112 protein-coding genes and 3 tRNA genes (2 of these 115 only partly in view) are annotated in these 111,730 nt (G+C 70.2%); 37 read left to right on the forward strand and 78 right to left on the reverse strand.

The annotated features are described in order from the left end of the window. The 4 genes in view from KOL93_RS12760 to KOL93_RS12775 are tightly spaced (at most 29 nt apart) and all read left to right on the forward strand, a layout consistent with a single transcriptional unit that may run on beyond the window. On the forward strand, window positions 1–713 hold the 3' portion of the coding sequence (locus tag KOL93_RS12760) for an ABC transporter permease (protein WP_221585774.1). The gene continues 157 nt to the left of window position 1, outside the view; 713 of the gene's 870 nt are visible here — the last part of the coding sequence; its start codon lies off the left edge, out of view; it ends in the stop codon at window positions 711–713. Next, window positions 710–1,501, forward strand: a complete 792-nt coding sequence (locus KOL93_RS12765) for an ABC transporter ATP-binding protein (protein ID WP_221585775.1) — start codon at window positions 710–712, stop codon at window positions 1,499–1,501. The genes KOL93_RS12760 and KOL93_RS12765 overlap by 4 nt, the downstream gene beginning before the upstream one ends. Continuing rightward, window positions 1,494–2,279 (forward strand): ABC transporter ATP-binding protein, encoded by a 786-nt coding sequence (locus tag KOL93_RS12770; RefSeq protein WP_221585776.1) that lies wholly within the window; start codon window positions 1,494–1,496, stop codon window positions 2,277–2,279. Before KOL93_RS12765 ends, KOL93_RS12770 begins: the two co-directional genes overlap by 8 nt. Window positions 2,280–2,308: 29 nt before the next feature. Then, the gene (locus KOL93_RS12775; protein ID WP_221585777.1) at window positions 2,309–2,737 is read left to right on the forward strand and encodes a nitroreductase family deazaflavin-dependent oxidoreductase; all 429 of its coding nucleotides are present in this window, start codon (window positions 2,309–2,311) and stop codon (window positions 2,735–2,737) included. 86 nt (window positions 2,738–2,823) lie between these two features. Here KOL93_RS12775 and phnN read toward each other — a convergent pair whose 3' ends face one another. From phnN to KOL93_RS12840, 13 genes are all read right to left on the reverse strand, one after another. Further along, window positions 2,824–3,366 carry a phosphonate metabolism protein/1,5-bisphosphokinase (PRPP-forming) PhnN gene (gene phnN / locus KOL93_RS12780; protein ID WP_221585778.1) on the reverse strand — a complete coding sequence of 181 codons (543 nt, stop codon included), beginning with the start codon at window positions 3,364–3,366 and terminating at the stop codon, window positions 2,824–2,826. Beyond that, on the reverse strand, window positions 3,363–4,520 hold the full coding sequence (locus KOL93_RS12785; RefSeq protein WP_221585779.1) for an alpha-D-ribose 1-methylphosphonate 5-triphosphate diphosphatase: 1,158 nt from the start codon (window positions 4,518–4,520) through the stop codon (window positions 3,363–3,365). Before KOL93_RS12785 ends, phnN begins: the two co-directional genes overlap by 4 nt. After that, entirely contained in the window at window positions 4,517–5,185 is a 669-nt protein-coding gene (locus KOL93_RS12790) for a DUF1045 domain-containing protein (RefSeq protein ID WP_221585780.1), read from the reverse strand. Before KOL93_RS12790 ends, KOL93_RS12785 begins: the two co-directional genes overlap by 4 nt. Then, window positions 5,182–5,913: a phosphonate C-P lyase system protein PhnL gene (phnL, locus tag KOL93_RS12795; protein WP_221585781.1), complete on the reverse strand. Its 732-nt coding sequence runs from the start codon at window positions 5,911–5,913 to the stop codon at window positions 5,182–5,184. Before phnL ends, KOL93_RS12790 begins: the two co-directional genes overlap by 4 nt. A gap of 4 nt (window positions 5,914–5,917) precedes the next feature. After that, window positions 5,918–6,697, reverse strand: coding sequence for a phosphonate C-P lyase system protein PhnK (phnK, locus tag KOL93_RS12800; RefSeq protein ID WP_221585782.1), 780 nt, complete (start codon window positions 6,695–6,697; stop codon window positions 5,918–5,920). Beyond that, on the reverse strand, window positions 6,694–7,554 hold the full coding sequence (locus tag KOL93_RS12805; RefSeq protein WP_221585783.1) for an alpha-D-ribose 1-methylphosphonate 5-phosphate C-P-lyase PhnJ: 861 nt from the start codon (window positions 7,552–7,554) through the stop codon (window positions 6,694–6,696). The genes phnK and KOL93_RS12805 overlap by 4 nt, the downstream gene beginning before the upstream one ends. Next, entirely contained in the window at window positions 7,551–8,630 is a 1,080-nt protein-coding gene (locus KOL93_RS12810; protein WP_221585784.1) for a carbon-phosphorus lyase complex subunit, read from the reverse strand. The genes KOL93_RS12805 and KOL93_RS12810 overlap by 4 nt, the downstream gene beginning before the upstream one ends. Next, a complete protein-coding gene (gene phnH, locus KOL93_RS12815; RefSeq protein ID WP_221585785.1) occupies window positions 8,630–9,247 on the reverse strand; it encodes a phosphonate C-P lyase system protein PhnH in 618 nt (205 codons plus the stop codon). Before phnH ends, KOL93_RS12810 begins: the two co-directional genes overlap by 1 nt. After that, on the reverse strand, window positions 9,244–9,735 hold the full coding sequence (gene phnG / locus KOL93_RS12820; protein WP_221585786.1) for a phosphonate C-P lyase system protein PhnG: 492 nt from the start codon (window positions 9,733–9,735) through the stop codon (window positions 9,244–9,246). Before phnG ends, phnH begins: the two co-directional genes overlap by 4 nt. Before the next feature lie 121 nt (window positions 9,736–9,856). Next, window positions 9,857–11,584 (reverse strand): phosphonate ABC transporter, permease protein PhnE, encoded by a 1,728-nt coding sequence (gene phnE, locus KOL93_RS12825; protein ID WP_308291633.1) that lies wholly within the window; start codon window positions 11,582–11,584, stop codon window positions 9,857–9,859. Continuing rightward, window positions 11,581–12,438, reverse strand: coding sequence for a phosphonate ABC transporter ATP-binding protein (gene phnC, locus KOL93_RS12830; protein WP_221585787.1), 858 nt, complete (start codon window positions 12,436–12,438; stop codon window positions 11,581–11,583). Before phnC ends, phnE begins: the two co-directional genes overlap by 4 nt. 80 nt (window positions 12,439–12,518) lie before the next feature. Further along, entirely contained in the window at window positions 12,519–13,478 is a 960-nt protein-coding gene (locus KOL93_RS12835) for a phosphate/phosphite/phosphonate ABC transporter substrate-binding protein (protein WP_221585788.1), read from the reverse strand. Between the two features lie 163 nt (window positions 13,479–13,641). Next, window positions 13,642–14,346, reverse strand: coding sequence for a GntR family transcriptional regulator (locus tag KOL93_RS12840; protein WP_221585789.1), 705 nt, complete (start codon window positions 14,344–14,346; stop codon window positions 13,642–13,644). 102 nt (window positions 14,347–14,448) lie between these two features. Here KOL93_RS12840 and KOL93_RS12845 point away from each other — a divergent pair, with 102 nt between their 5' ends. From KOL93_RS12845 to KOL93_RS12855, 3 genes are all read left to right on the forward strand, one after another. Then, a complete protein-coding gene (locus KOL93_RS12845) occupies window positions 14,449–15,540 on the forward strand; it encodes a TIGR03364 family FAD-dependent oxidoreductase (RefSeq protein WP_221585790.1) in 1,092 nt (363 codons plus the stop codon). Next, window positions 15,537–16,202 carry a phosphonatase-like hydrolase gene (locus KOL93_RS12850; protein WP_221585791.1) on the forward strand — a complete coding sequence of 222 codons (666 nt, stop codon included), beginning with the start codon at window positions 15,537–15,539 and terminating at the stop codon, window positions 16,200–16,202. Before KOL93_RS12845 ends, KOL93_RS12850 begins: the two co-directional genes overlap by 4 nt. Before the next feature lie 93 nt (window positions 16,203–16,295). Further along, entirely contained in the window at window positions 16,296–18,416 is a 2,121-nt protein-coding gene (locus KOL93_RS12855; protein WP_221585792.1) for a DUF4073 domain-containing protein, read from the forward strand. A 79-nt stretch (window positions 18,417–18,495) separates the two neighbouring features. On the opposite strand, the gene KOL93_RS12860 is transcribed toward KOL93_RS12855, so the two are convergent. The 5 genes from KOL93_RS12860 to KOL93_RS12880 all read right to left on the reverse strand — a co-directional run bounded on the left by KOL93_RS12860 (window position 18,496) and on the right by KOL93_RS12880 (window position 22,202). Further along, entirely contained in the window at window positions 18,496–19,437 is a 942-nt protein-coding gene (locus KOL93_RS12860) for a hypothetical protein (protein ID WP_221585793.1), read from the reverse strand. A 125-nt stretch (window positions 19,438–19,562) separates the two neighbouring features. Next, the gene (locus tag KOL93_RS12865; protein ID WP_221585794.1) at window positions 19,563–20,171 is read right to left on the reverse strand and encodes a GNAT family N-acetyltransferase; all 609 of its coding nucleotides are present in this window, start codon (window positions 20,169–20,171) and stop codon (window positions 19,563–19,565) included. A 3-nt stretch (window positions 20,172–20,174) separates the two neighbouring features. After that, on the reverse strand, window positions 20,175–20,876 hold the full coding sequence (locus KOL93_RS12870) for a uracil-DNA glycosylase (RefSeq protein ID WP_221585795.1): 702 nt from the start codon (window positions 20,874–20,876) through the stop codon (window positions 20,175–20,177). A 3-nt stretch (window positions 20,877–20,879) separates the two neighbouring features. Beyond that, complete coding sequence (locus KOL93_RS12875) at window positions 20,880–21,389, reverse strand: phosphoribosyltransferase (RefSeq protein WP_221585796.1); 510 nt, start codon at window positions 21,387–21,389, stop codon at window positions 20,880–20,882. Between the two features lie 42 nt (window positions 21,390–21,431). Then, window positions 21,432–22,202, reverse strand: a complete 771-nt coding sequence (locus tag KOL93_RS12880; protein WP_221585797.1) for an SDR family oxidoreductase — start codon at window positions 22,200–22,202, stop codon at window positions 21,432–21,434. Between the two features lie 123 nt (window positions 22,203–22,325). On the opposite strand from KOL93_RS12880, the gene KOL93_RS12885 reads away from it, so the two are divergent. Further along, window positions 22,326–23,627 carry a bifunctional o-acetylhomoserine/o-acetylserine sulfhydrylase gene (locus tag KOL93_RS12885; RefSeq protein WP_221585798.1) on the forward strand — a complete coding sequence of 434 codons (1,302 nt, stop codon included), beginning with the start codon at window positions 22,326–22,328 and terminating at the stop codon, window positions 23,625–23,627. A gap of 292 nt (window positions 23,628–23,919) precedes the next feature. Beyond that, on the forward strand, window positions 23,920–25,125 hold the full coding sequence (gene metX / locus KOL93_RS12890) for a homoserine O-acetyltransferase MetX (protein WP_221585799.1): 1,206 nt from the start codon (window positions 23,920–23,922) through the stop codon (window positions 25,123–25,125). Window position 25,126: 1 nt separating this feature from the next. Here metX and KOL93_RS12895 read toward each other — a convergent pair whose 3' ends face one another. The 4 genes from KOL93_RS12895 to KOL93_RS12910 all read right to left on the reverse strand — a co-directional run bounded on the left by KOL93_RS12895 (window position 25,127) and on the right by KOL93_RS12910 (window position 28,863). Then, entirely contained in the window at window positions 25,127–26,350 is a 1,224-nt protein-coding gene (locus KOL93_RS12895; protein WP_308291634.1) for an MFS transporter, read from the reverse strand. Between the two features lie 99 nt (window positions 26,351–26,449). Then, a complete protein-coding gene (locus KOL93_RS12900) occupies window positions 26,450–26,761 on the reverse strand; it encodes a thiamine-binding protein (RefSeq protein ID WP_221585800.1) in 312 nt (103 codons plus the stop codon). Between the two features lie 3 nt (window positions 26,762–26,764). Next, window positions 26,765–27,976, reverse strand: a complete 1,212-nt coding sequence (locus KOL93_RS12905; protein ID WP_308291635.1) for a glycosyltransferase 87 family protein — start codon at window positions 27,974–27,976, stop codon at window positions 26,765–26,767. Beyond that, a complete protein-coding gene (locus KOL93_RS12910) occupies window positions 27,973–28,863 on the reverse strand; it encodes an ADP-dependent NAD(P)H-hydrate dehydratase (protein WP_221585801.1) in 891 nt (296 codons plus the stop codon). The genes KOL93_RS12905 and KOL93_RS12910 overlap by 4 nt, the downstream gene beginning before the upstream one ends. A gap of 53 nt (window positions 28,864–28,916) precedes the next feature. Here KOL93_RS12910 and KOL93_RS12915 point away from each other — a divergent pair, with 53 nt between their 5' ends. Continuing rightward, window positions 28,917–30,008: an NADH:flavin oxidoreductase/NADH oxidase gene (locus tag KOL93_RS12915; RefSeq protein WP_221585802.1), complete on the forward strand. Its 1,092-nt coding sequence runs from the start codon at window positions 28,917–28,919 to the stop codon at window positions 30,006–30,008. Between the two features lie 66 nt (window positions 30,009–30,074). Here the strand turns inward: KOL93_RS12915 and KOL93_RS12920 are convergent, their stop codons facing one another. Further along, entirely contained in the window at window positions 30,075–33,776 is a 3,702-nt protein-coding gene (locus tag KOL93_RS12920; RefSeq protein ID WP_221585999.1) for a multifunctional oxoglutarate decarboxylase/oxoglutarate dehydrogenase thiamine pyrophosphate-binding subunit/dihydrolipoyllysine-residue succinyltransferase subunit, read from the reverse strand. A gap of 294 nt (window positions 33,777–34,070) precedes the next feature. Between KOL93_RS12920 and KOL93_RS12925 the strand changes: the two genes are divergently transcribed. Together KOL93_RS12925 and KOL93_RS12930 are read left to right on the forward strand one after the other, a co-directional pair. Then, window positions 34,071–35,411 carry a hemolysin family protein gene (locus tag KOL93_RS12925; RefSeq protein ID WP_221585803.1) on the forward strand — a complete coding sequence of 447 codons (1,341 nt, stop codon included), beginning with the start codon at window positions 34,071–34,073 and terminating at the stop codon, window positions 35,409–35,411. Next, window positions 35,408–36,466 carry a hemolysin family protein gene (locus KOL93_RS12930; RefSeq protein WP_221585804.1) on the forward strand — a complete coding sequence of 353 codons (1,059 nt, stop codon included), beginning with the start codon at window positions 35,408–35,410 and terminating at the stop codon, window positions 36,464–36,466. Before KOL93_RS12925 ends, KOL93_RS12930 begins: the two co-directional genes overlap by 4 nt. Before the next feature lie 66 nt (window positions 36,467–36,532). Here KOL93_RS12930 and KOL93_RS12935 read toward each other — a convergent pair whose 3' ends face one another. Genes KOL93_RS12935 through KOL93_RS12950 form a run of 4 tightly spaced genes read right to left on the reverse strand, consistent with a single transcriptional unit; the run spans window position 36,533 to window position 39,281 of the window. Then, complete coding sequence (locus KOL93_RS12935; RefSeq protein ID WP_221585805.1) at window positions 36,533–37,075, reverse strand: MOSC domain-containing protein; 543 nt, start codon at window positions 37,073–37,075, stop codon at window positions 36,533–36,535. A 26-nt stretch (window positions 37,076–37,101) separates the two neighbouring features. Further along, window positions 37,102–38,397 carry a GNAT family N-acetyltransferase gene (locus KOL93_RS12940; RefSeq protein ID WP_221585806.1) on the reverse strand — a complete coding sequence of 432 codons (1,296 nt, stop codon included), beginning with the start codon at window positions 38,395–38,397 and terminating at the stop codon, window positions 37,102–37,104. Window positions 38,398–38,421: 24 nt separating this feature from the next. Next, on the reverse strand, window positions 38,422–38,676 hold the full coding sequence (locus KOL93_RS12945) for an alpha-ketoglutarate decarboxylase (RefSeq protein WP_221585807.1): 255 nt from the start codon (window positions 38,674–38,676) through the stop codon (window positions 38,422–38,424). Beyond that, a complete protein-coding gene (locus KOL93_RS12950; protein ID WP_260406563.1) occupies window positions 38,673–39,281 on the reverse strand; it encodes a sigma-70 family RNA polymerase sigma factor in 609 nt (202 codons plus the stop codon). Before KOL93_RS12950 ends, KOL93_RS12945 begins: the two co-directional genes overlap by 4 nt. A 111-nt stretch (window positions 39,282–39,392) precedes the next feature. Between KOL93_RS12950 and aroA the strand changes: the two genes are divergently transcribed. Both aroA and rsgA read left to right on the forward strand, forming a co-directional pair. After that, complete coding sequence (gene aroA / locus KOL93_RS12955) at window positions 39,393–40,733, forward strand: 3-phosphoshikimate 1-carboxyvinyltransferase (protein WP_221585808.1); 1,341 nt, start codon at window positions 39,393–39,395, stop codon at window positions 40,731–40,733. Between the two features lie 13 nt (window positions 40,734–40,746). Then, complete coding sequence (gene rsgA / locus KOL93_RS12960) at window positions 40,747–41,790, forward strand: ribosome small subunit-dependent GTPase A (protein ID WP_221585809.1); 1,044 nt, start codon at window positions 40,747–40,749, stop codon at window positions 41,788–41,790. 13 nt (window positions 41,791–41,803) lie between these two features. Here rsgA and KOL93_RS12965 read toward each other — a convergent pair whose 3' ends face one another. Beyond that, window positions 41,804–42,595, reverse strand: coding sequence for an alpha/beta fold hydrolase (locus tag KOL93_RS12965; protein ID WP_221585810.1), 792 nt, complete (start codon window positions 42,593–42,595; stop codon window positions 41,804–41,806). 61 nt (window positions 42,596–42,656) lie between these two features. Between KOL93_RS12965 and bcp the strand changes: the two genes are divergently transcribed. From bcp to KOL93_RS12995, 6 genes are all read left to right on the forward strand, one after another. Next, complete coding sequence (bcp, locus tag KOL93_RS12970; RefSeq protein WP_221585811.1) at window positions 42,657–43,130, forward strand: thioredoxin-dependent thiol peroxidase; 474 nt, start codon at window positions 42,657–42,659, stop codon at window positions 43,128–43,130. Window positions 43,131–43,306: 176 nt separating this feature from the next. Beyond that, window positions 43,307–44,263, forward strand: a complete 957-nt coding sequence (locus KOL93_RS12975; protein WP_221585812.1) for an ornithine cyclodeaminase family protein — start codon at window positions 43,307–43,309, stop codon at window positions 44,261–44,263. A gap of 118 nt (window positions 44,264–44,381) precedes the next feature. Beyond that, window positions 44,382–45,053 carry a TetR/AcrR family transcriptional regulator gene (locus tag KOL93_RS12980; RefSeq protein WP_221585813.1) on the forward strand — a complete coding sequence of 224 codons (672 nt, stop codon included), beginning with the start codon at window positions 44,382–44,384 and terminating at the stop codon, window positions 45,051–45,053. 40 nt (window positions 45,054–45,093) lie between these two features. Then, window positions 45,094–46,017 (forward strand): ABC transporter ATP-binding protein, encoded by a 924-nt coding sequence (locus tag KOL93_RS12985; protein WP_221585814.1) that lies wholly within the window; start codon window positions 45,094–45,096, stop codon window positions 46,015–46,017. Further along, the gene (locus KOL93_RS12990) at window positions 46,014–47,675 is read left to right on the forward strand and encodes an ABC transporter permease (protein ID WP_221585815.1); all 1,662 of its coding nucleotides are present in this window, start codon (window positions 46,014–46,016) and stop codon (window positions 47,673–47,675) included. The genes KOL93_RS12985 and KOL93_RS12990 overlap by 4 nt, the downstream gene beginning before the upstream one ends. Before the next feature lie 96 nt (window positions 47,676–47,771). After that, complete coding sequence (locus KOL93_RS12995; RefSeq protein WP_221585816.1) at window positions 47,772–48,530, forward strand: SDR family NAD(P)-dependent oxidoreductase; 759 nt, start codon at window positions 47,772–47,774, stop codon at window positions 48,528–48,530. Window positions 48,531–48,533: 3 nt separating this feature from the next. Here KOL93_RS12995 and KOL93_RS13000 read toward each other — a convergent pair whose 3' ends face one another. From KOL93_RS13000 to KOL93_RS13095, 20 genes are all read right to left on the reverse strand, one after another. After that, window positions 48,534–49,715, reverse strand: a complete 1,182-nt coding sequence (locus KOL93_RS13000) for a thiolase family protein (RefSeq protein ID WP_221585817.1) — start codon at window positions 49,713–49,715, stop codon at window positions 48,534–48,536. Beyond that, on the reverse strand, window positions 49,715–50,899 hold the full coding sequence (locus KOL93_RS13005) for a bifunctional 2-methylcitrate synthase/citrate synthase (protein WP_221585818.1): 1,185 nt from the start codon (window positions 50,897–50,899) through the stop codon (window positions 49,715–49,717). The genes KOL93_RS13000 and KOL93_RS13005 overlap by 1 nt, the downstream gene beginning before the upstream one ends. Before the next feature lie 40 nt (window positions 50,900–50,939). Then, window positions 50,940–51,839, reverse strand: coding sequence for a methylisocitrate lyase (prpB, locus tag KOL93_RS13010; protein ID WP_221585819.1), 900 nt, complete (start codon window positions 51,837–51,839; stop codon window positions 50,940–50,942). After that, complete coding sequence (locus KOL93_RS13015; protein WP_221585820.1) at window positions 51,839–53,365, reverse strand: MmgE/PrpD family protein; 1,527 nt, start codon at window positions 53,363–53,365, stop codon at window positions 51,839–51,841. The genes prpB and KOL93_RS13015 overlap by 1 nt, the downstream gene beginning before the upstream one ends. Window positions 53,366–53,436: 71 nt before the next feature. Then, window positions 53,437–54,504 carry a methionine synthase gene (locus KOL93_RS13020; protein ID WP_221585821.1) on the reverse strand — a complete coding sequence of 356 codons (1,068 nt, stop codon included), beginning with the start codon at window positions 54,502–54,504 and terminating at the stop codon, window positions 53,437–53,439. Next, window positions 54,501–55,517 carry a putative oxygenase MesX gene (locus KOL93_RS13025; protein WP_221585822.1) on the reverse strand — a complete coding sequence of 339 codons (1,017 nt, stop codon included), beginning with the start codon at window positions 55,515–55,517 and terminating at the stop codon, window positions 54,501–54,503. The genes KOL93_RS13020 and KOL93_RS13025 overlap by 4 nt, the downstream gene beginning before the upstream one ends. Window positions 55,518–55,643: 126 nt before the next feature. After that, complete coding sequence (locus KOL93_RS13030; protein ID WP_221585823.1) at window positions 55,644–56,597, reverse strand: LysR family transcriptional regulator; 954 nt, start codon at window positions 56,595–56,597, stop codon at window positions 55,644–55,646. A gap of 18 nt (window positions 56,598–56,615) precedes the next feature. Next, window positions 56,616–58,010: an aldehyde dehydrogenase family protein gene (locus KOL93_RS13035; RefSeq protein WP_221585824.1), complete on the reverse strand. Its 1,395-nt coding sequence runs from the start codon at window positions 58,008–58,010 to the stop codon at window positions 56,616–56,618. Between the two features lie 17 nt (window positions 58,011–58,027). After that, a complete protein-coding gene (gene doeA, locus KOL93_RS13040) occupies window positions 58,028–59,230 on the reverse strand; it encodes an ectoine hydrolase (RefSeq protein ID WP_221585825.1) in 1,203 nt (400 codons plus the stop codon). Window position 59,231: 1 nt separating this feature from the next. Next, complete coding sequence (locus KOL93_RS13045; RefSeq protein ID WP_221585826.1) at window positions 59,232–60,497, reverse strand: aspartate aminotransferase family protein; 1,266 nt, start codon at window positions 60,495–60,497, stop codon at window positions 59,232–59,234. Between the two features lie 25 nt (window positions 60,498–60,522). Continuing rightward, window positions 60,523–60,792: a hypothetical protein gene (locus KOL93_RS13050; protein WP_221585827.1), complete on the reverse strand. Its 270-nt coding sequence runs from the start codon at window positions 60,790–60,792 to the stop codon at window positions 60,523–60,525. A 196-nt stretch (window positions 60,793–60,988) separates the two neighbouring features. After that, window positions 60,989–61,061: transfer RNA gene (locus KOL93_RS13055), tRNA-Ala, on the reverse strand. 53 nt (window positions 61,062–61,114) lie between these two features. Next, a complete protein-coding gene (locus KOL93_RS13060) occupies window positions 61,115–62,056 on the reverse strand; it encodes an AAA family ATPase (protein WP_221585828.1) in 942 nt (313 codons plus the stop codon). Between the two features lie 87 nt (window positions 62,057–62,143). Next, a complete protein-coding gene (locus KOL93_RS13065; RefSeq protein WP_221585829.1) occupies window positions 62,144–62,776 on the reverse strand; it encodes a pyridoxamine 5'-phosphate oxidase family protein in 633 nt (210 codons plus the stop codon). After that, window positions 62,773–63,552: a creatininase family protein gene (locus KOL93_RS13070; RefSeq protein WP_221585830.1), complete on the reverse strand. Its 780-nt coding sequence runs from the start codon at window positions 63,550–63,552 to the stop codon at window positions 62,773–62,775. Before KOL93_RS13070 ends, KOL93_RS13065 begins: the two co-directional genes overlap by 4 nt. Then, complete coding sequence (locus KOL93_RS13075; protein ID WP_308291636.1) at window positions 63,549–64,874, reverse strand: FAD-binding oxidoreductase; 1,326 nt, start codon at window positions 64,872–64,874, stop codon at window positions 63,549–63,551. The genes KOL93_RS13070 and KOL93_RS13075 overlap by 4 nt, the downstream gene beginning before the upstream one ends. Before the next feature lie 5 nt (window positions 64,875–64,879). Then, window positions 64,880–66,055, reverse strand: a complete 1,176-nt coding sequence (locus KOL93_RS13080; RefSeq protein ID WP_221585832.1) for an ABC transporter substrate-binding protein — start codon at window positions 66,053–66,055, stop codon at window positions 64,880–64,882. A gap of 25 nt (window positions 66,056–66,080) precedes the next feature. Further along, the gene (locus tag KOL93_RS13085) at window positions 66,081–66,926 is read right to left on the reverse strand and encodes an ABC transporter permease (RefSeq protein WP_221585833.1); all 846 of its coding nucleotides are present in this window, start codon (window positions 66,924–66,926) and stop codon (window positions 66,081–66,083) included. Then, window positions 66,923–67,693 carry an ABC transporter ATP-binding protein gene (locus tag KOL93_RS13090; protein ID WP_221585834.1) on the reverse strand — a complete coding sequence of 257 codons (771 nt, stop codon included), beginning with the start codon at window positions 67,691–67,693 and terminating at the stop codon, window positions 66,923–66,925. The genes KOL93_RS13085 and KOL93_RS13090 overlap by 4 nt, the downstream gene beginning before the upstream one ends. Next, window positions 67,690–68,916, reverse strand: coding sequence for an amidohydrolase family protein (locus KOL93_RS13095; RefSeq protein WP_221585835.1), 1,227 nt, complete (start codon window positions 68,914–68,916; stop codon window positions 67,690–67,692). Before KOL93_RS13095 ends, KOL93_RS13090 begins: the two co-directional genes overlap by 4 nt. Before the next feature lie 115 nt (window positions 68,917–69,031). Here KOL93_RS13095 and KOL93_RS13100 point away from each other — a divergent pair, with 115 nt between their 5' ends. Both KOL93_RS13100 and KOL93_RS13105 read left to right on the forward strand, forming a co-directional pair. Then, window positions 69,032–69,601, forward strand: a complete 570-nt coding sequence (locus KOL93_RS13100) for a helix-turn-helix domain-containing protein (RefSeq protein ID WP_221585836.1) — start codon at window positions 69,032–69,034, stop codon at window positions 69,599–69,601. Next, entirely contained in the window at window positions 69,598–70,551 is a 954-nt protein-coding gene (locus KOL93_RS13105) for a PDR/VanB family oxidoreductase (protein ID WP_221585837.1), read from the forward strand. The genes KOL93_RS13100 and KOL93_RS13105 overlap by 4 nt, the downstream gene beginning before the upstream one ends. 4 nt (window positions 70,552–70,555) lie before the next feature. Here KOL93_RS13105 and KOL93_RS13110 read toward each other — a convergent pair whose 3' ends face one another. From KOL93_RS13110 to galU, 3 genes are read right to left on the reverse strand one after another with little or no spacing between them, the layout of a single operon-like run. Continuing rightward, entirely contained in the window at window positions 70,556–71,857 is a 1,302-nt protein-coding gene (locus KOL93_RS13110) for an amidohydrolase family protein (protein WP_221585838.1), read from the reverse strand. 35 nt (window positions 71,858–71,892) lie between these two features. Beyond that, window positions 71,893–72,522, reverse strand: a complete 630-nt coding sequence (locus tag KOL93_RS13115; protein WP_221585839.1) for a GNAT family N-acetyltransferase — start codon at window positions 72,520–72,522, stop codon at window positions 71,893–71,895. A gap of 46 nt (window positions 72,523–72,568) precedes the next feature. Beyond that, window positions 72,569–73,456 carry a UTP--glucose-1-phosphate uridylyltransferase GalU gene (gene galU, locus KOL93_RS13120; RefSeq protein WP_221585840.1) on the reverse strand — a complete coding sequence of 296 codons (888 nt, stop codon included), beginning with the start codon at window positions 73,454–73,456 and terminating at the stop codon, window positions 72,569–72,571. Window positions 73,457–73,530: 74 nt separating this feature from the next. Here galU and KOL93_RS13125 point away from each other — a divergent pair, with 74 nt between their 5' ends. From KOL93_RS13125 to mscL, 3 genes are read left to right on the forward strand one after another with little or no spacing between them, the layout of a single operon-like run. After that, window positions 73,531–74,112 carry a 5-formyltetrahydrofolate cyclo-ligase gene (locus KOL93_RS13125; RefSeq protein ID WP_221585841.1) on the forward strand — a complete coding sequence of 194 codons (582 nt, stop codon included), beginning with the start codon at window positions 73,531–73,533 and terminating at the stop codon, window positions 74,110–74,112. 50 nt (window positions 74,113–74,162) lie between these two features. Continuing rightward, window positions 74,163–74,441: an FmdB family zinc ribbon protein gene (locus tag KOL93_RS13130; protein WP_221585842.1), complete on the forward strand. Its 279-nt coding sequence runs from the start codon at window positions 74,163–74,165 to the stop codon at window positions 74,439–74,441. A 54-nt stretch (window positions 74,442–74,495) separates the two neighbouring features. After that, window positions 74,496–74,900 (forward strand): large conductance mechanosensitive channel protein MscL, encoded by a 405-nt coding sequence (mscL, locus tag KOL93_RS13135; RefSeq protein WP_221585843.1) that lies wholly within the window; start codon window positions 74,496–74,498, stop codon window positions 74,898–74,900. A 53-nt stretch (window positions 74,901–74,953) separates the two neighbouring features. On the opposite strand, the gene KOL93_RS13140 is transcribed toward mscL, so the two are convergent. Both KOL93_RS13140 and KOL93_RS13145 read right to left on the reverse strand, forming a co-directional pair. Beyond that, window positions 74,954–75,157 carry a hypothetical protein gene (locus tag KOL93_RS13140; protein ID WP_221585844.1) on the reverse strand — a complete coding sequence of 68 codons (204 nt, stop codon included), beginning with the start codon at window positions 75,155–75,157 and terminating at the stop codon, window positions 74,954–74,956. Further along, window positions 75,150–78,854: an AAA family ATPase gene (locus KOL93_RS13145; protein ID WP_308291637.1), complete on the reverse strand. Its 3,705-nt coding sequence runs from the start codon at window positions 78,852–78,854 to the stop codon at window positions 75,150–75,152. Before KOL93_RS13145 ends, KOL93_RS13140 begins: the two co-directional genes overlap by 8 nt. Window positions 78,855–79,055: 201 nt before the next feature. On the opposite strand from KOL93_RS13145, the gene KOL93_RS13150 reads away from it, so the two are divergent. Then, window positions 79,056–79,664, forward strand: coding sequence for a DNA-3-methyladenine glycosylase I (locus tag KOL93_RS13150; RefSeq protein WP_221585845.1), 609 nt, complete (start codon window positions 79,056–79,058; stop codon window positions 79,662–79,664). A 122-nt stretch (window positions 79,665–79,786) separates the two neighbouring features. Here KOL93_RS13150 and KOL93_RS13155 read toward each other — a convergent pair whose 3' ends face one another. Both KOL93_RS13155 and KOL93_RS13160 read right to left on the reverse strand, forming a co-directional pair. Then, window positions 79,787–81,400, reverse strand: a complete 1,614-nt coding sequence (locus KOL93_RS13155) for a solute symporter family protein (protein WP_374107121.1) — start codon at window positions 81,398–81,400, stop codon at window positions 79,787–79,789. An 8-nt stretch (window positions 81,401–81,408) separates the two neighbouring features. After that, window positions 81,409–81,759, reverse strand: coding sequence for a DUF485 domain-containing protein (locus KOL93_RS13160; RefSeq protein ID WP_221585847.1), 351 nt, complete (start codon window positions 81,757–81,759; stop codon window positions 81,409–81,411). Between the two features lie 144 nt (window positions 81,760–81,903). Between KOL93_RS13160 and KOL93_RS13165 the strand changes: the two genes are divergently transcribed. Then, a complete protein-coding gene (locus KOL93_RS13165; protein ID WP_221585848.1) occupies window positions 81,904–82,782 on the forward strand; it encodes a helix-turn-helix transcriptional regulator in 879 nt (292 codons plus the stop codon). 21 nt (window positions 82,783–82,803) lie between these two features. Here KOL93_RS13165 and KOL93_RS13170 read toward each other — a convergent pair. From KOL93_RS13170 to KOL93_RS13205, 8 genes are all read right to left on the reverse strand, one after another. Continuing rightward, window positions 82,804–82,876: transfer RNA gene (locus KOL93_RS13170), tRNA-Arg, on the reverse strand. A gap of 54 nt (window positions 82,877–82,930) precedes the next feature. Continuing rightward, window positions 82,931–83,269 carry a histone-like nucleoid-structuring protein Lsr2 gene (locus tag KOL93_RS13175; RefSeq protein ID WP_221585849.1) on the reverse strand — a complete coding sequence of 113 codons (339 nt, stop codon included), beginning with the start codon at window positions 83,267–83,269 and terminating at the stop codon, window positions 82,931–82,933. A 66-nt stretch (window positions 83,270–83,335) separates the two neighbouring features. Beyond that, window positions 83,336–83,833, reverse strand: a complete 498-nt coding sequence (locus KOL93_RS13180; RefSeq protein ID WP_221585850.1) for an HNH endonuclease — start codon at window positions 83,831–83,833, stop codon at window positions 83,336–83,338. Window positions 83,834–84,206: 373 nt separating this feature from the next. Beyond that, a complete protein-coding gene (locus tag KOL93_RS13185; protein ID WP_221585851.1) occupies window positions 84,207–85,136 on the reverse strand; it encodes a M23 family metallopeptidase in 930 nt (309 codons plus the stop codon). 236 nt (window positions 85,137–85,372) lie between these two features. Beyond that, the gene (locus tag KOL93_RS13190) at window positions 85,373–86,071 is read right to left on the reverse strand and encodes a metal-dependent transcriptional regulator (RefSeq protein WP_221585852.1); all 699 of its coding nucleotides are present in this window, start codon (window positions 86,069–86,071) and stop codon (window positions 85,373–85,375) included. A gap of 94 nt (window positions 86,072–86,165) precedes the next feature. Continuing rightward, window positions 86,166–87,275, reverse strand: coding sequence for a phosphoserine transaminase (gene serC, locus KOL93_RS13195; protein WP_221585853.1), 1,110 nt, complete (start codon window positions 87,273–87,275; stop codon window positions 86,166–86,168). Window positions 87,276–87,306: 31 nt separating this feature from the next. Continuing rightward, complete coding sequence (locus KOL93_RS13200) at window positions 87,307–87,855, reverse strand: DUF3027 domain-containing protein (protein WP_221585854.1); 549 nt, start codon at window positions 87,853–87,855, stop codon at window positions 87,307–87,309. Continuing rightward, complete coding sequence (locus tag KOL93_RS13205) at window positions 87,839–88,219, reverse strand: cold-shock protein (protein ID WP_221585855.1); 381 nt, start codon at window positions 88,217–88,219, stop codon at window positions 87,839–87,841. The genes KOL93_RS13200 and KOL93_RS13205 overlap by 17 nt, the downstream gene beginning before the upstream one ends. A gap of 112 nt (window positions 88,220–88,331) precedes the next feature. Between KOL93_RS13205 and KOL93_RS13210 the strand changes: the two genes are divergently transcribed. The 6 genes from KOL93_RS13210 (at window position 88,332) to KOL93_RS13235 (ending at window position 94,989) form a co-directional block, all read left to right on the forward strand. Further along, window positions 88,332–88,595: a multidrug ABC transporter ATPase gene (locus KOL93_RS13210; protein WP_221585856.1), complete on the forward strand. Its 264-nt coding sequence runs from the start codon at window positions 88,332–88,334 to the stop codon at window positions 88,593–88,595. Window positions 88,596–88,600: 5 nt separating this feature from the next. Then, complete coding sequence (locus KOL93_RS13215; RefSeq protein WP_221585857.1) at window positions 88,601–90,289, forward strand: helicase-associated domain-containing protein; 1,689 nt, start codon at window positions 88,601–88,603, stop codon at window positions 90,287–90,289. A 35-nt stretch (window positions 90,290–90,324) separates the two neighbouring features. Next, a complete protein-coding gene (locus tag KOL93_RS13220) occupies window positions 90,325–91,965 on the forward strand; it encodes a DNA repair helicase XPB (protein WP_221585858.1) in 1,641 nt (546 codons plus the stop codon). Between the two features lie 101 nt (window positions 91,966–92,066). Then, the gene (locus KOL93_RS13225) at window positions 92,067–92,759 is read left to right on the forward strand and encodes a response regulator transcription factor (protein ID WP_221585859.1); all 693 of its coding nucleotides are present in this window, start codon (window positions 92,067–92,069) and stop codon (window positions 92,757–92,759) included. A 164-nt stretch (window positions 92,760–92,923) separates the two neighbouring features. After that, window positions 92,924–94,567, forward strand: coding sequence for a HAMP domain-containing sensor histidine kinase (locus KOL93_RS13230; RefSeq protein WP_221585860.1), 1,644 nt, complete (start codon window positions 92,924–92,926; stop codon window positions 94,565–94,567). A gap of 134 nt (window positions 94,568–94,701) precedes the next feature. Then, the gene (locus tag KOL93_RS13235) at window positions 94,702–94,989 is read left to right on the forward strand and encodes a WXG100 family type VII secretion target (protein ID WP_221585861.1); all 288 of its coding nucleotides are present in this window, start codon (window positions 94,702–94,704) and stop codon (window positions 94,987–94,989) included. Window positions 94,990–95,095: 106 nt separating this feature from the next. Here the strand turns inward: KOL93_RS13235 and groL are convergent, their stop codons facing one another. From groL to KOL93_RS13260, 5 genes are all read right to left on the reverse strand, one after another. After that, window positions 95,096–96,718 carry a chaperonin GroEL gene (groL, locus tag KOL93_RS13240; RefSeq protein WP_221585862.1) on the reverse strand — a complete coding sequence of 541 codons (1,623 nt, stop codon included), beginning with the start codon at window positions 96,716–96,718 and terminating at the stop codon, window positions 95,096–95,098. A 181-nt stretch (window positions 96,719–96,899) separates the two neighbouring features. After that, the gene (locus KOL93_RS13245) at window positions 96,900–97,103 is read right to left on the reverse strand and encodes a cold-shock protein (protein WP_221585863.1); all 204 of its coding nucleotides are present in this window, start codon (window positions 97,101–97,103) and stop codon (window positions 96,900–96,902) included. A gap of 118 nt (window positions 97,104–97,221) precedes the next feature. Beyond that, window positions 97,222–97,770 carry a LytR C-terminal domain-containing protein gene (locus KOL93_RS13250; RefSeq protein ID WP_221585864.1) on the reverse strand — a complete coding sequence of 183 codons (549 nt, stop codon included), beginning with the start codon at window positions 97,768–97,770 and terminating at the stop codon, window positions 97,222–97,224. Between the two features lie 22 nt (window positions 97,771–97,792). Continuing rightward, window positions 97,793–98,077, reverse strand: a complete 285-nt coding sequence (locus KOL93_RS13255; protein WP_221585865.1) for a DUF3263 domain-containing protein — start codon at window positions 98,075–98,077, stop codon at window positions 97,793–97,795. A gap of 59 nt (window positions 98,078–98,136) precedes the next feature. Continuing rightward, window positions 98,137–99,114, reverse strand: coding sequence for a DUF2332 domain-containing protein (locus KOL93_RS13260; RefSeq protein ID WP_221585866.1), 978 nt, complete (start codon window positions 99,112–99,114; stop codon window positions 98,137–98,139). A 73-nt stretch (window positions 99,115–99,187) separates the two neighbouring features. Between KOL93_RS13260 and msrB the strand changes: the two genes are divergently transcribed. Then, the gene (gene msrB / locus KOL93_RS13265) at window positions 99,188–99,592 is read left to right on the forward strand and encodes a peptide-methionine (R)-S-oxide reductase MsrB (protein ID WP_221585867.1); all 405 of its coding nucleotides are present in this window, start codon (window positions 99,188–99,190) and stop codon (window positions 99,590–99,592) included. Window position 99,593: 1 nt separating this feature from the next. On the opposite strand, the gene KOL93_RS13270 is transcribed toward msrB, so the two are convergent. The 4 genes from KOL93_RS13270 to KOL93_RS13285 form a co-directional block, all read right to left on the reverse strand. Further along, a complete protein-coding gene (locus KOL93_RS13270) occupies window positions 99,594–100,553 on the reverse strand; it encodes a DMT family transporter (protein WP_221585868.1) in 960 nt (319 codons plus the stop codon). A gap of 21 nt (window positions 100,554–100,574) precedes the next feature. After that, the gene (locus tag KOL93_RS13275; protein WP_221585869.1) at window positions 100,575–101,321 is read right to left on the reverse strand and encodes a phosphoadenylyl-sulfate reductase; all 747 of its coding nucleotides are present in this window, start codon (window positions 101,319–101,321) and stop codon (window positions 100,575–100,577) included. After that, window positions 101,318–103,048 (reverse strand): nitrite/sulfite reductase, encoded by a 1,731-nt coding sequence (locus KOL93_RS13280; RefSeq protein WP_221585870.1) that lies wholly within the window; start codon window positions 103,046–103,048, stop codon window positions 101,318–101,320. Before KOL93_RS13280 ends, KOL93_RS13275 begins: the two co-directional genes overlap by 4 nt. Before the next feature lie 172 nt (window positions 103,049–103,220). Beyond that, the gene (locus tag KOL93_RS13285) at window positions 103,221–103,907 is read right to left on the reverse strand and encodes a fasciclin domain-containing protein (RefSeq protein ID WP_221585871.1); all 687 of its coding nucleotides are present in this window, start codon (window positions 103,905–103,907) and stop codon (window positions 103,221–103,223) included. Between the two features lie 284 nt (window positions 103,908–104,191). On the opposite strand from KOL93_RS13285, the gene sigK reads away from it, so the two are divergent. Beyond that, window positions 104,192–104,791, forward strand: coding sequence for an ECF RNA polymerase sigma factor SigK (sigK, locus tag KOL93_RS13290; RefSeq protein WP_221585872.1), 600 nt, complete (start codon window positions 104,192–104,194; stop codon window positions 104,789–104,791). Further along, a complete protein-coding gene (locus tag KOL93_RS13295) occupies window positions 104,788–105,570 on the forward strand; it encodes an anti-sigma factor (protein WP_221585873.1) in 783 nt (260 codons plus the stop codon). Before sigK ends, KOL93_RS13295 begins: the two co-directional genes overlap by 4 nt. A gap of 61 nt (window positions 105,571–105,631) precedes the next feature. Here the strand turns inward: KOL93_RS13295 and KOL93_RS13300 are convergent. Together KOL93_RS13300 and KOL93_RS13305 are read right to left on the reverse strand one after the other, a co-directional pair. Then, window positions 105,632–105,704 (reverse strand) — tRNA-Thr (locus KOL93_RS13300). Between the two features lie 26 nt (window positions 105,705–105,730). Beyond that, window positions 105,731–106,552: a DsbA family protein gene (locus KOL93_RS13305; protein ID WP_221585874.1), complete on the reverse strand. Its 822-nt coding sequence runs from the start codon at window positions 106,550–106,552 to the stop codon at window positions 105,731–105,733. A gap of 315 nt (window positions 106,553–106,867) precedes the next feature. On the opposite strand from KOL93_RS13305, the gene KOL93_RS13310 reads away from it, so the two are divergent. Next, complete coding sequence (locus KOL93_RS13310; protein ID WP_221585875.1) at window positions 106,868–107,971, forward strand: ABC transporter ATP-binding protein; 1,104 nt, start codon at window positions 106,868–106,870, stop codon at window positions 107,969–107,971. Between the two features lie 60 nt (window positions 107,972–108,031). Here KOL93_RS13310 and rlmB read toward each other — a convergent pair whose 3' ends face one another. The 4 genes from rlmB to KOL93_RS13330 all read right to left on the reverse strand — a co-directional run. Beyond that, window positions 108,032–109,006, reverse strand: a complete 975-nt coding sequence (gene rlmB / locus KOL93_RS13315) for a 23S rRNA (guanosine(2251)-2'-O)-methyltransferase RlmB (protein ID WP_221585876.1) — start codon at window positions 109,004–109,006, stop codon at window positions 108,032–108,034. Continuing rightward, window positions 108,999–110,381: a cysteine--tRNA ligase gene (gene cysS, locus KOL93_RS13320; protein WP_221585877.1), complete on the reverse strand. Its 1,383-nt coding sequence runs from the start codon at window positions 110,379–110,381 to the stop codon at window positions 108,999–109,001. The genes rlmB and cysS overlap by 8 nt, the downstream gene beginning before the upstream one ends. 9 nt (window positions 110,382–110,390) lie before the next feature. Continuing rightward, window positions 110,391–111,611 (reverse strand): 2-C-methyl-D-erythritol 4-phosphate cytidylyltransferase, encoded by a 1,221-nt coding sequence (ispD, locus tag KOL93_RS13325; protein ID WP_221585878.1) that lies wholly within the window; start codon window positions 111,609–111,611, stop codon window positions 110,391–110,393. 61 nt (window positions 111,612–111,672) lie between these two features. Further along, on the reverse strand, window positions 111,673–111,730 hold the end of the coding sequence (locus KOL93_RS13330; protein WP_221585879.1) for a CarD family transcriptional regulator. 428 nt of this gene lie beyond the right edge of the window; the window shows 58 of its 486 coding nt (coding positions 429–486); its start codon lies off the right edge, out of view — the gene reads right to left on this strand; its stop codon occupies window positions 111,673–111,675.

Consider the following 111,730-nt stretch of genomic DNA (forward strand, 5'->3'; position numbering starts at 1 on the left):
CGCACCTGCTCGGAACCGACGGCACCGGCCGCGACATCCTCTCACTGCTCATGGCCGGATCCCGTGTGACGGTCCTGGTCGCCGTGTGCGCCGGCCTCGTCGCGACCGCCGTCGGCGTGCTGCTCGCCGCGCTCGGAGCGCTGACGGCGCGCCCGATCCGCGAGTCCGTCGCCGTCCTCGTCGACATCCTCATCGCCTTCCCCGTCCTGCTCATCGCGATGATGATCTCGGCGGTCTGGGGCGGATCCCTGTGGGTCGTGGTGTGGTCGGTGGGCATCGGCTACGGCGTGAACATCGCCCGCGTCGCCCGCGCGGAGCTGCGGCGCGTGAACCGCGCCGACTTCGTCCTCGCGGCGCGGGCGTCGGGGCTCACGAACGGGCAGATCCTCGCTCGCCACCTGCTGCCGAACACGGCGCCGGTGTTCATCGTGCAGCTGTCGTGGTCGATGGCCGCCGCCGTGCTCGCGGAGGCCGGCCTGTCCTATCTCGGGTTCGGCGCGCCTGTGACCACGCCGAGCTGGGGCCTCCTCCTCAGCGAGCTGCAGGACTACATCGCGGTGCACCCGCTCAGCGTGCTCTGGCCCGGCCTCGCGATCACGGCGACGGTGTTCTCCCTGAACCTGCTCGGCGACGCGCTGCGCGAGGCGACGGATCCGACGCTCGCGCGCGGCGAGCGGCGTCCGCAGGCGCACGTTCCGGAGGTGGTCGCGTGAGCCTCGTCGTGGAGGATCTCGTCGTCGAGCTCGGCGGAGCTCGCGTCGTCGACGGCGTGTCGTTCGAGGTGCCTTCCGGCGCCCGCCTCGGGCTCATCGGCGAGTCGGGCTCCGGCAAGTCGATGACGGCGCTGGCGATCCTGGGCCTGCTGCCCGCCGGCGCCCGCGTCACCGGATCCATCCGCTGGAACGGCGCCGAGCTGGTGGGCCGCGCCGATCGCGCGCTCGCGCGGATCCGCGGCGAGGAGATCGGCATGGTGTTCCAGGAGCCGCAGACGGCGCTGAACCCCATCCGCACGGTCGGCCGTCAGATCTCCGAATCGGCGCGGATCCACCGAGGTGTCTCGCGCAGAGACGCCGCGGCCCTGGCCGTCGAGCTCGCGCGCCAGGTCGCCCTTCCCGATCCGGAGGTGCTCGTCGCCCGCTACCCGCACCAGCTCTCCGGCGGACAGCGGCAGCGCGTCGCGGTCGCGATGGCGCTCGCCTGCGACCCGGACCTCCTCGTCGCCGACGAGCCTACGACCGCCCTCGACGTCACGATCCAGGCCGAGGTGCTCGCCCTGCTGCAGCGGCTCGTCGAGGCGCGCGGAATGTCGCTCGTGTTCATCACGCACGATCTCGCCGTCCTCGCGCAGGTCGCCACGCACGGCATCGTGCTCGAGAAGGGCCGCGTCGTCGAGCGAGCGCCTGTGCGGGCGCTGCTGTCGGCCCCCGAGCACCGCGTCACCCAGGGCCTCCTGCGCGATGCGACCGCGACGCTGTGGCGACCGGGAGGATCCGATGAGTGACGCGATCATCCGGGCGCGCGGCCTCGCGCGCGACCACCGGCTGCCGCGCCGGACCATGTTCGAAGCGCGTCGCGTGACGACGGCGCTCTCGCCCACCGACCTCGACGTCGTGCGCGGATCCTCGGTCGGCATCATCGGCGAGTCCGGATCCGGCAAGTCGACGCTCGTGCGCCTCCTGCTCGGTCTGGACACCCCGACCGCGGGATCCGTCGAGGTCGACGGGAGGGTCGTCGATGCGACGGCGCGCGCGCGATCGCTCCACTGGCTGCGACGGAAGACCGGGATCGTGTTCCAGGACCCGTACGCCTCGCTGGACCCGCGCATGACCGTGGGTCGTGCGATCGGCGAGCCGCTGTGGGCCCTCGGGATCCCGGGTGACCGGCGCGCCCGCGTGCGCGAGGTGCTGACGCAGGTCGGCCTCCCCGAGGCCGCCGCGGAGCGCCATCCCCACGAGTTCTCGGGCGGACAGCGGCAGCGGATCGCCCTCGCCCGGGCGATCGTGCACCGTCCCGAGGTCCTCGTGGGCGACGAGCCGCTGTCCGCACTCGACGTGACCGTTCGAGCGCAGATCCTCGAGCTGATCCGCGGTCTCCGGCGCGAGACGGGGATGACGCTCGTGATGGTGAGCCACGACCTCGGCGTCGTGCAGAATCTCGCCGAAGAAGCCGTCGTGATGCAGGCGGGGCACGTCGTCGAGCACGGCCCGACGACCCAGGTGCTCCTGCACCCCCGAGAGGACTACACGAAGCGGCTGCTCGCCTCGATCCCGACGATCTGACGCGCGCTCGCGCGCGATAGCCTCGGTGCATGGCACTCTCAGGCGAATACATCCCCGGAACGTCCGAGCTGGCGCGTCAGCAGGCGGAGACCTACGAGCGCACGGGCGGGTCCGAGGCCGGCGAGCTCCGCGGCGTGCCGATCATCGTGCTGACGACCGTCGGCGCGAAGACGGGCGGCCTGCGCAAGACCGCGCTGATGCGCGTCGAGCACGAGGGCCGCTACGCGGTGGTCGCATCGATGGGCGGCGCACCGAAGGCCCCGCAGTGGTACTGGAACATCGTGAAGAATCCGCGCGTCGAGCTGCAGGACGGCGACGAGACGCGCGAGTACACGGCCCGCGCGCTCGAGGGATCCGAGTACGACGAGTGGTGGCAGCGGGCCGTCGCCGTCTGGCCCGACTACGCCGAGTATCAGAAGAAGACCGACAGGAAGATCGCCGTCTTCGTCCTGGAGTGAGCCGCGCCACAGCGTCGGAGAATTCCCTCCGATCGGATGGATTCGCGCGAATCGTCCGACCTCAGGGATTTCTCCGACGCAGCGGCCTACGTCAGCGCGAGCTCGTCGAGGAAGCGCACCAGCGTCGCACCCGCCTCCGCGATCGTGCCGTCGTTGACGATCTCGAGGTCGGCGTCGACGCGCGGAGCCGGGCGGGCGATGCGCGCGCGGGCCGCGGCTTCGTCCTCCCGGCCACGGGCGAGGATCCGCGCGAGGCGCACCTCGGGCGACACCGTCACGTGCACGACGGCGAAGCGCGGGAAGGACCGCCCCAGCTCGCAAACCACCTCGCGAGACACATTCGCGACGACCGTGCGCCCCCGCTCGACCTCGTCGCGCACGACCCCGCGGATCCCGTAGGCGACCTCGTGTGCGCGCCACGTGAGCGCGAAGTCGCCGCGGTCCTCCGCCGAGAGGAACTCGTGGCGCGCGATGGGCTCGTGGTCCTCCCCCGGTCCCGAGGGCCGCGTGATGCAGCGGCGCGGGAACACGAACGTCTCGCGCCCGCCGAGCGATGCGCGCGCGTACTCGAGGATCGCGTCCTTGCCGGACCCGCTCGGCCCCACGACGGCGACGAAGGCGCCGGTCATGCGACGCGCTGCCCCTCGCGCCACACGCCGCGCACGATCGGCACGGGTGCGCTCATGCTCGGTGCGCCCTCGTAGGAGTGCACGCGCACGAGGTCGGCGCGGCGGCCGTGGGCGATGACGCCGCGATCGTCGAGTCCCGCCGCCGTGGCAGGGTGGGCGCTGACGAGCGCCGCCGCCTCCGGCAGCGTGATCGCGCCTTCGCCGAACAGGCGGAAGACGGCCTGCAGCGGACTCGCGGGAACGTAGTCGCTCGAGAGGATGTCGAGCACGCCTCCCGACAGCAGGTCGGCCGCCGCGACGTTCCCCGAGTGCGATCCGCCGCGCACGATGTTCGGCGCGCCCATGACGATCAGCTGCCCGGCCCGGCGCGCCGCACGGGCGGCCGTGATCGTCGTGGGGAACTCCGAGATGTGCACGCCGAGCGCCGACGACTCGTCGACGTGCTCCTGCGTCGCATCGTCGTGCGCCGCCATCCGGATCCCGCGGGCGGTCGCGCGATCGGCGAGCTTCCGGCGGTTGACGTCCGAGAACTCGGCCGCCAGCTCGTGCAGCTGCGACACGTGCTCGTCGAACTGCGCCGTCGACATGGCGTGCTTGCCGACCATGTACGTGCGGAACGCCTCGACATCGGCGTACTGCCGCTGGCCCGGCGTGTGATCCATGAGCGAGACCATGCGCACACGGTCGTGCCCGCCGACCTCGTCGAACACCTCGACGACGTCGGGCGTCGCGACCTCGCAGCGCAGGTGCACGTAGTGCTCGGCCCGCAGGATCCCGCTGTCGGCCGCGTGCACGAGCGCGTCGATGAGCGTCGGCGCCCGGCTCGCGACGCGGTTCTCGCCGGGTCCGGACCCGATGCGCAGGGCGTCCAGCACGGTCGTGACGCCCGAGGAGGCCATCTGCGCGTCGTGCGCGACGACGGCGGGGATCGGATCCCAGTAGCGCTTCGGGCGCGGCTGGAAGTGCGACTCGACCTGGTCGGTGTGCAGTTCGACGAGGCCCGGCAGCAGATAGTCGCCCTGCAGGTCCTCGCCCGTCCGCGCCTCGCCCTCCGCGATATCGACGATCTGCCCGTCGGCGACGCGGACGGATCCGTGGATCACCTCGTCCGGCAGCACCACGCGGGCGTTCGTCAGGATCGTCTCGGGGATCATCGCGCGGGCTCCTGCGTGTCAAAGGGGAAGGTCTGAAGAATCGAGAAGGGCGCGCCCGGCTCGGGCTCGACCGCGACCGTGAGGGCGGTGAGCGGGACGTCGATGCCCGCGACTCCCGCGAAGTGCTCGGCGATCCGCGCGTCCACGTCGAGGGCCTCGGCGTCGGCGAGCGAGTTCGTGAGGGTCAGGTGCACGCGGAACTCGTCGAGCACGTACGGATAGCCGTATGCGTCGAGCAGCGCGCGCTGGCGGACGCTCAGCCGCTCGGGGCGCCTCCTCGCGACCTCGTCGGTCGTGAGGACGGCCCGGAACGGCTCGAAGTCCGTGACGATCTCGGCGGCGAGCGCGGCGATCTCCGTCTGATCGGCGGGGACGAGCGCGCGGAAGCTCCCGATCGCGGCCGGCTCCACGCCGGGCAGGACGACCGGACCGCGGGACGCGGCGAACCGTGCGACGGCCTCCGCGAGCTCGTCTTCCGTGCGCCCCGGTGCGAGACGGAACGGCGCCTTGAGCGTCGCATGGAAGCCGTAGCGGCGCGGATCCGACGTGATCGCCTGCGCATCGTCTCTCGCGTACCACCGCAGGACGGCCTCGCGCACGCGGACCGCCGCCTCCGGCGCCCCCCGCTCCACGCCGGGCACACCGTAGATCGCGTACCGGGTCATGCGGCCACCTCCTCGCGCACCGGCGTGAACCGGCGCACGTCGATGATCTCGTCGCCGACCGCTTCGCGCACATCGGCGTCGTGGAAGATCGCGAGCATGCCCACGCCGGCGGAGAGGCGCTCTCGGATCATCTCGATCACGACGCCGCGGTTGCGCGCGTCGAGCGACGCGGTCGGCTCGTCGAGCAGCATGAGCGGCCGCTCGGTGGCGAAGCCGCGCGCGATGTTGACGCGCTGCTGCTCGCCGCCTGAGAACGTCGCGGGCGGCAGGCTCCAGAGTCGCTCGGGGATGCTCAGCCTGGTCAGCAGCTCCCCCGCGCGCTCACGCGCGGCCGCCCGCGTGGATCCGCGCTCGACGAGCGGCTCGGCGACGACGTCGAGGGCCGCGACGCGGGGCACGGCGCGCAGGAACTGGCTCACGTAGCCCATCGTGTCGCGGCGGGCGGCGAGCACCTCGCGCGGCGCCGCCGCGGCGAGGTCGAGGACGGATCCGCCGTGGCGGAGGAGGATCCGGCCGCCCTCCGCGCCGTAGCTGCCGAACACCATCTTCATGATCGTGCTCTTGCCCGCGCCCGACTCGCCGCCGAGGACGACGCACCGTCCCTGCGGCACGTCGAACGCGACGTTCCGCAGGACGGGCAGCACCTGGGCGTCCTGGAGGTGGAGGGTGAAGGTCTTGTCGACGCCGTCGAGCGAGAGCGCGGCGCCGGCAGGCATGTCGTGGGTCATGGGGTCAGCCCTGGAGGATCGAAGAGACGAGGAGCTGCGTGTAGGCGGCCTGCGGGTCGTCGAGCACGCGGTCCGTGAGACCCTGCTCGATCACCCCGCCGTCCTTCATCACGAGCGTACGGTGCGAGATGAGGCGCGCGACGGCGAGGTCGTGCGTGACGATGACGACGGCGAGCCCCAGATCCGCCACGAGGGAACGGATCAGGTCCAGCAGACGCGCCTGCACCGACACGTCGAGGCCGCTGGTCGGCTCGTCCATGAAGACGAGGCGGGGGCCGAACACGAGGTTGCGGGCGATCTGCACGCGCTGCCGCATGCCGCCCGAGAACGTCGCGGGCGCGTCGTCCATACGGCTCGCAGGGATCTCGACCCGCTCGAGCCAGTCGGCGGCCTGCTGCCGGACGGATCCGTAGTGCCGGGCGCCGTTCGCCATCAGCGGCTCGCCGACGTTGCCGCCCGCCGAGACGTGCATGCGCAGGCCGTCGGCGGCGTTCTGGTGCACGAAGCCCCACTCGGTGCGCCAGAGCCGGCGCACCTCGCGCTCGGACAGTGTCTCGAGATCGGCGAACTCGCCCGTCTGCAGGCGGTAGCGGATGCCGCCCTCGTCGACCCGGAGCCGCTGGGAGAGCATGCCGAGCAGCGTCGACTTCCCGGACCCGGACTCGCCCACGACCGCCAGCACCTCGCCGGGCCACAGATCGAACGACACGTCGCGGCAGCCGAAGCGGTCGCCGTAAGCATGACCGGCCCCCGTCACGCTCAGCAGGGGGAGCTCGGGGTTCACGCGTGCGCCTTCTCTCGCATCTCGGTCGCGCGCTCGCAGTGATCCGTGTCGCTGCAGACGTACATCGCGCCTCCGTCGTCGTCGGTGATGACCTCGTCGAGGTAGACCCCGCCGGATCCGCAGATCTCGCAGGGCCGGTCGAACGCCTGCGGCTCGAAGGGGAAGTCCTCGAATCCGAGGGACTCGACATCCGTGTAGGGCGGGATCGCGTAGATGCGCTTCTCCCGCCCCGCTCCGAACAGCTGCAGGGCGGGGCTCCGGTGCATCTTCGGGTTGTCGAAGCTCGGGATCGGCGACGGCGCCATGACGTAGCGCCCGTTCACCATGACCGGATAGTCGTAGGTCTTCGCGATGTGCCCGTAGCGGGCGATGTCCTCGTAGAGCTTGACGTACATGAGCCCGTACTCCTCGAGGGCGTGCAGGCGCCGGGTCTCGGTCTCGCGCGGTTCGAGGAAGCGCAGCGGCTCCGGGATCGGCACCTGGTACACCACGGTCTGCCCCTCCGTGAGCGGTGTCTCGGGGATCCGGTGGCGCGTCTGGATGATCGTCGCCTGATCGGTGCGCGTCGTCGCGAGCGCGCCCGCGACGCGCTCGAAGAACTGACGGATCGACACCGCGTTGGTCGTATCGTCGGCGCCCTGGTCGATGACCTTGAGCGTGTCGGCGGAGCCGATGATCGACGCCGTCACCTGGACGCCGCCCGTGCCCCAGCCTCTCGGCATCGGCACCTCGCGCGAGGCGAACGGCACCTGGAACCCGGGGATCGCGATCCCTTTGAGGAGCGCCCGGCGGACGACGCGCTTGGTCTGCTCGTCGAGGTAGCCCTCGTTGTAGACGATTCTCGGCGGCGTGGTCATCCCCGTCCCTCCTGACGTGCGGCGAACTCCTCGTTCAGCTGTCGGATGAGCGTCAGCTCGGCCTGGAAGTCGACATAGTGCGGCAGCTTGAGATGCTCGACGAACCCCGTCGCCTGCACATTGTCGCTGTGCGCGATGACGAACTCCTCGTCCTGGGCGGGGCTCACCTCGCGCTCGCCGAACTCGTCCTTTCGCAGCGCGCGGTCGACGAGCGACATCGACATCGCCTTGCGCTCTGCCCGGCCGAACGCGAGGCCGTAGCCGCGCGTGAACTGCGGGGGCCGCTCCGCGGATCCGACGAACTGATTGACCATCTGGCACTCCGTCACCTCGATGCGGCCGATCGGCACCTCGTGTCCGATCTCGGGAGCGTCGAAGACGACCTCGACCTCGCCGACGCGCACCTCGCCCACGAAGGGGTGCGTGTTGCCGAACCCCCGCTGCGTGGAGTACCCGAGCGACAGGAGGAAGCCCTCGTCGCCGCGTGCGAGAGCCTGCAGGCGCTCCGACCGCGTCATCGGGAACGTCGTGGGCTCGCGCGTGAGGTCGCCGGGATCCGGATCCTCCCACCCCTCCGCAGGATGGTCGGGCTCGATGAGCGCGCTGCGGCCGAGCAGATCGGTCACGCGCGGCATCGGCTCGTCGAGCTCGACGTCGGGCTCCGGCACCTCGGGCGTCGTCAGATCGTCCGCCAGCAGGCGGTGCGTGTAGTCGAAGGTCGCGCCGAGCTGCTGGCCGCCGGGGACGTCCTTGAACGTCGCCGAGACGCGCCGCTCGCTCGGAAGCCCCGCCGTGTCGAGGGGCGAGGTGACGCCGAACCGCGGGAGCGTCGTGCGATACGAGCGCAGCAGCGTGATGGCCTCGAGCACGTCGCCCTGCGCCTGCAGGAGCGCCTTCGCCGCGAGATCCGGGTCGTAGAGGGATCCCTCGTTCATGACCCGGGCGACGAGCACGCCCATCTGGTCGCGCATCTGCTCGAAGGCGATGCGCTCGGCGCCCTCCCCCGCACCCCGCTTCGCGAGGAGCGCGTGGGCGTTCGCGATGGCCTTCTCGCCGCCCTTGACAGCCACGTACATCAGGCGTCCCCCGTCTCACGCAGCACCGTCGTGCGCGGAAGCCCGCGCACGGCCCCCTGCTCGGCGAGCAGGAGGTCGACGCCCCGGGGGAACAGCGCGCCGTTCGCGCGCCACGCGCCGAGGAAGCCCCCGGGGAGGCCCGCGCCGTCCCACGCCGCGGATCCGCGGATGCCGGGACCCGTCGCGACGAGGGATCCCGTGGGCTTCGCCGCCGTCGCATCGACGATCACGGTCGCCGACAGGTGCGGCTCCTCGTCGGATCCCGACGCGAGCGTCTCGAGAGCGGGGACGGCGGAGGGGCACGAGGCGACGCAGAACAGCGCGTCGCCCGCGGATTCGGTGAGGCGCGCGCCGGTGTGGAAGCGGATCCACGCCCCGACCTCGCCCGTCCTGCGCAGGGCGTCGTCGATCCAGACGGGCGTCTGCTCGTCGCACAGCGCCAGCACGATCGCGCCGGCCTCGGGCCCGAGCGGGGCGGGCGGCGTCACACGCGCGTCGACGCTCTGGCGCGTCGTGGGGCGGGCGAGGGCCTCGAGCGCCGCACGGAACACGCGCTGCGCGTCGTGGACGGGGGTGACGAAGCCCGGAGTGCGGATGGCTGACTGCGCGATGCTCATTCGTCGTCCTCGTCGTCGGCGTCGTCGTTCTCGCGGGCGACCGTGAAGAAGTCCACGACCGTGCTGCGGGCGTCGGCGCGGCGCCGGCGGTCCCTCTCGGCCTGCGTCCGCTCGAGCGGCTCGATGACGTCGCTCAGCACGCGCTCGCGCTGAGCGGACCCGAGGATCCCGTCGAAGATCGCGGCGAGCGCCGCGTGCTCGGGGTGGCTGCCGAGAACGTAGGCGGTCCCGACCGCCTCGTCGCCGGCCCCGCGCACCGCGACGGTGGCGCGCGTGACGGTCGCCTCGCCCAGGTGGAACCTGTCTCCCGTCCCGCCCGTGCGCCCCTGCACCATGACGAGGCCCGCCTCCGGTCCGCGCAGGTACTCGACCTCGGGGCGATCGTCGCCCCACGCGCGCCACCGGTCGGCCAGCTCGGCCTCCGTCGCTCCCGCGAGCACCCGCGCCGTGCGCTGCCGCTCTGCGGGGATCCGCTCTGTCGTGTTCATGCCTCGAGCGTCGCGCCCGGAAGTGGATCGCGCCCGCCCCGTCCGTGAACGCGCGGTGAACCGGCGCGGAAACCGCACACGACTTGTCGCGCACTTGTGCGACAAGTCGTGTGCGGGCGCGTCAGATGACGGCGCGACGAACCCAGGCGCTGATCGCTTCGAGCGTCAGGACGACGGCGAGGATCATCAGGATGATGAACGTCACGACGTCGAACTGCAGGACGCGGCTCGCCTGCAGCAGGTAGAACCCGATGCCGCCCGCCCCCACGATGCCCAGCAGCGTCGCGGCGCGGATGTTGACGTCGAGCTGATACATGATGTGCGCCACGAACGCCGGCAGCACCTGACGCAGCGTCGCGGCGCCGTAGATCTGCAGGCGCGTCGCGCCGTTGGCTCGCACCGCGTCCTGCACGCGCACGTCGGTCTCCTCGAGCGAGTCGGCGACGAGCTTGCCGAGCAGGCCGATGGATCCGATGCCGAGCGCGAGCGCGCCGGGCACCGGGCCGAGCCCCATCATGACGATGAAGATGATCGCGAGGATCAGCTCGGGGAACGCGCGCACGACCACGATGAGCACGCGGAACGCCGTCGCCACGGCCGCGTTCGGCGCCACGTTGCGCGCCGCGAGCGAGCCGATCGGGATCGCGATGATGACGCCGATGAGCGTCGACGCGAGGCCGATCTGCACCGTGACGATCATGCCCGCGAGCAGCTCCTCCCAGAGACCGCCGGATGACGGAGGGAAGAACAGCGCCACGGTCTGCGGGAGGTCGACGATGCCGACGACGAACGCGGCCGCGTCGATCTCGGCGCCGACGAGCGCCGCGGCTACGATGACGGCGGCCGCCGACAGTCCGAGGAAGCGGCGGATCCGGTCGCCGTCCCACTGCGGGGACGTGCGGATGGCGCCGTTCTTCGTGCGCTGCGGCGCGTGCGTCGCGTCCGGCTTCGTGACCCAGCCGTCCGACAGGCGGTCGAGCAGGCCGAGGAGCCCGCGACGGCGTCCGTTCGCACGACCGAGGAGCGCCGTGCGGATGCTGCCCGAGATGAGCTCGACGATGATGCAGAGCACGAGCACGACGAAGGCGAGCGCCATGCCGCGCTGGTAGTTCATCGTGTTGAGGGCGTCGGCGAGCGCCATGCCGAGACCGCCGACGCCGACGTATCCGAGCAGGACGGACGTGCGCAGGTTGATATCGAAGCGGTGTAGCGCCGTGGCGATGATCTGCGGCAGGAGCGGCGGGATCACGCCCGACAGGATCTGCTGCCAGCGCGACGCCCCGGCGGCCCGCAGCGCCTCGACGGGGCCGCGGTCGAGCTCCTCGATCGCGTCGGCGTAGAGCTTTCCGACCATGCCGATCGAGTGCAGGCCCATGGCGAGGATCCCGGGCAGGGCACCCAGACCGAACATGCGGAAGAAGATGATCGCGAGCACGAGATCCGGGATCGCGCGCAGCACGACGATCAGCGTGCGGCTCGCGCCCCCGAGCCACCGGTTCGGCGTCGTCGCCGACGCCGCGAAGATCGCGATGGGGAGGCTCAGCGCAACGGACAGCGCCGTCGCGATCGTGACGATCGCGAGGGTCTGGAGGGTGAGCGAGACGAGCTCGCCGAGCGGCGGGAAGTCGAGCGGCAGCATGCGCGACAGGAAGTCGCCGGCGTTGTCCAGTCCGCTGGCGATCGTCGCGAACGAGATGTCGAGATCGATGAACGACCAGATCGACGCGGCGAGCAGGCCGAGCATGACGACCCACACCGCGACCGTCCGCGCGGCGGGTGCCGGGCGCTTCGGAACGGGCAGCCCCTGATGCGCGCGCGGCTCCTGATCGACGGGGACGGTCGTCGTCACGAGCGGGCCCCGACGGTCGCGTCCGCGTCGACCGCCTCCGGAGCCGAGACCGCGTGATAGATCTCGAAGACGTCCTCGCTGCTGAGGGCGTCGACGGCGCGGTCGAGCACGACGCGGCCGGCCTGGAGACCCGTGATCCGGTTCCCGAATTCCATGGCCAGCTCGACCTGGTGCAGGCTGCAGATGACCGTGAGCCCGAGGTCGGTCGAGATCTCGCGCAGAAGCTCCATGACGCCGGCCGACGACACGGGATCGAGCGACGCGACGGGCTCGTCGGCGAGCAGGACGACGGGCTCCTGGATCAGCGCGCGGGCGATCGCGACGCGCTGCTGCTGACCGCCCGAGAGCGTGTCGGCGCGCTGGAAGGCCTTGTCGGCGAGGCCGACGCGCGCGAGGTGCGCCATGGCCTGCTCCTTCACCGTCCGGGGGTAGCTGAACAGACCCAGTCGGGGGCCGCGCATCGCGCCGAGCCGACCGGTGCAGACGTTCTCGAGCACCGACATGGAACCGACCAGGTGGAAGTGCTGGAAGATCATGCCGACGCGCGAACGGAGGATCCGCAGGTCGTGCTGGCTCGCGCTGTGCACGGGCACTCCGAGCGTGTGGATCTGTCCGGAGCTGGGCATCTGCAGGCCGTTGACGTGGCGCAGCAGCGTCGACTTGCCCGAGCCCGACAGGCCGAGGAGGACGTTGATCTCGCCGGGAGTGAAGTCGACCGTCACGTCATCGAGGGCCGTCACCTGGCCGAAGCGCTTCGTGACGCCGGACATGCGCACGGCGTCCTTCACCTGGTCGGGGGTCAGCTCGGGGATGCCCGACGTGATCGCCGGTCGGATGTCTGCGACGTTCGCCATTGTCTGCTCCTCATGTTCCGTTCACGTGCGCAGCGGGCGGGGATCCGTGAGGATGCCCCGCCCGCGGCAGGCTGCGTTCGTCAGGCGACGCAGGACTCCGACTGCGTCGTCTCGCAGACGGCGCGGATGCCGTCGTAGAGCGAGTCCTCGACTGCGACGAAGCCGTACTCCGACTCCTCGGGCATGGGGCAGTCCTCGGCACTTCCGCAGATGCCCGACTCGATGAGCGCGGGGACGTTCAGCTCCTCCGTGAAGATGCGGAGCAGCTCGTCCTGCAGGTCCTGCGGGAGCGCGTCGTTCGACACGTAGGGGCTGCCGGGGATGACCTCGGACTCCCAGACGATCTCGACCGCGCCGTCGTCCATCTGGCCCGAGTCGACGAGCGTCTCGGTGACCATCGTGTCGTAGGCGAAGCCCGCGTCGCACGTGCCGTCGGCGACCGAGAGGGCCGACGCGTCGTGACTGCCGGCCATGACCTGCTCGACGCCCTCCTCGGGATCGATTCCGGCTTCGAGGAGGCCAGCCGACGGGAAGAGGAAGCCCGACGTCGACGTCGGGTCGACGAAGCAGACCGTCTTGTCGGCGAAGCCCTCGATCGAGTCGATGCCGCTGTCGGGGTTCACGACGCCGTAGGACTGGTAGCCCGGCTCCATCTCGGGGTCGTCGACGACCGCGCCGAGCGGCGTGACCTCGACGCCGCTGTCGACGGCGACCGCGTACGAGAACGGGCCGAGGCCCGCGATATCGGCCTGCCCGGCCCGGAGCGCCTCGATGACGCCCGCGTAGCTCGTCGCCTCCTGGATCTCGACCTCGAGGTCGAGCTCGTTCTCGAGCGCCTCGATGATCTTGCCCTGCTGCTGGGCGATCGTCGTCGAGGACTCGGCGGGGATCACCGCGAACGAGAGCGACTCGGGCCAGTCGGCGCCGGCCTCTCCGCCGGTGGTCTCGTCGGCGGACGTTCCGGAGCAGCCCGCGAGGGCGATGAGGCCCGCCGCGGCGACCGCGGCGAACGAGGCACGCTTCGTGCGCGTGGAGATCATGTGTCTTCCGTCCTGATGTGTTCGGGTGCATGCCGGAGGGATCCGGCGCGGGGACGGGTACACCGTGCGGGTGCCGTCTGGCGGGTTCCCCACCCGGTGGCCAACGCCCGGGATCCCGCAGGTGAACAGTCCGGCAACTTGGGCGACAAGTGCCGGGACGACGTCACCGCTCGCCGAACTGGATGACGACGCGCACTCTGTCCTGCCGGAGCCACGACCGGCTGAACATCAGCGCGGCTCCGCCGGCGCCGTCGCGCGTGAGGGTTTCGAGGCACCAGGTCGGCGTGGTCTCGCGCGTCTCGAGCCGGGCGGCCATGTCGGCGGGCGCGAAGTCGGTCGCCACCCGCGACCAGGCCCGCACCGGATCCCGCCTCGTCCCCCGCAGCACCTCGGCGAGGGACTCGATCGCGCGCAGGCTCACGTCGACGTTGTCGAGCACGCCCGGAGCGATCCACTCCTCCGCGCACGTCGCGATCTGGTCGTCGATGTAGGCGAGGCGAACGAGACGCGTGCACGGCGACCCCGCGTCCAGGTCGAGGAATTCCGCGATGTCGGCGGGCGCCTCGCGCTCGACGGCATCGATGAGGAACGTGCGCGGCACGCCGCCCGCTCGCTCGACGGTGCGGTGCAGCGAGGGCGCGCCCTCGGGCGAGACGAGGTAGTCGATGCGGCGGTTCACGAACGTGCCGGCGCCCTGAGCACGGCGGACGAGGAAGCGCGCCTCGAGCAGCTCGATCGCGCGGCGAACCCTCGTGCGCGTCGCCCCGAAGCGGCGCATGAGGGCGTGCTCACTGGGGAGCCGGTCCCCCGGCGCCGAACCGGCGATCTCGCTCTCGAGACTGTCGGCGATCTGCTGCACGGGGCCCATCGCCCGCACGCTAGGAGCGCTTCGTGAACACCTGTCGGACGGTGGGTGACAGGGAGGTGAAGTGGCCGGGGTCCGGCATTTCGGCATGCGTACGGTGGCCGGGTGAACGAAACGTACGATGTCGCCGTCGTCGGTGCCGGCATCGTCGGCCTCGCCCATGCCGCCGCCGCGCATGCCCGCGGACTGCGCACGGTCGTCGTCGACCGTGCCGACCGGATCAGCGGATCCACCGCGCGCAACTTCGGGCACATCGGCACGACGATGCAGGCGGGCGAGGCCGGCGAGTATGCGCGGCGATCGCGCGAGCTCTACCTCGAATACGCGCCCCGGGCAGGGTTCTGGCTGGCGCGCCGAGGAACGCTCATGGTCGCGACCGCCGAGGACGAGATGCAGATGCTGCGCGAGATCGGCGACGGCCGGCTCCTGAGTGAACGCGAGGTGACGGATCTCGCCCCGGTCGCGGGGGCGGTGGGCGGCGCGCTCCTCAAGGACGACATGCAGGTGAACCCCCGCGAGGCGGCCGCGACCTTCGCGGCGTGGCTCGCAGGCGAGGGTGTCGCGTTCCGGTGGCGCACGAGCGCCCTCGGCGCCGAGGCCGGCGTCCTGCACACGGCACGCGGGGAGGTCCGCGCGGAGAACGTCGTGTTCTGCGTCAACTACGACATCGACCACGTGCTGCCCGACGTCGCGGAGCGGCACGGGGTCGAACGGTGCGTGCTCGACATGATGCTCGCCAGCGGGATCGGTCTCGAGTTCCCCGTGCTCACCGGATCCTCGATGCTGCGCTACTCGGCGTTCCAGCAGACGCCGACGCACACGGAGCTCCTCGCGCGCTTCCGGCGCGAGCGTCCCGACATGATCGACTTCGACGTCAACCAGATGTACACGGAGGCGCCCGGAACAGGGCTGTTCCTCGGCGACACCCACCGCACGGAGCCGACGGCGGTGCCGTTCCAGGACGAGCGCGCCTTCGACCTGCTCACGCGCGAGGCACGACGCCTCTTCGGCCTCACCCACATCGACGTGCGCCAGCGCTGGCAGGGCATCTACGCGAAGGCGCCGGCGGATTTCCTGCGCGAGCACGTCGCGGACGGCATCTGGGCGTCGTCCGTCACGACGGGCATCGGCATGACGACGGGCCTCGGGCTCGGCGAATCGGTCATCGACCAGATCTACGGAAGCGGACGAGAATGAGCATCTCCCTGGTGTGCCTCGACATGGCGGGCACGACGGTTCAGGACGACGGAGCGGTCATGAGCGCGTTCGCGCGCGCCATGGACGACATCGGCATCGCGGAGGGCACTCCGGAGCGCGCGGAGGCGACGCAGTACACGATCGACACCATGGGCCAGTCGAAGATCGACGTCTTCCGCGCCATCACGGGATCCGACGCGCGCGCCCACGCGGCGAACGCCGCCTTCGAGGCCGCGTATCTCGACCTGATCCGGGGTGGCGCCGCCAGCCCGCTGCCTGACGCGGAGGAGACGATCCGCTCCCTGCAGGAGGAGGGGATCCGCGTCGCGCTCACGACCGGGTTCTCTCCGATCACGCGGGACGCGCTGCTCGAGGCGCTCGACTGGACGCGCCTGCCCGACGCGGTGTTCTCGCCGGCCGATGCCGGTCGCGGACGGCCCTTCCCGAACATGAACCTGCACGCCATGCTGCGCCTCGGCATCGACGACGTGCGCGAGATCGCGGTCGCGGGCGACACCGCGTCCGACATCCTCGCGGGGCGTCGCGCCGGCGCCTCGATCGTCGTGGGCGTGCGCACCGGCACCCACGGCGACGACGAGTTCCAGGACGCGCGGGCGACCCACGTGCGCGACTCGGTGGCGGATCTGCCGGCGCTTCTGTAGACCGCCCGCGCGGACGTTCACCGCGGCGTCACCGGCGCGACAGGTGGATCCGCTTGGGTCTGGGGGTTCCCCTCCCTCCATCAGGAAGACCCCATGAAGATCACGCGCACCTGCGCCGTCGGCGGACTCCTCGTCGCGGCGCTCGCCCTCCCCGCACTGCCCGCTGTCGCGGCCCCCGCACCGCCCGCCTCGGCGGTCGTCTCGTCGGACGGATCCGCGATCGTCGTCGACGATGCCGACCTGGCCGCGGGCGACGCGCTGTCGGTCTCGTATGAGACGGACGCGCCGCACGAGCTCAACTGGATTGGCGTCTACCCCGCGGGCGTCACACCCGGAGACACCGCGTCGACGCAATGGGCCTACACGCCCGACCCCAGCGGAACGGTCGCATTCGACGGCCTCGCCGCGGGCGACTGGGACGTGTACCTTCTCGCCGAGGACGGCTACGGCGTTCTCGCGGGCCCGGCGCGCGTCGCGGTCTCGCCGGACCCGGGCGCCGCGCAGCCCGGCGACCCGGATGGCGCCGTCGACATCGCGCCCGTCGCGATGACGCGCGACACGGACGAGGTCGTCGCGCGCGAGGCGTTTTCGGCGGACGGCGCCGAGGGCTGGTCCGCGTCGGGCTGGCAGTTCCTCACGCGCGACGAGTGGACGGCGGGCGTCGACGAGATGCGCACGCGCTTCGGCCGCGCCGACGGCACGATCGCCGTCGCCGACCCGCAGCAGTTCGGCGGGTCGTTCGACGCGACCCTCGCGAGCGCGCCCGTCGACGTGACGGGCCTCGGATCCGTGCGCCTGAGCTTCGACAGCCACTACCGCGGATCCGCGAACCAGTCCGGCGCCGTGTCGGTCAGCTTCGACGGCGGCGAGACGAGCGAGGTCCTGCGCCTCGACAGCGAGAGCATCGCCGACGGCTACGACGCACGGCAGATGAACGGCACGCAGGACATCGTGATCGAGGTGCCGTCCGGCGCTCGCGAGGCCGTGTTCTCGTGGACCCTCACGGGCGACGAGACGTCGCGGTACTGGGCAATCGACTCCGTCGCCGTGCACGAGGTGCTCGCCGAGGCCGTGGGCGAGCCGACGCAGGCGTGGGTGATGAGCGACATCCAGGGCCACCCGCAGGACTGGCAGCACGCGCTCGGCGACTACGCCGAGATCGCCCCCGAGGCCGACGCGATGGCGATCGTGGGGGACGTCGTGAACTCGGGCACGACGCGGGAGTGGGACGAGATCTCCGACGTCATGGGTGCGACGGCGCACCTCCGTCCGCGCCAGACGATCGCGGCGATCGGGAACCACGAGCGCTACGCGCCGGGCGGCTTCGAGGCGAATCGCGATCGCTTCCTCACGTTCGCCGAGCGCGACCGCGTCTGGGACGAGTACGTGATCGAGGGCCCCTCCGGCGACCTTCCCGTCATCATGCTCGGGCAGGAGTTCGCGGGCCCGCCCGACGTGCCGATGTCGGAGGAGCAGGTGCGCTTCCTCGAGGAGCGCCTCGCCCACTGGACCGCGCAGGGCTCCCAGGTGCTCGTGCTCACGCACTTCCCGCTCGGCGACACGGTCTCGGCGTCGTGGATCCCCCACTACGCGGATCACCACCAGATGAACGATCGGCTCACGAGCATCCTCGGCAACTATCCGAACGCGGTCGTGATGTCCGGCCACACGCACTACCCCGCCGAGCTCGGCGACTGGGCGGTCCAGCGCCGCACGACGGACGGCCACGCGGACGGCTTCTGGGCCGTCAACACGATTGCGATGCACGTCGAGTGGGACGCGCGCGGCGAGAGCACGTCGGACATCACCGAGGTCGTCACGCGCGACATCAACCAGGGTCTGACGGTCGACGCCTACGGCGACCGTCTCGTCGTGACGGCCCACGACTTCGAGACCGACGAGCAGCTGCGGCAGGTGACGATCCCGAACCCCCTCATCGAGAGCGAGACCGACGAGCAGATCGTCGCCGGCACCCCCGAGATCGTCTCGGAGCACCACCGGGGCATCAAGCCGGGTGCCTGGCTCACGGTCGACGAGGGATCCTGGCCGGCAGGCACCGAGTTCTCCTACCGCTGGCTCGCCGACGGGAGGCCGATCGCAGGCGAGACCTCGAACCGCTTCCACCTGACGGGCCGGTACAAGGGCGTCGACATCGCGGTCGAGGTCACGGGCGCCGGCGTCGCGGCGGAATCGGAACCGGTGCGCATCGACTGACGATCTCACGAGCGCACATGATCCCTGCGGGCGTACACGAGATTTCATGTACCGCTGCAGGGATCATGTGCTTTCGCGCTCAGGGGCGGACCCCGTGGGACGAAAGGAACTCCCGGAAGGTGTCGCGCGTGCGGATCTCGCGCGTCGTCCACCGCAGCACACGTCTTCCGGTCGCGGCGCGGATCCGGTCCTCGCGGCGCTTCTCGTCGAACACGACCTGCTCGGACGAGCGGCCGCCTCGCATCGCACGATTCAGGTACTTGGTCGCGCCGTCGTACTCACCGAGGATGCCCGCGAACGCGAAGTCGACGAAGTACCTCCGCCCCTCCGGCACCTGAATCTCGACCTGACGATCGAACGTGCGGAAGCCGATGTCGCGCAGGTAGAGACCGCTGATGCTCTCGCCGGGCGACTCCGCGCACGGATCCATCGCCTCGGCGACGAACCTCGCCCGTGCCACACCGCGCGCGCCGGTGAAGCGCGCGGCGAGGTCCCGGATCTCCTGACGAAACGCCGCGTCCGCCTCGGCCTCGAGACGACGCCCGTCGTCGCGCGCCGCGATCTGCCGGATCGCCGCGTCCGCACAGGCCATCGCCGTCTCACGCCGGGCCCTGCGCGCAACGTCGAACACGGTGCGGGCGAGCGTCGTCACGAGGAGGCCGCCGCAGTCGACCGCGTCGCCGTCCCAGCGGTCTCGATGGCGTTGCACGGACCCCGTCGATGTGCCGGATCCGCCCTCCCGAGCGAGAACGTGCGCGCGCTCGTCGACGTGCCGACTCAGGGGCAGGCGATGCAGGGCGGCCGCCGTCACGTGACAGAACACCGGAGGGGTGTGCGCCGCATCCGCGGCGGCCCGCGCGAGGATCCGCTGCCGCTCCTCCACGTACGCGCCGTCCCAGCCGTCGCGCTCGGCGTAGTAGCCGTGGCGGATTCGCTCGATGCGACCGCTCCGGACGCCTCCGCGGACCGCGTGCTCCGTGTAGCCGTCAGCGAGGAGCTCGGCGCGGGAACGGGGGTGCATGGATCCACTCTTGTGCCGGAGCGACGTGTGGCGTTCATGCCTGTGGACAACGTCGCGAGCGCACATGATCCCTGCAGAGGTACATGACGCCTCATGTACCTCTGCAGGGATCATGTGCTTTCGGCTCAGCGCCGCCGGAACAGCGGCTTTCGGCGGCGCTTCAGCTGCTTCTGCATGTAGACGACGCCGAGCCAGCGGCCGAACTTGAAGCCCACGCGGCCCATGCGGCCGACCTCTTCGAAGCCGTACTTCTCGTGCAGGGCGATGGATCCGTCGGCGCCCTTGTCGCTGATGACCGCCACGATCTGCGTGAGGCCGAACTCCTCGCTCGCCCGGATCAGCGCCTCGAGGAGCGCGCCCCCGAGGCCCTTGCCGACGGCGCCGGGGCCGAGGTAGATCGAGTTCTCGGCCGTGTAGCGGTACGACGACTTCCCCGACCACGGCGAGATGAGCGCGTAGCCGAGGATCTGCCCCGTGGGCGACTCGGCGACGAGGAACGGAAGCCCCAGCTTCGCGAGGTGCTCGAACTTCTCGAGCCACTGCCGGTAGGTCCACTTCTTCTCATCGAAGGTGACGACGGAGTTCGTCACGTAGTAGTTGTAGATCTCGCGGATATCGGGGATGTCGCGCTTCTCCGCGCGACGGATCTCGTACGCGAAGGGGTGCTCAGGCGCCGGCTGCCTCCGCAGGTGCTTCGGCAGGCGCCGACGCTTCTGGTACTCCTCGGGAAGCATCGCTCAGACCACCCGCCAGTCGACCGGATCCGCGCCCTGCTCGGAGAGAAGGGCGTTCGCACGGGAGAAGGGCCGTGACCCGAAGAACCCGCGGCGCGCCGACAACGGCGAGGGGTGCGGGGACTCGATGCGGGGGGTGGATCCGAGAAGCGGCGCGAGGCCCCGCGCCTGCGCCCCCCAGAGGATCGCGACGAGCGGGCGCTCCCGGGCGACGAGCACGCGGATCGCATGCTCGGTGACCGATTCCCATCCCCATCCGCGATGAGAACCGGGCTCGCCCGGCGCGACGGTGAGCACGCGGTTGAGCAGCAGGACGCCCTGATCGGCCCAGCTCGACAGATCGCCGTGTGGCGCGGGCTCGAGGCCCAGGTCGCTCTGCATCTCCCGGTAGATGTTGCCGAGGCTGCGCGGCAGCGGTCGCACGTCGCGGGACGTGGCGAAGGACAGACCGATCGCGTGACCGGGGGTCGGATACGGGTCCTGTCCGACGATGAGCACCTTCACCTCGTCGAGAGGCCGCTGGAACGCGCGCAGGACGCGGTCGCCATCGGGGAGGTACGACCCGTTCTCGGCGCGGAGCCGCTCGCCGAGCGCCGCGATGTCGCCGGCCACGGGGGCAAGCGCGTCCGCCCACCCGCGGTCGATCAGACCCGAGTCCGCGAGCTCAGGAAGCGTCCTCCCCGCCGTGCTGCGCCGACCTGACATCGGTCAGGCGCTGGCGGGCAGGCCCGCGTCTTCCTCGATCACAGACCCGTGGACGGACCACGGGAAGTCGATCCACCTGTCGGTGTCCTTCCACGCGAAGTCGGGGTGGATGATCGTCGACGGCTTGGTGTAGATCGTGACGGAGCGCACGTCGGCCCCCTTGTCGTCGAGTAGCTCGACCGCCATCTTCAGCGTGCGTCCGGAGTCGGCGACATCGTCGACGAGCAGCACGCGCCGTCCCGCGAGGTAGTCCATATCGAGCTCGGGCGGCAGGACCTCGGGTGCGTCGAGCACCGTTCCGATGCCCGTGTAGAACTCCATGTTGATCGCGCCGCAGTTCTTCGCGCCGAGTCCGTAGGCGATGGCACCGGCGGGCAGCAGGCCGCCGCGTGCGATCGCGACGACCACCTCTGGCTCGAAGCCGCTCGCGACGATCGCGCGCGCGAGATCGCGGCAGGCGTCGCCGAAGCCGACCCAGGTGAGCGTCTCGCGCTCGATGAACTCGTCTGCCACGGGAGGGGTCCTTGTCTCTGAGGAGCGGTGGGGGCGGATCCGTCAGTCGCGGGCCGCGAGCGAGCCGCGGTGCACGAGATGCTGGGCGGCCTGCGCGACGGGACGGACCGTCACGAGATCCAGATTGACATGTCCCGGTGCGTTCACGCTGTACGCGATCACGTCGGCGATGTCGCCCGCCGTGAGCGGGTGGTCGACCCCCTCGTAGACGGCGTCGGCCGCAGCCCTGTCGCCGAGGCGGGTGAGGGAGAATTCCTCGGTCCGCACCATGCCGGGTGCGATCTCGATCACGCGGATCGGCTCGCCGACGAGCTCCTGTCGCAGCGCGTGCACGAGCATCGCCTCGCCCGCCTTGGCGGCGTTGTAGCCGGCGCCGCCCGGGTAGGCGACCTGCGCCGCCGTCGACGTGACGAAGAGCGTGTCGGCGTGCGTCTTCTCTCGCGCCGACGTCGCCCGCAGCTGCGGAAGGAGCGCCCGCACGAGCCGCTGTGCGGAGACCGTGTTCATCTCGTACATGCGCAGCCAGCCGTCGGGGTCGCCGTCCTCGACGCGATCGGATCCGAGCGCGCCGCCCGCGACGTGCACGAGCGCGTGCAGCGGCGCCTCCGACGTGTACGCGGCGAGCGCGGCGACGTCCTCCTGTCGGGTGAGGTCGGCCGCGAACGCGTCGGCCCCCGTCTCCTGTGCGAGCTCCTCGAGCCGGTCGGCGCGGCGTGCGACGCCGATGACCTCCCACCCCGTCTCCCGCAGCGCGTGCACCGTGGCCCGCCCGATCCCGGAACTCGCTCCTGTCACCACTGCGCGCCTCGTCATGCACCCCAGAGTAGTGCGGGCGTGTGACGTCAGGTTTCCCGCCCCTTGGATCGCTCCCCTCCCCGGCATACCGTCGAGGCGTACCCAGCCGACCGACGCCAGCGAGCCACCCAGGGGGACCCCATGACCGATGCGAACCAGTGGCGCTTCGAGACCCGTCAGATCCACTCCGGAGCGCAGCCGGATCCGACGACGGGGGCCCGCGCGACGCCGCTCTATCAGACGACGGCGTACGTGTTCCGCGACTCGGACCACGCGGCGAACCTCTTCGCGCTCGCCGAGCCCGGCAACATCTATACGCGCATCATGAACCCGACGCAGGACGTCGCCGAGCAGCGCATCGCCGCGCTCGAGGGGGGCACGGGCGCACTTCTCGTGGCGAGCGGCCAGGCGGCCGAGACGTTCGCGGTGCTCAACATCGCCGAGTCAGGCGACCACATCGTGTCGTCGAGCTCGATCTACGGCGGCACGTACAACCTCTTCAAATACACGCTCGCGAAGCTCGGCATCGAGGTCACGTTCGTCGAGAACCAGGACGACCCCGACGAGTGGCGGCGTGCGGTGCGCGAGAACACGAAGCTGTTCTTCGCGGAGACGATCGGCAACCCGCAGGTCAACGTGCTCGACATCCGCCAGGTGGCCGACATCGCGCATGAGAACGGCCTCCCGCTCATCGTCGACAACACGATCGCGACGCCCTACCTGATCCGTCCGTTCGAGCACGGAGCCGACATCGTCGTCCACTCGGCGACGAAGTTCCTCGCGGGACACGGCACGATCGTCGCGGGTGTCATCGTCGATGGCGGCGCCTTCCCATGGTCCGAGCACGCGGAGCGATTCCCCGGTCTCTCGGAGCCCGACCCGTCGTACCACGGTGTCAGCTACTCCGGAGCGCTCGGCAACGAGGTCGCGTACATCACAAAGGCCCGCGTGCAGCTGCTGCGCGACCTCGGATCCGCGATCGCGCCGAACAACGCCTGGCAGCTGATCCAGGGCATCGAGACGCTGTCGCTGCGCATCGAGCGCCACGTCGAGAATGCGCAGCGCATCGCGGAATGGCTCGAGCAGCACCCCGATGTCGCGACGGTGAACTACTCCGGCCTCCCCTCGTCGCCGTGGAACGCGGCCGCGACGGCGTACGCCCCGAAGGGCGTCGGAGCCGTTCTGTCGTTCGAGCTCAAGGGCGGCGTCGACGCGGGCCGCACATTCGTCAACTCGCTCGATCTGTTCAGCCACCTCGCGAACATCGGCGACGTGCGGTCGCTCGTCATCCACCCCGCCTCGACGACGCACTCGCAGCTCACCCCCGAGCAGCAGCTGACGGCGGGCGTGACCCCGGGCCTCGTCCGCCTCTCGATCGGCATCGAGAACGTCGACGACCTCATCGCCGACCTCGACCAGGGCCTGACCGCAGCCCTCGGCTGAGCCCCGCGCGAACGTCCCCGCGTCTCCCGCGAGACACGGGGACGTTCGCGTCTCCCCGTCGCAGCGGCTGGAGACGCGCGAAGCGACGCGCGAACTCCGCCCCTGTTCTGGCCGCCGCCGGGAGCGAAGCGATCCGTCACCGCTCGGACGCTGGCTCGGGTCTGGCGGTCGCGCGAGGGACGAGTGCGCGGGATCGCGTCCGAGCGGTGACGGATCGCGCAGCGGAGCCCCGCGACGCCACGTCCGTCACACTGTCCAGAACGCACCCCGCCGCACGGCAGAATAGGGACCCATGGACTGGCAGATCTCCGAGGACACGGTGCCGTCGGCTCCCGTCACGGAGGCCGACACCCGCTCGATGGCGGGGCGACCTCCCGCGTCCGGCGCATGGCAGGACGGCGATCCCACTGGCGACCGCCGATTCGCGTGGCTCGGGTCGTTCACGACGGAGCGCGGTGACACGCTCCCGCACCTGCGTGTCGCGTACGAGACCTGGGGCGAGCTGAACGGCGACCGTTCGAACGCCATCCTGATCCTCCACGCGTTCACGGGCGACAGCCACGTCCGCGGCGCCGCAGGTCCCGGGCACGCGACGGCGGGCTGGTGGGAGGACATCGTCGGCCCCGGCCGCCCGATCGATACGGACACACACTTCGTCATCGCGCCGAACATGCTGGGCGGATGTCAGGGATCCACGGGTCCGGCGAGCTTCCATCCGGACGGCGACCACTGGGCGTCGCGGTTCCCCTACATCACGGTGCGCGACCAGGTCGCCGCACAGAGGGCCCTCGCGGATCATCTCGGCATCGACCGCTGGGCGGCGGTCGTGGGCGGATCCATGGGCGGCATGCACGCGATCGAGTGGGGCGCGACGCACCCCGAGCGCGTCGAGCGGCTGGCGGTCATCGCGGCGCCCCCAGCTAACACAGCCGACCAGATCGCGCTGAACTCGACGCAGCTCGAGGCGATCTCGATCGACACGGGGTTCCAGGGCGGCGAGTACTACGAGTCGGCGGCCGGGGAGGGCCCGCATCGCGGTCTCGCGCTGGCGCGCCGCATGGCGATGCTCAACTACCGCGGCATCGTCGAGCTCAACAAGCGCTTCCAGCGCTCATGGCAGTCGGATGTCAGCCCGCTCGGTCACGGCGGCCGCTTCGCCGTCGAGTCCTACCTCGACTTCCACGGCAACAAGTTCACGCGCCGCTTCGATGCGAATACGTACATCCGGCTCGTCGAGGCGATGGATTCGCACGACGTCGGGCGCGACCGGGGCGGCATCGAGGACGCGCTGACGCGCGTCACCGCGCGCACCCTCGTCGTGGGCATCGACACCGACCGGCTGTTCCCGATCGAGGGCCAGCACCGGCTCGCGAAGGGGATCCCGACGACGATCCACGGCGACGACGCCGTCGTCATCACGAGCGACTTCGGCCACGACGGGTTCCTCATCGAGACCGACGTCCTCGGCCACCACCTACGCGCGCTGCTGGCGGAGTAGGTCAGGCGACCGCGACGGCCTGTCGCCGCTTCTCGACCGAGAAGGCGGCCGCCGCGATGACGAGGCCCGCGCTCGCGAGCGCGGCGCCGAGCCACGCGGGGGCGACGTAGCCGAGGCCCGCGGCGATGACGGTGCCGCCGAGCGCGGCGCCGATGCTGTTGCCGATGTTGAGTGCCGAGTGGTTGAGCGCCGCGCCGATGGCCTGGTGCTCCGCGGCGACGTCGAGCAAGCGCAGCTGGATCGCGGGTGTCACAACCTGCCCCGCGATGCCGAAGACGAACAGGGCGGGGACGACCGCGACGGCCCACGTGGACAGCACCGCGACGACGACGGAGCACGCGGCGAGTGCTCCGAGGCTCGCGAGCAGCGTGCGCTTCACGCTGATGTCCGCGAGCTTCCCGCCGAGGACGTTGCCGACGACCATTCCGCCGCCGAGCGCCATGAGCGCGACGGGAACCGCCCACGCCGGGGCGCCCGCGGCCTCGGTCATGAGCGTCGCAACGTAGCTGTACACGGCGAAGAACGCGCCGAACCCGATGGCGCCGATGGCGATCGTCAGCCACACCTGGCGGATCCGGAACACGCCGAGCTCCTGGCGGAACGTCCGTCCGGGATCGCCCGGGGTCGCCGGGATGAAGCGCCAGCACATGACGAGCGCGACGGCGAAGACGACGACCACCACAAGGTAGGCCGCGCGCCAGCCGAGGACCTGGCCGAGGAAGGTGCCGCCGGGGACGCCGACGAGGTTCGCGATCGTGAGGCCGGTCATCACCATCGCGACGCCCCACCCGCGACGTCCCGGCCCCAGCAGCTCGCTCGCGACGACCGCAGCCATACCGAAGAACGCGCCGTGCGGGAGCCCGGCGAGGAACCGGCTGACGGCGACGAGCTCGAACGTCGGCGCGATGACCGTGAGCACGTTGCCGATCAGGAGCGCCCCGGCGAGCGCGATCATCACACGGTGGCGCGGGAATCGCGAGACGACCGCCGCGATGGTCGGCGCTCCGACGACGACGCCGAGCGCGTACAGGCTGATGAGGATCCCCGCCTGCGCGACGGCCTCCTCCGGGCTCGCCTCGTAGAGGGCGGGCCGCAGATCACCCGCGATGCCGGGCAGAAGCCCCATCGAGGTGAACTCGGTCATGCCGATGCCGAATGCGCCGATGGCCATGGAGAGGAGCGCCATCTTCGCCGCACCCCTCGACTCAGGAGTCGAGGATGTCACCCCGAAAGTCTACGGGCGCCTCGCGGCAGGAGCGCGCAGGTCACGCAGGTCGGCGCGGGCATCAGCCGCGCGCTCCGGGATTGGTCGCGCGCCCCGGGATTAGTCGCGCGCGTCGATCGCCTGCTCGAGGCGTTCGATCTTGCCGTCGAGCTCGCCCTCGTAGCCGGGTCGGATGTCGGCCTTGAGCACGAGCGAGACGCGGGAGCCGTAGGGCAGGACCGCCTCGGTCGCACGCTTGACGACGTCCATGACCGTGTCCCAGTCCGGGCCCTCGATCTCGGTGTTCATCGACGTCGTGCGGTGCGGCAGCCCCGAGTCGCGCACGACCTGGACGGCGGCGGCGACGGCATCGTGGACGGATCCGTCGGCGCGGCCGGTTCCGGAGGGGGCGACGGAGAAGGCGACGAGCATGGGTCACTCCTGGTGTGCGATGGGTGAGAGGCGGCGGGGGGAGCTCGTGGGGCGTGCGAGGCGCACGACGGCCCAGATCCCGAGGACGACGACGAGCGCGTTGCGCGCAGCGAGCACGCCGAGGCCCACCGTATCGCCGACGAGCACGAGATGATAGGCCAGCGGATACACGATGTGGGTGAGGCCAGCCGTGACGAGCCCGAGCGCCGCGAGGGGCCAGGCGCGGGCGCGATCCCAGACGACCCAGGCGACGAGCGGCGCGATGAGCCAGGTCTGGAACTGCGGGGATCCGACCTTGTTGGTGACGATGAGGCAGACGACGAGAGCGAGGGCGAGGGGCGGCAGGACGGCGAGGAACGGGGATCCTCTCCGCACGCGCCAGACGCCCAGTGCGCAGATCGCGGCGACGGCGAGTGCCATCACGGGCGTGAGCACGGATGCGACGGCGTCGACGCCCGCGCCCTGCACCTGATACGTCAGGATCTCGGTGTCGTAGTAGATCGCGCCCCCGCCCGCCCCGAACAGGAACGGCGTCGCAGCGACCGCCTCGATCTGCAAGCCGCGCTCGCCCTGCGTCGTCACGAACCCGAGCAGGTGCTCCGATCCGCCGGCGAGCACGACGCCCGTGACGACCAGGATCGAGACCGCGACGCCGCCGCGCACGACGCGCCAGCGCTGACGCGAGGCGATGACGACCGACACGGCGAGCGCGGCCGGCCAGACCTTGATCCAGGTCGCACACGCGATCAGCGCCCCCGCCGTGCGCGGGTGCGCACCGATCAGGAGCAGCGCGAGGATCGCCAACGGCACCGTCACGGCGTCGAGCCGGAACAGCGCGACGGGACCGAGCACGAGCACGAACCCCGCCCACAGCCAGCCGCCCGCGAGGCGCCCGCGCGAGGAGCCGCGGCCCACGAGGATCCCGAACGCGACGATGTCGACCAGGCCGACGAGAACCGCCCAGCTCAGCGAGTAGGACGAGAACCAGACCAGGGCCTGCGCGACGACCATCGGCACGAGCGCGAGCGGCGGATACACCCACGACTCCGAGATGCCGACGATCCCCTGCCCGTCGATCGCCCGGTCGCTCCACGGCTCGTAGACGAGATATGTGTCGCCCATCGGCCCGTTCGGCCAGACCCACCCGAGCCAGGTGGAGATCGCGTGTGCGGCGAGGAAGCCGATCCAGACGGCGACGAGGGGGGCCTGTCTCACGCGACGGCCTCGGCGAAGGCGTCGGGGAGGCGCTCCGCGACATCGAGGGCGGTGATGGGGCGACCGGGACCGACCGCGAGGCGCGCAGCCGCGCCGTGCAGCCAGGCGGCGGTCGCGGCGATGGGACCGAGCTCTTCGACATCGATCTCGTACGTGGGCCTCCCCGCGACAGTCGATGCGAGGATCGCGCCCATCGCGCCCGCGAGCACATCGCCCGTGCCGGCCGTCGCGAGCCACGGCGTGCCCTCCCGGACGACGGTCCACCATCCGCCCGGCGTCGCGACGATCGTGTCGGCGCCCTTCAGCAGCACCACGCCGCCGACCGCGACCGCCGTCTCTCGCACGACGAGCACGCGCTCCCGGAACCCGCTGTCGAGGCGCGTCTGCAGCGGATCCACGTCGATGTCGTCGACGCCGAGGCCCAGCGGGATCCGCACCTCGCGCAGCTCGCGGTCGTGCGGCGTGACGATGAACGGCCCCTGGGCGCGGGCGGCGAGGTCGAGGGCACCGGCGTCGATGACGATCGGCGCGGGCGACGCGAACATCGAGGTGATCATGCGCGTCGTCTCGTCGGTGCGCGTGCGCCCGTCGATGCCGCTGCCGACGACGGCCGCGTCGAGGCGGCCGCCCCCGCGCACCGTTTCGGGGCGACGCTGCATCACGAGAGGCGCGACCTCGTCGTCGCCGATCCAGCGCACCATGCCGATTCCCGCACGCCACGCGCCCTCGACCGACAGCACGGCCGCGCCGGGGTAGGCGGGACTGCCCGTGAGCAGGACGACGGATCCCCGGGAATACTTGTGATCATCACGCGTTGGCACACGGAGCACGGATGCCGCATCCTCGGCCATCCACTGGTCGTCGTGCCATCCGCTTCCCCCGGGCATGCGGTCAGACTATCGTCGCCGCACGCCCTCTGCTGACACGACGAAAGGCCACCATGAGCCAGCTGTTCACATCGCTCTCCGTCCGCGACATCACGTTCCGGAATCGCCTGTGGGTCGCCCCCATGTGCATGTACAGCGCGGAGAACGGCATCGTGAACGACTGGCATCACGTGCACCTGGCCCAGTTCGCATCGGGCGGCGCCGGACTCGTCGTCGCCGAGGCGACCGCGGTCGTCCCCGAGGGCCGCATCTCGCCGCAGGACGCCGGTATCTGGAACGACGAGCAGGTCGCCGCGTGGAAGCCGGTCGTGCAGTCGATCCGCGACCGCGGATCCGTCGCGGGCGTGCAGCTCGCCCACGCGGGCCGCAAGGCGTCGACGCACGCGCCGCAGGCCGAGAGCAGCGGAACCGTGCCGGCGAGCGAGGGCGGCTGGACGGCCGAGGCGCCCTCTGCGATCGCGTACGAGGGCTTCGCCGCGCCCGCCGCGATGACGCGCGAGCGCATCGCCGAGATCGTGGAGGCGTTCCGCGTCGCCGCCCGCCGGGCGCTCGAGGCCGGATTCCAGGTGCTCGAGGTGCATGCCGCGCACGGCTACCTGCTGCACGAGTTCCTCTCGCCGCTCTCGAACGAGCGCACCGACGAGTACGGCGGATCCCTCGAGAACCGCGCGCGGCTGACGCTCGACGTCGTGCGCGCCGTCCGCGACGAGGTCGGCACCGGCGTCCCCGTCTTCGTGCGGTTCTCCGCGACCGACTCGGCACCCGGCGGTCTCGAGGTCGACGACGTCGCCCAGGCGGCGGCCTGGGCCGCCGGCGCCGGCGCCGACCTCTTCGACATCTCGTCGAGCGGTCTCGTCGCCCACCAGCAGATCGACGTGCACCCCGGCTACCAGGTGCCGTTCGCCGCCCGCGTCCGCGAGGTCACGGGATCCCTGACGGCCGCCGTCGGCATCATCACGACGGGCCGTCAGGCAGAGGACATCCTCGAGGACGGATCCGCCGATGTCATCTTCGCGGCCCGCGAGTGGCTGCGGGACCCGCACTTCGGCCTCCGCGCCGCCGCCGAGCTCGGCGAGGACCCGCACACCACCTGGCCGAGCCAGTATGTGCGGGCCCACCGCGCGCCCGCGCTCGCCCGCGTCTGACGCCGCACACAGGACAGGGCGGCCGGATCCCCGAGGGGTTCCGGCCGCCCTGTCCTGTACGACGCGTCAGCGGCGCAGCGCGCGCTTCATGAGATCGGCGTGCTCGACGGCATGGACCTTCGAGGAGCCCGTCGACGGCGCGGCCGCGGCCGGGCGCGACACGACCGACATCTCGCGCCCCACGCTGCTCGTCACCCACTGCTGGATGAACGGCCACGCGCCCTGGTTCTCGGGCTCGTCCTGCACCCAGACGACCTCGGCGTTCGGGTACTGGTCGAGAATCGCGGTGAGCGCCTCGTCGGGCGCCGGGTAGAACTGCTCGAGGCGCACGAGGGCGATCGTGTCGTCCGGGTGCTTCTGCAGCTCGCCTGCAAGATCCCAGTGGATCTTGCCCGCCTGCACGAGCACGCGGGTGACCGTGCTCTTGTCGAGTCCGCGGTCGTCGTCGAGCACCGGCTCGAAGCCGCCCTCGACGAAGTCGGCCACCTCGCTCGTGGCGCCGCGCAGGCGCAGCATCGCCTTCGGCGTGAAGACCACGAGCGGACGACGCGGGCGCGAGTACGCGTGGCGACGCAGCAGGTGAAAGTACGACGCGGGCGTCGACGGGCGCGCGACCGTCATGTTGTCCTGCGCGCACAGCTGGAGGAAGCGCTCGATGCGCGCCGACGAGTGGTCGGGGCCCTGACCCTCGTAGCCGTGCGGCAGGAGGAGGACGACGGCCGACTCCTGGCCCCACTTCTGATCGGCCGCGGAGATGAACTCGTCGATGATCGACTGCGCGCCGTTGACGAAGTCGCCGAACTGCGCCTCCCACAGCACGAGCGCGTCGGCCATCTCGACCGAGTAGCCGTACTCGAAGCCGAGGGCCGCGTACTCGCTCAGCAGCGAGTCGAACACCTGGAAGCGCGCCTGCGTCTCGGAGAGGTTCGCGAGCGGCAGCCACTCCTGGCCGTTGACCCGGTCGTGGAAGACGGCGTGACGCTGCACGAACGTGCCGCGTCGCGAGTCCTGTCCGACGAGGCGCACGCGCGTGCCCTCGATCACCAGGGATCCGAAGGCGAGCAGCTCGCCGAAGGCCCAGTCGATCTTGCCCTCGCGGCTCATCTGCACGCGCTTGTCGAGCAGCTGCTGGAGCTTGGCGTGCACGGTGAAGCCCTCGGGCTTATTGTCGTGCGCGTCGCCGATCTGGTGGACCATCTCGGCGCCGATGCCCGTCGCGTCGGGCTCGCCCTCGACCTCGGGGCGGAGCTGCTCGGGCGTGAGCACCGGGATCGAGCCGGTCTCGGCCGCGTGCGTCTCGGCGAACGCGACCTCGAGGCGATTCTGGAAGTCGGCCTTCGCCGCTTCGTACTCCTCTTCCGTGATGTCGCCGCGGCCGACGAGCGACTCGGTGTAGAGACGTCGCACGGAGCGCTTCGCTTCGATCAGGCCGTACATCAGCGGCTGCGTCATCGCCGGGTCGTCGCCCTCGTTGTGGCCGCGTCGGCGGTAGCACACGAGGTCGATGACGATGTCGCGGTGGAATTTCTGGCGGTACTCGAACGCGAGCTCCGCCGCACGGACGACGGCCTCGGGGTCGTCTCCGTTGACGTGCAGGATCGGCGAGCCGATCGTCTTCGCGACGTCGGTCGCGTAGGTGGACGAGCGAGCGTCCTGCGGGAGCGTGGTGAAGCCCACCTGGTTGTTCACGACGACGTGCACCGTGCCGCCCGTGCGGTAGGCACGGAGCTGCGACATCTGCAGCGTCTCGACGACGACGCCCTGGCCGGCGAAGGCCGCGTCGCCGTGGACGAGGATCGGCAGCCAGGAGAAGGAGCCCTTCTCGAAGCGATCCTGCTTCGCGCGCACGATGCCCTCGAGCACGCTGTCGACCGTCTCGAGGTGCGACGGGTTCGCCGCGAGGTAGACGTCGATGTCGCCGTCGCGACCCGTGAAGGTGCCCTCGGTGCCGATGTGGTACTTCACGTCGCCCGAGCCGCGCTTGTTCCCCGGCATGGCGCCCTCGAACTCGCTGAACACCTCGCCGTAGGTCTTGCCGGCGATGTTCGTCAGCGCGTTGAGGCGACCGCGGTGCGCCATCGCGATGGCCGCGCCCTTCAGGCCGGCGGATGCCGCCTCGTCGACGACGCGGTCGAGCAGCGGGATGAGCGACTCCCCGCCCTCGAGCGAGAAGCGCTTCTGGCCGACGTACTTCGTCTGCAGGAACGTCTCGAACGCCTCGGCCTGGTTGAGCTTGCCGAGGATCCGCAGCTGCTCGTCGTGGTCGGGCTTCTCGTAGGGGCGCTCGAGCTTCTGCTGGAACCACTCGCGCTGCTCGTGGTCGGCGATGTGCATGTACTCGATGCCGGTCGTGCGGCAGTAGGTGTCGCGCAGGACGCCGAGGATGTCGCGCAGCTTGGCCTGGCGCTTGCCGCCGAAGCCGCCCGTGACGAACTCGCGCTCGAGGTCCCAGAAGGTGAGGCCGTGCGACTCGATCTCGAGGTCGTGGTGCTCGCGCTGCTCGTAGGCGAGCGGATCGATGTCCGCCATGAGGTGGCCGCGCACGCGGTAGACGTTGATGAGCTCCTGCACGCGCGCCGTCTTGTCGACGCGCTCGGCCACGTCGACAGAGACGTCGGCGTTCCAGCGGATCGGCGCGTACGGGATGCGGAGGGCCGCGAAGATGTCCTCGTAGAAGCGCTCGCCGCCGATCAGGAGCTGGTGCACGACCTTGAGGAACTCACCGGATCCGGCGCCCTGGATGACGCGGTGGTCGTACGTGCTCGTGAGGGTGATCGTCTTGCCGATCGCCAGCTCGTTGAGCGTCTTCAGGCTCGCGCCGGAGAACTCGGCCGGGTAGTCGAGGGCGCCGGCGCCGATGATGCAGCCCTGGCCCTTCATGAGGCGCGGAACCGAGTGGACGGTGCCGATGCCGCCGGGGTTCGTGAGCGAGACCGTGGTGTTCGCGAAGTCGGTCGCCGTGAGCTTGTTCGCGCGAGCGCGGCCCACGAGGTCCTCGTATGCCGCGAGGTACTCGCGGAACGACAGCTGCTCGGCGTTCTTGATGCTCGGCACCATGAGCGCACGCGTGCCGTCGGGCTTCGGCAGGTCGATCGCGATGCCGAGGTTGATGTGCGCGGGGGCGACGACGCTCGGCTTCCCGTCGATCTCGGCGTAGTAGACGTTCTGGCTCGGGAACGCCTTGAGCGCCTGGATGAGCGCCCAGCCGATGATGTGCGTGAACGAGACCTTGCCGCCGCGCGTGCGGGACATGTGGTTGTTGATGACGATGCGGTTGTCGATCATCAGCTTCGCCGGGATCGTGCGCACGCTCGTCGCGGTCGGGACCGTGATCGACTGGTCCATGTTCTTGGCCAGCGTCTTCGGCATCCCCTTGAGGACCGTGACCTTGTCCTCCGCCGGCTCGGACTCGGGCTTGTCCGCCTTCTTCGTCTCGGGCTCGGCGGGGATCGGTGCGGCCGAGGCCGGCTTCGCCGTCGTCTTGGCGACGGGAGGCGTGCTGGAGGACGGCGCCGGCGCGGCCTGCTTCGCCGCCGGCTCCTGCTTCGCCGCCGGCTCCTGCTTCGACGCGGACTCCTGCTTCGGCGCGGATTCCTGCGTCTGCGCAGAATCCTGCTTCTGGGCGTACTGCTCCATCACCGGCCACCATTCTTTGTCGACCGCGTTCCTGTCGACCTTGTACTGCTGGTAGAGCTCGTCGACGAGCCACTGATTGGCTCCGAACTCCCCCTCGTTCGACGTACCGACACCCGTCACCTGACTCGACACGGTCAGATCGCCCACTTTCATCGAAGAATGATGTTCGTCGCGCACGGCGAAGCGCACGCGCATACCGTCCCCAGCGTATCCCAGTTCGAGGGTTCTGACGCCGTGCGCGGCGCCGCGATCCATCCGGTATCCACTCGTCCCCGCGGCGGTCTCCACGGGTCCTCGCGGCCTGTTCCCCACCGGATTCCCCTAGGATGACGTCATCATGGACGACCCTCCCAGTAGCCTTCCCACGCCCTCGATCCCGCATCCGCTCGTCTGCCCCTGCCGAAAGGCCGGTGGAGAGCGGAAGTGATGGACTGGATCATGTTGGGCGTGGGGCTCGCGCTCATCCTCGGAACCGGCGTCTTCGTCGCGAGCGAGTTCTCGCTCGTCAACCTCGATCGCGCCGATCTCGAAGCTCGACAGGCCCGCGGGGAGACCCGCCTGGCACTCACCATCTCGGCTCTGCGCCACACATCGACGCATCTGTCGTCGGCGCAGCTCGGCATCACCCTCACGACACTGCTCACGGGCTACACGATGGAGCCCGCGATGTCCCGGCTCCTCGACCCCGTCCTCACGGCCTGGGGCGTCCCCGACGCGGCTGCGGCGGCGGTCTCGACCGTCCTCGGCATGACGATCGCGACGATCCTGTCGATGATCCTCGGCGAGCTCATCCCGAAGAACTTCGCGCTCGCGCTCCCACTGGCGACGGCCAAACTCGTGGCGCCGCTCCAGATCGCGTTCACGACCGTCTTCCGCCCCGCGATCTCGGGCCTCAACGGCAGCGCGAACGCGATCCTGCGCGCCATGGGCGTGGAGCCGAAGGAGGAGCTGTCCGGTGCGCGCACCGCAGAAGAGCTCTCGAGCCTCGTGCGCCGCTCGGCCATGGCCGGCGTGCTCGAGGCCGACACGGCGACGCTCCTCGACCGCTCTCTTCGCTTCGCGCGCCTCACAGCGGGCGACGTCATGACGCCTCGTCCGCGCATGCACGCGATCGCGATCGGCGAATCGGCCGACGAGGTCATGCGGCTCGCGCGCGAGACCGGCCACAGCCGATTCCCGGTCTACGACGACGACCTCGACGACATCGTCGGCGTCGTGCATCTCAAGGCCGCCGTCAGCGTGCCGCGAGACAAACGGCGGGAGGTCCCGGTCGGCGCTCTGCGCACCGAGCCGCTGCGCGTGCCCGAGACCGTGCACCTCGACCAGATGCTGTCCGAGCTGCGCAGCCGGGGCTATCAGATGGCGGTCGTCGTCGACGAATACGGCGGAACCGCGGGCGTCGTGACGCTCGAGGACCTCGTCGAGGAGATCGTCGGCGAGGTGGCGGACGAGCACGATCGCCGCCGCGTCGACGTCGTGCGCCACCTCGACTCGGTCACCTTCCCCGGCCAGCTGCGCCCCGACGAGCTGCGCGAGCGCGCCGCCGTCGAGGTTCCCGAGTCGGACGACTACGACACGGTCGGCGGATACATCATGTCCACGCTCGAGCGGATCCCCGTCGCGGGAGACACCGTGCGCCTCGACGACGGATCGCTGTTCGTCGTGCGCATGGACGGACGCCGCGTCGACCGCGTGCGGTTCGTGCCGGATCCGCTGCCGGAGGCGTCTGAGACGACCTCCGCCGACTCGAACGGAAGTGCGCGATGAGCGACTGGGCTGGACTCGCATGGCTGGTCGTGCTCCTCGTGGCCAACGCCTTCTTCGTCGGCGCGGAGTTCGCCGTCATCTCCGCACGCCGATCGCAGATCGAGCCGCGCGCTGAGAAGGGCTCCCGGGCCGCGAAGACGGCGCTCTACGCGATGGAGCACGCGACGGCGATGCTGGCGACGAGCCAGCTCGGCATCACGATCTGCTCGCTGCTGATCCTGAACGTGTCCGAGCCCGCGCTGCACCACCTGCTGGTCGCGCCGCTCGGGCTCACGGGGCTCACGGAGGGCGCGATCGACACGATCGCGTTCGTCATCGCCCTCATCTTCGTGTCCTACCTGCACGTGGTGTTCGGCGAGATGGTCGCGAAGAACCTCGCGTTCAGCATCCCCGACCGGGCCGTGCTGCTGCTCGCTCCGCCGCTCGTGTGGGTCTCGCGCGTCTTCTCCCCCGTGATCTGGGTGCTCAACGGCATCGCCAACGCGGCGCTGCGGCTGTTCGGCGTCGAACCGAAGAACGAGGCCGCCTCGACCTTCACACTCGACGAGGTCGCGACCATCGTCAGCCAGTCGCGCCGCGAGGGCGTGCTCGACGACGCCGCGGGAACGATCGCCGCGGCCGTCGAGTTCACCGACAAGGACGCCGGCCACGTCGCCGTGCCGCTCGAGAAGATCGTCACGCTGCCGGAGAACGCCACGCCGACTGAGATCGAGCGCGCAGTCGCGACCCACGGCTACTCGCGCTACATCATCGTCGACGAGGCGGGCGATCCCCTCGGCTACGTGCACCTCAAGGACGTGCTGCGCGCGTCCAGCGGCACGTCCGAGGACCGGATGGCCGAGCCGATCCCGGCGAAGCGGATCCACCACATGGTTCCCGTTCACGAGACGACCGACCTCGAGGACGCCCTCGCGCTCATGCGCGAGCAAGGGCGCCACCTCGCCCGCGTCCGCGACGACGAGGGGCGCACCGTGTCGGTGCTGTTCCTCGAGGACATCATCGAGGAGCTCATCGGCGAAGTCCACGACGCGACCGAGCGCTCACGCCGACGCTGACGCGCGGGGGCGCTGACCTCGCGCACGCAGAGGGCCCGGATCCGCGAAGGGTCCGGGCCCTCTGCGTCAGGCGAAGAGGAGCGAGCGGGTCGTGGGGGCGTCGTCCGGCACGTGCACGACGTCGATCTCGTCGCCGGCCTGGAGGCGCCCCGTCTCGAGCACGCGGAAGTACGTGCCGAGGCGCCCCTCATCGGCGAAGCGCTTGACCCACCCGTCCTTCTCGAGCCCCACGCGGCGCGCGAAGGTCGCGCAGGGATTGCGGGGCGCGGTCGCCTCAAGGAGCACGCCGCCGATGCGCCAGCGCTCCCCCACCCGCGCGTTCGACACGTCGATCCCCGACGTGCGCAGGTTCTCGCCGAACAGCGTGCCGGACGGGATGTCCCGGCCGAGCTGTTCGGCCCACCATTCGGCGTCCTCCTGCGCGTAGGCGTAGACGGCCTGCACATCGCCGCCGTGATGCGCGCGGTCGGCCTGCACATCGCCGTAGACGCCGAGCCGGCCGATCTTCACGGCCCCTTCGAGGGGGCGCTTGTCGATCGCGGTCGTGCCGACCGATCCTGGGTCGGGGGTCAGCTGGTGAACGGCGCACACGGCGAGAAGGCGGGGCACGCTCTGGTCCTCGTCCACGGTGACGCTCAGTACCAGAGGGACAGCTGGGGCGGCCGGTGCGCGCGGAGCGCCCCGGAGAGCGCGGCGATCTTCTCCGCGTCGCCCGTCACACGGCCGGCGGCGGCGAGTGTCTCGAGCGAGACGCCGCCGAGGAACGCCGCGGACAGTGCGCCGACGTCGAGCGTGACCTCGACGCGTTCCGAGTCCTCGAGCGGAGCGATCTGCACGCCCTGTCCGCCGATCTGCATGACCGACCAGGATCCGTCCGCCAGCCCGAGCGGATCCGTCACCCGGAGCCGGACGCCGAACGCGCCCGTGAGCGATCGCGCCGCGAGCGCGGCGGGGACGTCGAGGATGCGCAGCCAGCCGTGGTCATGGGGACGCAGCGCGACGCCGCGGCGATCGGCGACGAGCCACGGCAGGGCGTCGTCGGTCGGCTGCAGATCGGCGCGCACCGTGGCCACGAGGTCGTAGGTGATGGCGAAGCGCCACAGCGCCGCGTGCGCGTCGGGCGTGGCCGCGATGAGGTGGCCGATCTCGAGGAGATGGGAGTCGTACGTCTTGCCCTCTTTGAGGCGGAACACCATGGCGCCGACGAGCGCGCCCTCCTCGTCCACGGCGCGCACGCCGCGGATCTCCCGCGGCTTCTCGGTGCCCTCCGTGAGCCCCGCCTTCTGGCGCCAGCGCCGCTCCCAGCCCGCGACATCGCCAGGACGCGACAGGCGCGTGCGCTCGTGCAGGTCATGCAGATCGGCGGCCAGCTGCTCGCGCTCGACGAACAGCACCCGCGCGCGCGGATCGGCGGCGCCCCACCCGGCACGGCGCGCGTCGACGGAGACCTCGGCGGCGGGCGCCGCAGGCGCGAACCCATAGCGGCCGTAGATCGTCGCCTCGGTGGCCGTCAGGCCCGCCACGGCGAGGCCCGCATCGGCGGCCGCACGCAGCTCGCCCTCCAGCATCGCGCGCGCGATGCCGCGACGGCGATGGGTCGCGGCGACGGTCACGTCGCTGATCGCCCACATGGGCATCTCACCGCCGGGGACCGTGAGGGACGACACCCATGATGCCTCCGTCGCGACAGGCAACGGCTGCAGCGCGGTGTCGTCGAAGACGGCGATGGCACGTCGCTGCGCGTCGAAGAGAGCGCGCTCCTCGGCGATCTCGGCGTCTGTCGGCTCTCCGTCGAGAAAGCCGCGCCACGAGGCGCGCAGGAACTCGTCGATCTCCTCGCCCGCGATGACGCGGTAGTCGAGCCCGCCGTCCGCGAGGCGGAGGCGGGAGGTCTCGTCGGCGGGCACGTCACGGGCGTCGATATGGCTCACGCGCCCCAGCCTACGGAATCGGGGTCAGTGCGGCTCGGCCTGCACGTCCCGGAGCTTTGCGATCACCTGCGCACGCAGGTCCACCGGCGCCGACTCGTCGCTGCACGCGCGCTGCACCGCCACCGTCAGCGTGCGCGCCACCGTCGCCTCGTCCTGACAGCCAGGACAGCTCTCGATGTGCTCGCGGATCTCGCCGTGCGCCGTCTGGCAGCACGCGATCTCGCCGCGCACGAACTCCTCGAGGTCGGCGCGCGCCTTCTCACACCCGCAGTCGCTCACTTGTCCACTCCCGTCTTCGCGGCGGCGATCCCTCGCTCGGCCGCATATCCCCTCAGCTTGTCGCGCAGCAGTCGCCGGCCACGGTGCAGGCGGCTCATCACGGTGCCGATCGGGGTCTTCATGATGTCGGCGATCTCCTGGTAGGCGAAGCCCTCGACGTCGGCGAGGTACACCGCCATCCGGAAGTCGTCCGGGATCTCCTGCAGCGCGTCCTTCACGGCCGAGGCCGGCATGTGATCGATCGCCTCCGCCTCGGCCGACCGGCGCGTCATCGCCGTCGTCGACTCGGCGCCGCCGAGCTGCCAGTCCTCCAGGTCGTCGATGGCACCCTGGTAGGGCTCGCGCTGTCGCTTGCGATACCCATTGATGTAGGTGTTGGTGAGGATCCGGTACAGCCACGCCTTGAGGTTCGTCCCCTGTGTGAACGAGCTCCACGACGCGTAGGCCTTCACGAACGTGTCCTGCACGAGATCCGCCGCGTCCGGAGGGTTGCGCGTCATGCGCATCGCCGCCCCGTACAGCTGATCCATGAAGGGCAGCGCCTGCTCTTCGAACTGGGCGCGCGCGTCAGCGGGCCCCGCGGTCTCGTCGGCGTGTTCGTCCATCACGAGCCAGCCTACGTGCGCAGCAGGCTCGATCACCTGCGGATCCGCCGTCATACACGCCGTCTGTGTCATCCGTCACCTCGTGTCGTCGATTCACTAGGGTGGAACGCGATGACAACGCGAGGGTATTCCCCCACGTCCACCGTCCCGGCCGACGCGCCCCGGGGATCGTATGACGCGCCCGCGGCGACTGCGCCGCTCAGCGCGACGGTCACCGTGCCCGGTTCGAAGTCCCTCACCAATCGCGAGCTGATCCTCGCGGCTCTGGCCGATGGGCCGAGCCGCATACAGGCGCCGCTCCATTCGGCCGACTCGCATCGCATGGGCGATGCCCTGCGCGCGCTCGGCGTGACGGTCGCGCGGGTGCCGGGCGACAGCCCCTTCGGCGACGATGTCGAGATCACACCGCCCAAGCACCTGACGGGCGGATGCGAGATCGACAGCGGCCAGGCCGGCACGGTGATGCGATTCGTCGCTCCGCTGCTGGGCCTCGCCGACGGCGACGTCCATATGACGGCCGACGAGAACGCGCTGCACCGTCCGATGGGCGCGATGATCAAGGCGATGCGCGATCTGGGCGTCGACATCGACGACGGCGGGCACTGGAGCCTGCCGTTCACGGTGCACGGCCGCGGCCACATCCGGGGCGGCGAGCTCGAGATCGACGCGTCCGAGTCGAGCCAGTTCGTCTCGGGGCTGCTGCTCGCGGCGCCGCGCTTCGACGTCGGGCTGCACCTCAAGCACACGGGGAAGACGCTCCCGAGCATTCCCCACATCGAGATGACCGTCGAATCCCTCGCGCACCGGGGCGTGCACGTCGAGCGGCCGTCGGCGCATGAGTGGGTCGTCCCGGCCACGACGCCGCGCGCGAAGACGATCGCGATCGAACCCGACCTGTCGAACGCCGCACCGTTCCTCGCCGCGGCGATGGTGGCGGGCGGATCCGTCACGATACCCGGCTGGCCCGCGCACTCGACGCAGCCCGGCGGGCACCTGACCGACATCCTGTCGCTCGTCGGCGGCCGCGTCACGCGTCGCGGCGGCGCCGTCACCGTCACGGCGGGCAAGCGGATCCACGGCGTCGACCTCGATCTGGCGGCCGTCAGCGAGCTCACCCCGACGCTCGTCGGGCTCGCGGCCTTCGCCGATTCGCCCTCGTCGTTCACGGGGATCGGCCACATCCGCCGCCACGAGACCGACCGCATCGCGGCGCTCGTGAGCAACCTGCGCGCGCTCGGCTGCGGGGCAGAGGAGCTTCCCGACGGGATCCGCGTCATCCCCGCCCCGCTGCACGGCGGAGAGTGGAAGGCGCATCACGACCACCGCATCGCGACCACGGGCGCCCTCATGGGACTCGCCGTCGACGGCGTCGTGATCGACGACATCGGCACGACGGCGAAGACCATGCCGCAGTTCGCCGCGCTCTGGCAGCGCATGCTCGCCGCCGAATGACGAGGATGCGGTCGTGAGCTGGTGGAACGACGACGATGACGACGACGACGTCTTCGACGAGGCCGACGTCCGCGTGCGCCCGAATCCCAAGGCGAATCGTCCGCGCACCAAGCGCCGCCCCGCCCACGACGACGCCGTCATCGGCCGCGTGCTCGGCACCTCCCGCGGCCGCTACCGCGTGCTGATCGACGAGGGCGGATCCGACGAGCACGAGATCACGGCGACGCGGGCACGGGAGCTGCGTCGCATGCCGATCGTGACGGGCGACCGCGCGCGGGTCGTCGGAGACACGTCGGGAGACGAAGGCACGCTCGGCCGCATGGTCGGCATCGAGGATCGCACGAGCCTGCTGCGCCGCTCAGCCGACGACACCGACCAGGTCGAGCGCGTCATCGTCGCGAACGCCGACCAGATGCTCGTCGTCGTCGCGGCCGCCGACCCTCCGCCCCGCCCGCGCCTGGTCGACCGCTACCTCGTGGCCGCGATCGATTCGGGGATCCGCCCGCTGCTCGTCGTCACGAAGACCGACCTCGCGGATCCGTCCGAGTTCCTCTCGCACTTCGAAGAGCTCGACAACCTGCGCGTGTTCCTGTCAGCGCGCGACGATCCGCCGCTCGATGAGATCGGCGCCGCGCTCGTCGGGCACTCGACCGTCTTCGTCGGCCACTCCGGCGTCGGGAAGTCCACGCTGGTCAACGCGCTCGTGCCGGACGCGGACCGCGCGACCGGCCACGTCAACGAGGTCACGGGCCGCGGGCGGCACACCTCGTCGTCGACGATCTCGCTGCGCTATCGCGGCCAGGACGGCGACGGCTGGGTGATCGACACCCCGGGCGTGCGATCGTTCGGCCTCGGGCATATCGACCACGACAGCATCCTGCGCGCCTACCCCGATCTCGACGAGGTCGCAGCCGACTGCCCGCGCGGATGCACCCATCTTCCCGGCGCCCCCGACTGCGCACTCAACGACGCCCGCGACGCGGGGCGGGTGGCCCCCGCGCGCGTGGCGTCGTTGCAGGGCCTGCTCGAGACGTTCTCCCACCGCGACGAGTACTGAGCCGCGGCGAGCGCTACTCGGCCGCGAGGAAGGCCGTGCCCGCGCTCCGGAAGTCGCGAGATCCCGGTGCGTTGAAGTGGTGGCGGCCGGGGATCTCGACGAATTCTCCGTGCGGCACCGCCTCGGAGAGACGGCGGGACTCCTCGATGATGGCGTCCTCCGTGCCCGTCGCGAACAGGACGGGCTGCTGCGGCGGATCCCCGAGGTCGGGTTCCGCGTCGCCGAACCGCATGCCCGCGGCGAGCGCCACGACGGCGCGCAGGTCGTTGCCCTCCACGCGCTCGGCGAGCGTCACGTAGTTGCGCGTCACCGGATCCGTCACCTCCGCGCCGGTCTCGACGAAGGCGCGCGCCTGCGCGAGGTCGAGCCGTCCGAGCGGCCGCCCGTCGGGGATCCCGCCCAGGACGACGCGGGTGACGCGGTGCGGCAGGTCGACGGCGGTGTGCCAGCCGACCCGGGCGCCGAGCGAGTAGCCGAGGTAGCGCACCTCGTCGATCGTGTATGTGTCGAGGACGCTCTCGATGTCGGACACGAAGTGTTCCATCGCGTAGGCCGTGTCCTCGTAGGGCTTCTCGCTCTCGCCGTGGCCGCGCTGGTCGATCCCCAGCACGCGGAAGCCGGCGCGCAGCAGCTCGCGCACCCACCCGGTCTGCACCCAGTTGTCGCGACAGCTCGACGCGAAGCCGTGCACGCAGAGGACGACGGGCGCGCTCTCGTCGCCCCACGTGTAGGTGGCGATGCGGAAGCCGTCCTGGGACATCACGTATTTCGGATCGGGCATCTCAGTCAGCAGCGGGATAGCCATGAGGCCATCATGGTGCCTCCCGGCGGCGCGTGGGCGGTGGCCGCGCGGATACCCTGGAGAGATGACCGACACTCGTCTCGAAGCGGGCGCCGAGGCCCCCGATCTCACCCTTCTCGACCAGGACGGAAAGCGCGTCTCCCTCGCGGACTTCCGCGGGAGGAAGGTCGTCCTCTACTTCTATCCGGCCGCCATGACGCCGGGCTGCACGACCCAGGCGTGCGACTTCCGCGACTCACTCGCCTCGCTCCAGGGCGCCGGCTACGAGGTCATCGGCGTCTCGCGTGACGAGCCCGAGAAGCTGAAGCGATTCGCCGAGCGCGACGGCCTGACGTTCCCGCTGCTCAGCGACCCCGACGCCGCCGTGCATCGTGCCTACGCCGCATGGGGCGAGAAGATGAACTACGGCAAGGTCATCGAGGGCGTCATCCGCTCGACGTTCGTCATCGACGAGCAGGGCCGCGTCGTCCTCGCCAAGTACAACGTGAAGGCCACCGGCCACGTCGCCCGCATCCGCAAGGAACTCGGCATCGACTGAGGCCGCCCGGCTGCCGATGCGCCCCGCTCGCTGAGTCGAGCGGGGCGCATCGTTCTTGCGCGGCACCGGTCGCCGTAGTGTGAGTGCCATCACACGATGACGAGAGGCTGCCGGATGACCGAGACCGATACGAGCGTCGACGACCGCGATCCGCTGGTGCCGGGGTTCGTGCTCCGATGACCACGTCGCTCCCCTTCCTCGACGCCGCGACCGTGCGCCGGCTCGTCCCGCCACGCGCCGCCGTCCGCGCGCTCCAGGACGCACTTCGGAGCGGGCTCCGTCCCGAGCAGGATGCGCCCCGCGTCGCGGCGCCGCTCGCGCACGGCGAGTTCCTCCTCATGCCGTCCGAGGCGGCGGCAGATGCCGGGGTCAAGGTGCTCACCGTCGCGCCCGGCAATCCCGTCCGCGGTCTGCCGCGGATCCAGGGGCTGTACATCCTGTTCGACGCGGAGACCCTGACTCCCCGCGTCCTCATCGACGGGCCGGCCCTCACCGACCTGCGCACGCCGGCCGTGTCCATCGCCGCCGTCGAGCCGCTCCTCCGTCGCCGACAGGTGCCCCTCCGCGTCGTGCTCTACGGCGCCGGCCACCAGGGCAGGGGCCACCTCGCCACGCTGCGGGACACGCTCGGCGACGAGCGGATCGCCCACGTCACGACGGTGACGCGGGACCCGTCGCGGGTGGCGACCGGCGACGGCATCGACCACGCGGCGGCCAGCGGATCACCGACGGCCGAGGAGGAGACGCGCGCCGCGGATCTCATCATCTGCTCGACGACCGCCCGCACGCCGCTCTTCCGCGGCGATCTCGTGCGAGACGATGCGGTCGTCATCGCGGTCGGGTCCCATGAGCCGACGGCGCGCGAGCTCGATGCCCCGCTGCTCGGGCGGTCCACCGTCGTCGTCGAGGACCGCGCGACCGCGCTGCGCGAGTGCGGCGACGTCGTCCTCGCGATCGACGAGGGCGCCCTCGACACCGACGACCTGCTCACGATGAGCGACGTCCTGGATCCGGAGACCCGGCTCGCGGCGGATGCCCCCGTCGTGTTCAAGAGCTCGGGGATGTCATGGGAGGACCTCGTCGTCGCCTCGGCCGTGTGGCGCGCCGCACGCGACGAGGACGACGGCCGATGAGCCGCGACCCGGTCTGCCCGCACGTCGATCATGTCCGGCGGGAGTGGGCGAGCGCCTGAGCCACCGCCGGCGCCGGCGCCATCTTGCCCCGGCGTGAACACGCGTTTACACTGACGGCATGACTGTGAACGAGCGTTCACCCGACGCCGCCCGCACCGAGCCCGACGGCGACCCGATCGTGCGCGTCGCCGCACGGCGCTTCTCCGCCGACGGGTTCGACGCCCCCCTGCGCGCCATCGCCGCCGAGGCGGGGGTGAGCGCCGCTCTCCTCATGAAGCGCTTCGGCTCGAAGGACGGCCTGCGCGCCGCCTGCGACGCGCACGTGCTCGAGTGGATCCGACGGGCGAAGCACGACAACATCGACGCGGTCGAGAACGGCCGGTTCCTCACGACGCTGGCATCGAGCCACGAATACGAACCCCTGCTCGTCTACGTCCTGCGTTCCGTGATGGACGGCGGCTCCCTCGGCCGTGACTTCGTCGAGCACATGATCGCCGACGCCGAGGGGTACATGGCCGACGCGGTCGCGCGCGGCATCGCGCGGCCGAGTCGCGATGAGCGGGCCCGCACCCGCTACCTCGTCATGAGCTCGCTCGGCGCCTTCCTGCTGTCCCTCCTCCTCCGCTCCCCCGAAGCCGGATCCTCCGACATCCCGGCCCTCACGGACGAACTCATGACGGAGTCGATGCTCCCCTTGCTGGAGATCTACACGGAGGGCGTCTTCACGACGTCCACGATGCTCGACGACTATCTGCGCGTCACGGGTCGCGACGCCGCGGATCCGTCCTGACCTCTGCCGCGCCTCGCCCCTCCCCACGAAGGAGTACGACATGAACCCGATCGACATCCAGGGAATCGTCAAGCGATTCGGACGATTCACCGCGCTCGACCACCTCGATCTGACAGTTGCCCCGGGCGAGGTCCGCGGATTCCTCGGACCGAACGGGGCCGGCAAGTCGACGACGATCCGCGTGCTGCTCGGGCTGCTGCGCGCCGATGAGGGTCAGGTGCGGCTGTTCGGCGCGGATCCGTGGAAGGACGCGGTCTCGCTCCATCGGCGGCTCGCGTACGTGCCAGGCGATGTGTCGCTCTGGCCGAATCTCTCCGGCGGCGAAGCGATCGACTACCTGTCGCGCCTGCGCGGCGGCGTCGATCCGGCACGGAAGGCGGAGCTGCTCGAGCGTTTCGAACTGGACCCGAAGAAGGAGGCGCGCACGTACTCGAAGGGCAATCGCCAGAAGGTCGCGCTCGTCGCGGCGCTCGCCAGCGACGCCGAGCTGCTGATCCTCGACGAGCCGACGAGCGGCCTGGATCCGCTCATGGAGGCCGTCTTCACCGACGAGGTGCGCACGCTGACCGCGCGGGGCCGCTCGATCCTGCTGTCGAGCCACATCCTCAGCGAGGTCGAGAAGGTGTGCGACACCGTGACGATCATCCGCGGCGGCACGGCCGTCGAGTCGGGCACGCTCGAGAGCCTGCGCCACCTCACGCGCACCCGCGTGACGGCGGTCGTCCGCGATGATCCGTCGCCCCTCTTCGGGTACGCAGGCGTGCACGACGCCGCCAGCGCGCGCGTGGAGGCCGGGACGCGCCTGACGTGCGACGTCGACGATGCCGCCATGGGCGAGGTGCTCGGGGTGCTCACGCCACTGGGCATCGTGTCGCTCGCGGCGACTCCCCCGTCGCTCGAGGATCTGTTCATGCGGCACTACGGCGACGACATCGCGGCTCCCGAGGCGGTGACGACGCCATGACGCTCGTCGCCAATCGCCTGACCCGCACGGGCCCCGTGCGCCGCGAGAGCGCGCTCGTGGGCGTCGGGCTGCTCTCCCGCCACATCCTGCGCCGTGATCGCGTGCGGATGTCCGTCTGGGTCCTGTCGATCGCCGCTTTCACGGCGTACTTCACGGTGGCGCTCCGCACCGTCTTCGACGAGGCCGCTCTCGCCGCCCGCGCCGCCGTCATGAGCACGCCCACGGGGATCATCATGGGCGGTCCCGGCTACGGCCTCGACGACTACACGCCCTCCGTCGCGATGGCGAACGAGGGCGTCACGTGGATCATCCTCGCGCTCGCGATCATGAGCATCGTGCACGTCGTCCGGCATACGCGCGCGGAGGAGGAGAGCTCGCGGTCGGAGCTCGTGCGCGCGAGCGCGGTCGGACGCCACGCGCCGGCCGTCGCCGCACTCGCCACGCTCGTCCTGCACCTCCTCGTGATCGCCGGCGCCGGCGCCGCGCTCATGCTGCTCGCGGGCGAGGAGATCGCCCCCGCAGACGCGCTCGGGATGATGCTCGGGTGCGCGGGGTCCGCGCTCGTGTTCGGCGCCGTCGCACTCCTCACGAGCCAGATCACGGCGCACGCCCGCACCGCGACCGGACTCGCCCTCGCCGTCTTCGCCGCATCCTTCGTCGTGCGCGCCGCGGGCGATGTCCAGGAGGTCGGCGGATCCGCCCTGTCGTGGTTCTCTCCGATCGGCTGGGCGCAGCAGATGCGGGCGTTCGTCGACCTGCGCTGGTGGCCACTCGCGCTCTCGCTCGCCGCGACGCTCGTCCTCCTCGTCGTCGCCGCGCTGCTCGCGAACCGGCGCGACTTCGGCGCCGGCCTTCTCGCGGCGCGCCCCGGTCGCGCCGACGCGCGCTGGATGCTCCGTACGCCCCTCGCCCTCGCCTGGATCCAGCAGCGCGGCGGCCTGTTCTGGACGTCGCTCGGCACGGGCCTGATGTTCTTCGGCACGGGCACGATGATGTCGTCGCTGAACGACATGGTGTCCGATCTCGTCGAGACGAATCCCGTCCTCGGGCAGCTCTTCGGCACGGACCCGTCGGCGTTCGCCGCGAGCTTCCTCGGCGTCATGGCGCTCTTCATCGGCGTCACCGCCGGTGCCTACGCGGTCGTGATGGGACAGCGCCCGAAGGGCGAGGAGGGCTCCGGCCGACTGGAGCTGCAGCTCGCCGGCCCCGTCAGCCGCTGGCGCTGGCTGGGGGCGCAGGTCGTCATCGCGGGCAGCGGGACGATCATCGTCATCGCCGTATCCACGTACGCCATGTGGGCCGGCACGCGGACCGTCGGGCTCGAGGATCCGGGCCTCGCGGACTTCTCGCTGGTCGTCGCGTCGTACGTACCCGCCTGCCTGGTCTTCCTCGGACTGACGACGGCGCTCTACGGCTGGGCGCCACGCCTCACCGGCGCGGGCTGGCTGCCGCTCGCCGTCGGCTTCTTCCTCGCGTTCTTCGGAAGCCTCTTCGAGCTCCCCGAGTGGGTGCAGGGGATCTCGCCGTTCCACTGGATCCCCGACGCGTTCGGCGACGAGTACGACGCCGCGGGCCCCGTGACGCTGGCCGCGATCGCGCTGGCGCTCCTGCTGATCGGCATTCTGGGTCTCCGCCGTCGCGACCTGCAGACCGCGTGACACCGAGCGCACATGATCCCTGCGCAGGTACATGAGATTTCGTGTACACCGGCAGAGATCATGTGCGTTCGCGCGAGGTGAGGTAGGCATGAGGGCATGGATCTCCACGGCACCTCCGCACTCGTCACCGGCGGCGCGTCTGGGCTCGGGCTCGCCTCCGCGAAGCGACTGGCGGACGGCGGCGCACACGTCGTCGTCGTCGATCTCCCGACATCGGACGGGGCCGCGCGTGCCGCCGAGATCGGCGGGACGTTCGCCGCGGCCGACGTGACGGATCCGCGCGCCGTGGCCGCGGCCGCGGATGCCGCCGAACGCGCCGCGCCGCTGCGCGCCCTCGTGCACTGCGCGGGCCGGGCGGATCCGCTGCGCCTCGTCGGCCGCGACGGCGATCCCGGATCCCTCGACCTGTTCGAGGAGGTCGTGCGCGTGAACCTCGTCGGCACGTTCAACGTGCTGCGGATCGCCGCTGCCCGGATGGCGCGGAACGAGGAGGTGGACGGCGAACGCGGCGTCTGCGTGCTCACGGCGTCGGTCGCGGCCTGGGAGGGGCAGATCGGCCAGATCGCCTATTCCTCGACGAAGTCGGGCGTCGTCGGGATGACGCTGGTCGCCGCGCGGGACCTCGCTTCGAAGCTCATCCGCGTCGCGACGATCGCCCCCGGCACGTTCGACACCCCGCTCCTCGCGAAGATGTCCGAGCCCGTGCGGGAGTCGCTCGCGCAGAGCGTGCCCCACCCCTCGCGCCTCGGCCGACCCGAGGAGTTCGCCTCGCTCGCCGCGCACATCATCGACAACGCCATGATCAACGGCGAGACGATCCGCCTCGACGGCGCGATCCGCATGCCGCCGCGGTGACCCTCACGCCTCCCAGCGCCGGATGAGCGCGGCGAGCGCCTGGCCGCCGCCGATGCACATCGTCACGACGGCGTACTCGAGGTCGCGCCGGGTGAGATCGAGCGCCGCGCGCACGGTGAGGATCGTGCCCGTCGCTCCGACCGGGTGGCCGAGCGCGATGGCGCCTCCGTAGGGGTTCGTCGTCGCGGCGTCGAGTCCCGCGTCGCGGATGACGGCGAGCGCCTGCGACGCGAACGCCTCGTTCAGCTCGACGACGTCGACGTCCGCGGCGGTCATGCCCGTCTGCGCGAACAGGCGCTCGAGGGCGATCTTCGGCGCGTACCCCATGATCTCGGGAGCGATTCCCGCCGTCACGACGGCCTCGATCGTGGCGAGCCCGCCGAGCCCCTGCGCGCGCACGTCGGATTCGCGCATGAGCACGGTCGCCGCGGCGCCGTCGTTGACGCCCGACGCGTTGCCGGCCGTGACCGTGCCGTCCGTCTGGAACGCGGCGCGCAGTCCCGCGAGCGACTCGACGGTCGTCCCGGGCCTCGGATGCTCGTCGGTCGCCACCCGCGCCGGGTGCCGCCCGCCCGTCGTCACGGGGACGATCTCCTCGGCGAACACGGCCTGGGCCTCGGGCGTGGCAGCACGCCGCTGGCTCTCGGCCGCGTACGCGTCCTGGTCCTCACGTGAGACGCCGTACCGCTCCGCCACGTTCTCCGCCGTGACGCCCATGTGCCGGCCGCTGAACGGATCCGTCAGGTACGCGAGCGTGCCGTCCCGCAGGGTCCTGTCGGAGAGTCGCGTGTTGCCGCGCGCCTCGTAGTCGAGGAACGGCGTGCGCGACATGCTCTCGTCGCCGCCCGCGACGACCACGTCGACGCCGCCCCACAGCAGCTCCTGGGCGCCCGACCAGATCGACTGCAGCCCGGATCCGCACAGCCGGTTGACCGTCAGCGCCGGAGTCGCCGGCGAGAGCCCGGCGGCGAGCGCCACCCGGCGGGCGTTGTACGCGTCAGGACCGTACTGGCCGACGCAGCCCATGATGACCTCCCCGACCGCCGATCCCTCGACGCCGGAGCGTGCGAGCGCCTCCCTCACGGCGGCCGCGCCGAGCTCGTGGGCCTCAGTGCCCGCGAGCGCGCCGCCGAAGGTGCCGACGGGTGTGCGCGCACCGGAGACGATGACGACCCGCTCGGTCATCAGGACGCCTCTTCTGGCCGTTCGGCGGCCTCTGCGTGCGCCTCGTCGGGCACGTACTCCTTGACGTGGCGCTCGTCCGGGCCGTCGTATGCCGCGAGAGGTCGGATGAGCGCGTTCGACGCCTGCTGCTCGAGGATGTGGGCCGTCCACCCCGTCACGCGGGCCGCGACGAACAGCGGGGTGAAGGTCACCGTGTCGAAGCCCATCAGGTTGTATGCCGGGCCGGACGGATAGTCGAGGTTCGGGTAGATGCCCTTCCGCGCGACGAACTCGCTCTCGAGGGCGTCGTAGAGCGCCGCCACCTCGGGACGATCGACGTGCGCGACGAGCGTGTCGAGAGCGGCCTTCATCGTCGGCACGCGCGAGTCGCCGCGCTTGTAGACGCGGTGACCGAAGCCCATGATCTTCCGCTTCGCGGCGATCGCGTCGTCCAGCCAGGCTGCCGCGTTCTCGGCCTCGCCGATCTCGTCGAAGACGTGCAGCACGGCCTCGTTCGCCCCGCCGTGTAGGGGCCCCTTGAGCGCACCGATCGCCGCCGTCACCGCCGAATACAGGTCGCTCAGCGTCGACGCGACCACGCGGCCGGTGAACGTCGACGCGTTGAACGAGTGCTCCGCGTACAGGATCATCGATCGGTTGAAGGCGTCCACGACGACCGGATCCTGCTCCTCGCCGAACGTCATCCACAGGAAGTTCGCGGCGTAGTCGAGATCGTCCCGCGGCGCAACGATCTCCTCGCCGCGGCGGCGGCGCTGGCCGTAGGCGACGATCGCGGGCAGCTGCGCGAACAGGCGGGTCGAGCGGGCGAGGTTCTCGTCCGCCGTCCCCGTCGCGTCCATCACAGACCCGGATCCCGCCAAGTCGTTCGCGCCGATCACGCTGACGGCTGTGCGCACCTCGTCCATCGGGTGCGCGGAGGTCGGAAGCAGGTCGATCGCAGCCCGGACGTTGTCGGCGAGCGCACGACTGCTCCGCTCCTCGGCACGGAACTCGGCCAGTTCGCCCGGGGTGGGCAGCTCCCCGTGCCAGAGCAGGTATGCCACGGCCTCGAATGGCTGCGTCGCCGCGAGCTCGTGCACGGGATACCCGCGGTACAGGAGGCTGTTCGTCTCGGGATTGACCTTCGACACCGCCGTGTAGTCGACGACGACGCCCGCCAGGCCCTTCTTGATGTCTTCGGTCATCTTCTGCTCCTCTGCAGCTGCGGCCGGGTGCGCGGTGACGTCACCGGCCGATCTGGAAGTCGAACACTCCGGAATCGAAGTGGCTGTACCCCTCGTAGTCCACCAGGTCGTAGAGGTCGGCGCGATGCTGCATCTCGTCGAGCCGGCCCGTCAGGTGCTGCTCGGCCGCGAGCGTGTCGAGGCCGCGTTCGGCCGCGCCCATCGCGAGCCGCAGCAGCGACACCGGCCAGATCACCAGCCGGACCCCGGCGTCCCGCAGCTGATCCACCGTGAACAGGTCGCTCTTGCCGAACTCCGTCATGTTCGCCAGGATCGGCACGTCGACGGCGTCGGCGACCTGCGCGAACTCGTCGAGGCTGCGCATCGCCTCGGGGAAGATCGCGTCCGCCCCGGCCTCCGCGAGCGCCCGGGCCCGCTCGATCGCCGCGTCGAGACCCGCCACGGCGCGGACGTCGGTGCGCGCCATGATGAGGAAGTTCTCGTCGCGGCGTGCATCGACGGCCGCCCGGATCCGCGCGAGAGCCGTCGGCTCGTCGACGACCTCCTTGCCGTCGAGGTGGCCGCACCGCTTGGGGTTGACCTGGTCTTCGATGTGCGTGCCTGCGAGGCCGGCGTTCTCGAGCGTCTGGATCGTGCGGGCCACGTTCATCGGCTCGCCGAACCCGGTGTCGGCGTCGACGATCGCCGGGAGCTCGGTCATGCGCGCGATCTGCTCCGCGCGCCCCGCGACCTCCGGCAGCGTCGTGAGCCCGATGTCGGGCAGTCCGAGATCTGCCGACAGCACGGCGCCCGAGATGTAGACGCCCTCGAAGCCCTTCCGCTCGATCAGCCGCGCCGACAGCGGGTTGAAGGCGCCGGGGAAGCGCAGCAGCTCGCCCGACGCGAGCCGCTCGCGGAACAGGCGCCGCTTCTCGTGCGCGGGAGTCTGGGAGTACAGCATCAGAACAGCCCCCTCGGCGACGGCGCCCCATCGAGCACGCCCGGATTCGCGACGATCGAGAGCTCGGAGACCTCGTCCGGGGTGAGCTCCGGCAGGCGCTGCGCGAGGTCGAGGAACCGCTCGATCTCCGCAGAACCCAGCACGGGCTCCGCGAGCAGGCGGAACTTGGCGACGTAGTTCTCACGGGCGAACGGACGCGCACCCAGCGGGTGCGCGTCCGCGACCGCGATCTCGGACGTGACGGTGGATCCGTCCGTCATGCGGATCTCGACGCGGCCGCCGAACGCCTTGTCGTCCGGATCCTCCGAGTGGTAGCGGCGCGTCCACTCGGCGTCGAGGGCGGTCGTGACCTTGCGCCACAGCTCGACGGTGTCGGGGCGCGCGGCGCGCTCGGGCGCGTACGAGTCGACGTGGTGCCAGCCGCCGTCCTGCAGCGCGACCGTGAAGATGTACGGGATCGAGTGATCGAGTGTCTCGCGTGATGCCGTCGGGTCGTACTTCTGCGGGTCGTTCGCCCCGGACCCGATCACGACGTGCGTGTGGTGACTCGTGTGCAGCACGACCGACTCGATGTTCTTCGGATCCCTCAGGCTGGGGTTCTCGTTGCCGAGACGGCGGGCGAGGTCGATCCAGGCCTGCGCCTGGTACTCGGCCGAGTGCTCCTTCGTGTAGGAGTCGAGGATCGCGCGCTTCGCTTCGCCGGGGGCCGGAAGCGGCACCTCGTAGCGCCCCTGCGGGCCGTCGAGCAGCCAGGCGATGACGCCGTCCTCGCCCTCGTAGATCGGCGACGGCGATGTCTGTCCTCGGAGGGCGCGATCGACCGCTTCGACGGCCATCTTGCCCGCGAACGCCGGCGCGTGCGCCTTCCATGTCGAGATCTCGCCCTTGCGCGACTGGCGCGTCGCGGTCGTCGTGTGCACGCCCTGCGACACGGCTTGGAAGATCACCTCGGCGTCGAGGCCGAGCATCGTGCCGATGCCCGCGGCGGCCGACGGCCCGAGGTGCGCCACGTGATCGATCTTGTGGCGGTGCAGGCTGATCCCGCGCACGAGGTCCATCTGGATCTCGTAGCCGGTCGCGATCCCGCGCAGCAGCGCCCGGCCGTCGGATCCCGCATGCTGGGCGACGGCGAGGATCGGCGGGATGTTGTCACCCGGGTGCGAGTACTCGGCCGCAAGGAACGTGTCGTGATAGTCGAGCTCGCGCACCGCGACGCCGTTCGCCCACGCCGCCCACTCGGGGCTCGTTCTCGTGCCCAGGATGCAGCCGAACACCGTCGCCCCCGCTCCGCCGCGCGACACGGGGTGATCCAGCGCCTGCGCACGGGCCGCCGACACGGGGTCCCTCGTGAGAGAGGCGGCCGCGACCGCCGCGTTGTCGATCACGCGGTTGATGATCATGTCGGCCACGTCGTCGTCGACGCCGACAGGATCCACCGCGACCTGAGCGATCTTCCACGCCAGCTGATCCTCGCGCGCGAGGTTCTCTGCGCTGCGGTACGTGCGAACGGGATGTGAGACGGTCATCGTCTTCCTTTCGTGGGGCGAGGCGAGCCGTCACCCAGTCCACCACGACCGCGCCCGAAACGGCAGGAGGCTCAGAGCACGGCGCCCGTCCCGTCCCCGCGAAGAGGGCTCGTTCCCGAGAGCTCTTCTCGGACGATCCCTGCCCCCGCCGCGAGCGCAACCATCTTGTCTCGCGCGACGTGCCGGGCCAGCGGCGCCATGCCGCAGTTCGTGCTCGGGAGCAGCTTGTCCGCGTCGACGAACGGGAGCACACCGCGGAGCGTGGCGGCCACCTCATCCGGGGTCTCGATCGCGTCGCTGGCGACGTCGACGGCTCCGACCATCACCTTCTTGCCCCGGAGGAGACCGATGAGCTCGACCGGGACGCGAGAGCCGTGGCGCTCCAGCGAGACGATGTCGATCGCCGACCGCTGCAGCAGCGGGAACGACTCCTCGTACTGGCGCCACTCCGACCCGAGGGTCGCCTTCCAGTCGGTGTTGGCTTTGATGCCGTAGCCGTAGCAGATGTGCACCGCCGTCTCGCAGCGCAGTCCCTCGACTGCGCGCTCGAGCGCCGCCACGCCCCACTCCCTCACGTCGTCGAAGAAGACGTTGAAGGCGGGCTCGTCGAACTGGATGATGTCGACGCCCGCCGCCTCCAGCTCTCGGGCCTCCTGGTTGAGGAGCGTCGCGAACTCCCACGCGAGCTTCTCGCGACTGCCGTAGTGCTGGTCGGACAGCGTGTCGATCATCGTCATGGGGCCGGGCAGCGCCCATTTGATGGGCTGGTCGGTCTGCGCCCGGAGGACCTTCGCGTCGTCGACGAACACCGATCGCTCACGGGTCACCGCGCCGACCACGGTCGGGACGCTCGCGTCGTAGCGATCGCGGATCCGCACCGTCTCGCGCCGCTCGAAATCGACGCCGCCGAGGTGCTCGATGAACGTCGTGACGAAGTGCTGACGGGTCTGCTCGCCGTCGCTGACGATGTCGATGCCCGCGCGGCGCTGGTCGTCGGCCGCCAATCGCAGCGCATCGCGCGTGCCCTCGGTCAGCTCCGTGCCCTGCAGCTTCCACGGCGACCAGAGCTTCTCGGGCTCCGCGAGCCAGGCGGGCTTGGGCAGGCTGCCGACGATGGAGGTGGGGAGGAGCGCGCTCATCGGGGATCCCCCGAGTCCGGTCCGGCCAGAACGAGCGTGCGGGCGGCGGCCCACTCGTTCAGCACGTCCCCGTACGGCTTCATGAAGTGCTCCTCGGTGAACGCGCCCTGGATCGCGCCCAGCTGGCTGCGCTCCTCGCGATCGTAGGCGATGCCGGTCGCGGCGTAGTCGGGATTGTTCAGGCTCGGCCGGTACACCTCACCGGCCTCCGACGTCGCGTTATAGATCTCCGGGCGATAGATCTTCTGGAACGTCTCCATCGTGGCGATGGTGCCGGCGAGCGCCAGGTCGGAGTAGTCGGCCAGCAGGTCGCCCCGGTGGTAGAACGCCAACGGGGCGACGGAACCCGGGGGCATGAAGTACCGGACCTGCAGCCCCATCTTGCCGAAGTACTCGTCGGTGAGAGAGAAGGCGTCCTGCTGGTACTCCGTCCCGAGCACCGGATGCCAGTTGTCGAGCTGGCGATACGTCCTGCTGGTCGAGACGCTGATGCAGATCACGGGAGGCAGGGCGGATCGCTCGCGATAGGCGTCGGATTCCAGGAACGCTTCGAAGAGCTTCCCGTGCAGCTCGCCGAAGTCCCTCGGCGTGCCGAACTCGGTCGCGTTCGCGTTGTGCTCCCGCAGTCGGATGGCGAAGTCGTAGTCCCGCACGTACGACGAGAAGTTGTTCCCCGCGATCCCCTCGATGCGCGCACCGGTCACTTGGTCGACGATGTGCACGTCGAGGATCTCGATCAGCGGGAAACCGGGGCCGTCGTCGCCCGCCGTCAGGTGCAGGTCGACGGAGACGATGTCGAGCTCCGCAGAGTAGCGATCGCCGTTCGGATTGTCGTCGCCCGCGAGCTCGTTGAGGCGGCCATCGATCATCGCGAGCGCGCGGCGCAGATTCTGGCGACGGCTCTCCCCGCGGGCCAGATTCGCGAAGTTCGTCGTGATCCGAGAGCCGGATGACGGGGCGTAGTCCTCATCGAAGCGGGTGGTGCGGGTGCTGAAGGTGAGTTCGGTCGACATGGTGGTCCGGATCCTCTGTCTCTCACGATGAATCGTGGGGGGATCCCCACGTCGAGGAGGCCAGCGTAAGCAGGACCGACGGATATAGCCCCATCAGTACGACCATGGTGGAGGGATAGCCAGAACCTATGTCAACAGTTCGACGCCGAAGTCCGTGACGACCTCGCGCATCTCGGCGACGAAGCGCTCCGCCTGCCCCGTGAGCGGCATGGATCCGTGTCCGATCCAGCCGATCTCGATGCGTTCGTCGACGTCGAGCGGGATGGCGACGATCGACGGGTCGAGATCGTCGGAGACGATGCCCGTGGAGATCGTGTAGCCGTCGAGTCCGATCATCAGGTTGAAGATGGTGGCCCGGTCGCTCACCCGGATGTCCTGCTTCGCCGAGCGGGTGGACAGGATCTCCTCGGAGAAGTAGAACGAGTTGTTCGCCCCTTGGTCGAACGCGAGACGCGGCAGATCCTCGAGGTCGTCGAGGGTGACGTGCGTGCGTGCGGCCAGCGGGTTCGACCGTGCGATGAAGATGTGCGGCGTGGCGCGGAACAGCGGGGTGAAGGCGAGCCCCGAGTCGCGGAGCAGCTTGTCCATGACCTTCCGGTTGAAGTCGTTCCGGTAGAGCACCCCGAGCTCGCTGCGGAGCGTGCGGACGTCTTCGATGATGTCCCAGGTGCGGGTCTCACGGAGGGCGAACGCGTACTCCGCCGCGTCCGACGCCTTCACCATCCGAACGAACGCATCGACGACGAACGAGTAGTGCTGCGCCGACACCGCGAGGAGGCGGCGCGACGGCGGGCGCCCGAGGTAGCGCTGCTCGAGGAGCTCCGACTGCTCGACGACCTGGCGGGCGTAGCCGAGGAACTCGGTGCCGTCCTCCGTGAGCGTCACGCCACGGACGGAGCGGGTGAAGAGCGCGCGCCCGACGCGGCTCTCGAGGTCCTTCATCGCAGCGGACATCGTGGGCTGGGAGACGTAGAGCAGATCCGCGGCCGCACTGATGGACCCCTCGGCGGCGACCTCGACGAAGTACCGCAGCTGCTGCAGGGTGATGCCGTTCGCCGTCCCGATGCCACCCCGTGCCATCGTCACAAGCTATCCCACTCACCCCGTCGCGGGTCCCACCCACACCTGCTGGCGGTTGACGAACGCGCGGATGCCGTCGGGACCGAGCTCGCGCCCGTACCCCGAGCGCTTCACGCCCCCGCTGGGGAGCCGCGGATCCGTCTTCACGATCCCGTTCACCGCAACCTGGCCCGCGACGATCTCCCGTGCGATCGCCTCGCCGCGCTCGGCAGATCCGGTCCACACGCTCGCGGCCAGTCCGTACGGCGTGTCATTGGCCAGCGCCACCGCCGCGTCGGCGTTCGCCGCGGAGAGGACCACGGCAACGGGCCCGAAGGTCTCCTCGGTGCACGCCGTCATGCCGGGCAGGACCTCGGTCAGCAGCGTGACGGGATAGAAGAAGCCGTCGCCGGCAGGGATCTCTCCCCCGAACCGCAGCGTCGCGCCCTGCGCGACCGTGTCGGCCACCTGCCGGTGCAGGTTCGCACGGAGATCGGCGCGCGCGATCGGCCCGACCTGCGTGTCCGCCGCGCGGGGATCGCCCATCCTCAGCGCCTGGAGCTGCTCGGCGTACCGTGCGACGAAGTCGTCGTGCACCGCCTCCTCGACGATGACGCGCTTGGCCGCGATGCATGACTGCCCGGCGTTGATCATCCGCATCGTCGTGATGACGCGCGCCGCGAGGTCGAGGTCGGCGTCGGCCAGCACGATCGCAGGATCGGAGCCGCCGAGCTCCAGGACAGCCGGTTTGATCTCGCGGGCCGCGGTCTGGGCCACGGCGGCCCCGGCGCGATCGGATCCCGTGAGCGAGACCGCGCGGATCCGCCGATCCTGCAGGGCCGCCTCGACGAGGTGGTGGTCGAGCGGTGCGTTCTGCAGGATGCTGGGCGGCGCCCCGTGCTCCTCGGCGACGCGGGCGACGACGTCCGCGATCGCCGCGGCGCACCCCGGCACGTGCCGATCGTGCTTGATCACACAGACGTTGCCCGCCATGAGCGCGGGCGCACAGAAGCGGAATGCGAGCCAGAACGGTGCGTTCCACGGCAGCACACCGAGCACGGGCCCCATCGGCAGGTGCTGGACGTAGGAGCGCGTCGCGTCGCTCAGCAGCGCGTCCGGGGCGAGGTACGCCTCGGCGTGCTCCGCGTAGTGCTCCGCGGCCCACGCCGCCTTCGCCACCTCGCCGCGCGCCTCCGTGATCGGCTTGCCCATCTCCTCCGTCATGAGCATCGCGAGGCGCTCGGCGTCGTCCCGCATCGCGCTCGCGACGCCACGCAGCACGTCGGCCCGCGCGGCGATCGGACGGCGCCGCCATGCGTCGTAGGCATCCTCGGCGCGCTCGAGCACGTCATCGAGCTCGGCCGCGTCGAGCGTCGGCACCTGTCGCACGACCGCGCCCGTCGTCGGGTCCGTCGCTGTGAACATCTCGGTCATGGTCTTCCCCTGTCTGCTCAGACGGCCCTCGGGCCGAGGGCGTCGCCGGCCTCGCCCGCGCCGACGACGGTGAAGTCCTCGTCGAGTTCGAAGAACGACTCGCACCCCGAGTCGGTGATCCGGATCGTGTCGGAGATGCCGACCGTGCGCGTGCCTTCGACGCCCCACATCCACGGAATCACGTGGAAGGTCATGCCCTCCTCCAGCACCGTGTATCCGCCCGGCATGAGACTGAGGATGTACCCCTCGTCCCAGCTCGGCGGGAACGCGATGCCGATCGAGTAGCCGGCGCGCGTCACGAGCTCGGCGCCCACGGAGTTGTCGGAGATGATCGTGCGGACGATCGAGTCGGCGTCGGACACGGTGAGCCCCGGGCGCAGCGCCGCTCTGAGCTCGCGCAGGGCGGTCTTCATCCGCTCCTGCGCGTGCGCCATCGCCGGCGTCATGTCGTACAGCAGCGCCGTGCGCATCATGGCCGTGTGATAGCGCCGATAGCAGCCCCCGACCTCGAGGAAGACGGCATCGCCGGACTGCAGCTCGCGCCCCTCCCAGGTCGCGTGCCCGATCATGGTGCGCGGACCGCTCGTGACGTAGGGCATCACCGCGGGGTACTCGCCGCCCGCCGTGAACATGCCGCGCGCGATCTCCGCGGCGACGTCGTTCTCTGTCGCCCCGGGCGCGATCGCGGCGAGCCCGGCCCGCATGCCCGCCTCGGTGGCGCGCGCGGCGCGGCGCATGACGTCGATCTCGTACGCCGACTTGCGCACGCGCCCCTGCTCGACGATGCCGAAGCAGTCCACGAGGTGCCCTGAGCGGAAGGACGTGTGGATCCGGTCCTGCTGGTATGCGGGGAAGAAGTAGCTGTTCCGCTCGTACCCGACGCTCTTGGTGTCGAGCCGGAACTCCTTGAGCGTGGTGACCAGCTGCTGGATCGCGTCGCCGGTGTCGGGATAGGGCCGGGTGATCTCGACCCACGTCCGCTCGATGACGTTCGACTCCTCCATCTGGCGGGTGATCATGAACGGCTCGGACTCGAGCGGCACGACGAGCGCCTGGAAGAACGAGTACCCCGTCGTCTGATAGTCGGTGAGGTACATCAGGTTCTCGGGATCCGTGATCACGACGGCGTCGAGCAGGCGCTGCTGCATCCGCTGTCGCAGCTCGTCGATCCGCCGCTCGTATTCCTCGGGCGGGAACGTCATGTCGTCGCGCCTGCGCATGTCAGGCTCCTCGCTCGACGACGCGAGCGACGGCCCGCTCGAGAATCTCCAGCCCCTCGTCGAGGTCGCCGTCCGGGATCGTCAGCGGCGGAATCAGCTTCACGACACGGCCGTCGGTGCCGCACGGGCCGATCAGCAGGCCGTTCGCGAATGACTCGGCCTGCACGCGCTTCGCGACGCCGCCGTCCGCGACGTCGAGAGCCTGCATCATGCCGACGCCGCGCACCTCCCATCCCTGATCCGGGTGCGCGGCGGCGATCGCCCCCAGCCGCTCGGCCATCCGCGTGCCCTTGGCGAGCACGTCGTTCATCAGCCCCTCGTCGGCGAAGTAGTCGAGCGCGACGGCGCCGGCCACGAACGACATGCCCTGACCCCGGAAGGTGCCGGTGTGCGCGCCGGGGCTCCAGTGCGCGTCGACCTCGGGCTTGTTGAGGTTCATCGCGATCGGCGTGCCGAAGCCGCCCAGCCCCTTGGCGAGCGTGATGATGTCGGGGTCCACGCCCATCCCGTCGAAGCTGAAATAGGATCCGGTTCGCCCGCAGCCCGCCTGGATGTCGTCGACGATGAACAGCGCGCCGACGTCTCGCGCGAGCTGCTGGAGGGCGCGCAGCCACTCCGCGCTGTGCACCCAGACGCCGCCCTCGGCCTGCACGGCCTCGACGAGGAACGCGGCCGGGGGCCGGAGACCCGAGGACGCATCGGCGAGCGCGGCGCGGTAGGCGTCCAGGCTGGCGATGCCGCCGCCCGGCGCGAACTCGTTGGGGAGGCGCACCACGTGATCCAGGGGCACGCCGGCCCATTTTCGGAACGCGTCGTTGGAGGTCGCGGCGAGCGCCCCGAGCGTCATGCCGTGAAAGCCGTGGGAGAACGCGACGACGTCCTGGCGTCCCGTCGCGAGCCGAGCGAGCTTCAGCGCCGCCTCGACCGCGTTCGTTCCCGTGGGACCCATGAACTGCATCCGGTGGTCCATCCCGCGCGGGGCGAGGATCACGTCGTGGAACCTGGTGACGAAGTCGCGCTTGGTCGTCGTGTACGTGTCGAGGCTGTGGGCGACGCCGTCGGCCTCGAGGAACGCGATCAGGGCCCGCTTCATGCGCGGGTTGTTGTGCCCGAAGTTGAGCACCCCTGCTCCCGCGAAGAAGTCGATGTAGCTGGTGCCGTCCTCGGCCACCTGACGGGCGTTGGATGCATGAGAGAAGACCGTCGGATAGGCGCGGCAATAGCCGCGGATCTCTGATTCCCACTGCTCGAACGGACGAACGTCCATGCTCGGCTCCTCTCTCGGTTCCCGGCTAGGTGTCACTCACCTCGTGCGCGTCCTTCTCGGCGGCGCCGGTGACTCCCGCGTCGGCGCGGGGTGTCACGCGCGCACGCCACGACGCCCCGACGGCGTCGAGCTCGTTGCCGAGGCGCCCGGACATCAGGCGCTCGGACATCGCGAATGCGGGCACGCGATGGAGGTCGTGCCGCAGCGAGGACGCAGAGTCGAAGATGCTCCGCAGAGCGCCGATTCCGGCGCTGAGGACCCGCACTGCCGCCAACTCGCCTCCGATCCCGTGCATCGTGCGAGGAGCCTAACCCCGGAGTGCGCGTTTGTCAGCCGCTCTCCTCCGCTGTTCGCCGCGGGTCCGGCTTCCCGTCACACGGCACCGTGTGCCCCCGAAACCACAGAAGGCTCGGAACCGAAGCGGTTCCGAGCCTTCCTGCCTGTCTCAACTCAGGAATGAGAAAATCCCCGGCGAGCGAGGATTTCTTCAGTGGAGCTAAGGGGATTCGAACCCCTGACCTTCTCATTGCGAACGAGACGCGCTACCAACTGCGCCATAGCCCCTTACAACCCGAGCAACTTTACCAGAGGTCGGGGCGTGCTCCGAACCGAGGCGGTCACCCGACCGCGCGGCGCGCGAGCAGATCGCGCACGTGCTGCTCGATCTCGGCGTCGTCGACGACGCCCATCTGCGAGTACTCCTCGCTCGGCTTCTGCGGCGCGCGGGCCTCCGCGAGCGACACCGGCGCCTGCTCCTGGGCGAGCCGCATGCGCGCGTCCTCCTCGCGGGCCGCCTGACGCAGCTGCTCGCGTGCGCTGGCGGCACCCACCTGATCCGCCGCGCGCGATCCCGCGGTCGCCGTGAGCGGGGCGGGGAGCCGACGCGGCGTCCACCCGCGGTCGGCGGCGTTGATGAGCTGCTGCTCGACACGCGGCGCCCGCGCCACCTCGGCCACGGGATCCGCGACCCGCGCGGCGCGCGCATGCGAGGCGACGGTCACCATGCGACGTAGGAGGCTCAGTCCGGCGACGAGAGCGATCGCTCCCCCGGCGAGCCACGCCCACTGCGAGGTCGCGATCAGCTGCCACGCGCCGGCGGCGATGCCGACGAGCCCGAGGAACGCGAGCGTCGTGGCCGAAAGTCGCATGCGGCGGCGCGCCCGAGCCTGTCGGGCGAGCGGATCCGCACGAAGGGCCGCGACATGACGGCGCTCCTCCTCGACGGCGATCGCGCGCTGGAGGCGTTCGGCCTCGACCTCGCGCTTCTTCTGCGCGAGAACGGCCCGGTCGCTCTCCTCGCGGAGGCGGTCGTCCTCGGCCTCGAGCTTCCTCACGAGTCGATGCTGCCGGGCCGCCTCGCGACGCGACAGCTCGACGCGCACCTCCTCGGGCGTCTCGCTCGTCTCGGCGAGCACGCGAAGCGCCTGATTGAGGCGCACAGCGTTGCGCTCGGCGGCGTTGTAGCGCATCTTGGCCTGCCAGGAGGGCACGAGGTAGACCAGCCAGAGCACGGCCACGACCACAGCGATCGCGCCGCCTCCGAGAATCTGCCCGCCCATGCGCTCAACGGTATGGCAACGATTGCCCGAGGCCGGGGAGCCGTCGGCGTGTCGCTCTGCGATGACCCACCGGCACGTGGCGCGCCGTCAGCCCGCGAGGAACGCGATGTCCCAGGAGGCGCCGCGACGCGTGTATCGCGCCCGGCGGCTCGGGCCGCGGTCCGACCCCTCCCAGAAGGTGATCTCGACCGGATGGAGCGCGAAACCCGCCCACGAGGCCGGCTGCGGTGGATCCGGAGTGTGCTGATCGAACCGCGCGTACGCGGCTTCGCGCTCGACTCGCGGACGCGTCGCCAGCTCGTCCGTGTTCACGGACGCGAGCAGCTGGAGGTATCGGCTGCGACGGGCGAATGCCACGCGGGCCTCCGACGACGTCGACGCGCGCATGTCGCCGCGCAGCACGAGCTGACGTGCCAGGTCCGGCCAGCGCACGACGATCGCGGCGGGCGGCCGCTCGCGCAGCTGCTGCGCTTTCCGTGTCTGCCCTTCGGTGTGGATCGTCACGCTGTCGTCCTGCACGGCGGAGAGCAGCACCGTCCTCGCGTCTGGCGCCCCGACCGCGTCGACGGTCGCCAGCGTGCAGAGCGGGCGATCGGGATCATCGTTGCGCGGCAGCCATGCGCGGACGAGCGAGAACGGATCCGCGGGCACGCGGCCGTCCTGGACGGGGCGGTCCAGGCCGTCGGGCGCGATGTTCCCCGGCGCGCCGAGCGTCGTCATGAGGTGAATGAGAATCGGCGGATCTCATCGAGTGCGCGGGCGACGAACTCCGCCCCCTCGTCCACGAGCTGCGCACCGTACTCGGCCGTCGCTCCCGTCGCGTCGCCGATCACGCCGCTCGGACCGAAGTCGTCCGACGTCCATCCGAAGCTCACGGGGAAGCCGTTGAATCCGATGGTCTCGAGTGCCGTGAGGTGCGCGGGCACATTGCGCACCGCCTGCGACATGTCGACGAGGTCGGGTCGCAGGGCGAGCATGACGCTCGTCTCGGAGTGGCCGGCGTGGATCCCCATGCCGTGTTCGTCGGGACCGCCGTCCGCGCCCCCGCCGGCACGCTGGGTTCCCGTCCCCATCGAGAACGTGCGCAGGCCGAAGCGGCGCCGGATCTCGCGGCCCACGACCTGGAGGAGCGCTGAGTTGCCGCCGTGCCCGTTGAGGAACACGAGAGTCCGCGCCGACGTCGCCGCGACGGAGCGGCCGATGTCGACAAGCGTGTTCCACGTGGTCGACGCTTCCATCCAGATCGTGCCGGGCGCCCAGTGGTGCTCGTCGCTCTTGCTCGACGTCATCGGCGGAAGGAGCCACGCATCGATGCCCGATGCGACGGCGCGATCGACGGCGAGCGCCCCGATCGCCTCCGGGATCACCAGGTCCGTGCTCAGCGGCAGGTGCGGGCCGTGCTGCTCGAGAGCGCCGATGGGCTGCACGATGATCGACGAGGAGCTCAGCACCTCCGCGGCCACGGGCTGCGGCAGATCGGTGAGCAGGCGGCTCATCGGATGGATCCCTTCTGCGGGCCGGCGTAGTCGGGGTCGAGCTTGCCGGGGTTCAGCAGGCCCAGGGGATCCGTCGTCTTGGCGAGCTCGACCGTGCGCGCCACTTCGAAGTCGACGTTCCACTGATGACAGTTGTGCACGCGCACGCCGATCGCCGTGAGGCGCTCGATCGCGGCCTCCACACCGTCCGGACCCGTGTACTCGGCGGCCAGCATGCCGATCGGAACGGAATGACCTGCCTCGATGTGCAGGAGCCCGCCGCCGATCGTCGACTGCACCAGATCGATGTCGTCAGCGAGGATGTCGCCGCCCACCTCGAGGTGGAAGTAGAAGCCGGGACGTGACCTCTGCAGCCATTCGATGGGGTGGTTGTAGCTGAGCATCGACAGCTTCGCCGTCTCGCGCGCCCCCTCGCGCACGTCCTCGATGCGCCCGCCCGCGCCCTCGATCAGATCGACGGCTTCATCGAGCGAATCGGGATGCATGATCGTGCGCAGACTGGATCGGCCCGGCACGATCGCGGCATCCTCAGGCAGAGCGCGCGTCACCTCCACCGTGTCCGCTGAGACGAGCCGCGGCGCCGGATCCAGCCGTCCGAGCTCGCGGATCACCGACAGCGGTCCCGAGAAATCGGGGAACGACGCGTACACGGCGCGCCACGCGACGATCGGATCCAGCCGCACGGTCGCCCGCGCGATGATGCCGGCTGTTCCGTAGTTGTGGACGTACCGCTGTGCGTCTTCGCCCTCCACATGCACCAGGCCCGGGGAATCGGCGTGGACGACATCGAGCGCGGCGACGAATCCCTCGTGATTCGCGCCGTGGACGATCGTGCCCGTCCCACCGGATCCGCCCGCGAGGAACCCGCCGATCGAGGAGTTCATGGTCGAGGGGTACATCCACAGCTCCTGACCGTGCTCGCGCGCCGCCTGCTCGAGCTGCCCCAGGGTCGCGCCGGCTTCTGCCGTGATCACGCCCTCGCCAACGTCCACGATGGCTCGCGCCCGCGAGACGTCGAGCACCAGCCCGCCGGCGGAGGGGATGGCCTGCCCGTAGTTCCCGGTCCCCTTCCCACGCGGGGTGACGGGGATCCCGCGCGCGACCGCGAGCTCGACGACCTGAGCGATCTGCTCCGCCGTCGACGGGAACGCGACCAGCTCGGCCACGCCCAGGGGAAGCAGCTCGCTGATGACCGGCGACATGCGCGCCCCGTCGACCGACGCGCGCTCGAGCATGCGCGCATCGGCGGAGACGCCGCGCGCCCCGAGGAGATCGACGAGATCGTTGTGGAGTTCCTGCACCGCGGTCCGCTGCGTCGTCACGGGGCTCATTCGGGCAGGCCGATCGTCTCGTCGAGGAACTCATTGGTGTAGATGTCCGCCGGTTCGAGCTCGGCATCGACATCTGCGGCGATCTCCTGGAACAGGTCCATCCCCGTGTCGAAGAACTCCTCGACGCGCGCCGGGTCGAAGTCGCCGATGTACCCGTTGTCCCCGTTCGACACGATCTCCTCGGCGATCAGGGTGCCCACGGCGTACTCCGCGACGCCCTGCGAGTACGTCCATCCGTTGTTGTACGCGTCGACGAGCTCGAGGATCAGCTCGATGGTGTCGTCCGGGTCGGCGTAGAAGTCGACCTCGGTCTGCTGCAGGATCGGCACGAGCTCCTCGAGGCAGGGCGACAGCTCGTCGAGCTCGTCCGCACGCACCGAGAGCGCCGATCCGTAGATGTCCCAGCCCGCGTCCGCGATGAGCGCGTAGTCGACCGGCGCGCCCCAGGCGTCGACCTCGTTCTCGTAGATGTACGGCTCGGCGGACGCGAACCCCTGCTGTGCCGCGACGCCGCCATCGGAGACGAACGACGCCGGGGTGCCGTCGTAGCCTCCGTCGGTGATCGACTCCGGCACGATTCCGGACGCGATGAGGTACTCCATGTACGCCGCCCCGCCGAAGTAGCGCCACGCGCCGCCCGATTCCTCCAGGGCTGCGGCGAGGTCGTCGATCGTCTCGACGTCCGGATACGTCTCGGGGTCCCACATCACCATCTGCGGGTTGACGTCCATCTGCGTCATCACGCCGATGACCGGGGTGATCGCCGAGCTGGAGATCGCGGCGTCCGAGTGCACGTAGCCGAGAGTGATCGTCTCATCCTGATACATGAGCGACTGCACGGCGCTGTAGCCGACCGCCGGACCGCCGGCCCGCACCTCGATGTCGACGCCGGTGTAGGCATCGTCGACGAGGAGCGGCGACGACACCGACTTGCTGTCGGCGTCGATCGTGGGGTCGTCGCCGATGAGGTTCAGGACGTGGCCGTGCTCGGCCTGCGGATTCCAATCCGTCTGAATGACGATCGTCTCCGGGCAGACGCCGGAGAGGTCGAGCGCGCCGACCTCCAGGTCGGAATCGGCGTCGGCGGTCGTCGCGCTCGAGCAGGCGGCCAGCGCCAGGGCGATGACGCTCATCGCGGATGCGGTGGCGAGTGTGCGGCGTGTCGGTGTCATGTGCAATCTCTTCTCAGGAGGGCGGTCAGGCTTTCGTCGCGTCGTACCAGCGGCCGACGGCGACCTTGGACAGCAGGCCGAAGCCCACGAAGATGGCGACGCCGAGCAGCGCGGCGACGACGACGGAGGCGTAGAGCTCTGCGGCGAGCAGGCGCGAGGTGTATGCGCTCATCAGCGACCCGAGGCCGGGAGTTCCGCGCCGGAAGAAGTAGTCGCCGACGATGGCGCCGACGATCGACAGGCCCGCGGACGTGCGCAGCCCGACGAAGATCGACGGGAGCGCCGCCGGCAGCTGGAGCTTGCGCAGCGTGGTCCAGCGGCCCGCGTGCTGCAGTCGGAAGAGCTCCTGCTGGGACTTCTCGACCGACTGCAGACCGAACAGGGTGTTCGACACCATCGGGAACAGCGCGATGAGGACGCAGACGATCACGCGCGCCGGCACGCCGTAGCCGAACCAGAACCCGATGAGCGGCACGAGCGCGAGCATGGGGATGCACTGGAGGATGACCGCGTAGGGGTAGAGCGAGCGCTCCGCCCACTTGGCTTGGAGCATCACGATCGCCCAGCCCACGCCGAGGACGACGGCGATCGCGAGGCCGATGAAGGCGACGAGCGAGGTCTGACCGAGCGCCGCGAGGATCTCCGGGAACACGGCCGGGTCGAACAGGCCCTCCGTGAAGACGCGGTGCGGTGCGGGAAGCAGGAAGCTGCGGTCGCCGAGCAGCGAGCTCGCTGCGGTCCACACCGCCAGAAGAACTGCGAGCACGATGAGCGGCGGCCACACGGTCGCGATCCAGGTGCGCTGCCGACGGACCGGCGGCTCGGGCGCGGCGGCCGGCGTCGCCGCGGCGGCTTCGACGATCTGAGTCATGCGTGGGCCCCCTTGAGAGCGTGTGAGACGCGTCCGACGAGCTCGCCGAACTCGGCGGAGAAGCGGATCTCCGGGTCGCGCGGCATGTCGAACGGCACGTCCACGACGTCGACGATCTGGCCGGGGCGCCCCGACATGACGACGACCCGGGTCGAGAGGTAGACCGCCTCGTGCACCGAGTGCGTGATGAACAGACCGCCGAACCCACGCCGGACGAACAGACGCAGGAGCTCGTCGTTCAGCCGCTGACGCGTGATCTCGTCGAGCGCACCGAACGGCTCGTCGAACAGGAAGAGATCCGGATCGAGGGTGAGGGACCGGGCGAGCGACGCGCGCATCTTCATGCCTCCCGACAGCTGGCGCGGCATCGACGCCTCGAACCCGGTGAGACCGACGAGGTCGATCGCACCCTGCGCCGCCGCGGCGCGCTCGGCAGACGTCTGTCCGTTCAGTTCGGCGAGAAGCTCGACGTTCTTCTTCACGGTGCGCCACGGCAGGAGCGTCGCGTCCTGGAAGACGAATCCGACGCGATCGGTGCGCGTGTCGCACGCCCCCTCCGTGTGGGATTCGAGCCCGGCCGCGATGCGCAGGAGCGTCGATTTTCCGCACCCGGAGGGGCCGACGACCGTCACGAGCTCCCCTCGGCGCACGGTGATGTTGACGTTCTCGAGCGCGACGGTTCCGTCGTCGTAGGTCATGCCGACGTCGCGGAACTCGACAAGCGGATCGCTCGCCGTCTCCCGGTCGTCGAGGATCGCAGTGCTCATCGCAGTTCCTCCGTGATCGAGCGCGGGGTCATCCAGCGCGTGGTCTCCGTCCGTGCGACGACGCGGCCGCGCGAGATCACGACGCGATCCGCGGGCGCCGTCGCCACCGCCTCGGCGAGCGAAGCGGCGCGCACGGCGAGCAGGTCGGCGCGCTTCCCCACGTCGACGCCGGCGGCGGGACGCCCCATGACGGCGCGCGCCCCGGACGAGACGGCCTCCCATGCCTCGTCGACCGGCACATGCGCGGCGGTCACGAGCAGCATCGCCGTCTCGAACGCGTCGGCGCGCCCCATCGGGTTGAACGGGTCGCGGATGTTGTCCCCGCCGGCAGCCGTGAGGATCCCCGCCCGGCGCATGCGGTTCACGGGCGCGATGCCGCGAGGCGTCGCGACGGGGTCGTCCCATCCCTGCAGATACAGGTTCGTGATCGGGTTCGCGATGACGCCGATCCCGGCCTCGGCCACTGTGCGGAGAAGCGGCTCCAGTTCGTCGTCGGGAAGCATCGACTGTCGCACGCAGTGGCCGGCGGTCCTGGTCGCCTGCCACGTTCGCGTGCGAGCGGCGAGGATCTCGAGGGTGCCGCCGTGATGGAGCGCCTCATCCGCGTGGATGTCGATGCCGACGCCACGGCGCTCGGCGGCGTCCAGCAGGCGGTCGAGGTCGGCGGCCTCGTCGTCTGCGAGGTGCGGCGCGCCTCCGACGAGGTCGGCTCCCGCGTCGAGCGCGGCGTCGAGACGTCCGGGGTCGAGGTCGCGCGCGGCCAGCGCCACGATCTCGACGTCGACGGCTCCCGCGAACTCGTCTCGCGCGCGGACGATCGCCTCGACTCCCCGGGTCGGATCCCCCTCGGCGGGCACGTCGACGTGCGTGCGGATCGCGGTCGTGCCGTTGCGCAGGTACTGCTCGATCGCGCGCGTCGCCCGACCGTGGATTTCGTCGACGTCGATTGTGGCGTCGTAGTCGCGCCACGAGGCGATCGCGGTCGGGAGATCGCCCGACGCGGGGCGGATCGCGTCCCAGGACAGCGCCTTGTCGAGATGCGCGTGCGGTTCAGCGGGGGCAGTGAGCAGGAGCATCCCCGAGAGGTCGAGGTCGCCGGGCAGCAGGTCGCCGTCGAATGCGGGCGCGACATCGGCGACACGACCGCCCTCGAGGATCGCGTCGACGACGCGTCCGTCGGACAGCGTGGCTCCGCGCAGTCGCCGAGGGTTCGGATTTTCCATGTGGTACACCTGAAGATCGAAGGAATGTTGATGTGGTCAACATCCGCGAACCTAGGCGCACGATGTTTCCTCATCGTTTCGATCGGGAGAGCCGCGTGCAACGAAGAGAGGTGCCATGACAGATCTCGACCCGCCGCAGCTCGGCGACGCCATTCGCGCCCGCAGGAAGGCCCTGGGCATGACCATCGTGCAGCTCGCCGAACGAGCCGCTCTGTCTCACCCGTTCGTGAGCCAGCTCGAGCGGGGCCGGGCGAATCCGAGCTTCGACTCGCTCGGCCGCCTCGCACACGCCCTGGGCACGAGCCAGATCGAACTGCTCAGCGGAACGGCCCTCGACTCCGCGAGCGCCGGTCTCGGAGCGTTCGGCGCCGGGTCGGCGCGCATGCTCACGCACGGAGACACGCGCTTCAGCGTCATCGAATCCGCGGGCGCGAACACCGACCTCGGCGACTTCTATGAGCACCCCGAAGACGAGTTCATCACCGTCATCGCCGGATCCGTCGTCCTCGAGCTCGGCGCCGATCGGCTCCTCATCGACGAGGGTGATTCGCGCTACTTCGCTGGGGGGACGCCCCACCGCTGGGGCAGTCCCGACGGATCCCCGTATCGCCTCCTCGTCGTCAAGGAGCGCCGGCGCGAAGCCGACGCGCCTGCGGGATCGGACGAAGAGGGTGCCGCAGGATGAGCTTCTTCAGCGACATCGAGCGCGAACTCGTCGTCACCGCGCGCACGCCGGTCGCAGAGTCTGTCGTCGCGCTGGAGCTCCGCGCGCCGAACGGACGCCCGCTTCCCGCGTGGATACCGGGCGCGCATATCGATCTCGTTCTCGCCGATGGGCTCGTGCGTCAGTACTCGCTCTGCTCCTCCCCTGACGATCGCGACGCATGGCGTGTGGCGGTTCTACGCGACGACGACGGCCGCGGCGGGTCCGTCGCCGCGCACGACCTGCGCGCAGGCGACCGCGTCCGGGCACGCGGTCCCCGCAGCGGCTTCGGGTTCGAGACGCCGCGCGCGAGAGAGCGCGTCTGCTTCATCGCCGGTGGAATCGGGATCACGCCCATCCTCCCGATGGTGCGGGCCGCGGAGGCCGCGGGCGCCGACTGGACCCTCGACTACTCCGTGCGCACGCGCGCCGCGCTGCCGTTCGCCGACGAGCTCGCCGCGCGCGGCGATCGCGTGCGCATCCATGTCTCCGGCGAGGGCGGACGCGCGGATCTCAGCCAGATCGTCGTCGACGCCGGCGATGCCCCGGTCTGGGCGTGCGGTCCCGAGCGCATGCTCGGCGCGCTGCGGGAGGCCACGGGCCCCGACGCGCGGCTCCACGTGGAGCCGTTCACGACGGGTAACCTGCCGAGCGCCGTGCGCCGCGAGCCGTTCGACGTCGAGGTGATGTCGTCCGGGCAGGTCCTGACCGTGCCCGCCGACCGATCGGTCCTCGACGTACTCGAGGACAACGACGTGTTCGTCCTCTCGTCGTGCCGCGAGGGGACATGCGGAACCTGCGAGACCGTGGTCGTCGACGGCGAGGTCGACCACCGCGATCGCGTGCTCAGCGAGGCCGAGCGCGCATCGAGCCCAGTGATGATGGTGTGCGTCTCCCGTGCCGCGTGCCCGCGGATCGTGCTCGACCTCTGAGCCGTCAGCGCCCGACGCGCGCCCGCAGCGCCGCCGTGATCTCCGCCTCCTCAGCGGAGACGAGCCTGTAGTCGCGGACGACGAACCGTCCCGCGACGATCACGTGCCGCGGCCGCCGCCCGGGCGACATCCACAGCAGCCCGGCGACCGGATCCGCACTGCCCGCGTCGGAGACTCCGGACACGTCCCACACGCAGATGTCCGCCGACATTCCGGGAGCCAGCCCGCCGAGGTCGTCGCGGCCGAGCCCCGCAGCGGATCCGGACGTCGCCGCGGTCAGCAGGTCCCGCGCGTCGAGCTGGGTCCCGACGAGACCCGAGACCTGCATCGCGAGCCGAGCATCGGCGAGGAGATGGCCGGCATCATTGCTGCCGCCGCCCGAGGTTCCGAGGCCGACTCCGATGCCGGCGTCGAGCAGCGCCCGCACGGGCGAGATCCCCCACCCCATCGGCACGTCGCATCCGGGCGCGTGCGTGGCGGTCACTCTCCGATCGGCGAGCAGAGCGATCTCGTCAGACGTCACGTCGCACAGGTGGGCGATCGTGACGTCGTCCTCGAGCCAGCCCCACTCGTCCAGCAGATCGATCGGACGCCGTCCATAGCGCGCGAGCGCGATCTCGGTATCGACCTGTTCATTCGCTTGCGTGCGACGACGGAGCCCTCGCCGGCGCGCGACGTCCGCCAGCGCGTCGAACGTCTCGCGCCGATCGCTGTGGACGCCGGCGGGGCCGACCGCGACCTGCACCATGCCGTCGATCGACAGCCCGCCCCTCGCCGGGGCGAGCTCCTCGGCGATCGCATCGGCGCTCGCCGCGGCGACGCGCGCGTCGTCGCCCGCCGTGCCCCGCACGAACACGAGTCGTGCCCCGACTTCCCGGGCGGCGCGCGCGACGCCGTCGGCGACCTCGATGCCGCGGTCTCGTCCGACGTCGCCCCCATCCGGCCAGTTCAGCTGATGATCCGCGACAGTCGTGACCCCGCTGAGCAGACCCTCGGCGATCGCCGCTCTGGCTGCGGCGTACGTGAGCGACCCGTCGATCGTCGCCTCGCGATAGGCCGCGGCCATCACCGGCAGCCAGTCGCGCATCGCGACCCGCCTAGTCCCGGGCAGTGTGCGGAATGCGCTCTGCATCAGGTGGTGATGCGCGTTCACGAGCCCCGGTGTGACGACGCATCCGGACACGTCGATGCGCTCGGCATCGGGAACCGCCGCCTCCACGATGTCGACCCCGGCGACATGCAGATCTCGGACGCTCTCGCCCTCCGCAGACCAGACGGACAGCGGATCGTGCAGCGTGATGCTCATGTCGACAGAGCTATCAGACGCGCGTTGCGGTCAGATCACGCCATCGACGACTGGTCGCCGTTCGTGACCCGCGACGCATCCTGCGGCGTCTGGCCCGTCACCCAGCGATGGAGCAGGCCGCGCGGCACGTCCTCGCGAGTGAGGGCGAAGGCGTGGTGGTCGCGCCAGTCGCCGTTGATGTGGATGTAGCGACGGCGGAATCCCTCGTAGCGGAACCCGAGCTTCTCGACGACGCGGATGCTCGCGGCGTTCTCGGGGCGGATGCAGATCTCCATGCGGTGCAGGTGGAGCTTCTCGAAGCAGAGGTCCGTCGCGAGCGCCACGGCCGTCGGCGTGATCCCGCGGCCCGCGAAGCGCTCGGACACCCAGTAGCCGATCGTCGCCGAAGAGAGCGAACCGCGCGCGATCCCCCACACGTTGAGCTGGCCGGCGATCTCGCCGTCGTACTCCATGACGAACGGCACACCCATGCCGTCGCGGTACTGCTGCAGGAGGCGGCGGATGCCACTGCGCATATCCATCGACACCGCACCCTCGGGGTTCGTCGCCTCCCACGGCACGAGCCACGACCGGTTGGTCAGCAGCTCATGCTGCAGCGTGCGGGCGTCGCGGGAGCGGACGAGCCGGATGGACACCGCCCCATACGAGCTCTCGAGCGTGTCCATCCGGCTCTCCTTGCGACGGCGGGCGCACGTCAAGCGCCCTCGATGCCTAGAGCGTAGCGGCGAACTCTTTGATCCAGGGACGCAGCTCGGGGCCGAGATCCTCGCGGTCGCTCGCGAGCTGCATGATCGCCTTGATGTAGTCGAGCTTGTCGCCGGTGTCGTAGCGGCGTCCCCGGAAGATGACGCCGTAGACGTCGACGTCGCCGTCGTCGGTCGCGACCTCCTTGAGCGCGTCGGTGAGCTGGATCTCGTTGCCCTTGCCCGGCTCCGTGTGCTCGAGAACGGGGAAGATCTCGGGCGTGAGGAGGTAGCGGCCGATGATCGCGAGGTTCGAGGGCGCGTCCTCCTTCGCGGGCTTCTCGACGAGGTCGAGCACCTTGACGACATCGGGGTCGTCGGTCTTCTCGACGGAGGCGCAGCCGTACATGCTGATGGTGTCGGGGTCGACCTCCATCAGCGCCACGACCATCGCCTTCTTCTTCTCATACGTCTCGATCATCTTCGGGAGCAGCGGGTCGCGCTCGTCGATGAGATCGTCGCCGAGCATGACGGCGAACGGCGCGTCGCCCACGTGCTGCTTCGCACGATAGACGGCGTGACCGAGGCCCTTCGGCTCGCCCTGACGCAGCAGGTGCACGTCGGCGAGGTCGCTCGACTTGCGCACGTTGCCGAGCTTCGTGTCGTCGCCCTTCGCCGTGAGCTTCTCTTCGAGCTCGGGAACCGAGTCGAAGTGATTGGCGATCGCGTTCTTGTTGCGGCCGATGATCATCAGCACGTCGCGGATCCCGGCCGCGACGGCTTCCTCGACGACGTACTGGATCGCCGGCTTGTCCACGACCGGAAGCATCTCCTTGGGAGTCGCCTTGGTCGCGGGGAGGAAGCGGGTGCCGAGACCCGCAACCGGCATGACGGCCTTGATCTTCGCAGGTTCCATGACGGTAACGATACGTGACGTCCGTCGCGATTCCCGTCTCTCGCTCCCCCGCCCGTCGCACTTAGTCTCGAGTCATGACGGAATCGATCGGCGAGGCGAAGCGCGCGCTCCGGGCGCGGATCCGCTCATCACGAGACGTGCGGCCCGCGGCGAAGCGGATCGAGGCCGAGGACGGAATCCGCACGCAGGGCTCCGCTCTCGTCGCGCGCACACGCGCGCGCACGGTCGCGTGCTTCCTTTCCGCCCCCGCCGAACCCCCGACGCGCGCCCTTCTCGCCGACATGGCGGACCAGGGGATCCGCGTGCTGCTGCCGATCAGCGGGGCGAACGGACGCCTCGACTGGGCGCTCGACACGGGCGAGGAGCGCGCATCGCACCTGGGCGTCCCCGAACCGGCCGGCGAGCCGCTCGGCGCCCCCGCACTCGAGGAGGCCGACCTGATCCTCGCCCCTGCCGCCGCCGTCGACACGTCGGGTCAGCGCCTCGGGTGGGGGCGCGGCTACTACGACCGCGCGCTCTCGGCCCTCCGCACACGGCCGCCCGTCTACGCCGTGATCTATGATCTGGAGGTGGTCGACCGCGTTCCCCACGAGGCACACGACGTGCCGATGACGGGGGCCGTCACGCCGACCCGCACGCTGTCGTTCGATCGCTGAACGGCGCGCCTTCGGGCGGGCACGGAGCGATCCCGCCGAGAGAGGCATCCATGCCCACATACGCCTATGCCTGCAAGGACTGCGCGCACGCCTTCGATGCCGTCCAGTCGTTCAGCGAAGAATCGCTCACCGCATGCCCCCAGTGCGACGGGACGCTGCGCAAGCAGTACGGATCCATCGGCGTCACGTTCAACGGAGCCGGCTTCTATCGCACCGACTCGCGCGCCACGACGCCGTCGTCCGGCGCGGACGCTGGCTCATCCGCCTCGAGCAGTGCATCATCTTCTTCGGCGGCGCCTGCGGCGACCGCCGCTTCGACGGGCGAGTGATCGTTCGCCCGTCCTGACCGAGAGACGGGCGAAGAGCCCAGAGGAGATACCTGCATGTTCCAGGGTTTCAAAGAGTTCATCATGCGCGGGAACGTCGTCGAGCTGGCGGTCGCGGTCGTCATCGGCACGGCGTTCACCGCGATCGTCACGGCCATCGTCGAGTCGATCGTCAACCCCCTCATCGCGCTGTTCTTCTCGGCGGACAGCCTCGCCGAGGCGCTCCAGGTCGAGGTCCCGGCGTTCTTCGGCGACGGCGTGTCCACCTTCGCGTTCGGCGCGGTGATCGCGGCTCTCGTGAACTTCCTGGCGGTCGCCGTCGTCGTCTATGTCGCCCTCGTGCTGCCGATGAACAAGCTGGCTGAACGGCGCGCCGCCGGCGCACCCGAAGAGGAGGTCCCGCTCACGCAGGAGGAGCTCCTCACCGAGATCCGCGACCTTCTCGCCCAGCAGAAGGCATAGCCCTCGTCACGCAGATGGCGCCGTCCCGAATCGGGACGGCGCCATCTGCGTGCTCAGGAGTAGTGCGGCGGGACATCCTGGCGCAGGCGGGCGTCGTTCGGCCCCCGGAAGCCCGACGGATCCACCGGATCCGGCTTGTCGCCACGCAGCGTCGCCTCGGCCTCCGAGTCGGCGAGCGTGCCCTCGACGCGCGTGAGCCGGGCACGACGGGATCCGCGCACCCGCTCGACGCGCTGTCGGGGCTCGTCGTCAGACACGCTCGGGGAGCGGCTCGGTCTCGCCGTCGGCGCGCGGGACGTCGGGCGCGATGCCGAGCACTGCGGCGACGCGCTCGGCCACCGCACGGGGATCGCTGTACAGGTCGAAGGCGTGCACGCGCACGTAGTGCCAGCCCAGCCGGCGCAGCACCTGCGGGCGCAGGCGCAGCGACTCGCGCAGCGACTCGGCGCGCGACTCGGGGTCGGATTCCACGACGACGGCCTTGCCGTTCGCCTGCGCGACGAGCGGCAGCAGCCCGCGGTAGTCGACCTCGACGGCCGCGCCCATGCGACGCAGCTCGCGGGCGAGGGCGCGCGTGAGCGGATCCGCGTCATCCTCCCGGCGCAGCTCCTTCGCGCGCTCCTCGTACGAGCGCAGGATGTCCATGAGGAGGGCCGCGCCGTTCGAGAAGCGTCCGTCGTCGATATCCGGCGGCTGCACGCACGAGACGACGACCATCGAGCGGCGCGCGCGCGTCATGCCGACCGTGAGCAGGCGCTCCCCATCGGCTCCCGACAGGTCGCCCAGCTCGCTGAGCACGCGACCGTGGCGCGTCTTGCCGTACCCGAGCGAGAAGATCACGCGGTCACGGCTCTCGGCGACCGACTCCTCGAGCGTGAGCACCGCCAGCGGCTCGGCCGTCTCGCGCGCGACGAAGTCGGCGACGTCGCCGCGCCCCGCGAAGGAGGCCGTGACCGCCGCGCGCACGCGATCGGCGTGACGACGGCTCGCCGTCACGACCATGAGCGATTCCTTGGGGCGATTCACCGCGTGCTCGACGACGAGCGTCACGACGCGCGCGACCTCGGCGTCGGGACTCTCGACCGCGCCCGTCTCCGGGTCCGGTGCGCCGTTGCCGCCCTCGATGTAGTCGACCGACAGGCTTCCGCGCCCCAGGTACGAGCCGGCCCAGGGCAGCGACACGAGCTCGCCGCCGTAGAACGCGTCGTTGACGAGACGCGCGAGGTCCTCTCCTCCGGCGCGGTAGCTGCGAGTAAGGGTCTCGACCGGGAGGATCTCGGCGATCCGCTCGAACGCGCTGCGCTCCTCCGAGGGTGCGTCCTCTGTCGGGACGCGCGACGCGGCCGTCGAGATGTCGAAGGCGGTCGGCCGCTGCGTCACGGGGTCGCCGAAGGCGACGACCTGTCGCGCGCGGCGGATCGCCGGTGCCGCCTCGGCCAGATCGGTCGCCGCCGAGTCGACGAGCATCACGACGTCGAATCGGTCATCATCGGCCAGGAGCGGCACATCGTAGGGCGACGCCAGCCACACGGGCGCGAGCGTGCGCATGAGCACGGGCGCTTCGGCCTGCAGCTGCCGGGGCGTGACCGATCCGCGCATGAGCGCGCGGCGCAGACGATCGGACTCCTCGGGCTCGTCGACGATGCCGATCCTCCACTGGGCCGCGAGCTGCCACGCGAGCATGGGGCCCGATGCGGCGGCGTGCGCCTCATCGACGAGGCGGAAGTCCTTCTCGAGACGGTCGACGACGCTCGTCGACGCGCCGAGCAGCGACTTCTCGGTCCGCAGCACGTGCTCGAGAGCCGACTGCCACCACGCGAACTCGAGCTCCTCGCCCACCCGCGCCTCGTCGACGTGGCGCACGGAGAGCTCCGTGAGGAGCGGCGCGAGACCCAGCTCGTCGAGACCGGCGCGCAGCTCGGCGCGCTCGACGATGTTCTCGAAGACGTCCGATTCGGCCGCGAGCCCGGCGAGGGTGCGGATGAGCCGCTCGACGGGCAGCGCGGCGAGCCGCGTGCCGCGGCCGAGTGCCTGGTCGAGCGTCGTCAGGTCGGCCTCGATCGCCTGCCACTCGACCTTCACGTCGGCGAGGCCGAGCGGGATCTCGGGAGCGCTCACGCCCTCGACGAGGTGCTGCCACTGCGCCCGCTGATGCTGAATCCGCACGAGCGCCTCATGCATGTCGGTCACGTGCACGCCGGGGCGCACGAGCTCGCGCGACAGCCGCTTGAGGCGGCGGCGCTGGCTGCCGGACATTCCGGCGAAGTCGCGGCGCGATCCGTTCGCCTTGATCATGTCGGACAGGGGCCGCTCGAACGCCAGCGGCTGGAACCGGTCGAGCGAATCGCGGATCCCGTGCAGCAGGCGCAGGAACTCTCCCAGCTCGTCCAGAGTGGTGAAGGGGCGCATCCGCGTCTGGGAGATGAGCTCGTAGCCGCGCCCGAGCAGGTCCGGGACCCCCTCGCGGTGCAGCCGTCCGGCGAGGGCGTGCGCCTCTCGCGCGGCCTCCGTCGTCTCGAACGTGACGCCGTACCAGGGCGAGTCGTCGGGGCCGAGGCGGAATTCGCCGAGGCGCGCGGCGTGCGCAAGAGTGTGCGCCGCCGTCGTGCGGTCGCCCGCGAGCTTCTCGAGCGCCCGGATGTCGAGGCGCGCCGACGACGACGGCGGCGTGGGCAGCGACGCGAGACGCGTGAGCTCGCGGGTCATCTCGATGACCGAGACGCCGAGCGCCTCATGCGGGCGGGTCAGGGCGTCGCGGTAGTCGCGCAGCACGGTTCGAAGGCGCACGAGCGCGTCGTCGATCTCGGAGACGTTCGGCTGCTCGGCCTTCTCATTGCGGCCGATCGCGCGGATGAGATCGCTGCGCAGACTCGTCGGTGAGACGGCCAGGGAGTCGAGGTGGATCCCCCGCAGCCGGTGAGCGACGCCCTCGAGCGTCGAACGTCGAGCGCTCACGACGAGAACGCGCTTGCCGGCGCGCACCAGCTGCCCGACGGCGTTGATCACCGTCTGGGTGCCCCCGGTACCGGGGAGCGTGTGCACGGCGAGCGACTCGCCGGCCATGATCCGGGCGAGCACCGCCTCCTGCTCGGCGTCGGCGTCGAGGAGGAGGGTGTCGGAAGCCGGCGCACGGTCATCGGGGCTCGTCGCCGCGGCGAGCGCGCGCGGCTCCTGGATCTGGCGCAGCTCCTCTTCGTGCCCGCCGAGGGCGTTGAGGAGCGGGTGATCGATGCGGACGAGGTCGCGGACCATGGGGCCCGAGACGTCCGCGAACGTCGAGATGAACAGGCGCGCCTTGACCGAGAACGTGTCGACGTGAGCCGTGAGCCCACGCAGACGGTCGATGACGGGCTGCGGCTGGAAGAGGCCGTCGTCGTACGCCAGCGCGGCGAGCGCATCGCCGTCGATGTCGACACCGAAGTGATCGCGGGCCGCGCGCAGCAGCTCGGGGTTGACGACGAATCCGCCGCGCAGCTTCAGCTCGAAGTCGGCGTGGTGGCGACGCAGCGCGAGCGGGCGCAGGAGAACCGGCGCCGTGAAGCGCTCGGAGCCGACGCGCCATGACGCGAGACCGACCGCCAGTCGCACGGCGTCGATGCCGCGCGCCGTGCGCAGCTCGACGTTCTTGGCGGCGATGCGCTCGGCGGCGAGGCGGGCGCCGCGGAGGGCCACTTCGTCGCGGAAGAGATTGGACAGGAGCGTCGAGCGCCCCGTGATGAACTGCGGAAGGCTTCCGGGGTGCGCCGTCGTGATCTCGATGAACGACTCGGGAGCCTCTCGATAGCGGAGAAGGGTCGAGTCCCCGCCGAGACCCGCCGCGAGCTGTCGGAGCCGTTCGCGCTCCGCATCGGCGACGTGCGCGATCGGCACGCCGGGTTCGGCCACCTGCAGATCGCTCGGAGTCACGCCGTCCGCCGATCCGGACAGCGCCGCTGAGCCCTTGATACGCCACACACGCGCAAGGGTACGCACGCGATGTGGGAATCACGTGTCGGATCGCCGCGGTGCGTGCAATCTCTCTCGAGTTTCCGACGGATCCTGTGCGCAGCGTGTCGCGCCGGGGCAGCGTGTCCACATTCTCGGATCTCGACGATCTGTCCACAGCGGGCCTCTGGTGCGCGAGCGGGGACGGCCGCGGCAGACCAGGATGGGCACATGAGCGACACAGCAGAGACCCCCGGCGTCGTCACGGGTGCCGACGGCCTGGCCCGACCGGCGTGGGCCGAGCAGAGCGACCTCCTCCGCGACTACTACGACACCGAGTGGGGCATGCCGGTGCGAGACGAGCAGGGAGTGTTCGAGCGGCTGAGCCTCGAGGCATTCCAGTCGGGGCTGTCGTGGGCGACCGTGCTGCGCAAGCGTCCGGCCTTCCGCGACGCATTCGCGGGGTTCGACCCCGACCGCGTGGCGCGCTTCGACGACGACGATGTCGAGCGGCTGATGGACGACGCGGCCATCATCCGCAACAGAGCGAAGATCCTCGCGACGATCGACAACGCGCGGGCGACCCTCTCGCTTCGCGACGACGGCACCGACCTCGCCGAGTTCGTCTGGAGCTTCCGGCCCGACGAGACGCCGGCTCCGGTCGCGCCAGGCGACGTCCCGTCGACGAGCGCAGAGTCCCTCGCCCTCTCGAAGGAGCTCAAGCGCCGTGGCTTCCGCTGGGTCGGCCCGACGACGATGTTCGCCCTCATGGAGGCGATCGGAATCGTCGACACGCACCTGGTCGCCAGCCACCGCCGCGGCACGAGCGGCGTCTGGTAGACCTCCGCCGCAGACGTCCCCTCCCCCGTCGCGGCGGACACGACGGACCCTCGAGAGCGGCGTGCTCTCGAGGGTCCGTTCGTGTTCACCGCGGAGACGACGCTCGCCTCCGGCGGCTCGATTCAGTGCTCGACGGCCTTCTCCGCGCCGTGCCCCGTCAGCGACCGCACGTCCATCTCGGCCGCGAGCGTCGGCGACTCCGCCCCCCGCCCGATGAACGAGCCGAGGAAGCCGAGCAGGAAGCCCACGGGAATCGAGATGATGCCCGGGTTCGACAGCGGGAAGACCACGATGTCGATCGCCGGGAACACGCTCGTCTCCGTTCCGGAGAACACGGGACTCAGCACGATCAGGATGATCGCGGCGCCGAGACCGCCGTACATGCTCATGACGGCGCCCGCCGTCGTGAACTTGCGCCAGAACAGCGAGTAGAGAATGGTCGGCAGGTTCGCCGACGCCGCGACGGCGAAGGCGAGCGCCACGAGGAACGCGACGTTCTGGCCCTGCACGCCGATGCCGCCGATGATCGCGAAGGCGCCGACGACGAGCGTCGTGATGCGGGCGACCCTGACCTCGCCGTTTCCGGTGACCTTGCCCTTCTTGATCACACTGGCGTAGATGTCGTGCGCGAACGACGCGGACGCCGTGATCGTGAGGCCCGCGACGACGGCGAGGATGGTCGCGAACGCCACGGCCGAGATGAAGCCCATGAGCAGGGGCCCTCCCAGAGCGTTCGCGAGCAGCGGCGCCGCCGAGTTCACCCCGCCCGGAGCCGCGGCGATCTGCTCCGGTCCGACGAGCGCGCCCGCGCCGTACCCGAGCACAAGGCTCAGCAGGTAGAACAGCCCGATCAGCCAGATGGCCCACACGACCGAGCGACGAGCCTCCTTCGCCGTCGGGACCGTGTAGAAGCGCATGAGCACGTGCGGCAGCCCCGCGGTTCCGAGCACGAGGGCGAGCGCGAGCGAGAAGAAGTCGAGCGGGTTCGCGTACTGCAGACCCGGCGCCAGCATCGCCTCGCCGTGCTCGGAAGCGGCGACGGCCGACTCGAGCAGGGTGTTGAGGTTGAAGCCGTTGAGCGCGAGCACCCAGATCGCCATCACGAGGGCGCCGCCGATCAGCAGGAACGCCTTGACGATCTGGACCCAGGTGGTGCCCTTCATCCCGCCGATGAGCACGTACAGCACCATGACGATCCCGACGACCGCGATGACCACCGACTGTCCGATCCTGCTGTCGATGCCCATGAGCAGCGACACGAGCCCGCCGGCGCCCGCCATCTGCGCGAGCAGATAGAAGAAGCACACCGCCAGCGTCGTGATCGCCGCCGCCATGCGCACGGGCGTCTGCTTCAGCCGGAACGACAGCACGTCGGCCATCGTGAACTTGCCGGTGTTGCGCATCAGCTCGGCGACGAGGAGAAGCGCGACGAGCCACGCGACGAGGAAGCCGATCGAATACAGGAATCCGTCGTATCCGTTCACCGCGATCGCGCCGACGATTCCGAGGAACGACGCGGCCGACAGATAGTCGCCCGAGATCGCGAACCCGTTCTGCGGGCCGGAGAAGGATCGACCACCCGCGTAGTAGTCCGCGGCGGACTTGCTGTTGCGACTCGCGCGGATGACGATGAACATCGTCACCGCGACGAATGCCGCGAAGATCGACATGTTGAGGATCGGATTGCTCTCGATCTCCTGCACGGCGGCCGAGGCCGTCGTGAATGCGGAGCTCATCCACTCGTTCATGCGCCTGCCTCCTTCTTCTCGAGGTCAGCGCGAATGTCCTTCGCGACCGGATCCAGCTTTCTGTTGGCGAACGACACGTACAGCATCGTGATCAGGAATGTCGAGACGAACTGCCCGAGCCCGAGCAGCAGTCCGATGGTGATGTCGCCGAATACTCTCTGCGCCATGAAGTCCGGCGCCCACCCCGCGAGAAGCACGTAGACGAAATACCAGACGAGGAAGATCACCGCCATCGGGAACACGAAGGATCGGTGAGCTCTCTTCAGGCCGCGGAACCTCTCTGAGTTCTCGACCTCGATGTAGTCGATGGGCGCCTTGGTCGGCGCGCCGATATCGTTATCCGTCATGTGGCCTCCTTGCCGCATGTCCGTGTGCGACGCGTCTTCGCGCCACTCGAACCGAACGAGCGCCAGACACGGCACCCGGTGCGAGTCACGACGCTACGATGCCGCAAGGCACCTCTGTCACCCCCGAAAGTAGGTAACCGCACGATGCAGACGACGCAGCGGATCGACGACGATCGCCAGCTCCTCACGCGCGCGGTCGAGGAGTTCGCCCGCCGCACGCGCTTCCCGATCGCATTCGGCGGTCTTCGGGATGCCGCGGGCGTCGCCCAGATCAGCGCGATCGTGGGCAATCGCACGCCGGCCCTGGACGGCCTCGCCGTCGCGCCCGATCGCGGACTGGGAGGGCGCGCCGTCACCGAGCTGCGCCCGCGCATGACGGGCGACTACGCCGGTGCGCGTCAGATCACCCACGACTACGACACGTTCATCCTCGGCGAGGGCATCGGCACGCTCATCGCCGTTCCCGTGCTCGTGCACGGCGCGCCCCGCGGGATCCTCTACGGGGGCGCATGGGGCTCATGGAACGTCGGCGGCGTCACCGCCGCGCCCGCCGTCGAGGTGGCCGATCATCTCGGGCAGCAGCTGCAGCGTCGCGACGAGCTCGCACTCGCCGCGCCGACGCCCGTCGCCGCCCCGTCGACTGCGGGAGAGGGGGACCTGTCCCCCGCGCAGCGCGAGGAGCTCCGCGAGAGCTACGCCGAGCTGCGGCGCATCGCCGCGACCCTCGACGACCCCGTCCTGCGCGACCGTCTGCGCGACGTCGAGAATCGTCTCGCCGCCCTCTCGGGTGCGGGCGCGCAGCCGGCAGCACCGGCTCCGGTCGCCCAGGTGCGGCTCTCGCCCCGCGAGACCGACGTCCTCGCCTGCGCGGCGCTCGGGTCGACCAATGCGCAGATCGCCCAGCTGCTCGAGCTTCGAGAAGGGACCGTGAAGGCGTACCTGGGCTCGGCGATGTCGAAGCTCGATGCGTCGACGCGTCACGCCGCCGTCGCGGCCGCGAGGAGGCTCGGCCTCCTGCCGTGACCCGGGACCGGGCGGGGGAAGTGCCCCTGACTGGACTCGAACCAGCGACGCACGGTTTAGGAAACCGACGCTCTATCCACTGAGCTACAGGGGCATGCGCAGACGTGCGCCCACCCAGTCTAACGAGGTGGACGCACGTCGCTCGCGGTCAGTGAGCCGCGTCGTATGCCTGCAGAACCGTCTCCGGCACGCGCCCCCGGTCGCTGACGGTGTACCCGTTGTCGCGAGCCCAGGCGCGCACAGCACCGAGATCGCGCGTGCCGCCGGTCGCTCGGCGGGGGCGCGTCTTGGCACCGGCGCCAGCGGCACGACGACCGGCCGAGATATACGGAGCGAATGCGTCGCGCAGCTTCTCGGCATTCGCCTCGGTCAGGTCGATCTCATAGCTCTTGCCGTCGATGGAAAAGAGAACGCTCTCCCCTTCGCCCGGTTCGAGAACGGTCCCGTCGATGTCGTCGACGAGCTGATGAACAATCTTTCGAGCCATATCCTCACGATAAAGGAATTCACTCGCGATTAGTCGTCACGCGCCGAGAGAAACTCTGCTCTCTCCTCACGCAGCCATGGCGAGATAAGGCTCCCACGACGGATCCGCGCGTTCGGAACCACGCACCGTCCATGCCGCGCCGCGAGGCGCCATCGGCATGATTCGCAGATCCCATCCCATCTCCTGGGGAGTGCGATCGCTCTTGATGTTGTTGCATTTCACGCACGCCGCGACAAGATTCGTCCAGGAATCCGCGCCTCCTCGCGAACGCGGAAGCACATGATCGATCGTCGACGCGGCACGCCCGCAATAGGCGCAGCGATGCGCATCGCGACGAAGAACACCGCGGCGCGTCACCGGAACTCGACGCGAATGCGGGATCCGCACGTAGCGCGTCAACACGATGACCGCGGGTCTGTCGTATGCTTCCGACGCTCCCCAGACCGGAGCATCCTCATCGTGTTCGACGACATTCGCCTTGTCATTCATGACGAGGACGAGGGCGCGTTTGAATGAGACGACCGCAAGCGGTTCGTAACCCGCATTCAGAACGAGAGTGCGCATGTGCGATTTCCTTTCCCCACATCCCGGATGGCTTCCGGGGCCGACAGGTGGCCGACGCGGGCAGGCGCGACAGACGAAAAAAGGCGCTGTCGTCCAGACAGCGCCCTCGTGCAGGCCACGAACACGTCGTGGACCCCTTGCACACAATGCCTCAGAACGTAGCGTCCGAGCGCATCCGTGGTTCGGATGCGTGGGTGCCTGTCCATGGGCTCGGTTCCTTTCGCGCGTCTTCCTGCGACGACGCGAACAGAGTAGCGCACCCGACACGCCCGAATGTCGAAGCGGAGGTGAATTCTCCCGGCGTCCCGGCCCCGCAACGCGAAACGCCCGCCTCGCACAAGCGAGACGGGCGTTTCGTGAAGCCGGGATCAGATCACATCGGGAGGTAGTACAGCGGATCGATGAGACCGCCGTTGATGCGGATCTCGATGTGGAGGTGCGGGGCGGTCGAACGGCCTGTGGAGCCGACGTAGCCGATGACCTGGCCCGCCGACACCGTCTGACCGACACTGACGGCCGTCGACGTCATGTGCCCGTTGCGGATCTCGATCTGGCTGCCATCGACGTTGCAGCTCAGCGTGACGAGGTTGCCGTACGCTCCCGACCACCCGGACGAGACCACCGAGCAGTCGTGCACGGCGTAGATCGGCGTGCCCGTGGCGGTCAGCAGGTCGAGGCCCTCGTGACCGCGGCCCGAGCCGAGGCTCTGGCCGACGGTGTATCCACCGGGCAGCGGCATGGTCGCCCCACCCGATGAGGCAGGCGGTGCCGCCGGAGCTGCCGGGGCGGCCGGATCCGCGGGGATGCCGGCGGGAACTCCCGCGGCCTCCTCCTGGCGCTGCGCCTCTTCCTCTGCCTGGCGCTGCTGCTCCTTCGCGCGCTTGACCGCCTCGCGCTCGGCCTCGATCTTCTCGATCTCTTCGGCGCTCGTGGCCGAGTAGGTCGTCGCATCGAGCGAGGACTGCGTCACATCGGCGCTGGCCTCGAAGGCCTGAGCTTCGCCCTCGGCCACGTCACGGACGTCGACGGCTGTTGCACCGCTCTCGTCCTGCTGCGTCGCGGCGTAGGCGGGGATCGCGACGCCCGCGATCAGTGCGCAGACCGCGGCCAGCGTGCCGACTGCGCGAACAGGCGTGAACCGCCGCGAGCCCTTCGCATCGGTCTTGCGCGTCGCGCGCTCTGCGAGGCGGACCTCCTTGCGAGCGGCCGCGAGCATCTTGCGGCTGTCCAGGGTGCGCGCGTCGGGTGAGTGCGCCTCGTCGGGGCGGGCGATCTCGTCGCGCGTCGTCTCGTTTTCAGCCAAAATCGGGTTCCTCCGTCGCCTCACGTTCGGGTACGTCGGTTCGCCAGCACTGGGTTGGGGGCACAGTGAGACTCTGCAAGAAGGGCGAACCACACGAGGCGATTTCCCACAGAGCGACCCCGCACGGGTGGCGGGGCATCGCTATACGGTAACGAAAGATAACGAAAATGTCACGCTCGCGGCCTGAGAAACTCCCGGCCAGCGGGATTCCGGCCCTCAGGGCGCGTGTTTCCGCGTCATTCCGAGACGAGGAAGACGTGCGAGGCCATCTCGATCGGCAGCTCGAGCGCCGAGTCGACATCATCCATCTGCACCAGCACATAGCCCTCGCTGTAGCGGAAGTCGCCATGCGCACCCGGAACGACGCCGGCTTCGCGCAGCTGCTGCAGCAGCTCGGGATCCACCTGCACCGGCTCGGCAAGACGGCGCACGGTGCCGCGCACGGGCTGCCCCTCGGCGTCGAGCTTCTTGACGACGCCGATGACGCCCTCATCGAAGGTCGTCAGCGAGTCGACCTCGCCGATCTCACCGAGGCCGGGAATGGGGTTGCCGTACGGCGACTCGTCAGGGTGGCCGAGCAGCTCGACGAGGCGGCGCTCGACGAGTTCGCTCATGACGTGCTCCCAGCGACAGGCCTCTTCGTGCACGTAAGCCCAGTCGAGCCCGATGACATCGCTCAGGAGGCGCTCTGCGAGCCGGTGCTTGCGCATGACCTCGATGGCCTTGCGACGACCATCGTCGGTGAGCACGAGACGACGGTCGTCTCCGACGCGGATGAGACCGTCGCGCTCCATGCGCCCGACGGTCTGCGACACCGTCGGTCCCGAGTGACCGAGGCGCTCCGAGATCCGCGCGCGCAGGGGGACGATCCCCTCCTCCTCCAGCTCGAGCACGGTGCGGAGGTACATCTCGGTGGTATCGATCAGGTCGGTCATCACGGCGCTTTCGTCACGAGGGAGAACGGGTAAGGCGATCCTCACCTCCCACCAGCGTACGTGGCTCCGGGGAGGTGAGGATCGCAGAAGACCGTCAGCTGTTCGCGAGGACGAAGTCGATGCTCTGCACGAGCCGGCGCACATCATCGGGGTCGATCGACACGAACGTCGACACCCGCAGCTGGTTGCGGCCGAGCTTGCGGTAGGGCTCCGTGTCGACGATGCCGTTGGCGCGCAGCGTCTGGGCGATCGCCGCCGCGTCGATGCTCTCGTCGAAGTCGATGGTCGCGACGACCGGCGATCGATGCGCGGCATCGACGACGAACGGCATCGCGACGTCCGAGCGCTCCGCCCAGTCGTAGAGCACGCCAGAGGACTCCCGCGTACGGGCATCGGCCCACGTGAGGCCGCCGTTCTCGAGGATCCACCCGAGCTGGCTGTCGAGCAGGTGCAGCGTCGCGAGCGCGGGCGTGTTGTATGTCTGGTTCTTGCGCGAGTTGTCGACGGCCGTCTTCAGGTCGAGCGACGCGGGGATGTAGCGCCCCGAGGCCGCGATGCGCTCGATGCGCTCGATCGCTGCGGGCGAGACCGCCGCGAGCCACAGCCCCCCATCGGATCCGAAGTTCTTCTGGGGCGCGAAGTAGTAGACATCGGCCTGCGCCGCATCGAAGTCGATGCCGCCCGCCGCGCTCGTCGCGTCGATGACGGTGAGCGCACCGTCGTCGCCGGCGACGCGTGCGATCGGCGCGTACGCACCGGTCGACGTCTCGTTGTGCGGCCATGCGTACACATCGACGCCGGCGACCGGCTGGGGCGTCGCGATCGAACCGGGCTCTGCCTGACGCACGTCGGGCGCCTCGAGCCACGGAGCGCCCGCGGCGCTCGCGAACTTTCCGCCGAACTCCCCGAACGCGAGGTTCTGGCTGCGCTTCTCGATCAGCCCGAACGCCGCCGCGTCCCAGAATGCCGTGGATCCGCCATTGCCGAGGACGACCTCGTACCCCTCCGGGAGACGGAGAAGCTCGACAAGGCGCTCGCGCACGCTGCCGACGAGGTTCTTCACCGGGGCCTGTCGGTGCGACGTGCCGAGAACCGTGGATCCCGCCTCGAGGAGGGCGGACAGCTGCGCGTCGCGCACCTTCGACGGGCCGCTGCCGAAGCGACCGTCGGCGGGCAGGAGTTCTGCGGGGATCTGGAGCGTCATGCGGCCATCCTATTGGCCGCGCGGACCTCTCTCAGTCGGTGCCGTCACCGTCCGAAACGGTGTCGTGGTCGTCGTCCTCGTCGTCCTCGTCGTCGTCCTCGTCGTCCTCGTCTTCCGACTCGTCGCCGCTGTCGTCGAGCTCATCGATGTCGACCCCGTCGACGTCGCCCGCGTGCAGGATGGACGATCCGTCGTCGTGGAGCTCGTCGTCGTCCTCGTCGTCGTCCTCGGAGTCATCGTCTGACTCCGCCGCGGCGGCCGCCTGCGCGGCCTTGTACTCTTCGAGGCGCTGAGACCACGGGATCCACTCCGGCGCGACGAGCGCCTCGTCACCCGGCAGCAGCTCAGCCTCGAGCACCGTCGGGTCCTCGCCCTCGACCGCCGCGACCGACACCGTCCAGAACCAGCCGGGGTAGCCGGGCATCTCATTCGCGAACCGCAGCGAGACGACGCCGTCGTCGTGCGCGCGGTAGCCTGCGGGCTCCCCCACGGTCGCCTCGGGCGTGATCTCGAACAGGGCAGACCGCGCGAGGTCGTGGGCCTCGACGAGGCGGGAATCGAGCTCAGACGTCGATGTCATCGGCGACCTTCCGGAGAACGGCCGCAATCTTGCGGGCATGGGGTTTGGAGGGGTAGCGGCCGCGTCGCAGGTCGCCGCCCATGTCGTCGAGCAGACGCACGAGGTCCTCGACGATCACGGCCATATCGTCGGCGCTCTTGCGCTTCGCCTTGACCGCGCTCGGAGGAGCGTCGAGCACACGCACCGACAGCGCGGACGGCCCGCGACGACCGTCGGCGACGCCGAATTCGAGGCGCGTCCCGCTGCGGACGGCCGCCCCCTCGGGCACCGCACTCGCGTGAAGGAAGACATCCTGCCCGTCGTCGGACGTGATGAACCCGAAGCCCTTGTCCTCGTCGTAGAACCTGACCTTGCCGGTGGGCATACTGACCTCGCTGTGAACTGCCGTGAACATCAGAAGAGGGATCGGCTTGATCCCCCGCAATCAGATTAGCGCGGCGGACGCAGGGGCGGATCCGTCCACTACTGTGGGAGGGATGAGCAGACAGCCCGGCGACGCACCCCCCGTGCGCCGCGTCGACAAGATCCTGGCGATGATGTCGCTGGGGATCCTCGTGCTGTCGATCGGCTGCTTCGTCTCGGTGATGATCGCGGGAGCCGTCGGCGTCGAGGACTACTCCTCCGGGGTCTGGCCGCAGGTGTTCATCGTGCAGATGGTCGGCCCCGTCGTCTCCTTCCTGCTGCTGCTGGCCCTCCTCATCATGAGCTTCATCCGACGCGGCAGGGCGAACCGCAGGTGACGCGCGTGAACAGCACCGTGGCACGGCTGATCGCCGAGCGGCTCGCCGCCGCCGACGACCATGACCTCGCGAAGCTGTTCACCGAGCGGCGCCTCTCGCCCACGTCGCCGCCGGCGTCGTCGTGGGGCGACTTCTTCGACGCCGCCGAGACGCTGCTCCAGCACGACGCCATCGTGCATGCGGTCTCGGCGCTCGGGCGCGACGACCTGGCGGCGCTCACGAGCGGCTCCCCTCTGCGTTCGCTCACCCTGACCGACGATGCGGGGCTCGCTCTTCCCGGTGTGCTCGAGGCGATCGGCGACGCCGACATCTCCCCGACGCCCACGTCGACGCCGCTGGCGGCCGAAGAGGTCGCCGCCGGCCACGCGGCAGAGCGCGCGTTCACGACGATCACGGCGCTCGCCGACATCATGATCCAGGCGCTCACGGCCCCCCTCGCACGCGTCGGCACCGGCGCCATGGGGGCAGCCGATCGGCGCCACCTCGCGGAGCAGCAGATCGTGCAGACGCCCGAGGAGGCAGAGGCCCTCATGCGGCTCGCGTCCGCGACCGGCCTCATGCGCGGACATGAGAGACGCATCCACACCACAGAGGCCGGCGCGGCGTGGGTGCAGCAGTCGACCCCCGCCCGGTGGGCGGAGCTCGCCGAACGCCTGCGCGACGCCCTTCCCGCGGCTCTGCGCACGGCAGAGGGCGGCTGGATCGACCCGGCGCTCTGGCCCGACGCGTATCCGCTCGACGAGACGTGGCCGGACAAGGCACGCGGCTGGATCGAGTTCGCGCGCCTCGTCGGTCTCGTCGCCGACGGAGAGCAGCCCGCGGAGCCGACGTGGGCGACGACGCTGCGGCGGGGATCCGCCGCGGAACCGACTCCCCTCGTCGTGCTGCTGCCGCACGAGGTCGAGAACGTCTACCTGCAGAACGACCTCACGGCGATCAGCCCTGGCCCCCTCGCGCCCGCGCTGGACGTGCGCCTCCGCCGCATGGCCGTGCGCGAGTCGCACGCGCAGGCCTCGACCTATCGGTTCACGGAGGCCTCGATCTCGCGAGCCCTCAGCGCCGGCGAGACGTCTGAGACGGTGCACGAGTTCCTCGAGAGGCTCTCGCTCACGGGTGTCCCGCAGCCGCTCGACTATCTGCTGCACCGCGCCGCCGATCGCCACGGGCTCATCCGCGTGTCCCTCGACCCGACGATGGGTCACACCGTCGTCTCGAGCCGCGATCACGACCTGGTGCGCACGCTCTCGGTCGACCAGTCGCTGCAGGCGATCGGGCTCGTGCTCGACGGGGCCATGCTGCGCAGCCGCGCACCCCGCGACGCCGTCTACTGGGCGCTCGCCGACGCGCGCTACCCCGTCGTCGCGATCGACGACGCGGGCGACATGATCCCCCTCGACCGCCACCGTCTCGCGCCGGCGGGCGACGCCGCTCACGACTTCGCCGATCTCATCAGCCGGCTCCACGACGGTCAGGGCGGCGACGCCGACGCGGCGTGGATGGACCGCGAGCTGGACACGGCGATCAAGGACCGGGCGACGCTCGCGATCGAGGTGAACATGCCCGACGGCAGCGTGCGCGAGCTGACCCTCGAGGCGACCGGCCTCGGCGGAGGCCGGCTGCGCGGACGCGACGCCAAGGCCGACGTCGAGCGCACTCTCCCGGTCTCACTGATCCGCACGGTACGACGCCTCTGACCCGATCGCACGGTACGACGGTAGACTCGACTGCTATGGCTGATGGCCCCCTGATCGTCCAGAGCGACCGCACCGTGCTCCTCGAGGTCGCGCATGCGGACGCCGAGACCGCACGCCACGAACTGGCGGTGTTCGCCGAGCTCGAGCGCGCTCCCGAGCACATCCACACCTACCGCATCACGCGTCTCGGCCTGTGGAATGCGCGCGCCGCCGGCCACACCGCCGACGACATGCTCGCGACGCTCGAGCGATGGACCCGGTTCCCCGTCCCGCCGTCGGTGTCGACCGACCTGCGCGAGACGGTCGATCGCTATGGTCGCCTCACGATCGAACGCGGCGACGACGGCGAGCTCCTGCTGAAGTCATCCGACCGCGCCGTGCTGCGCGAGGTGTCGCGCAACAAGCGCATCCAGAATCTCCTGATCGGGCACCCGGATCCCGACACGCACGTCGTGGACGCATGGGCGCGCGGCCAGATCAAGCAGGAGCTGCTCAAGATCGGCTGGCCTGCCGAGGATCTGGCCGGCTACACGCCGGGCACACCTCATGAGATCTCGCTCGACCAGAGCGACTGGCATCTCCGGCCGTACCAGCAGCAGGCCGTCGACACGTTCTCGCACGACGGATCCGGCGTCGTGGTCCTGCCGTGCGGCGCGGGCAAGACGCTCGTCGGCGCGGGGGCGATGGCGGCGACGGGGACGACGACGCTGATTCTCGTGACGAACACCGTCTCGGCCCGGCAGTGGCGCGACGAGCTGCTCGCGCGCACGTCGCTCACAGAGGACGAGATCGGCGAGTACTCGGGCCAGATCAAGGAGATCAAGCCCGTCACCATCGCGACCTATCAGATCCTCACATCGAAGAGGAAGGGCGAGTATGCGCATCTCGACGTGCTCGACGCCCTCGACTGGGGACTCATCGTCTACGACGAGGTGCACCTGCTCCCCGCCCCCGTGTTCAAGCTCACGGCCGACCTGCAGGCCCGTCGCCGTCTCGGCCTGACCGCCACGCTCGTGCGCGAGGACGGACGCGAGGGCGATGTGTTCAGCCTCATCGGCCCCAAGCGATTCGACGCGCCGTGGAAGGAGATCGAGGCGCAGGGCTATATCTCCCCCGCCGCCTGCTACGAGGTGCGCGTCGACCTTCCTGCCTCGGAACGCCTCGAGTACGCGGCGGCGCCGGACGATGCGCGCTACCGACTCGCCGCCACGGCTCCCGCCAAGATCGATGCCGTGCGCGAGATCATTGCGCGACACCCCGGTGAGCAGATCCTCGTGATCGGTCAGTATCTCGATCAGCTCGACGAGCTGAGTGACGCGCTCGACGCGCCGCAGATCACGGGCTCCACCCCGGTCGACGACCGCGAGCGACTGTTCCAGGAGTTCCGCGAGGGATCCCTGAGCCTCCTCGTCGTGTCGAAGGTCGCGAACTTCTCCGTCGACCTGCCAGAGGCCTCCGTCGCCATCCAGGTGTCCGGCTCCTTCGGCTCGCGCCAGGAGGAGGCGCAGCGGCTCGGACGGCTCCTGCGGCCCAAGCAATCGGACCACACGGCGAGCTTCTACACGCTCATCGCGCGCGACACGGTCGACCAGGATTTCGCCCAGAACCGGCAGCGCTTCCTCGCGGAGCAGGGATACAGCTACACGATCCTCGACACTCACGATCTGGCCGCCTGACCAGTCGAGACACGGCATCGACGAGTGGATCCGGTGATGGATTCCCGCGATCAGCGCGCCGAACGCACCACATCGGGTCCATTCGTCGACATAATGGGGGCATGACCGCACCGCGCATCCTCGTAGTCGACGACGAGCCGAACATCCGCGACCTGCTCTCGCAGAGCCTGCGATTCGCCGGATTCCAGGTGAGGACCGTCATCAACGGCGCACAGACGATCTCGGCAGTGCTCGAGGAGGAGCCCGATCTGATCGTGCTCGACGTCATGCTCCCCGACATGAACGGGTTCAGCGTGACCAAGCGTCTGCGCGACGCGGGGTACACCGCGCCCATCATCTTCCTCACCGCGAAAGACGAGACCGACGACAAGATCAAGGGCCTCAACGCCGGCGGCGACGACTACGTCACGAAGCCGTTCAGTCTCGACGAGATCGTCGCGCGCATCCAGGCGGTCCTTCGCCGCACGATGCAGTCCGACGAGGAAGAGTCGGTCATCCGCACGGGCGAGCTGACGATGGACCAGGACACGCACGACGTGTACGTCGGGGACACCGCCATCGACCTCAGCCCCACCGAGTTCAAGCTGCTGCGGTACCTCATGCTCAACCCCAACCGCGTCCTGTCGAAGGCGCAGATCCTCGATCACGTCTGGGAGTACGATTTCAACGGCGATGCGGGCATCGTCGAGAGCTACATCTCGTACCTGCGCCGCAAGATCGATCCCCACGCGTCCGAGTCGCTCATCCAGACCAAGCGCGGCTTCGGATACATGCTCAAGGTCGACAAGGCCTGACCCCCACTCCCTGAAGGACATCTGCCCTGGCCGCCCGCTCCGACGCCTTCACCCGCTGGTGGCGCCGCCGCAGCCTGCGCTCGAAGGTCACGGGCGTCACGGTCGGCGTCCTCGCGGCCGGCCTGATCTCGGCGGGCGTCGGGTCGACGCCCGTCCTGAAGTCCATGCTGTCCGGCTATGTCGACTCGTCCGTCCAGCAGCTCACGGGAACCGACGTCTACGAGACGGTCTTCGACATCGTCGAGGGCGACGAGCCGGGCAGCGTCTCCGTCCGCGCGAAGAATCCTGAGCCGCGCACCGAGTACATCGTCGCGATGTACGACGAGACGGGCACGCTCGTCGACGTCGCGGGCGGCGATCAGGGCCCCGGCGGCGAACCGCTGTTCCCGACGGAGCTCAGCGTGCAGGACGCGTTCCTCAATCAGGACCGCACGTTCTCGCTCGACGCCGTCGATGGATCCGGCTATCGCGCGGCCGTCGTGCCGATCCAGGTCGACGGGGCCGAGGGCAGCACGCTGTACGCGCAGCTCGTCGCGCTCCCGCTGAACGAGGTCGACTCCTTCGTCACGACGTACATCGGCGTCTTCACGACGATGACGGTGCTGACGCTCGTCGTGGGCGCGCTCGTCACGCGCTGGCTCGTGACGCTCGCGTTCCGCCGCCTCGGTCAGGTCGAGTCGACCGCCATGCGCATCGCCGACGGCGACTTCGCGCAGCGCATGACCGACATCGAACCGACCACCGAGGTCGGTCGCCTCAAGATCGCGATCAACACGATGCTCGACCGCCTCGACGACTCCTTCGCCGAGCGCGACGCGACGGTCGAGAAGATGCGCCGGTTCATCGGCGACGCGAGCCACGAGCTGCGCACGCCGCTGGTGAGTGTGCGCGGCTACGCCGAGCTCTTCCGCATGGGCGCCATCGAGACCCATGAGGACACGGGCAAGGCGATGGAGCGCATCGAGAAGGAGGCCAAGCGCATGACCTCCCTCGTCGAGGATCTCCTCTCGCTCGCGCGTCTGGACGAGCGCAAGGCGTTCGAGATCACCGACGTCGACCTGCGCCAGGTGGCGAGCGACGCGGCGCTGGACGTGCGTGCGGCGGATCCCGGTCGCCAGGTCGCGGTGAACGACACGACCTTCGAGGCGCTCACGGGCCCGATCACCATCATCTCGTCCGGCGCACGCGACGCCATGGACCCGGCACAGGAGCAGCCTCCGGCCCCTTCCGCCGAGGCAGCGACCGGGCCGCCGACGGCCTCGATCCGGAGCGCGTGGAGCGCGGGCTCCGCGGCCCTCTCCCGCGCGCAGGCCACCACGCGGGCGTTTCTGCGTCGTCGGGGCGAGGACGGCGCCACCGAGGGCGACGACGCGCACGGGGAGGAGATCGCGCCACTGGACTTCTCCGGGCCGACGGAGGGCAAGCCCGTCGACGTGCCCCCGATCGTGCGCGGTGCGGAGGAGAAGATCCAGCAGGTCGTATCGAACCTGCTCGGCAACGCGCGTCGCTACAGTCCTCCCGACTCCGCGATCGAGCTCGAGGTCGGCGTCGACGTCGACACGCACATGGGCTGGATCTCGATCGTCGATCACGGCGAGGGGATCCCCCCGGAGATCCGCGGGAAGATCTTCGAGCGCTTCTGGCGCGCCGACACGTCGCGTACGCGCGAGACGGGCGGCAGCGGCCTGGGGCTCGCGATCGTCGCCTCGATCGTCGAGCGACTCGACGGCTCCGTCTCGGTGTTCGAGACTCCGGGCGGCGGCGCGACGTTCCAGGTCGGCTTCCCGCTGGCCGATCAGCCGGCCTGACACGCGCGTGTCACGCGAGGCAGCGTGTCCACAATCGCGGATCCGGTGAGGTTATCTGAGGATCCGCCCATCCGGTCGAGCGGGAGGGGCCGCGGCGTTCCTAGCGTGGGGGCACCCACACGAAAGGAGCCCGTATGGCCCAGTTCACAGTTGACAGCGACATGGTCATGTCCACCCAGGCCGAGGTGACGGCGGCGGCCGAGCGTCTGCGCTCGGAGGTCACGTTCCTCATGTCGAAGGTGCAGCACCTCGAGGCGAGCTGGCAGGGAGGCGCGTCGCAGGCATTCCAAGGGCTCGCCGCCGACTGGCAGACCCTGCACCTGCAGGTCGAGGACGCGCTGCAGAACCTCGCCCACCGCCTCCGCGCGGCGGGATCCGGCTATCAGCAGGTCGAGCAGGACGTCGCCGGCATGTTCCGCTGATCCGAGACCCCGCCTCCGCGCGCTTGGACCTGTCCTGCGCATGCAGAAGGGCGGCCCTCCTCCCGTGGGAGAAGGGCCGCCCCGCAATCGCGTCAGCGAGAGTGGATCAGAAGTCCATTCCGCCGGCCTCGGGGCCACCCGCGGGGGCACCGGCCGGCTCGGGCTTCTCGGCCACGACGACCTCGGTCGTGAGGAACAGACCCGCGATCGACGCGGCGTTCTGCAGAGCCGAACGCGTCACCTTGGCGGGGTCGATGATGCCGGCGGCCAGCATGTCGACGTACTCGCCCGTCGCGGCGTTGAGGCCCTGGCCCGAGGGGAGCTCGGCGACCTTGGCCGCCACGACACCCGGCTCGAGACCCGCGTTGAGCGCGATCTGCTTGAGCGGCGCCTCGATGGCGACGCGCACGATGCGCGCACCGGTCGACTCGTCGCCCTCGAGCGTGAGCTTCTCGAACGCCGTCTTGGCGGCCTGGAGAAGTGCGACGCCACCACCGGGGACGATGCCCTCCTCGACGGCTGCCTTCGCGTTGCGAACGGCATCCTCGATGCGGTGCTTGCGCTCCTTGAGCTCGACCTCGGTGGCCGCACCCGCCTTGATGACGGCGACGCCGCCCGCGAGCTTGGCGAGGCGCTCCTGGAGCTTCTCGCGGTCGTAGTCGCTGTCGGTCGCGTCGATCTCACGACGGATCTGCGTGACGCGGCCCTCGATGGCCGACGCCTCACCCGCACCCTCGACGATCGTCGTCTCGTCCTTCGTGACGATGACCTTGCGCGCACGGCCGAGGAGGTCGAGCTCGGTGTTCTCGAGCTTGAGGCCGACCTCTTCCGTGATGACCTGGCCGCCGGTGAGGATCGCGATGTCCTGCAGCTGGGCCTTGCGACGGTCGCCGAAGCCCGGCGCCTTGACGGCGACGGCCTTGAAGATGCCGCGGATCTTGTTGAGCACGAGCGTCGCGAGAGCCTCGCCCTCGACGTCCTCGGCGATGATGACGAGCTCCTTGCCCGCCTGCATGACCTTCTCGACGACCGGCAGGAGATCCTTGATGTTCGAGATCTTCTGGTTCGCGATCAGGATGTACGGGTCCTCGAAGACCGCTTCCTGACGCTCGGGGTCGGTGACGAAGTAGGGGTTGAGGTAGCCCTTGTCGAAGCGCATACCCTCGGTGAGCTCGAGCTCGGTGCCGAAGGCCTGAGCCTCCTCGACCGTGACGACGCCCTCCTTGCCGACCTTGTCGATCGCCTGCGCGATGAGCTCGCCGATCTCGGGGTCTGCCGCCGAGATCGAAGCCGTGGCGCCGATCTCGTCCTTCGACTCGATCTCCTTCGCACCGGCGAGGAGCTCGGCCGTGACGGCCTGGACGGCCTTCTCGATGCCGCGCTTCAGACCGACGGGGTCGGCGCCGGCTGCGACGTTGCGGAGGCCCTCGCGGACGAGCGCCTGGGCGAGGACGGTTGCCGTCGTCGTGCCGTCACCGGCGACGTCGTCGGTCTTCTTGGCGACCTCCTTGACCAGCTCGGCGCCGATCTTCTCGTAGGGGTCGTCGAGCTCGATCTCCTTGGCGATCGACACACCGTCGTTCGTGATGGTGGGAGCGCCCCACTTCTTCTCGAGCACGACGTTGCGGCCGCGCGGGCCGAGCGTCACCTTGACGGCGTCGGCCAGCTGGTTGAGGCCGCGCTCGAGGCCGCGACGAGCCTCCTCGTCGAAAGCGATCATCTTTGCCATGTGTTGTCGTCCCTCCCGGACGTAGGCGTGTGGTCTTTAGCACTCAGTCGGGCCGAGTGCTAATGGCATTCTGGCACTCGACCCCCATGAGTGCAAACTTCTTTCCGCGTGCCCGACGCACACCGCACACGACCACGGCGCCCCGCGATCGGATCGCGGGGCGCCGTGAATGAGGTGGTGATCAGCCGAGCGGGCGAACCGTCTCGGCCTGCGGGCCCTTCTGGCCGGCGCCGACGGTGAACTCGACGGCCTGTCCCTCATCGAGCACGCGGAAGCCGCTCATCTCGATGTTCGAGTAGTGGACGAAGACATCCTGACCGTCGTCGACGGTGATGAATCCGAACCCCTTCTCCGCGTTGAACCACTTCACTGTGCCCTGGGCCATGCTCACTCCTGATGGTGCGGAACCCACCCTGCAATCGGGTGCTTCCGGCGATGCTATCGAGGAGGGTCCGCGCCCAGACGACGTTCCGGCCGCCGTTGACGGTCACGACCCGAGGTGTTTACGGCGCGGAAACACGGTCGAGTCCGACGACGACCGTGAGGCCGCCCTCGCTCATCTCGTCGAACTCGGCGTTCTGCTCCACGGCGCCCACGCCCAGGGCACCGGCGAGCCCGCGCGCCGCCGCGGCATCGGCCTCGTCGCTGTAGTACACGGTCGTCGTCGCGACATCGGTCGCGTCGGCGTCGAACGGGACCACGGCGTCCTCCGCCCAACCGGCGTCGAGCACGCTCTGGCGCACGGCGTCGGCAGCCTGGTCGTCGCCCGTTCCATTGAGCACGAGCACGGCGTAGCTCGTGTCGATCTCCGCTTCCGGCTCCGCCGTCTGCTCGGCGGCGGAGCCCGGTGACGGCAGGTCGATCGTGTCGTTCTGCGAGAGCGCGAGGAAGCCGAGGATCCCCGCGCCGGTCAGCACCAGGACCGCGAGCAGCCACCAGAGAAGCACGACGACCCAGCGGAATCGCGGGTGCGGCGCCCGGTGCGCGCCGATGCGCGCAGGCTCACGCGGAACGTCATCGAAGCGATCCCGGGGGAAGGAGTTCTGCGGCATCCGAGTCATCGTAGTGCGTGCGTCAGCGAAGCAGACGCGCCCGACGTGCGGCGCGCGCTTCCCGCAGACGCCGCAGACGGCCGATGAGCATGGGCGCGTGTGCTTGTGCGGCGGGGTCGTCGACGAGTCGACCGAGGAGCTGGTAGTAGCGCACAGGCTCGAGCTCGAGGCGCTCGCGCATCGCGCGCTCCTTCTGATCGCTCTGCTTCGGCCACTCGGTCTCGAAGGCGAGGATCGCGCGCGAGAGGCCGTCGAGCCCCTCCTGATCCGAGCCCGCGCGTGGTCGATCGAGATCCACATCCGACATGCCACGAGGGTATGCCGCTCCCGCTGAGCGGCCGCCGAGACACGCGGTCGACGGGACCGTCACACCGCGCGGATCCAGGAGCCGAGCGGATCCACCGCGGCCAGCGGCTCTCCATCGAGCGCGAGGACGAATCCCTCCCACGCGTCGGCATCGAGAGGCGTCGTCCACGCGTCGTGGAGGCGGGGGCTGTCGATCGTGATCCAGCGGGCGTCCATCTTCCGGATCCGCGCGATGAGCCGTTCGCGCGCGACGCGCGGAACGTGCGGCAGGACCCCGGGCGTCGCGATCACGAGGGTCGCATCGCGCGGGGCCCGCGACGCCAGGTCGGCGAGCACGCCCTCCTCGGCGGCATCTCCCTCGATGAGGAGCGGCGGATCCTGCCGTGCGACCTCGAGCGCGGCCGCCACCCGCGCCTGCCGCTCCGTCTCCCCTGGCCACACGAGCGACGCGATCCAGTCGCGGTTCTCCGCGACCCGCGGGTCCCGGGGCTGGACGTCGATCCCCGCGCGCCAGACGACGTCGGGCAATCGCTGCGGCACCGCGAATCCGCCCTGCAGCTCCGCGTCGAGCCGAACGGCACCGGCCCCCAGCGCTTGAACGGCTCCGTCCGACGTGCCGAATCGATAGGCATATCGATCGGGGAACAGGCACAGCCCCGCCGATGCGCCGATCTCGAGCAGCGCGATGGGTCCCGGGATCCGCTCGAGTGCCGCGACGAGCGGCGCGCACCGGAGCGGCTCGTTCGTCTGCGTCGTGCGGACGGCGCACTCTGCGACGACCCGCGCGGCGTTCTCGCGGACGAACCTCGCCCACTCCGCGTATGCCGCGACCGGGGCACCGAGCAGACGCGTGACCGCGAACACGACCGGCGGCTGCCGGTGCGGCGCAGGCAGGGGCGCGAGGATCGCGGCGAGCTCGTCGTCACCGGCGACGCCGCGCGCCCAGTCGGCGTACACGTCGCTGCGCCCCGGCGCCTCGTCGCGCGCGAAGCGCGCGTAGCGGGCCATCACATCGTCGGTCACAGACGGGGGTGCCATCCCCCCATCCTGCCCCGCGTCGCCGCGCGTCATCTCCGCCCTCGTGCCCGCGCGCCGACGTACCCTGGATCACATGGGTTACGACGTCGAGAAGTCCGATGAGGAGTGGCGCAGCGAGCTGACGCCCGAGCAGTACGCAGTGCTGCGCGAGGCGGGCACGGAACGCGCGTGGACGGGCGAGCTGCTGGACGAGGAGCGCGCCGGGCTCTACACGTGCGCCGCCTGCGACGCCGAGCTGTTCCAGAGCGGCACCAAGTTCGACTCGCACTGCGGATGGCCGAGCTTCTACGAGTCGGTGCGTCCCGACGCCGTGCAGCTGCTCGACGACAGCAGCCACGGCATGCAGCGCACCGAGGTGCGCTGTGCGAAGTGCGGTTCGCACCTCGGCCACGTGTTCCCCGACGGATTCGGCACGCCCACGGGCGACCGCTACTGCATGAACTCGCTGTCGCTGAACTTCGCTCCGCAGGACGACTGACTCAGCGCCGCCGGAGCCGGTGCCACGGCGCGACCGCTGTCGCCACTCCGGCGAGCGCCAGCGCGACCATGGCCGTCTGACGCCACGGATCCGCGGGAAGAGCAGGTCGCCAGATGAGGTCGAACACGACGGACGATGTGAGCATGCCGAGCACGGATCCGAGCGTCATGATGAGCACCCCGGTCCGCGGCGTGAGCGCGGCCGAGATGAAGATGTAGGTGACCCCGAGCGCCCCGCCGGTGTAGACCCACGGCTCAGTCGGGAAGGCGGTGGGCCACCCCGTGGCTCCGACGCTGATCAGCGCGGCGATCACGAGGATCCCCAGCCCTCCGGCGAAGTTGACGAGCGTCGCCGTGAGCGCCGATCCGATCGTGAGGCGCAGTCGGCCGTTGGTCGCGGTCTGCCATGCGACGCCCGCGCCGACGAGGAACGGCAGCACGAGCATCCATGCGGGCACGGCTCCGATCACCCCGCCGCCCAGCGAGACGACGACAGCCGCGACGACGAGGACGGCGCCCACGAGCCGACCGATCGTGACCGGGGCCACGCCAGCGGGGCTGAAGCCGACCCGGTCGAGGACGAGCCCGTTCACCGTCTGCCCCGCGATCATGCCGACCGAGAACAGCGCGACGCCGATCACTCCGACCGTGAGCCCCTGTGTCGCGACGCTGAACGCTCCCGCCGCGCCGCCGCACAGCATCCACGCCGGCACCCGCCCAGCCCGGACGTCATCGACCAGCCGCCGCACCCCGGCGCGCCCCGAGGGCAGGAGCAGCGCGAGCACGACGAGGATCAGGAAGCCGGAGCCGAACGAGATCGCCGCGGCGAAGAAGCCGTCGTCGAGGCCCGTGCCGAGCACGCCGTTGAGGCGCGCCTGCAGGGCCGTGAGCGCACCGACGGCGATCGCCCCGCCGACCCCCAGGATGAGAGCGAAGGCGCGGGCCGCCGGTGAGTGAGCCATCACCCCTCGAGGTTATCCGGCTCAGATCACGTGGATCCCGCACTCCACCTTCGAGCTGCCGGCCCAGCGGCCGGAGCGCGGGTCGGCGCCGTCTGCGACGGGCTGGGTGCAGGGCTCGCACCCGATCGACGGGTAGCCGTTGCTCAGGAGCAGGTTCATCGGCACACCGTGCTCCGCCGCATAGTCGTAGAGCTCGTCGGTCGTCCACTGCACGAGGGGGTTGACCTTGACGAGGCCGTTCTTCGCGTCGAAGGTGACGAGCGGGGCGCCGATGCGCGTCGCCGACTCCTCACGGCGGACTCCGGAGATCCACACCTCGTAGCCGCGCAGCGAGTCGCGCAGCGGCTCGACCTTGCGCATGGCGCAGCAGTATTCGGCGTTGCGGTTGAAGAGATCGCGTCCGTAGGCGGCGTCCTGCTGGGCGACCGACAGATCGGGCATGACGTCCACGACCCGCACGTCGAGCTGGCGCTGGGCCTCGTCGCGCGTCGCGACCGTCTCGATGAAGTGGTAGCCCGTGTCGAGGAACAGCACGTCGACCCCGGGGAGGGTCTGCGACACGAGGTGCGGCAGGACCGTGTTCGCCATCGACGAGGCGACGGCGACGGCCCCGAGTCCGAACGTGCGCGCGACCCAGTCGAGCGCCGTACGCGCGTCGGCCTCATGATCGGTCCCGCTCCCGAGTTCGACGACCGCGTCGCGAGCGATCTGCTCGAGCTCCTCGGCCGTGCGACGCGACGCCGCACGCGGGGCGAGAGCGACCGTCATCGCAGGGCGTCCTCGTCAGCGCGGTGCGCCCACTGGGCGAACGACTCGTCGCCGTCGCGCGTGTCCGCGAAGCGGCGCGAGACGCGCTCGACGTAGTCGGCGATGCCATCGGCCGTCACCTTGAGGCCGCGTACCGTACGGCCGAGGCCCGCCTCCTCGCGGTCGTGCGACGCGAGGCCTCCCCCGAGGTGCACCTGGAAGCCCGGCACCTTCTCGCCGTCGTCGTCCGTGATCATCTGCCCCTTGAGACCGATGTCGGCCGTCTGGATCCGGGCGCACGAGTTCGGGCAGCCGTTGACGTGCAGGCTGAGCGGAGCCGGCAGGTCGGAACCCGCGAAGCGCTCCTCGAGATCGAGCACGGCCTTCTTGGCCGTCTCCTTCGTCTCGACGATCGCGAGCTTGCAGTACTCGATGCCCGTGCAGGCGATCGCCCCGCGGCGGATGAGGCTCGGCCGAGCGCTGAGGCCGAGCTCGTCGAGGCCTGCGATGAGCGGCTCGATCTGGTCCTTCTCGACGTCGAGGATCACGATCTTCTGGTGCGGCGTGGTGCGCAGGCGCGTGGATCCATGGCTCTCGAGCAGATCGGCGAGCGCTGTGAGATCGGCGCCGGAGATGCGTCCGACGATGGGGGTCGCACCGATGAAGAAGCGACCGTCCTTCTGCGGGTGGACGCCGACGTGGTCGCCGGGGCCGGTCGGCCGAACGGGCGCCGGCCCGTCGGCGAGCGCGTAGCCGAGGTACTCGGTCTCGAGCACCTCGCGGAACTTCTCGGTGCCCCAGTCGGCGAGGAGGAACTTCAGCCGGGCCTTGTTGCGCAGGCGCCGGTACCCGTAGTCGCGGAAGATGCGCACGACGCCGTGCCACACGTCGGAGATCTGGTCGGGCGCGGCCCAGGCACCGAGCCGCTCACCTAGGCGGGGCACCGTGGAGAGCGCGCCGCCGACCCAGACGTCGTAGCCGACGCCGTGCTCGGGGTGGTTGATCGCCACGAACGAGACGTCGTTGATCTCGTGCACGACGTCCTGGCTCGGGTGCCCCGTGATCGCCGTCTTGAACTTGCGGGGCAGGTTCGCGAGATCGGGGTCCCCGATGAAGCGCTCGGTGATCTCGTCGATCTGCGGCGTCGGGTCGATGAGCTCATCCGCCGCGATCCCCGCCACCGGAGATCCGAGCACGACGCGCGGGACATCGCCGCACGCCTCGGTCGTGCCGAGCCCGACGGCCTCGAGGCGCCGCCAGATCTCGGGCATGCTCTCGACCTCGATCCAGTGGAGCTGGATGTTCTGCCGGTCGGTGAGGTCAGCGGATCCGCGCGCGAACTCCGTCGAGATCTCGCCGATCACGCGCAGCTGCTCGGTCGTGAGCTGCCCGCCGTCGATGCGCACGCGAAGCATGAAGTACTCGTCCTCGAGCTCGTGGGGCTCGAGCGTCGCGGTCTTGCCGCCGTCGATGCCGGGCTTGCGCTGCGTATACAGCCCCCACCACCGGAACCGTCCGTGCAGATCCGTGGGGTCGATCGAGGCGAAGCCGCCCTTCGCGTAGACGTTCTCGATGCGCTCGCGCACATTGAGGCCGTTGTCGTCCTGCTTGAACTGCTCGTTCGCGTTGAGGGGCTCGGTGCCGTCGATCTTCCACTGCCCGAGGGGCTTGCTCGCCCCCCGCTTCGCACGCGTGCGCGCTCCGCGCGTCGTCGTCGCGGTCTGCGCGCTGGTCTCGTCCGTCGACATCCCACACCCCGTCTCTCTCTCGGTGTAGTGCGAGCCTAGGGACGGTCCGCCGGGTGCGGCTCCGTGTGACGACACGAGGCGTCACAGGGCGTCACAACCGGCTCGAGTGTCCGCGCAACACAATGGGGGTGTACGCGAGAACGCGCACACCCCCATCCCCCGGATACGAGGCTCACTCGGCGGGCATCAGCACCGCGTCGACGAGGTAGACCGTCGCGTTGGCGGTCTGCACGCCGCCGCAGACGATGGTGGCCTCGTTGACCATCCACATGTCGTCGCTGCCGGTGACCTCGAGGTCGCTGCCCTCGACGGTCGTGTGAGTGCCGGCGATGTCCGCCGGCTCGATCTGACCCGGCACGACGTGGTAGGTCAGGATCGACGTGAGCAGCTCGGAGTCGGTCGACAGGGTGTCGATCGTCGCGGCGTCGATCGCCGCGAACGCGTCGTCGACGGGGGCGAAGACCGTGAACTCGTCACCGTTGAGCGTGTCGACGAGATCGACGTCGGGGTTCAGCTCCCCCGAGACCGCGGAGACCAGCGTGGTCAGCATCGGGTTGTTCGATGCGGCGACCGCCACCGGGTCCTGCGACATGCCCTGGATCGAACCGGCGCCGTCGGGAACGGCCTCGGCGTAGTCGGCGCAGCCGGGACCGACGAGGTTCGCGGCCGGGTCGGCCTCGGCCTCGGTCTCGGTCTCCATCGGCTCCTCGCTGGGAGCCTCGCTGGTCATCGGCGCCTCAGACGACGCGCTCTCGTCATCTCCGCCGGACATGTCGCCCGACGAACACGCCGTGAACGCGAACGTCCCGGCGAGCGCAAGTGCGAATGCGGTGGTCAGCTTGTGCTTCTTACGCAGCATGGGGTCCTCCTGTGATTGTGGACACGCGCCCAGTTGAGCGGTGCCGCGCCGTCAAGCGCTCATCCCTCATTCGGCGCCCTACCGAAGGCGGATTGGACCGATCGAGGATTTTTTTCATCGGCCGTGGCGCAAACCGCAGAGCCCTCCGCACCGAACAAGTGGCATCGCGTGAGACGGAGGAGGTCCGATGACGCGGATCACCACCAGAACGCTCCGATGACGGATCACGGGCGTCGAGACCGTGCCGGCACGTGCGCGTGGCGGCGGACAGAAGCGAGTGCGGCATGATTGCCCTTATGGGAATCGACGGCGTCGAGGTGCGCGAGGACGGCAGCTCGCCGGATCACGTCGGCGAGCTGCTGAGCCGAGTCGCCGACGGAGATCAGAACGCGTTCACCGAGCTGTACGACATGCTCGCCTCGCGCGCCTTCGGCCTGATCCTCCGGGTCCTGGTCGATCGCGCCCAGAGCGAGGAGGTGCTCCAGGAGGTCTTTCTCGAGATCTGGCGATCCGCGAGCCGGTTCGCTCCGAATAGGGGGCAGGGACGATCGTGGGTCCTGACGATCGCCCACCGTCGCGCGGTCGATCGTGTGCGGGCCTCGCAGGCCAGCAGCGATCGTGACGTGCGCGTCGGGATCCGAGATCTCGCGGTGGACGTCGACGGCGTCGCCGAGGACATCGAGATGCGGGACGACGCACGACGCGTCGTCGATGCCCTCAAGCAGCTTCCCGAGGTCCAACGCGAGGCGATCGTCCTCGCCTACTACGGCGGATACAGCCAATCCGAGATCGCGGCGCTCATGCGGGCGCCGCTGGGCACGGTGAAGACGAGAATGCGCGACGGATTGTCGCGACTGAGGATGGAGATGGGGGTGCACGCATGAATGACAGGGAGTTCGAACAGCTCGCCGCAGGCCATGCACTGCATGCGCTGAGCCCCGAAGACGAACGCGCGTTCCGTGACGCCGTGGCCGAGGATCCCCGGCGCGCCGCGCAGGTGCGCGCCGACGAGAGCACGGTGGCGCGTCTGTCCGATGTCGTCGCTCCGGTCGAGCCGCCTCCCCGCCTCCGCAGCGAGCTGCTCGCACGTATCGCCGACGACGAGGCGTCGTCACCGCTGCCCACGGACGGTCCGGACGGGTCCGCTGCGGAGCCGATGTCGCCGTCCCGAGACGTCCCCTCCGACGGCACCACGCGCGCCCCGCGCCGAGGATCGCGACGGTGGTTCGTCCTCGCCGCGTCGTTCGTCCTGCTCGTCGCCGTGGGTGCCGGAGCGTTCGCCGCGGTGCAGTCGCTCCTGCGACCCCCCGCGGTGTCGGCACTCGAGGCCATCGAGGATGCGCCGGACGCGCAGACCGCGGACACCGCGCTCCCCGACGGCGGAACCGCGACCCTCCACTGGTCCGAGACGCGCGGATCGGCCGTGTTCGTGTCGAGCGATCTGCCCGAGATCGACGACGACCGGCAGTTCGAGCTCTGGCTGGTGCGCGACGGCGTCCCCGTCCCCGCCGGCGTCTTCGATCCGGGCGCGGACGACACGGTCGCACTGCTCGAGGGTGAGATGGAGCCCGGCGACGTCGTCGCGGTGACGGTCGAGGCCGCGGGTGGATCCCCGACGGGAGCGCCGACGACCGAGCCGATCCTCGCGATCCCGACCAGCTGACACGCTGCGTCGACGACAGCGCCCCGCCTCCCGGAGAACGGGAGGCGGGGCGCGGTGTCGGTGCCGGCAGCCAGGTTCGAACTGACGACCCCCTGTTTACAAGACAGGTGCTCTACCAGCTGAGCTATGCCGGCGTGGCCCCGAAGGGCCGGAGTACAGACTACTCGGAGTCCTCCGTGGATCCGGAATCCGTCTCGCCGTAGTACTGCTCGCTCTGGACGGTGAGCATGAACTGACTGAACTCGGCGGGGTCGTCGACGCTGCCCTCGTAGCGCTGCCCGTCGACGATGATGACGGCGTCGCCGTCGATCTCGGCACGGTCGGTGGCCTCGGCGACCCAGGGGGTGAACTCGTGCGACGTGATGCAGCTCTCGACGTCGGCGCCTGCGTCGCTCGCCATGCTCGCGAGCTCCTCGTCGGTGTAGCCGTCGGTCTCGGGCTCCGGCTGCTCGACGAGCAGCGTCGTGTTGAAGTCGCGGAACGACGTCGGCTCGTTCGAGACGACGCACATCACGGCGCCGGCCGCGCGAGCCGAATACTGCGAGCTGCTCAGCCGCACCGACAGCGGGTGGTAGGTGAGCGTGATGATGCCCTCGTCGACGAGCTCGTACATCTGCGGTGCGAGCGTCTCCTCGATCGTTCCCGCGTCGGGAGACATGTAGTCGACGTACACGTCGACGGCGATCGGATCGTCGACGGCCTCGGGGCGCTCGTCCTCCGGCATCATCTGCAGGACGTCGATGCCGTCGTCGTCCGTGATGTTGTCGGGGGTGACGAGCGGACGCTCCACCTCGGGCGTGACGGTGGTCCACACATACCAGCCAGCGGCGACGACGGCGGCGACGATGAGGATCGTGATCACGGCACGTCGGGCGTACTTCTTCGCGGAGATCCGCGTCTTGACCTTCTTGGCCTTCTCGCGAACGGCGTCGCGGCGCACGTTCGCCTCTTCGGGCGTCTCCGGCGTCTGATCGGTCGTCATCAGCTGTTCCCTCCTGTCCGCGGGATGCGGACGGCAACCCGCCGATCATAGTGAGACCCGCTGGGAACCGACCAGATGGGGGCAGGGCATCCCCTCATCGTCCGCGTCGACGCCCAGACTCCCACGTCAGGGGCCGGATCCGTCACCCGGCGGCTCCGTTCCGGGAGCCGCTGTCCGGAATCGAGGCTCGCGAAAGCGTTATCCGTCATGCCATACTTCAGACACGCCCAATGGAGGGCGTGCGGCATCGCGAGGTGTCGCTTCCATTCACTACGGATCGTCCGGCACGTACCTGCCGGTGAAGGAGAAGCAGTCATGGCCACTGTGTCGTTCGACAACGCCACCCGTGTCTACCCGGGCGGCGTCCGCCCCGCGGTCGACAAGCTCAACCTCGAGGTCGGCGACGGGGAGTTCCTCGTCCTGGTCGGCCCCTCCGGTTGCGGAAAGTCCACCTCGCTCCGCATGCTCGCGGGCCTCGAAGAGGTCAACGACGGCGCGATCCGCATCGGCGACCGCGACGTCACCGACGTCCCGCCGAAGGACCGCGACATCGCGATGGTCTTCCAGAACTACGCGCTGTACCCGCACATGACGGTGGCTGACAACATGGGCTTCGCGCTCAAGATCGCCGGAATCAACAAGGACGAGCGCGCCAAGCGCGTGCTCGAGGCCGCGAAGCTGCTCGACCTCGAGCCCTACCTCGACCGCAAGCCCAAGGCTCTCTCGGGTGGACAGCGTCAGCGCGTCGCCATGGGACGCGCGATCGTCCGCGAGCCCCAGGTCTTCCTCATGGATGAGCCGCTGTCCAACCTCGACGCGAAGCTCCGCGTGCAGACCCGTACGCAGATCGCGTCGCTGCAGCGCCGCCTCGGCGTCACGACCGTCTACGTCACGCACGACCAGACCGAGGCCCTCACGATGGGCGACCGCATCGCGGTCCTCAAGGACGGCCTCCTGCAGCAGGTCGGCACGCCGCGCGATCTCTACGAGGCTCCGAAGAACGACTTCGTGGCCGGCTTCATCGGCTCGCCCGCGATGAACCTCTTCCCCGCCGACATCGTCGACGGCGGCGTCCAGGTCGGCACGAAGGTCGTGCCGATCGAGCGCCAGGCGATCACGCAGGCGCACGGCACGAAGCTGACGGTCGGCGTCCGTCCTGAGGACTTCGATGTCGTTCCCGACAGCGAGGCGGGCCTCACGGTCAAGGTCGACCTCGTCGAGGAGCTCGGCGCCGACGGCTACCTCTACGGGCACGCCGAGATCGACGGCGAGAACGTCGAACTCGTCACGCGCGTCGACGGCCGCGAGCACCCGATGGCGGGCGACACCGTGAAGCTCGCGCCCGTGCCCGGACGCATCCACGCGTTCGACGCCGAGACCGGCGAGCGACTCGTCGACAAGGTCGTCGCCGCGCACTGACGCCCGGTACGCAGAAAGGCGGTCCCCCGATTCTTCGGGGGACCGCCTTTTCGCTGTCCGTCAGTCGGCGTCGGCCGCCGCGCGCAGAGTCGAGACCTGGTACAGGGCGACGCTCGCCGCGATGCCCGCATTGAGCGACTCCGCCGCCTGCGAGATCGGGATCGAGACGATCTGGTCGCACGTCTCGGTCACGAGACGCGACAGCCCGTCGCCCTCGCTGCCGATGACGAGCACGAGCGGACGATCCGCGAGTTCGATGTCGGGCATCTGCACCTCGCCCCCGCCGTCGAGGCCGAGGACGAACACGCCCTGCTTCTTGAGGTCTTTGAGCGTGCTCGTGAGGTTCGACGCCATCGCCACGGGGATTCGCGCCGCGGCGCCCGCGCTCGTCTTCCACGCCGCCGAGTTGACGGCGGCCGAGCGGCGCTGCGGGATGATGACGCCCTGTCCGCCGAACGCCGCCGTCGAGCGGATGATCGCCCCCAGATTGCGGGGATCCGTCACACCGTCGAGCGCCACCATGAGGGGCGTCTCGCCCGTCGCGATGATCTTCTCGAGCATGTCCTGCGGGTGCGCGTACTCGTACGGCGGCACCTTGAGCGCGACACCCTGGTGCACGCCGTCGAAGCCCGCCATGCGGTCGAGCTCCGGGCGGGTGACCTCGAGCATCGGCAGATCGCGCTTGTGCGCGATCGAGAGCATCTCCTTGACGCGATCGTCCATCTCGACGCGCTGTGCGATGTAGAGCGTCGTCGCGGGGATCTTCGTGCGCAGCGCCTCGAGCACGCTGTTGCGGCCCGTGACGTACTCGTTGTCGTCGTTCGGTCGGCGACGCGGCGCACCCGACTTCTGGGGGTGCTTCGCGGCCGAGCGGTCGGCGAGCTGCTTGCGCTTGTGCGCCTTGTGGTAGGTGCGATCCTCAGCCTTCGGCGTCGGCCCGCGGCCAGAGAGCTTCTTGCGGCCGTGGCCGCCCGAGCCCTTCATCATGCCCTTCTTGCCCTTGCCGCCTGCGCCGGGCCGTCCTGGCTTAGTCATCGATGCTCCAAACCGTTCCATCTGCGGTGTCTTCGAGGGTGACGCCCGCGGTCGTGAAGAGATCACGGATCCGGTCGGCTGTCGCCCAGTCCTTCTCGGTGCGCGCCGTCTGCCGCTGCGCGATGAGCGTGTCGACGATCGTCTGGAGCGCCCCGTCTGCCGCGGAGGTCGCCGCGGAGTCGTCCGCGAACGCGTCGAGACCGAGAACGTTCATCATGCCCGACACGCCTGAGAGGGTGCCGCGCACGCCGGGCTCGTCGGCCGCGTCGAGTGCGGTGTTGCCGGCGCGCACGGTCTCGTGCAGGACGGCGAGCGCCTGCGGGATGCCGAGGTCGTCGTCCATCGCGGCGCCGAACGCCTCGGGGACGGTCGGCCGGGCGTCCGTCACGACGCGGGCGGCCCGCTCGCGGAAGCCGTCGATGCGGTCGAGGGCCGACCGCGCCTCGTCGAACGCGCGGTCGGAGATGTCGAGGTTCGACCGATAGTGGGCCGCGGCGAGCGCGTAGCGCACGACGCGCGGCGACCGCCGGGCGAGGACCTCGTGCGCGAGCGTGACGTTTCCGAGCGACTTCGACATCTTCTGCCCGTCGACCGTGACGAGCCCGTTGTGCACCCAGTAGCGCGCATAGGGATCACCGGCCGCAGCCGACTGCGCGAGCTCGTTCTCGTGATGCGGGAAGCGCAGGTCGAGCCCGCCGCCGTGGATGTCGAACTCGCCGCCGAGGTAGCGACGTGACATGGCCGAGCACTCGATGTGCCACCCCGGGCGACCGGCCCCCCACGGCGACTGCCAGACGGCGCTCGCCGGCTCGTCGGCCTTCGCCGCCTTCCAGAGCGCGAAGTCGTGCGGATCCCGCTTGCCGCGCGGATCCGCCTCGTCGTCGCTCTCCATCGCGTCGAGCGCCTGACGCGTGAGGGAGCCGTACTCGCTCCAGGAGCGCACATCAAAGTAGACGTCGCCGCCGGCGGCGTAGGCGTGGCCCCGCTCGATCAGACTCTCGATGAGCTCCTGCATCTGCGCGATCGATGCCGTCGCACGCGGCTCGTACGTGGGCGGCAGATTGCCGACCGCATCGTAGGCCGCGGAGAACTCCCGCTCGATGCGATAGGCAAGCGCCCACCACGGCTCATCGGCCGAGGCGTTCTGCAGGACCTTGTCGTCGATGTCGGTGACGTTGCGCACGAAGGTGACGCGACCGAACCGGTGCGCAAGCCATCGCCGCAGGAGATCGAACGCGAGCGCTCCGCGCAGGTGCCCCACGTGCGGCCCCGACTGCACGGTCGGACCGCAGACATACATCGTGACGTTCGCTTCGTCGAGCGGAGTGAAGTCGCGAAGCGCCTGCGCGCGCGTGTCGTACAGCCTGAGTGTCACGGCTCCAGCCTAGTCGGCGGGTGCGGGCGGTGACGTGGGGACGACGAGGGCGACGGCGAACGCCTGCACCCCCTCGGCGCGACCCGTGAATCCGAGCCCGTCTGTCGTCGTCGCCGACACCGAGACGGGAGCACCTCCCAGCGCCTGCGACAGGGCCGCCTCGGCCTCTTCGCGCCGCGGCGCGAACTTCGGTCGCTGCGACTGCACCTGCACCGAGACGTTTCCGATGCGCCAGCCGCCCTCTGCGAGGATCCGTGCCGTCTCCGCCAGGAACGCCTTCGCATGCGCGCCCGCGAACTCGGGCCGTGAGGTGCCGAAATGCGTGCCGATGTCGCCGAGACCCGCCGCGTTCAGGAGCGCGTCGACGATCGCGTGCCCGACCGCGTCGCCGTCCGAGTGCCCCGAGAGTGCCGGCTCCCCCGGCCATTCCAGCCCGGCGAGCCAGAGGCGACCGTCGCCGCCGAACGCGTGGACGTCGGTTCCGATGCCGACGCGCGGCAGCGCGGGTTCGGCGGGGCGCGTCACGCGCGGAACCGGGTCGGATGCGACGAGGTCGCGGGCGCGTTCGAGGTCGGTCGGCGTCGTGATCTTGAAGGCGAGCGACGAGCCGTCGACTCGGTCGATCTGGTGCCCGGCGTCGGCGACGAGGGCCGCGTCGTCAGTGAACTCCTGCGTCGCGCGCTCGTAGGCCGCGACGAGGACATCCCGGCGGAACCCCTGGGGCGTCTGCGCCGCCGCAAGTTCTGCGCGGTCGACGACGCCCGTGATGACGTCGCCGTCGACGCGCTTGATGGTGTCGACGACCGGCAGGGTCGGCACGATGCCGTGGCCCGTCGCGCGGACGGCCGCGACGACGCGGTCGAGCACCTCGCCCGGTGTGAGGGCTCGGGCCGCATCATGGACGAGGATCACGTCGACGTCGGCCCAGACCCGCGCGAGGCCCGCCGCGACGGACTGCTGGCGAGTGGATCCGCCCGCGACGACGGTCACGAGATCTCGGCGGTCGTCGGCGGCCTCATGCGCCTCGGTGAGCGCCTCCCCCACGCGATCGGCGGGGGCCACGACGACGACCTGCGCCGGATCCGCGCGGAAGACGCCGCGCAGGCAGTGGCGCAGCACGGAGTGCTCGTCGATGCCGACGAACGCCTTGGGGGCGGTCGCGCCCAGGCGGACGCCGCTGCCGGCGGCGACGACGATGACGGCGGTGCGGATCGGTCCGATGAAGCTCACGTGCACAAACGTAATCGCCCCGCCGCCCGATAACGGGCGGCGGGGCGATGAGAACTCGAGATCAGGCGCTCGTGAGAGCCTCGTCGAGCGTCTTCGCGGCCTCTTCCTCGCTGACCTTC

The organism is Microbacterium salitolerans (assembly GCF_019720895.1).
In the GTDB taxonomy this organism is placed as follows: domain Bacteria; phylum Actinomycetota; class Actinomycetes; order Actinomycetales; family Microbacteriaceae; genus Microbacterium.

Bases quoted from the DNA above. Each gene is read 5' to 3' on its own strand.
- KOL93_RS13310 (WP_221585875.1), top strand. From the start codon at position 106,868: ATGGCCACTGTGTCGTTCGACAACGCCACCCGTGTCTACCCGGGCGGC.
- KOL93_RS13190 (WP_221585852.1), bottom strand. From the start codon at position 86,071: ATGACCGACCTGATCGATACCACCGAGATGTACCTCCGCACCGTGCTC.
- KOL93_RS13065 (WP_221585829.1), bottom strand. From the start codon at position 62,776: ATGACGACGCTCGGCGCGCCGGGGAACATCGCGCCCGACGGCCTGGAC.
- KOL93_RS12870 (WP_221585795.1), bottom strand. From the start codon at position 20,876: ATGTCAGGTCGGCGCAGCACGGCGGGGAGGACGCTTCCTGAGCTCGCG.
- KOL93_RS13205 (WP_221585855.1), bottom strand. From the start codon at position 88,219: ATGCCCACCGGCAAGGTCAGGTTCTACGACGAGGACAAGGGCTTCGGG.
- KOL93_RS13030 (WP_221585823.1), bottom strand. From the start codon at position 56,597: ATGGCACGGGGTGGCATCGGGACGGCGAACGGCATCACCCTGCAGCAG.
- sigK (WP_221585872.1), top strand. From the start codon at position 104,192: ATGATTGCCCTTATGGGAATCGACGGCGTCGAGGTGCGCGAGGACGGC.
- KOL93_RS13235 (WP_221585861.1), top strand. From the start codon at position 94,702: ATGGCCCAGTTCACAGTTGACAGCGACATGGTCATGTCCACCCAGGCC.
- KOL93_RS13165 (WP_221585848.1), top strand. From the start codon at position 81,904: ATGCAGACGACGCAGCGGATCGACGACGATCGCCAGCTCCTCACGCGC.
- phnL (WP_221585781.1), bottom strand. From the start codon at position 5,913: ATGACCCACGACATGCCTGCCGGCGCCGCGCTCTCGCTCGACGGCGTC.
- serC (WP_221585853.1), bottom strand. From the start codon at position 87,275: ATGACGCTCCAGATCCCCGCAGAACTCCTGCCCGCCGACGGTCGCTTC.
- KOL93_RS13210 (WP_221585856.1), top strand. From the start codon at position 88,332: ATGAGCAGACAGCCCGGCGACGCACCCCCCGTGCGCCGCGTCGACAAG.
- phnC (WP_221585787.1), bottom strand. From the start codon at position 12,438: ATGGCGAACGTCGCAGACATCCGACCGGCGATCACGTCGGGCATCCCC.
- phnG (WP_221585786.1), bottom strand. From the start codon at position 9,735: ATGAACACGACAGAGCGGATCCCCGCAGAGCGGCAGCGCACGGCGCGG.
- msrB (WP_221585867.1), top strand. From the start codon at position 99,188: ATGGGTTACGACGTCGAGAAGTCCGATGAGGAGTGGCGCAGCGAGCTG.
- KOL93_RS12770 (WP_221585776.1), top strand. From the start codon at position 1,494: ATGAGTGACGCGATCATCCGGGCGCGCGGCCTCGCGCGCGACCACCGG.
- KOL93_RS13275 (WP_221585869.1), bottom strand. From the start codon at position 101,321: ATGACGGTCGCTCTCGCCCCGCGTGCGGCGTCGCGTCGCACGGCCGAG.
- KOL93_RS12810 (WP_221585784.1), bottom strand. From the start codon at position 8,630: ATGTACGTGGCTGTCAAGGGCGGCGAGAAGGCCATCGCGAACGCCCAC.
- KOL93_RS13155 (WP_374107121.1), bottom strand. From the start codon at position 81,400: ATGAGCTCCGCATTCACGACGGCCTCGGCCGCCGTGCAGGAGATCGAG.
- KOL93_RS13160 (WP_221585847.1), bottom strand. From the start codon at position 81,759: ATGACGGATAACGATATCGGCGCGCCGACCAAGGCGCCCATCGACTAC.
- KOL93_RS13005 (WP_221585818.1), bottom strand. From the start codon at position 50,899: ATGACCGAAGACATCAAGAAGGGCCTGGCGGGCGTCGTCGTCGACTAC.
- mscL (WP_221585843.1), top strand. From the start codon at position 74,496: ATGTTCCAGGGTTTCAAAGAGTTCATCATGCGCGGGAACGTCGTCGAG.
- KOL93_RS12885 (WP_221585798.1), top strand. From the start codon at position 22,326: ATGACCGATGCGAACCAGTGGCGCTTCGAGACCCGTCAGATCCACTCC.
- aroA (WP_221585808.1), top strand. From the start codon at position 39,393: ATGACAACGCGAGGGTATTCCCCCACGTCCACCGTCCCGGCCGACGCG.
- KOL93_RS12985 (WP_221585814.1), top strand. From the start codon at position 45,094: ATGAACCCGATCGACATCCAGGGAATCGTCAAGCGATTCGGACGATTC.
- KOL93_RS13025 (WP_221585822.1), bottom strand. From the start codon at position 55,517: ATGTCGACCGAACTCACCTTCAGCACCCGCACCACCCGCTTCGATGAG.
- KOL93_RS12925 (WP_221585803.1), top strand. From the start codon at position 34,071: ATGGACTGGATCATGTTGGGCGTGGGGCTCGCGCTCATCCTCGGAACC.
- KOL93_RS13105 (WP_221585837.1), top strand. From the start codon at position 69,598: ATGAGCTTCTTCAGCGACATCGAGCGCGAACTCGTCGTCACCGCGCGC.
- KOL93_RS13175 (WP_221585849.1), bottom strand. From the start codon at position 83,269: ATGGCTCGAAAGATTGTTCATCAGCTCGTCGACGACATCGACGGGACC.
- KOL93_RS13045 (WP_221585826.1), bottom strand. From the start codon at position 60,497: ATGGACGTTCGTCCGTTCGAGCAGTGGGAATCAGAGATCCGCGGCTAT.
- KOL93_RS13245 (WP_221585863.1), bottom strand. From the start codon at position 97,103: ATGGCCCAGGGCACAGTGAAGTGGTTCAACGCGGAGAAGGGGTTCGGA.
- KOL93_RS12930 (WP_221585804.1), top strand. From the start codon at position 35,408: ATGAGCGACTGGGCTGGACTCGCATGGCTGGTCGTGCTCCTCGTGGCC.
- KOL93_RS13125 (WP_221585841.1), top strand. From the start codon at position 73,531: ATGACGGAATCGATCGGCGAGGCGAAGCGCGCGCTCCGGGCGCGGATC.
- bcp (WP_221585811.1), top strand. From the start codon at position 42,657: ATGACCGACACTCGTCTCGAAGCGGGCGCCGAGGCCCCCGATCTCACC.
- KOL93_RS12965 (WP_221585810.1), bottom strand. From the start codon at position 42,595: ATGGCTATCCCGCTGCTGACTGAGATGCCCGATCCGAAATACGTGATG.
- KOL93_RS13095 (WP_221585835.1), bottom strand. From the start codon at position 68,916: ATGGAAAATCCGAACCCTCGGCGACTGCGCGGAGCCACGCTGTCCGAC.
- KOL93_RS13230 (WP_221585860.1), top strand. From the start codon at position 92,924: ATGCTGTCCGGCTATGTCGACTCGTCCGTCCAGCAGCTCACGGGAACC.
- KOL93_RS13130 (WP_221585842.1), top strand. From the start codon at position 74,163: ATGCCCACATACGCCTATGCCTGCAAGGACTGCGCGCACGCCTTCGAT.
- KOL93_RS12840 (WP_221585789.1), bottom strand. From the start codon at position 14,346: ATGGGCCCCGTGCAGCAGATCGCCGACAGTCTCGAGAGCGAGATCGCC.
- KOL93_RS12860 (WP_221585793.1), bottom strand. From the start codon at position 19,437: ATGCACCCCCGTTCCCGCGCCGAGCTCCTCGCTGACGGCTACACGGAG.
- KOL93_RS13250 (WP_221585864.1), bottom strand. From the start codon at position 97,770: ATGCCGCAGAACTCCTTCCCCCGGGATCGCTTCGATGACGTTCCGCGT.
- KOL93_RS12995 (WP_221585816.1), top strand. From the start codon at position 47,772: ATGGATCTCCACGGCACCTCCGCACTCGTCACCGGCGGCGCGTCTGGG.
- KOL93_RS12865 (WP_221585794.1), bottom strand. From the start codon at position 20,171: ATGCTTCCCGAGGAGTACCAGAAGCGTCGGCGCCTGCCGAAGCACCTG.
- KOL93_RS13100 (WP_221585836.1), top strand. From the start codon at position 69,032: ATGACAGATCTCGACCCGCCGCAGCTCGGCGACGCCATTCGCGCCCGC.
- KOL93_RS12880 (WP_221585797.1), bottom strand. From the start codon at position 22,202: ATGACGAGGCGCGCAGTGGTGACAGGAGCGAGTTCCGGGATCGGGCGG.
- KOL93_RS13295 (WP_221585873.1), top strand. From the start codon at position 104,788: ATGAATGACAGGGAGTTCGAACAGCTCGCCGCAGGCCATGCACTGCAT.
- KOL93_RS13225 (WP_221585859.1), top strand. From the start codon at position 92,067: ATGACCGCACCGCGCATCCTCGTAGTCGACGACGAGCCGAACATCCGC.
- phnN (WP_221585778.1), bottom strand. From the start codon at position 3,366: ATGACCGGCGCCTTCGTCGCCGTCGTGGGGCCGAGCGGGTCCGGCAAG.
- KOL93_RS13220 (WP_221585858.1), top strand. From the start codon at position 90,325: ATGGCTGATGGCCCCCTGATCGTCCAGAGCGACCGCACCGTGCTCCTC.
- KOL93_RS13020 (WP_221585821.1), bottom strand. From the start codon at position 54,504: ATGAGCGCGCTCCTCCCCACCTCCATCGTCGGCAGCCTGCCCAAGCCC.
- KOL93_RS13115 (WP_221585839.1), bottom strand. From the start codon at position 72,522: ATGGACACGCTCGAGAGCTCGTATGGGGCGGTGTCCATCCGGCTCGTC.
- KOL93_RS12775 (WP_221585777.1), top strand. From the start codon at position 2,309: ATGGCACTCTCAGGCGAATACATCCCCGGAACGTCCGAGCTGGCGCGT.
- prpB (WP_221585819.1), bottom strand. From the start codon at position 51,839: ATGCTGTACTCCCAGACTCCCGCGCACGAGAAGCGGCGCCTGTTCCGC.
- groL (WP_221585862.1), bottom strand. From the start codon at position 96,718: ATGGCAAAGATGATCGCTTTCGACGAGGAGGCTCGTCGCGGCCTCGAG.
- KOL93_RS13060 (WP_221585828.1), bottom strand. From the start codon at position 62,056: ATGGGCGGGCAGATTCTCGGAGGCGGCGCGATCGCTGTGGTCGTGGCC.
- galU (WP_221585840.1), bottom strand. From the start codon at position 73,456: ATGGAACCTGCGAAGATCAAGGCCGTCATGCCGGTTGCGGGTCTCGGC.
- KOL93_RS13090 (WP_221585834.1), bottom strand. From the start codon at position 67,693: ATGAGCACTGCGATCCTCGACGACCGGGAGACGGCGAGCGATCCGCTT.
- KOL93_RS12980 (WP_221585813.1), top strand. From the start codon at position 44,382: ATGACTGTGAACGAGCGTTCACCCGACGCCGCCCGCACCGAGCCCGAC.
- KOL93_RS12900 (WP_221585800.1), bottom strand. From the start codon at position 26,761: ATGCTCGTCGCCTTCTCCGTCGCCCCCTCCGGAACCGGCCGCGCCGAC.
- KOL93_RS13260 (WP_221585866.1), bottom strand. From the start codon at position 99,114: ATGGCACCCCCGTCTGTGACCGACGATGTGATGGCCCGCTACGCGCGC.
- KOL93_RS12790 (WP_221585780.1), bottom strand. From the start codon at position 5,185: ATGACCCGGTACGCGATCTACGGTGTGCCCGGCGTGGAGCGGGGGGCG.
- KOL93_RS13180 (WP_221585850.1), bottom strand. From the start codon at position 83,833: ATGCGCACTCTCGTTCTGAATGCGGGTTACGAACCGCTTGCGGTCGTC.
- KOL93_RS12835 (WP_221585788.1), bottom strand. From the start codon at position 13,478: ATGATCTCCACGCGCACGAAGCGTGCCTCGTTCGCCGCGGTCGCCGCG.
- KOL93_RS13285 (WP_221585871.1), bottom strand. From the start codon at position 103,907: ATGCTGCGTAAGAAGCACAAGCTGACCACCGCATTCGCACTTGCGCTC.
- KOL93_RS12785 (WP_221585779.1), bottom strand. From the start codon at position 4,520: ATGATCCCCGAGACGATCCTGACGAACGCCCGCGTGGTGCTGCCGGAC.
- KOL93_RS13305 (WP_221585874.1), bottom strand. From the start codon at position 106,552: ATGACGACCGATCAGACGCCGGAGACGCCCGAAGAGGCGAACGTGCGC.
- KOL93_RS13035 (WP_221585824.1), bottom strand. From the start codon at position 58,010: ATGACCGAGATGTTCACAGCGACGGACCCGACGACGGGCGCGGTCGTG.
- KOL93_RS12855 (WP_221585792.1), top strand. From the start codon at position 16,296: ATGAAGATCACGCGCACCTGCGCCGTCGGCGGACTCCTCGTCGCGGCG.
- KOL93_RS13270 (WP_221585868.1), bottom strand. From the start codon at position 100,553: ATGGCTCACTCACCGGCGGCCCGCGCCTTCGCTCTCATCCTGGGGGTC.
- KOL93_RS12950 (WP_260406563.1), bottom strand. From the start codon at position 39,281: ATGGACGAACACGCCGACGAGACCGCGGGGCCCGCTGACGCGCGCGCC.
- KOL93_RS12990 (WP_221585815.1), top strand. From the start codon at position 46,014: ATGACGCTCGTCGCCAATCGCCTGACCCGCACGGGCCCCGTGCGCCGC.
- KOL93_RS13050 (WP_221585827.1), bottom strand. From the start codon at position 60,792: ATGCACGGGATCGGAGGCGAGTTGGCGGCAGTGCGGGTCCTCAGCGCC.
- KOL93_RS13150 (WP_221585845.1), top strand. From the start codon at position 79,056: ATGAGCGACACAGCAGAGACCCCCGGCGTCGTCACGGGTGCCGACGGC.
- metX (WP_221585799.1), top strand. From the start codon at position 23,920: ATGGACTGGCAGATCTCCGAGGACACGGTGCCGTCGGCTCCCGTCACG.
- KOL93_RS13085 (WP_221585833.1), bottom strand. From the start codon at position 66,926: ATGACTCAGATCGTCGAAGCCGCCGCGGCGACGCCGGCCGCCGCGCCC.
- rlmB (WP_221585876.1), bottom strand. From the start codon at position 109,006: ATGACTAAGCCAGGACGGCCCGGCGCAGGCGGCAAGGGCAAGAAGGGC.
- KOL93_RS13015 (WP_221585820.1), bottom strand. From the start codon at position 53,365: ATGACCGTCTCACATCCCGTTCGCACGTACCGCAGCGCAGAGAACCTC.
- KOL93_RS13110 (WP_221585838.1), bottom strand. From the start codon at position 71,857: ATGAGCATCACGCTGCACGATCCGCTGTCCGTCTGGTCTGCGGAGGGC.
- phnH (WP_221585785.1), bottom strand. From the start codon at position 9,247: ATGAGCATCGCGCAGTCAGCCATCCGCACTCCGGGCTTCGTCACCCCC.
- KOL93_RS13000 (WP_221585817.1), bottom strand. From the start codon at position 49,715: ATGACCGAGCGGGTCGTCATCGTCTCCGGTGCGCGCACACCCGTCGGC.
- KOL93_RS13200 (WP_221585854.1), bottom strand. From the start codon at position 87,855: ATGACATCGACGTCTGAGCTCGATTCCCGCCTCGTCGAGGCCCACGAC.
- KOL93_RS12850 (WP_221585791.1), top strand. From the start codon at position 15,537: ATGAGCATCTCCCTGGTGTGCCTCGACATGGCGGGCACGACGGTTCAG.
- doeA (WP_221585825.1), bottom strand. From the start codon at position 59,230: ATGCGCAGGCGCGACGACATGACGTTCCCGCCCGAGGAATACGAGCGG.
- KOL93_RS12910 (WP_221585801.1), bottom strand. From the start codon at position 28,863: ATGCCCGGGGGAAGCGGATGGCACGACGACCAGTGGATGGCCGAGGAT.
- KOL93_RS13070 (WP_221585830.1), bottom strand. From the start codon at position 63,552: ATGAGCCGCCTGCTCACCGATCTGCCGCAGCCCGTGGCCGCGGAGGTG.
- KOL93_RS12975 (WP_221585812.1), top strand. From the start codon at position 43,307: ATGACCACGTCGCTCCCCTTCCTCGACGCCGCGACCGTGCGCCGGCTC.
- KOL93_RS13080 (WP_221585832.1), bottom strand. From the start codon at position 66,055: ATGACACCGACACGCCGCACACTCGCCACCGCATCCGCGATGAGCGTC.
- KOL93_RS12915 (WP_221585802.1), top strand. From the start codon at position 28,917: ATGAGCCAGCTGTTCACATCGCTCTCCGTCCGCGACATCACGTTCCGG.
- KOL93_RS12805 (WP_221585783.1), bottom strand. From the start codon at position 7,554: ATGACCACGCCGCCGAGAATCGTCTACAACGAGGGCTACCTCGACGAG.
- KOL93_RS13280 (WP_221585870.1), bottom strand. From the start codon at position 103,048: ATGTCGACGGACGAGACCAGCGCGCAGACCGCGACGACGACGCGCGGA.
- KOL93_RS13255 (WP_221585865.1), bottom strand. From the start codon at position 98,077: ATGTCGGATGTGGATCTCGATCGACCACGCGCGGGCTCGGATCAGGAG.